The 115,343-nt window shown below is 70.9% G+C and carries 99 protein-coding genes, 9 tRNA genes, 1 other RNA gene, 3 pseudogenes, 2 CRISPR repeat arrays and 1 riboswitch (2 of these 115 cut by a window edge); of the genes and pseudogenes, 56 read left to right on the plus strand and 56 right to left on the minus strand.

What is annotated here, in order from left to right; translation table 11 throughout:
• Together B7C62_17975 and B7C62_17980 are read right to left on the minus strand one after the other, a co-directional pair.
• Positions 1-1,902 carry the 5' portion of a type I-E CRISPR-associated protein Cse1/CasA gene (locus tag B7C62_17975; protein ID ARF73938.1) on the minus strand. It extends 2,799 nt beyond the left edge of the window, so the window shows 1,902 of its 4,701 coding nt (coding positions 1-1,902); its start codon is at positions 1,900-1,902; its stop codon lies beyond the left edge, outside the window.
• Positions 1,903-2,000: 98 nt separating this feature from the next.
• Positions 2,001-3,006: a CRISPR direct-repeat array (repeat unit 28 nt; unit sequence GGAACACCCCCGCGTGCGCGGGGACGAC).
• Between the two features lie 331 nt (positions 3,007-3,337).
• Positions 3,338-4,357: a MarR family transcriptional regulator gene (locus B7C62_17980; protein ARF73939.1), complete on the minus strand. Its 1,020-nt coding sequence runs from the start codon at positions 4,355-4,357 to the stop codon at positions 3,338-3,340.
• Positions 4,358-4,966: 609 nt separating this feature from the next.
• On the opposite strand from B7C62_17980, the gene B7C62_17985 reads away from it, so the two are divergent.
• A complete protein-coding gene (locus B7C62_17985) occupies positions 4,967-5,710 on the plus strand; it encodes a hypothetical protein (GenBank protein ID ARF77231.1) in 744 nt (247 codons plus the stop codon).
• A gap of 10 nt (positions 5,711-5,720) precedes the next feature.
• A CRISPR array of direct repeats spans positions 5,721-6,295; the repeat unit is 25 nt; unit sequence CCACCCCCGCGTGCGCGGGGACCAC.
• A gap of 118 nt (positions 6,296-6,413) precedes the next feature.
• Here B7C62_17985 and B7C62_17990 read toward each other — a convergent pair.
• Positions 6,414-6,617, minus strand: a complete 204-nt coding sequence (locus tag B7C62_17990) for a DUF397 domain-containing protein (GenBank protein ID ARF77232.1) — start codon at positions 6,615-6,617, stop codon at positions 6,414-6,416.
• Positions 6,617-7,474: a transcriptional regulator gene (locus tag B7C62_17995; protein ID ARF77233.1), complete on the minus strand. Its 858-nt coding sequence runs from the start codon at positions 7,472-7,474 to the stop codon at positions 6,617-6,619. The genes B7C62_17990 and B7C62_17995 overlap by 1 nt, the downstream gene beginning before the upstream one ends.
• A gap of 229 nt (positions 7,475-7,703) precedes the next feature.
• Here B7C62_17995 and B7C62_18000 point away from each other — a divergent pair, with 229 nt between their 5' ends.
• A complete protein-coding gene (locus tag B7C62_18000; GenBank protein ARF73940.1) occupies positions 7,704-8,162 on the plus strand; it encodes an ATP-binding protein in 459 nt (152 codons plus the stop codon).
• Positions 8,163-8,270: 108 nt separating this feature from the next.
• On the opposite strand, the gene B7C62_18005 is transcribed toward B7C62_18000, so the two are convergent.
• From B7C62_18005 to B7C62_18020, 4 genes are all read right to left on the minus strand, one after another.
• Positions 8,271-8,358, minus strand: a tRNA-Ser gene (locus B7C62_18005).
• 67 nt (positions 8,359-8,425) lie between these two features.
• On the minus strand, positions 8,426-8,854 hold the full coding sequence (locus tag B7C62_18010) for a tRNA-specific adenosine deaminase (GenBank protein ID ARF77234.1): 429 nt from the start codon (positions 8,852-8,854) through the stop codon (positions 8,426-8,428).
• A 183-nt stretch (positions 8,855-9,037) separates the two neighbouring features.
• Entirely contained in the window at positions 9,038-9,637 is a 600-nt protein-coding gene (locus B7C62_18015) for a hypothetical protein (protein ID ARF73941.1), read from the minus strand.
• Between the two features lie 240 nt (positions 9,638-9,877).
• A complete protein-coding gene (locus B7C62_18020; protein ID ARF73942.1) occupies positions 9,878-10,165 on the minus strand; it encodes a hypothetical protein in 288 nt (95 codons plus the stop codon).
• Between the two features lie 96 nt (positions 10,166-10,261).
• Here B7C62_18020 and B7C62_18025 point away from each other — a divergent pair, with 96 nt between their 5' ends.
• Positions 10,262-10,897, plus strand: a complete 636-nt coding sequence (locus tag B7C62_18025; protein ID ARF73943.1) for a uracil phosphoribosyltransferase — start codon at positions 10,262-10,264, stop codon at positions 10,895-10,897.
• Between the two features lie 129 nt (positions 10,898-11,026).
• Here B7C62_18025 and B7C62_18030 read toward each other — a convergent pair whose 3' ends face one another.
• The 6 genes from B7C62_18030 to B7C62_18055 form a co-directional block, all read right to left on the minus strand.
• Positions 11,027-11,653, minus strand: a complete 627-nt coding sequence (locus B7C62_18030) for a hypothetical protein (protein ARF73944.1) — start codon at positions 11,651-11,653, stop codon at positions 11,027-11,029.
• 199 nt (positions 11,654-11,852) lie between these two features.
• Positions 11,853-12,149 (minus strand): antitoxin VapB, encoded by a 297-nt coding sequence (locus B7C62_18035; protein ID ARF73945.1) that lies wholly within the window; start codon positions 12,147-12,149, stop codon positions 11,853-11,855.
• Between the two features lie 331 nt (positions 12,150-12,480).
• The gene (locus B7C62_18040) at positions 12,481-14,031 is read right to left on the minus strand and encodes an amidohydrolase (GenBank protein ID ARF73946.1); all 1,551 of its coding nucleotides are present in this window, start codon (positions 14,029-14,031) and stop codon (positions 12,481-12,483) included.
• 165 nt (positions 14,032-14,196) lie between these two features.
• Positions 14,197-14,931, minus strand: coding sequence for a Fe-S cluster assembly protein HesB (locus B7C62_18045; protein ARF77235.1), 735 nt, complete (start codon positions 14,929-14,931; stop codon positions 14,197-14,199).
• 97 nt (positions 14,932-15,028) lie between these two features.
• The gene (locus tag B7C62_18050; protein ID ARF73947.1) at positions 15,029-15,589 is read right to left on the minus strand and encodes a hypothetical protein; all 561 of its coding nucleotides are present in this window, start codon (positions 15,587-15,589) and stop codon (positions 15,029-15,031) included.
• A gap of 29 nt (positions 15,590-15,618) precedes the next feature.
• A complete protein-coding gene (locus B7C62_18055) occupies positions 15,619-16,086 on the minus strand; it encodes a hypothetical protein (protein ID ARF73948.1) in 468 nt (155 codons plus the stop codon).
• Positions 16,087-16,706: 620 nt separating this feature from the next.
• Between B7C62_18055 and B7C62_18060 the strand changes: the two genes are divergently transcribed.
• Genes B7C62_18060 through B7C62_18070 form a run of 3 tightly spaced genes read left to right on the plus strand, consistent with a single transcriptional unit; the run spans position 16,707 to position 19,976 of the window.
• Positions 16,707-17,990, plus strand: a complete 1,284-nt coding sequence (locus B7C62_18060) for a cobalamin biosynthesis bifunctional protein CbiET (GenBank protein ARF73949.1) — start codon at positions 16,707-16,709, stop codon at positions 17,988-17,990.
• The gene (locus B7C62_18065; protein ID ARF73950.1) at positions 17,987-18,742 is read left to right on the plus strand and encodes a precorrin-4 C(11)-methyltransferase; all 756 of its coding nucleotides are present in this window, start codon (positions 17,987-17,989) and stop codon (positions 18,740-18,742) included. The genes B7C62_18060 and B7C62_18065 overlap by 4 nt, the downstream gene beginning before the upstream one ends.
• Positions 18,743-18,761: 19 nt before the next feature.
• Positions 18,762-19,976 carry a threonine synthase gene (locus B7C62_18070; protein ARF73951.1) on the plus strand — a complete coding sequence of 405 codons (1,215 nt, stop codon included), beginning with the start codon at positions 18,762-18,764 and terminating at the stop codon, positions 19,974-19,976.
• Positions 19,977-20,202: 226 nt separating this feature from the next.
• Here B7C62_18070 and B7C62_18075 read toward each other — a convergent pair whose 3' ends face one another.
• Positions 20,203-21,498 (minus strand): transcriptional regulator, encoded by a 1,296-nt coding sequence (locus B7C62_18075; GenBank protein ID ARF73952.1) that lies wholly within the window; start codon positions 21,496-21,498, stop codon positions 20,203-20,205.
• Positions 21,499-21,684: 186 nt separating this feature from the next.
• On the opposite strand from B7C62_18075, the gene B7C62_18080 reads away from it, so the two are divergent.
• Both B7C62_18080 and B7C62_18085 read left to right on the plus strand, forming a co-directional pair.
• Positions 21,685-22,155 carry a hypothetical protein gene (locus tag B7C62_18080; protein ID ARF73953.1) on the plus strand — a complete coding sequence of 157 codons (471 nt, stop codon included), beginning with the start codon at positions 21,685-21,687 and terminating at the stop codon, positions 22,153-22,155.
• 84 nt (positions 22,156-22,239) lie between these two features.
• Positions 22,240-23,007: a ubiquinone/menaquinone biosynthesis protein gene (locus tag B7C62_18085; GenBank protein ID ARF73954.1), complete on the plus strand. Its 768-nt coding sequence runs from the start codon at positions 22,240-22,242 to the stop codon at positions 23,005-23,007.
• A gap of 7 nt (positions 23,008-23,014) precedes the next feature.
• Here the strand turns inward: B7C62_18085 and B7C62_18090 are convergent.
• A pseudogene (locus B7C62_18090) lies at positions 23,015-23,530 on the minus strand (hypothetical protein).
• 312 nt (positions 23,531-23,842) lie between these two features.
• On the opposite strand from B7C62_18090, the gene B7C62_18095 reads away from it, so the two are divergent.
• Both B7C62_18095 and B7C62_18100 read left to right on the plus strand, forming a co-directional pair.
• A complete protein-coding gene (locus B7C62_18095; GenBank protein ARF73955.1) occupies positions 23,843-24,355 on the plus strand; it encodes a hypothetical protein in 513 nt (170 codons plus the stop codon).
• 379 nt (positions 24,356-24,734) lie between these two features.
• Positions 24,735-25,202: an NUDIX hydrolase gene (locus B7C62_18100; GenBank protein ARF77236.1), complete on the plus strand. Its 468-nt coding sequence runs from the start codon at positions 24,735-24,737 to the stop codon at positions 25,200-25,202.
• A gap of 75 nt (positions 25,203-25,277) precedes the next feature.
• On the opposite strand, the pseudogene B7C62_18105 reads toward B7C62_18100, so the two are convergent.
• The 5 genes and pseudogenes from B7C62_18105 to B7C62_18125 form a co-directional block, all read right to left on the minus strand.
• A pseudogene (locus tag B7C62_18105) lies at positions 25,278-25,480 on the minus strand (SAM-dependent methyltransferase).
• A 106-nt stretch (positions 25,481-25,586) separates the two neighbouring features.
• Positions 25,587-26,696, minus strand: a complete 1,110-nt coding sequence (locus B7C62_18110; protein ID ARF77237.1) for a methyltransferase — start codon at positions 26,694-26,696, stop codon at positions 25,587-25,589.
• A gap of 507 nt (positions 26,697-27,203) precedes the next feature.
• Complete coding sequence (locus B7C62_18115; GenBank protein ID ARF73956.1) at positions 27,204-28,052, minus strand: transcriptional regulator; 849 nt, start codon at positions 28,050-28,052, stop codon at positions 27,204-27,206.
• 10 nt (positions 28,053-28,062) lie between these two features.
• Positions 28,063-28,521, minus strand: a complete 459-nt coding sequence (locus B7C62_18120) for a hypothetical protein (protein ARF73957.1) — start codon at positions 28,519-28,521, stop codon at positions 28,063-28,065.
• A 40-nt stretch (positions 28,522-28,561) separates the two neighbouring features.
• Positions 28,562-28,828 carry a hypothetical protein gene (locus tag B7C62_18125; GenBank protein ARF73958.1) on the minus strand — a complete coding sequence of 89 codons (267 nt, stop codon included), beginning with the start codon at positions 28,826-28,828 and terminating at the stop codon, positions 28,562-28,564.
• 191 nt (positions 28,829-29,019) lie between these two features.
• Here B7C62_18125 and B7C62_18130 point away from each other — a divergent pair, with 191 nt between their 5' ends.
• The 3 genes from B7C62_18130 (at position 29,020) to B7C62_18140 (ending at position 31,688) form a co-directional block, all read left to right on the plus strand.
• On the plus strand, positions 29,020-29,235 hold the full coding sequence (locus B7C62_18130; GenBank protein ID ARF73959.1) for a hypothetical protein: 216 nt from the start codon (positions 29,020-29,022) through the stop codon (positions 29,233-29,235).
• A gap of 45 nt (positions 29,236-29,280) precedes the next feature.
• Complete coding sequence (locus tag B7C62_18135; protein ID ARF73960.1) at positions 29,281-30,786, plus strand: oxidoreductase; 1,506 nt, start codon at positions 29,281-29,283, stop codon at positions 30,784-30,786.
• 119 nt (positions 30,787-30,905) lie between these two features.
• Positions 30,906-31,688: a cobalt-precorrin-6A reductase gene (locus B7C62_18140; protein ARF73961.1), complete on the plus strand. Its 783-nt coding sequence runs from the start codon at positions 30,906-30,908 to the stop codon at positions 31,686-31,688.
• Here the strand turns inward: B7C62_18140 and B7C62_18145 are convergent.
• The 3 genes from B7C62_18145 to B7C62_18155 are packed head-to-tail and all read right to left on the minus strand — an operon-like array spanning position 31,658 to position 35,193.
• Positions 31,658-33,181: a precorrin-3B C(17)-methyltransferase gene (locus tag B7C62_18145; protein ID ARF73962.1), complete on the minus strand. Its 1,524-nt coding sequence runs from the start codon at positions 33,179-33,181 to the stop codon at positions 31,658-31,660. The genes B7C62_18140 and B7C62_18145 overlap by 31 nt on opposite strands.
• Before the next feature lie 23 nt (positions 33,182-33,204).
• Positions 33,205-33,831 (minus strand): precorrin-8X methylmutase, encoded by a 627-nt coding sequence (gene cobH / locus B7C62_18150; GenBank protein ARF73963.1) that lies wholly within the window; start codon positions 33,829-33,831, stop codon positions 33,205-33,207.
• Positions 33,832-33,879: 48 nt separating this feature from the next.
• On the minus strand, positions 33,880-35,193 hold the full coding sequence (locus tag B7C62_18155) for a cobalamin biosynthesis protein CobG (GenBank protein ARF73964.1): 1,314 nt from the start codon (positions 35,191-35,193) through the stop codon (positions 33,880-33,882).
• 258 nt (positions 35,194-35,451) lie between these two features.
• Positions 35,452-35,537: riboswitch (cobalamin riboswitch) on the plus strand.
• A 93-nt stretch (positions 35,538-35,630) separates the two neighbouring features.
• Between B7C62_18155 and B7C62_18160 the strand changes: the two genes are divergently transcribed.
• From B7C62_18160 to B7C62_18180, 5 genes are all read left to right on the plus strand, one after another.
• Positions 35,631-39,236, plus strand: coding sequence for a cobaltochelatase subunit CobN (locus B7C62_18160; GenBank protein ID ARF73965.1), 3,606 nt, complete (start codon positions 35,631-35,633; stop codon positions 39,234-39,236).
• Between the two features lie 375 nt (positions 39,237-39,611).
• Positions 39,612-40,676 (plus strand): hypothetical protein, encoded by a 1,065-nt coding sequence (locus B7C62_18165; GenBank protein ARF73966.1) that lies wholly within the window; start codon positions 39,612-39,614, stop codon positions 40,674-40,676.
• A gap of 100 nt (positions 40,677-40,776) precedes the next feature.
• Positions 40,777-41,280, plus strand: coding sequence for a hypothetical protein (locus tag B7C62_18170; protein ID ARF73967.1), 504 nt, complete (start codon positions 40,777-40,779; stop codon positions 41,278-41,280).
• 9 nt (positions 41,281-41,289) lie between these two features.
• Positions 41,290-43,113, plus strand: a complete 1,824-nt coding sequence (locus tag B7C62_18175) for a hypothetical protein (protein ID ARF73968.1) — start codon at positions 41,290-41,292, stop codon at positions 43,111-43,113.
• 207 nt (positions 43,114-43,320) lie between these two features.
• Complete coding sequence (locus B7C62_18180) at positions 43,321-43,839, plus strand: hypothetical protein (protein ID ARF73969.1); 519 nt, start codon at positions 43,321-43,323, stop codon at positions 43,837-43,839.
• Between the two features lie 76 nt (positions 43,840-43,915).
• Here B7C62_18180 and B7C62_18185 read toward each other — a convergent pair whose 3' ends face one another.
• Together B7C62_18185 and B7C62_18190 are read right to left on the minus strand one after the other, a co-directional pair.
• The gene (locus tag B7C62_18185) at positions 43,916-45,730 is read right to left on the minus strand and encodes a protein-lysine 6-oxidase (protein ARF77238.1); all 1,815 of its coding nucleotides are present in this window, start codon (positions 45,728-45,730) and stop codon (positions 43,916-43,918) included.
• 285 nt (positions 45,731-46,015) lie between these two features.
• Positions 46,016-46,933 carry an NAD-dependent epimerase gene (locus B7C62_18190; protein ARF73970.1) on the minus strand — a complete coding sequence of 306 codons (918 nt, stop codon included), beginning with the start codon at positions 46,931-46,933 and terminating at the stop codon, positions 46,016-46,018.
• 147 nt (positions 46,934-47,080) lie between these two features.
• Here B7C62_18190 and B7C62_18195 point away from each other — a divergent pair, with 147 nt between their 5' ends.
• Positions 47,081-48,049 carry an AraC family transcriptional regulator gene (locus B7C62_18195; GenBank protein ID ARF73971.1) on the plus strand — a complete coding sequence of 323 codons (969 nt, stop codon included), beginning with the start codon at positions 47,081-47,083 and terminating at the stop codon, positions 48,047-48,049.
• 77 nt (positions 48,050-48,126) lie between these two features.
• Here the strand turns inward: B7C62_18195 and B7C62_18200 are convergent, their stop codons facing one another.
• The 4 genes from B7C62_18200 to B7C62_18215 form a co-directional block, all read right to left on the minus strand.
• On the minus strand, positions 48,127-48,930 hold the full coding sequence (locus B7C62_18200; protein ID ARF77239.1) for a hypothetical protein: 804 nt from the start codon (positions 48,928-48,930) through the stop codon (positions 48,127-48,129).
• An 86-nt stretch (positions 48,931-49,016) separates the two neighbouring features.
• Positions 49,017-51,056, minus strand: coding sequence for a hypothetical protein (locus B7C62_18205; protein ARF73972.1), 2,040 nt, complete (start codon positions 51,054-51,056; stop codon positions 49,017-49,019).
• A complete protein-coding gene (locus tag B7C62_18210; GenBank protein ID ARF77240.1) occupies positions 51,053-51,976 on the minus strand; it encodes a hypothetical protein in 924 nt (307 codons plus the stop codon). The genes B7C62_18205 and B7C62_18210 overlap by 4 nt, the downstream gene beginning before the upstream one ends.
• A gap of 282 nt (positions 51,977-52,258) precedes the next feature.
• Entirely contained in the window at positions 52,259-52,903 is a 645-nt protein-coding gene (locus tag B7C62_18215) for a transcriptional regulator (GenBank protein ID ARF73973.1), read from the minus strand.
• A 326-nt stretch (positions 52,904-53,229) separates the two neighbouring features.
• Between B7C62_18215 and B7C62_18220 the strand changes: the two genes are divergently transcribed.
• The 4 genes from B7C62_18220 to B7C62_18235 all read left to right on the plus strand — a co-directional run bounded on the left by B7C62_18220 (position 53,230) and on the right by B7C62_18235 (position 56,464).
• Entirely contained in the window at positions 53,230-53,856 is a 627-nt protein-coding gene (locus B7C62_18220; GenBank protein ID ARF73974.1) for a hypothetical protein, read from the plus strand.
• A 411-nt stretch (positions 53,857-54,267) separates the two neighbouring features.
• Positions 54,268-55,029: a hypothetical protein gene (locus B7C62_18225; GenBank protein ID ARF73975.1), complete on the plus strand. Its 762-nt coding sequence runs from the start codon at positions 54,268-54,270 to the stop codon at positions 55,027-55,029.
• On the plus strand, positions 55,026-55,337 hold the full coding sequence (locus B7C62_18230; GenBank protein ARF73976.1) for a DNA-binding protein: 312 nt from the start codon (positions 55,026-55,028) through the stop codon (positions 55,335-55,337). Before B7C62_18225 ends, B7C62_18230 begins: the two co-directional genes overlap by 4 nt.
• Positions 55,334-56,464: a hypothetical protein gene (locus B7C62_18235; GenBank protein ARF73977.1), complete on the plus strand. Its 1,131-nt coding sequence runs from the start codon at positions 55,334-55,336 to the stop codon at positions 56,462-56,464. Before B7C62_18230 ends, B7C62_18235 begins: the two co-directional genes overlap by 4 nt.
• A 405-nt stretch (positions 56,465-56,869) precedes the next feature.
• Here B7C62_18235 and B7C62_18240 read toward each other — a convergent pair whose 3' ends face one another.
• The 5 genes from B7C62_18240 to B7C62_18260 form a co-directional block, all read right to left on the minus strand.
• Positions 56,870-57,577: a TetR family transcriptional regulator gene (locus B7C62_18240; GenBank protein ID ARF73978.1), complete on the minus strand. Its 708-nt coding sequence runs from the start codon at positions 57,575-57,577 to the stop codon at positions 56,870-56,872.
• Between the two features lie 128 nt (positions 57,578-57,705).
• Positions 57,706-58,923 carry a serine hydrolase gene (locus tag B7C62_18245; protein ARF73979.1) on the minus strand — a complete coding sequence of 406 codons (1,218 nt, stop codon included), beginning with the start codon at positions 58,921-58,923 and terminating at the stop codon, positions 57,706-57,708.
• Between the two features lie 458 nt (positions 58,924-59,381).
• Positions 59,382-60,515, minus strand: coding sequence for a TIGR02391 family protein (locus B7C62_18250; GenBank protein ID ARF73980.1), 1,134 nt, complete (start codon positions 60,513-60,515; stop codon positions 59,382-59,384).
• A gap of 20 nt (positions 60,516-60,535) precedes the next feature.
• Entirely contained in the window at positions 60,536-61,420 is an 885-nt protein-coding gene (locus tag B7C62_18255; protein ID ARF73981.1) for a DNA-binding protein, read from the minus strand.
• A gap of 125 nt (positions 61,421-61,545) precedes the next feature.
• Complete coding sequence (locus B7C62_18260) at positions 61,546-62,319, minus strand: aminotransferase (protein ID ARF73982.1); 774 nt, start codon at positions 62,317-62,319, stop codon at positions 61,546-61,548.
• Between the two features lie 355 nt (positions 62,320-62,674).
• Between B7C62_18260 and B7C62_18265 the strand changes: the two genes are divergently transcribed.
• The 3 genes from B7C62_18265 to B7C62_18275 are packed head-to-tail and all read left to right on the plus strand — an operon-like array spanning position 62,675 to position 65,793.
• Positions 62,675-64,111 (plus strand): hypothetical protein, encoded by a 1,437-nt coding sequence (locus B7C62_18265; GenBank protein ARF73983.1) that lies wholly within the window; start codon positions 62,675-62,677, stop codon positions 64,109-64,111.
• On the plus strand, positions 64,112-64,870 hold the full coding sequence (locus tag B7C62_18270; GenBank protein ID ARF73984.1) for a hypothetical protein: 759 nt from the start codon (positions 64,112-64,114) through the stop codon (positions 64,868-64,870).
• Entirely contained in the window at positions 64,867-65,793 is a 927-nt protein-coding gene (locus tag B7C62_18275) for a hypothetical protein (protein ID ARF73985.1), read from the plus strand. Before B7C62_18270 ends, B7C62_18275 begins: the two co-directional genes overlap by 4 nt.
• A gap of 79 nt (positions 65,794-65,872) precedes the next feature.
• Here the strand turns inward: B7C62_18275 and B7C62_18280 are convergent, their stop codons facing one another.
• The 3 genes from B7C62_18280 to B7C62_18290 all read right to left on the minus strand — a co-directional run bounded on the left by B7C62_18280 (position 65,873) and on the right by B7C62_18290 (position 69,713).
• Positions 65,873-68,494, minus strand: coding sequence for a valine--tRNA ligase (locus B7C62_18280; protein ARF77241.1), 2,622 nt, complete (start codon positions 68,492-68,494; stop codon positions 65,873-65,875).
• 88 nt (positions 68,495-68,582) lie between these two features.
• The gene (locus B7C62_18285) at positions 68,583-69,197 is read right to left on the minus strand and encodes a hypothetical protein (GenBank protein ID ARF73986.1); all 615 of its coding nucleotides are present in this window, start codon (positions 69,195-69,197) and stop codon (positions 68,583-68,585) included.
• Positions 69,198-69,625: 428 nt separating this feature from the next.
• Positions 69,626-69,713, minus strand: a tRNA-Ser gene (locus B7C62_18290).
• 134 nt (positions 69,714-69,847) lie between these two features.
• Between B7C62_18290 and ffs the strand changes: the two genes are divergently transcribed.
• Both ffs and B7C62_18300 read left to right on the plus strand, forming a co-directional pair.
• An RNA gene (gene ffs, locus B7C62_18295) (signal recognition particle sRNA small type) lies at positions 69,848-69,938 on the plus strand.
• A gap of 104 nt (positions 69,939-70,042) precedes the next feature.
• Positions 70,043-72,271, plus strand: a complete 2,229-nt coding sequence (locus B7C62_18300; GenBank protein ID ARF73987.1) for a hypothetical protein — start codon at positions 70,043-70,045, stop codon at positions 72,269-72,271.
• Between the two features lie 306 nt (positions 72,272-72,577).
• Here B7C62_18300 and B7C62_18305 read toward each other — a convergent pair.
• Positions 72,578-72,774: pseudogene (locus B7C62_18305) on the minus strand (hypothetical protein).
• 3 nt (positions 72,775-72,777) lie between these two features.
• On the opposite strand from B7C62_18305, the gene B7C62_18310 reads away from it, so the two are divergent.
• The 9 genes from B7C62_18310 (at position 72,778) to B7C62_18350 (ending at position 84,080) form a co-directional block, all read left to right on the plus strand.
• Positions 72,778-74,028 (plus strand): phosphoribosylamine--glycine ligase, encoded by a 1,251-nt coding sequence (locus B7C62_18310; GenBank protein ID ARF73988.1) that lies wholly within the window; start codon positions 72,778-72,780, stop codon positions 74,026-74,028.
• A 449-nt stretch (positions 74,029-74,477) separates the two neighbouring features.
• Complete coding sequence (locus B7C62_18315; GenBank protein ARF73989.1) at positions 74,478-76,175, plus strand: hypothetical protein; 1,698 nt, start codon at positions 74,478-74,480, stop codon at positions 76,173-76,175.
• Between the two features lie 304 nt (positions 76,176-76,479).
• The gene (locus B7C62_18320) at positions 76,480-77,940 is read left to right on the plus strand and encodes a phosphoribosylamine--glycine ligase (protein ID ARF73990.1); all 1,461 of its coding nucleotides are present in this window, start codon (positions 76,480-76,482) and stop codon (positions 77,938-77,940) included.
• A 280-nt stretch (positions 77,941-78,220) separates the two neighbouring features.
• Complete coding sequence (locus B7C62_18325; protein ID ARF73991.1) at positions 78,221-78,640, plus strand: hypothetical protein; 420 nt, start codon at positions 78,221-78,223, stop codon at positions 78,638-78,640.
• A complete protein-coding gene (locus B7C62_18330) occupies positions 78,634-79,611 on the plus strand; it encodes a hypothetical protein (GenBank protein ARF73992.1) in 978 nt (325 codons plus the stop codon). Before B7C62_18325 ends, B7C62_18330 begins: the two co-directional genes overlap by 7 nt.
• A 70-nt stretch (positions 79,612-79,681) precedes the next feature.
• On the plus strand, positions 79,682-81,013 hold the full coding sequence (locus B7C62_18335) for a hypothetical protein (protein ID ARF77242.1): 1,332 nt from the start codon (positions 79,682-79,684) through the stop codon (positions 81,011-81,013).
• Positions 81,010-81,750: a macrolide ABC transporter ATP-binding protein gene (locus tag B7C62_18340; protein ID ARF73993.1), complete on the plus strand. Its 741-nt coding sequence runs from the start codon at positions 81,010-81,012 to the stop codon at positions 81,748-81,750. Before B7C62_18335 ends, B7C62_18340 begins: the two co-directional genes overlap by 4 nt.
• Positions 81,747-83,030 (plus strand): ABC transporter, encoded by a 1,284-nt coding sequence (locus B7C62_18345; protein ID ARF73994.1) that lies wholly within the window; start codon positions 81,747-81,749, stop codon positions 83,028-83,030. Before B7C62_18340 ends, B7C62_18345 begins: the two co-directional genes overlap by 4 nt.
• Positions 83,031-83,165: 135 nt before the next feature.
• Complete coding sequence (locus B7C62_18350; protein ID ARF73995.1) at positions 83,166-84,080, plus strand: phosphoribosylaminoimidazolesuccinocarboxamide synthase; 915 nt, start codon at positions 83,166-83,168, stop codon at positions 84,078-84,080.
• A gap of 61 nt (positions 84,081-84,141) precedes the next feature.
• On the opposite strand, the gene B7C62_18355 is transcribed toward B7C62_18350, so the two are convergent.
• From B7C62_18355 to B7C62_18390, 8 genes are all read right to left on the minus strand, one after another.
• Positions 84,142-84,217, minus strand: a tRNA-Gly gene (locus B7C62_18355).
• Positions 84,218-84,239: 22 nt separating this feature from the next.
• Positions 84,240-84,869 (minus strand): DNA-binding response regulator, encoded by a 630-nt coding sequence (locus tag B7C62_18360; GenBank protein ID ARF77243.1) that lies wholly within the window; start codon positions 84,867-84,869, stop codon positions 84,240-84,242.
• A 223-nt stretch (positions 84,870-85,092) separates the two neighbouring features.
• Positions 85,093-86,388, minus strand: coding sequence for a sensor histidine kinase (locus B7C62_18365; GenBank protein ARF77244.1), 1,296 nt, complete (start codon positions 86,386-86,388; stop codon positions 85,093-85,095).
• 63 nt (positions 86,389-86,451) lie between these two features.
• Positions 86,452-87,276, minus strand: coding sequence for a hypothetical protein (locus B7C62_18370; GenBank protein ID ARF73996.1), 825 nt, complete (start codon positions 87,274-87,276; stop codon positions 86,452-86,454).
• Positions 87,273-88,283 carry a multidrug ABC transporter ATP-binding protein gene (locus B7C62_18375; GenBank protein ARF73997.1) on the minus strand — a complete coding sequence of 337 codons (1,011 nt, stop codon included), beginning with the start codon at positions 88,281-88,283 and terminating at the stop codon, positions 87,273-87,275. Before B7C62_18375 ends, B7C62_18370 begins: the two co-directional genes overlap by 4 nt.
• Before the next feature lie 130 nt (positions 88,284-88,413).
• Positions 88,414-88,489: transfer RNA gene (locus B7C62_18380), tRNA-Gly, on the minus strand.
• A gap of 76 nt (positions 88,490-88,565) precedes the next feature.
• Positions 88,566-88,640, minus strand: a tRNA-Gly gene (locus B7C62_18385).
• Positions 88,641-88,879: 239 nt separating this feature from the next.
• Positions 88,880-89,215 (minus strand): hypothetical protein, encoded by a 336-nt coding sequence (locus B7C62_18390; protein ARF73998.1) that lies wholly within the window; start codon positions 89,213-89,215, stop codon positions 88,880-88,882.
• A gap of 454 nt (positions 89,216-89,669) precedes the next feature.
• Here B7C62_18390 and B7C62_18395 point away from each other — a divergent pair, with 454 nt between their 5' ends.
• The 9 genes from B7C62_18395 to B7C62_18435 all read left to right on the plus strand — a co-directional run bounded on the left by B7C62_18395 (position 89,670) and on the right by B7C62_18435 (position 99,150).
• Positions 89,670-89,921 carry a phosphoribosylformylglycinamidine synthase subunit PurS gene (locus B7C62_18395; protein ID ARF73999.1) on the plus strand — a complete coding sequence of 84 codons (252 nt, stop codon included), beginning with the start codon at positions 89,670-89,672 and terminating at the stop codon, positions 89,919-89,921.
• Positions 89,918-90,598 carry a phosphoribosylformylglycinamidine synthase I gene (locus B7C62_18400; GenBank protein ID ARF74000.1) on the plus strand — a complete coding sequence of 227 codons (681 nt, stop codon included), beginning with the start codon at positions 89,918-89,920 and terminating at the stop codon, positions 90,596-90,598. The genes B7C62_18395 and B7C62_18400 overlap by 4 nt, the downstream gene beginning before the upstream one ends.
• Positions 90,595-92,844, plus strand: a complete 2,250-nt coding sequence (locus tag B7C62_18405) for a phosphoribosylformylglycinamidine synthase II (GenBank protein ARF74001.1) — start codon at positions 90,595-90,597, stop codon at positions 92,842-92,844. Before B7C62_18400 ends, B7C62_18405 begins: the two co-directional genes overlap by 4 nt.
• Before the next feature lie 112 nt (positions 92,845-92,956).
• A complete protein-coding gene (locus tag B7C62_18410) occupies positions 92,957-93,475 on the plus strand; it encodes an ArsR family transcriptional regulator (GenBank protein ARF74002.1) in 519 nt (172 codons plus the stop codon).
• Between the two features lie 29 nt (positions 93,476-93,504).
• Positions 93,505-94,386, plus strand: a complete 882-nt coding sequence (locus tag B7C62_18415; protein ARF74003.1) for a peptidase M23 — start codon at positions 93,505-93,507, stop codon at positions 94,384-94,386.
• A 10-nt stretch (positions 94,387-94,396) separates the two neighbouring features.
• Complete coding sequence (locus B7C62_18420) at positions 94,397-95,194, plus strand: hypothetical protein (GenBank protein ID ARF74004.1); 798 nt, start codon at positions 94,397-94,399, stop codon at positions 95,192-95,194.
• Positions 95,195-95,265: 71 nt separating this feature from the next.
• Positions 95,266-96,126, plus strand: coding sequence for an META domain-containing protein (locus tag B7C62_18425; GenBank protein ID ARF77245.1), 861 nt, complete (start codon positions 95,266-95,268; stop codon positions 96,124-96,126).
• 363 nt (positions 96,127-96,489) lie between these two features.
• Entirely contained in the window at positions 96,490-98,016 is a 1,527-nt protein-coding gene (locus B7C62_18430) for an amidophosphoribosyltransferase (GenBank protein ARF74005.1), read from the plus strand.
• A gap of 60 nt (positions 98,017-98,076) precedes the next feature.
• On the plus strand, positions 98,077-99,150 hold the full coding sequence (locus tag B7C62_18435; protein ID ARF74006.1) for a phosphoribosylformylglycinamidine cyclo-ligase: 1,074 nt from the start codon (positions 98,077-98,079) through the stop codon (positions 99,148-99,150).
• A gap of 152 nt (positions 99,151-99,302) precedes the next feature.
• Here B7C62_18435 and B7C62_18440 read toward each other — a convergent pair whose 3' ends face one another.
• Positions 99,303-99,560: a hypothetical protein gene (locus B7C62_18440; GenBank protein ID ARF74007.1), complete on the minus strand. Its 258-nt coding sequence runs from the start codon at positions 99,558-99,560 to the stop codon at positions 99,303-99,305.
• Positions 99,561-99,839: 279 nt separating this feature from the next.
• Complete coding sequence (locus B7C62_18445) at positions 99,840-100,931, minus strand: valine dehydrogenase (protein ARF74008.1); 1,092 nt, start codon at positions 100,929-100,931, stop codon at positions 99,840-99,842.
• Positions 100,932-101,106: 175 nt separating this feature from the next.
• Here B7C62_18445 and B7C62_18450 point away from each other — a divergent pair, with 175 nt between their 5' ends.
• Entirely contained in the window at positions 101,107-101,970 is an 864-nt protein-coding gene (locus tag B7C62_18450) for a hypothetical protein (protein ID ARF77246.1), read from the plus strand.
• Between the two features lie 735 nt (positions 101,971-102,705).
• Positions 102,706-102,912 carry a MerR family DNA-binding transcriptional regulator gene (locus B7C62_18455; GenBank protein ARF74009.1) on the plus strand — a complete coding sequence of 69 codons (207 nt, stop codon included), beginning with the start codon at positions 102,706-102,708 and terminating at the stop codon, positions 102,910-102,912.
• Positions 102,913-103,627: 715 nt separating this feature from the next.
• Here the strand turns inward: B7C62_18455 and B7C62_18460 are convergent.
• The 3 genes from B7C62_18460 to B7C62_18470 all read right to left on the minus strand — a co-directional run bounded on the left by B7C62_18460 (position 103,628) and on the right by B7C62_18470 (position 108,208).
• Complete coding sequence (locus tag B7C62_18460) at positions 103,628-103,912, minus strand: hypothetical protein (protein ARF74010.1); 285 nt, start codon at positions 103,910-103,912, stop codon at positions 103,628-103,630.
• Positions 103,913-104,084: 172 nt separating this feature from the next.
• A tRNA-Asp gene (locus B7C62_18465) sits at positions 104,085-104,159 on the minus strand.
• Between the two features lie 116 nt (positions 104,160-104,275).
• Positions 104,276-108,208 (minus strand): ATP-dependent RNA helicase HrpA, encoded by a 3,933-nt coding sequence (locus B7C62_18470; protein ARF74011.1) that lies wholly within the window; start codon positions 108,206-108,208, stop codon positions 104,276-104,278.
• Positions 108,209-108,342: 134 nt separating this feature from the next.
• Here B7C62_18470 and B7C62_18475 point away from each other — a divergent pair, with 134 nt between their 5' ends.
• From B7C62_18475 to B7C62_18485, 3 genes are all read left to right on the plus strand, one after another.
• On the plus strand, positions 108,343-108,828 hold the full coding sequence (locus B7C62_18475; GenBank protein ARF74012.1) for a hypothetical protein: 486 nt from the start codon (positions 108,343-108,345) through the stop codon (positions 108,826-108,828).
• 68 nt (positions 108,829-108,896) lie between these two features.
• A complete protein-coding gene (locus tag B7C62_18480) occupies positions 108,897-109,715 on the plus strand; it encodes a disulfide bond formation protein DsbA (GenBank protein ARF74013.1) in 819 nt (272 codons plus the stop codon).
• Positions 109,712-110,560, plus strand: a complete 849-nt coding sequence (locus B7C62_18485; GenBank protein ID ARF74014.1) for a cytochrome C biogenesis protein CcdA — start codon at positions 109,712-109,714, stop codon at positions 110,558-110,560. The genes B7C62_18480 and B7C62_18485 overlap by 4 nt, the downstream gene beginning before the upstream one ends.
• Before the next feature lie 42 nt (positions 110,561-110,602).
• Here the strand turns inward: B7C62_18485 and B7C62_18490 are convergent.
• The 4 genes from B7C62_18490 to B7C62_18505 form a co-directional block, all read right to left on the minus strand.
• Positions 110,603-110,676 (minus strand) — tRNA-Phe (locus B7C62_18490).
• Positions 110,677-110,698: 22 nt separating this feature from the next.
• Positions 110,699-110,773: transfer RNA gene (locus B7C62_18495), tRNA-Asp, on the minus strand.
• A gap of 38 nt (positions 110,774-110,811) precedes the next feature.
• Positions 110,812-110,884, minus strand: a tRNA-Glu gene (locus tag B7C62_18500).
• A gap of 80 nt (positions 110,885-110,964) precedes the next feature.
• A complete protein-coding gene (locus tag B7C62_18505) occupies positions 110,965-112,557 on the minus strand; it encodes a hypothetical protein (GenBank protein ARF74015.1) in 1,593 nt (530 codons plus the stop codon).
• Positions 112,558-112,703: 146 nt separating this feature from the next.
• Here B7C62_18505 and B7C62_18510 point away from each other — a divergent pair, with 146 nt between their 5' ends.
• From B7C62_18510 to B7C62_18530, 5 genes are all read left to right on the plus strand, one after another.
• The gene (locus tag B7C62_18510; protein ID ARF77247.1) at positions 112,704-113,045 is read left to right on the plus strand and encodes a hypothetical protein; all 342 of its coding nucleotides are present in this window, start codon (positions 112,704-112,706) and stop codon (positions 113,043-113,045) included.
• Complete coding sequence (locus B7C62_18515) at positions 113,042-113,509, plus strand: chromosome condensation protein CrcB (GenBank protein ARF74016.1); 468 nt, start codon at positions 113,042-113,044, stop codon at positions 113,507-113,509. Before B7C62_18510 ends, B7C62_18515 begins: the two co-directional genes overlap by 4 nt.
• Positions 113,506-113,886, plus strand: coding sequence for a CrcB protein (locus tag B7C62_18520; protein ID ARF74017.1), 381 nt, complete (start codon positions 113,506-113,508; stop codon positions 113,884-113,886). The genes B7C62_18515 and B7C62_18520 overlap by 4 nt, the downstream gene beginning before the upstream one ends.
• A gap of 322 nt (positions 113,887-114,208) precedes the next feature.
• Positions 114,209-114,799: a hypothetical protein gene (locus B7C62_18525; protein ARF74018.1), complete on the plus strand. Its 591-nt coding sequence runs from the start codon at positions 114,209-114,211 to the stop codon at positions 114,797-114,799.
• Between the two features lie 239 nt (positions 114,800-115,038).
• Positions 115,039-115,343, plus strand: the 5' portion of a protein-coding gene (locus tag B7C62_18530; protein ID ARF74019.1) for an RNA helicase. 2,050 nt of this gene lie beyond the right edge of the window; the window shows 305 of its 2,355 coding nt (coding positions 1-305); its start codon is at positions 115,039-115,041; its stop codon lies off the right edge, out of view.

A 115,343-nucleotide genomic window follows, 5' to 3' on the forward strand; every position in this document is an offset into this window, starting at 1 on the left:
GAACCGGGAGTGCGCCACGGTGACGGCGTCCGTCCCGAAGTGCGCACGGAGGTGTTCGGCGGCTTCCAGGACCCGGTCGACGGTGTTGCGTACGACGAGGGCGCAGCCGCCGTCCCGCAGCTCCTCCGCCAACCGGGCTACAAGCAGGGGAAGTTCATCATCGAGTCGCTCCAGCGTCACGTCCGTATGCCGCCCGGAAGCAGGCGCGGGCAGGGCCGTCAGAACGTCGTGGCCGGGGGCGACGGCGGTGATCAACGGATAGGCGTCGTCGGGCAGATGAAGGGCTTCGGCGAGCTCGGGGGTCTCCTCCCCCGCATACGCGGCGGCCAGCTCGCGCCTGCGTTGGGCGGGCAGGGTCGCGGAGAGCATCACCACGGGCACCCGGTAGGCGGCCAGCCATTCCAGTACGCGGTCGAGATAGGTGTTCATGTACGCGTCGTAGGCGTGCACTTCGTCGATGATGACGACCTTGCCCGCGACGGCGAGGTGGCGCAGCGCCAGGTGCCGGCTCTTGAGCCCGGCGAAGAGGACCTGGTCGATGGTGCCGACGGCGAACGAGGCGAGCAGCCCCTTCTTTCGGCCACGCAGCCACTGGTGGGCGTGGAGGGAGGCGGGGGCGGCCCGGGCAGCGGCCCCGGCCGGGGAGACGGTCTCGTCCGGCCCGTCGAGATCGACGGCGGCGATGGTCCGCCGGTCGGCCTTGGTCATCCCGGCCCACACCTCGTTGAGGGCGGCCTTGGCGTGGGCGAGGACCACGGACCGGGGCCCGTCCGCGGGCAGCCGCTGCAACCAGCCGATGAGCCGGGGGAACATGGCGTCCCCGGTCGCCCGGGTGGGCAGCGCCACGAGACACCCCCCGGCACCGGACCGGGCGGCCAGGACCTCGGCCGCCGCGAAGGCCGCCTCGGTCTTGCCCTCGCCCATGGGCGCCTCGATGATCAGAAGCCCGGGGGCGGCCGACTCCCGGGCCACCCGTACGGCTTCTTCCTGTACGGCCCTGATCCCGGCACCTTCAGGGAGGTCGAACCGCTCCCGGAACAACTCGGCCGCGCTGCAACCGGGTTGCTCGGCCCGCCAGGGCCCGGGCAGATCCAGCCCGCTCCAGGCAGCGGCAAGGCGACGCCGCTCCCCTTCTTCACCCCCCGGCGCCCAGGAGGCGGGATCGTACGGAAACAACTCGGACGAGCTGGCGATCCAGTCGGAGACGATGACGATCGCGGTGAGCACGACCTGCACGGGCTGCGGCAACCGGACGCCCTGCCACGCGGCGAGCCGCCCCTCCACACCGGCCCGCACGGCACAGGCGTCCATCAGCTCGAACTGGACGCTCTTCCAGACCTCTTCGCTCTCACCCCTGGTACGCAACAGCCGGGGCCGAAGCCCGAGATCGTGGATCTGCTGATGCCCCGGCGGCGTCCCGTGATGCCCACCCGCCACCACGGCGAACTGCCCCGAGGCCCGCTCACTCCACCCGAACCGCTCACCCAGCCACTCCTGGATGAGCAGCTGCCCGGCCAGCCCGTGCGGAGCCATCCTGCGGTCCAGCCCGAACTGCTTCTGATACGGCATGTCGAGCCCGACCGCCCGCATCCGGTCCGCGAGCCCGTCCACCTGACAGGCGAAGGCGGGGGTGGCCTTCCCGATGTCGTGCACGCAGGCGAGATAGACAGCCACCTGCCGCGCGTCGTCGACCCCTTCAGGGAAAGCATCCGCGACCAGCGCTTTGACGTTCCCGGGCACCCATTCATCCCAGAGCCTGCCCGCGACGGCAGCGCTGTCGGCCATGTGCCGCCAGAGGGGGAGCCACTGCTCGGTCGGCCGATCGTGCTTGCCCCAGGGGGTTCGGGCGGTGGGGGAGAGGTGGCGGAACGCGGTGAGGAGTTCCGTGTCGATCGCGGGCATGAGGGCATTTGACATGGGGAAATGCCCTAGAGGGGCCACTTGTTCAAAAGTGATTCGAACTCGACGGAAATTGATCGAGTTCCGGTTTCGGGCGGCCGGGGTTTATCCCCGCGTGCGCGGGGACGACGAACTCGGCGGGTGGCTCGCGCGGCCCTCGGAGGGAACACCCCCGCGTGCGCGGGGACGACCACAGTTCATCCGTGGCGCCGAACTCAAGGACGGGGAACACCCCCGCGTGCGCGGGGACGACCCGGCCTGGTGCATCAGGTCGTAGATGCGGTTGGGAACACCCCCGCGTGCGCGGGGACGACTCCCGGCGCCGGTCGCTCTCGTCGGCGGTCCAGGGAACACCCCCGCGTGCGCGGGGACGACACCCCCGGCGCGGTGCGCAACCGGCGCTACCGGGGAACACCCCCGCGTGCGCGGGGACGACACTTCCGCTCGGTCCTTCGGCGGGCGGCTGGCGGGAACACCCCCGCGTGCGCGGGGACGACCGACCGGAGAAGCCTGCCGACATGAACCAGGAGGGAACACCCCCGCGTGCGCGGGGACGACAGCGTGAGCTTGAGCGACGGATGACGACGATCGGGAACACCCCCGCGTGCGCGGGGACGACCTGATCGGGTACCGGGCCAGCGCTGCACAGGGGGGAACACCCCCGCGTGCGCGGGGACGACCCTCGTGCTGCGGGGCCGACTCGTCGGAGCAAGGGAACACCCCCGCGTGCGCGGGGACGACCGGCTGAGTAGCCCGAAGTACGGGCCCAGCGGGGGAACACCCCCGCGTGCGCGGGGACGACCTCGGGCAGCAAAATGCTGCTCGCGCTGGCGTCGGAACACCCCCGCGTGCGCGGGGACGACTCCGGAAGGTGGGGGGGTGATGCCGCATGGCTGGGAACACCCCCGCGTGCGCGGGGACGACGCCGCCCAGACCGCGTGCCACCGCGGCCACCCGGGAACACCCCCGCGTGCGCGGGGACGACAGCTCCAGGTGCAGCTTCCGGAGACGGGCCAGGGGAACACCCCCGCGTGCGCGGGGACGACCCGGGCGTCGGCCACGCTGGCGATGAGGGCGCGGGAACACCCCCGCGTGCGCGGGGACGACAGTTCGTGACCTGCGGTTTTATGCGGCCAGGGGCTCGTTTTTACTCACTTCTTGAGAAACGGACATATCTCCCCCATCGAACGGTCAGGCCGAGCCGGAAGCTGCATCTCCCCTCCGGCCTCTGCGGCGGGTGTGTCCCCCCTCGCGGGCCAGAGGCTCACTCTCTCCGCAGATTAGTCACTGCGCAGCAGAGACCGGGAGCGTTCGCGGGCTTTCCGTCGCTTCTCACGATCCCGGCACCCCGGGTCTCTGCCAGGGTTGCGCGAGAGGCGCCGTCAGGTCCCAGGGCAAAGCACTTGGGCGATCCCCTGCGATCCCATGCTGCTAGTCCTCAGACAGGTTTGAGGAGGTCGCGGAGGTTGGCCATGCGCGCCTTGATGTCGGCGACTTCGGGGACTTCGGCGGGTTGGGCCGGGGCTTCGGCGGTGTGGGTGGTGCGGCAGGGTCGGCAGAGACCGTCGGGGAGGTGTTCGGGGCGGCCGGGGCGGCCGCAGTCGGTGCATTCCATGAGGATGCGGCGGGCGGTCGGGGCCGGGGCGTCGGGTGAGGTGTTCTCGGCCGGCAGGCGGGGCGGCATTTTGTCGGTGAGGCGGCGGCGGATGAGGCCGACGGGGGAGTCGACCTTGGCGGGGAGTCCTGCCGTGAGGGCGCTGGTGAGGTAGTCAGCGCTCACGCCTCGGGCAAGCCATTCGGCGGCCTGGGCCTCCAGGGCGGCGCAGTCGTCGGCGGAGAGCGCGAGGCGGTGGTCGGCGCGGCCCAGGCGGGCCAGGGCGAGGTAGGCGGGAGAAGGACCCGCTTCGGGGGCCTGCGGTGCTGCCGGAGCCCAGTTCGGGGCGGGAGGTGCGGGTTCGGCGTCCGAGGGCTGAACCGGGGTGCGTTGCTGCGGTACGGCGGTGGCTTCGGGGCCCTGGACCAGCCCGGGGTCCTCCGGCGCGGGCGGGGGCTCCTCATCCGGGACCCAGGGCGGCGGAGTGGTCGCTTCCGGCGCGGGGGCCGCCGCCTTCGTGGCGGTCTCGGTGGCCAGGTAGGTGTTCCACCACTCGTTGTCGCGTGCGGTGCGGGACCAGAAGGTGCGGGAGACCCACCTCGTCTCGTCGCCCGCGCCGACCGGGCACCGTACGCGCCGCAGATGGCCCGCCACCGACAGGGCCGTCAGCGCCGTGGAGATGGCCTGCTGGCCGTAGAGCGGGAGTTGCTTGGCGAGCTGCTTCACGCTCATCGCCGCGCCGTCGGGGAGGTGGTCGACGAACCCGGCGACGTACCGCTCGCGCACCGGGAGGAGTGCGAAGTCCTGCGAGGTACGGGGGCGTTGGCCGGGCGCGGAGCGTTTTCCGTAGCCGGGGTTGGCCATCGGGTACGTCGGGGAAAGTGCGGGGGCGTGCAGGGCGGAGCTAGGCTGCTGTGTAGCCACGGGATCGGCTTTCTGGGTTGCGATCTTGCGGTCAGACCCCGGCTCGGTGTGCCAACACCTACCGGGGTCGCTTAGTTCTCGAACCGTAAGCACTCGTGACGCTCCGCCGCAAGCTGTCACGATTAGTCATACTTGCTCGCCGTGCCAGGTACGGGAGGGAGGGGAGGTTTTCCCAACCCCCTTCTTCTACCTGCCGGTTACAGAAGGCGCTCGGACCTCGAAGCTCGTGTCCCGAAGCTCGTATCCCGAGACCCGAGCTTCGGGCCGGGACCCCATCTCCGTACCCCTGCAAGAGTGAATCGACCGCCCCGAAACTCGGGGTTCGGAGCTTGAGCCCCGAGCCTCGGGCTGCCCCAGGGGTTGGTGCGTGCTGCGGGATCGGCGAGCTGTCCACCACCTCATGCTGGTTGCGGAGTCCACCACTTCCGCGCCCGTCGGTTGCGCACAATCGCCTGGTCCTGCCGATGATCTGCAATCTCCCGCAATTCGTCGGTGACGTCACGCCATCCGTCGCATCCTGGTCTTCACCGAGCGCATATGGAGGGGATCATGACGCTTCTCAGGTTCATCGGCACCACCAGCGACGAGGGCGACTGCCCAACGCTCTACGAAGTCGAGGGCACCACCGACATCCTGGTTCAGGGCGACCGAGTCGTTGACCCTGAGCAGCTTGCCCAGCTCCGTGACGTCAAGGACAGCGAGACGTTCGTGCTCGTCCCGCGTGAGCTCCTCATTCGCTTCAGCCCGCGTACCACTGTGCAGCCGATGGTTCCGTTCTCCGAAGTCGCCCCGCTGTTCCGCGACTTCGCGCACACTGCCTTCCGGTTGGAGACCCGGCGCGGATACGCCTCTGACCGTAACAGCCCGAAGTGGCGCCGGTGGAAGCAAGGCGCGGAGATCTCCACCGAGCCGGGCAACGCGTGGCGAGAGAACGTCCGGGTGCAGACCGCGCTGGGGAAACGGTTCGAACGAGTCCGGATCGTTGACCAGCCTCTCACCGAGGGGCAGCAGTTCCTCCTCGCCAGTGGGCACAGCAACGTGTCGGCGGGAGAGGACATCCGTAATCTGTACCGGGCCGAGGCCACCCGTATCGGCCTGCCGGATCACGACTTCTGGCTGTTCGACTCCCGGCTCGTCGTACGGTTCGTCTTCGACGAGGACGACACGACTCTCGGCGTCATCCTCAACGAGGACCCGTCGGAGGTCGCCGCTGCCTGCCAGGCACGGGACGCGGCCTGGCACTACGCCACCCGTACTGCGGAATTCGCCAGGACGGTACCTTCAGCGGGGTGACTGCCGGGGACCACCCCCGCGTGCGCGGGGACCACGACCGGGTGCTCTCCGTGGCAGAGACGCGGGAGGGACCACCCCCGCACGCGCGGGGACCACCTCCCGGCCGGTCATGCCCTCGGGCGCCCGGCCAGGACCACCCCCGCACGCGCGGGGACCACGTCGGAGACGGCTCCAACCAGAACGCCCAGGTGGGACCACCCCCGCGTGCGCGGGGACCACCATCGGTGATCGATGACGCATCCTGTCCGCAAGGGACCACCCCCGCGTGCGCGGGGACCACACGACGTGTACACCCGCGTCCACAATGCCTGGGGGGCCACCCCCGCGTGCGCGGGGACCACCGGCCAGCCCAAGAGGGCGCGCTTCAGGGAACGGGGCCACCCCCGCGTGCGCGGGGACCACACCGTGTCCCCGGCGTCCGCCTGGATCTGGGCGGGGCCACCCCCGCGTGCGCGGGGACCACGCCATCGCCGAACTGGAGGAGGAGTCGGCCCGGGGGCCACCCCCGCGTGCGCGGGGACCACACATCTTGAAGGGAGTCCCCGATGATGACCGTGGGGCCACCCCCGCGTGCGCGGGGACCACAGTTCGTGACCTGCGGGTTTATACGGCTGAGGGGCTGTTTTTACTGACTTCTTGAGAAACAGACATAAGTGCCCTTGCTTCGCAGGTCGTCTTCATCGCTCCGCACGTCAGCGCAGAGCTACAGAAGCCCAGCCGCGACCGCCCCGACCATGGCCGCGAGCGCACCCCGGCCGACGACCAGAGCCGGCCCGTTCGGCGCCTTGCTGTCCCGGACGGCGATGTGGTCGGAGTCGACGATGCCGCACTCCAGGCAGTCGGACTGGGCGTGGGAAGCGGAGGACTTCCACCAGGCGACGGGGAGGCTTGAAGAGTCGGGGATGATCATTTCTGGTCCCTTGCTTGTTGGATCAGGTCGAGTGACTTCTCAACGGAGAGCGCTGCGGCCGTAAGTGACTCGTGAGCGTCCGCATAGGTGCTGACCTGGTCGTGGTCCTCCACGTACAGGGCGCTGGTCAGCTGCTCCAGGTGTACGACGCTCAGTTCCGTGAGGTTGCCGAACCCGAGGATCGCGAAGCTGCCGGTCTGACCGACCGTAAGGGGAGCGCCGACGGGTAGCACCTGGATATTGATGTTGGGCAGCGTCGCGAGGTGCACCAGGCGGGAGAGCTGGTCGTGCATCACGGCCGGGTCCGGCAGTTGGGTGCGGAGTGCCGCCTCCCCGATGATCGCGCGCAGACGCAACGGCTCTGACCGGGACAGTACGGACTGCCGTGCCAGCCGCACATCGACCAGCGCTTGTACCCGGTCGCTTATGGCCTCGGACATGGCTGTCGACGTGATGGCCGCGTGCGCGTACTGCGGCGTCTGCAGCAGCCCGGGGATCGACGCGATCTGCCACGTCCGGATGGTGGTCGCCTCTGCCTCAAGGCTGATCAAGTCCTGGTAGACCGGGGAGAGAACGCTTCGGTAGGACTGCCACCACCCGCGCTGTCCGCCCTCCCGGGTGAGACGGATGATGTCGCGGCGCAGCTCGGCGTCGGTGACGCCGTAGAGATCCAGAAGGAGTTCGACGTCCGAAGCCGAGGCGGCGTTGCGGGCTGTCTCGATGCGCGACAGCTTCGCCGGGGAGATCTTTCCGCGTGTGCCGTCGGCAGCGTCTTCCTGGGTGAGGCTCAACCGCTCCCGCATGGCTCGCAGGGTGCGGCCGAGTTGCCGTCTCCGAACCGTGGGTGCCGACACGTACCCCTCCCGTTGCTGTTGGTGACGGTCAGTCTGCCGCCAGCGCCGCTTGGCTGTCACCTTTGGTCTCCCTAGTTGCAGCAGCTCCCGCGCAAGAGTGCAGATTTGCACATTACTTAGAATGGCTTGCACTTAAGTCTGGATGTCGGCACTCTGAAGTGACGATCTGCAGTCAGGTCGACACGGCTGTGATGGCGTGTGTCGGCCAGCCCTACCGTGAGGGGGCCGCATGACGACCATGCGTCCGAGCGCCTTACCGTCCACCTCGTCCACCCCATCCGTCCCGCCCCGCCGCACCTCCGCCGTGCCGCCGCAGGCGATCTACTCCGCCGAGCCCGAGTCGGTCCGGCCCGCCCGGCGCTACGTCAGGGAAGCGGCCGCGTACCAGGAGCCGTCGATCGGTGAGGACGCGCTCGACACCCTGGAGCTCCTCGCCAGCGAGCTGGTGACCAACGCCGTTCGGTACGGGTCCGAGCCCGGCGACTCCTTCAAGGTCACCGTTGCCGCCGAACCCGGTAAGTGCCGCCTTGAAGTGCACGACACCCGGCGGAGGGCGCCCCGCCTCCGGCCGCCCTCCGATCAGCGGACCCGTGGGCGCGGGCTGCATCTGGTCGAGGCGTTGGCCTCGCGGTGGGGGGTGGCCGAGCGGCCCCTCGGCAAGATCGTGTGGGTGGTCGTCACGTGGTGACCCGCCGCCGAGCGCCGCAGGCGCCGTACATCGGGGACCGTGGAAGGGAACCGTAGAAGCAGAACACCCCCTTGACCGCGTCTCCGCAGATCAAGGGGGTGTCAGAAGCGGTAGCGGTGGGATTTGAACCCACGGTGACGGGTTACGCCACACTCGCTTTCGAGGCGAGCTCCTTCGGCCGCTCGGACACGCTACCGAGAGAGAGCTTAGACCATCCCGGGGCGTGCGCAGAAATCGGTTCCCGGGGGCGGGGGCGTGGCCCGTCAGAGCGTGCGGAAGAACGCCGTCAGCTGCGTGGCGCAGGCGTCCTCCAGCACGCCCGCGATGACCTCCGGGCGGTGGTTCAGACGGCGGTCGCGGATGACGTCCCAGAGGGAGCCGGCCGCGCCCGCCTTCTCGTCGCGGGCGCCGTAGACCACTCGGGCCACCCGGGACTGCACCAGGGCGCCCGCGCACATCGTGCAGGGCTCCAGGGTGACCACCAGCGTGCAGTCGGTCAGGCGCCACTCGCCGACCGCCTCGGCCGCCCGGCGCAGGGCCAGGATCTCGGCGTGGGCCGTCGGGTCGCCGGTGGCCTCGCGCTCGTTGTGGGCGGCGGCCAGCTCGGTGCCGTCGGGGGTGAGGACGACGGCGCCGACCGGTACGTCACCGGCCGACGCCGCCCGCTCGGCCTCGGCCAGGGCGCGGCGCATCGGGGCCTGCCACGGATCGCGTACGGGGTCGGGGTCGTGCACAGGTACGCGTACGGGGTCCGGGGCGGGCCGGGAGGAAGGGGAAGAGGGGTTCGGCGGGCGTGCGGTCACCCGCGGACCCTAACGGACAGGGAAGGAGGGGAGGGAGGGGAAGCCCCCGGCGAACCACGCGCCGGACACCCCCTACCGCACCGCCTCCAGCACCTCCGCCGCTCCCAGCGCGTCGGCGATCTCCGTCAGCGCGTCGGTCCGCAGCGTCAGCAGGTCCTTCTCGGAGACCCCGAAGTCGGCGAGGATGCCCAGCTCGCCGATCGGGCCCGCCGGGACCGCGTCGGAATCGACATCGGAGTCGGGGTCGGGGGCCGGGCCGGAGCCGGAGGCCGTGTCGTCGGTCAGGGCGGAGGCGGGCCGGGACGACGGGGTCGGTTCGCCGTCCTCCTCCTCCGTGCCGTCGAGGTCGACGAGCTCCTCCAGCGCGGCGATCTCGTCCTCGGCCCCTGGTTCGCGGCCGAGCAGTTCGTCGGTGAGCAGGATCTCCCCGTACGAGGAGCGGGCGGCGGCGGACGCGTCCGAGATGTAGATACGGGGGTCCTCCTCACCGTCCACCCGGAGGATGCCGAACCAGGCGTCCTCCTGCTCGATGTAGACCAGGACCGTGTCCTCGTCCACCGAGGCCCCCTGGGCCAGATCCGTCAGGTCGGACAGGGTCTCCACATCGTCGAGCTCTGTATCGCTCGCTTCCCACCCGTCTTCGGTGCGCGCGAGCAGTGCGGCGAAGTACACCGTGACTCTCCCACTGGTCATAGGTGAATCGGTCCGACGGGAGGGCAGACGGGAAGTCCGTCTGCTCTGAGCCCCGCCCAATCGGCATCGTGGCAGAAACAAGCGCCGGGCGAGACCTCTTCGGCCGTTGCGTCGGCCATCAGTTCCAGGAGTGCCCGGTCGGCCGTCGCCCTGACGGAACGGCAGGAGGACCCGATCGGCGGGGGAGTGCGCCGGTGGTACGGGACGGCTTCAGGGGCCTCACCAGCGGAACGTACGCATCCGCATCTGTTGGCGCATACGGGCGGCACGGGCCCGGCGCGGCTGCACCCGGTCGCGCAGCTGCTTGGCCTCGTGGAGCTCGCGGAGGAACTGGGCGCGCCGTCGGCGCCGCGCCGCGTCACTCTCCTGCGCGTCCGTGACGTCACCCGCCGTGTCGCGTGTCGTTTCGCGTGTCGGGTCACCCGTCGTGTCGCGCGGCTCGCGCGCGTCGCTCACTCCGCGTGAGCCCGGGCTCCGCCGCTGTTCCCCGTCCGCCGCCATCGACACACCACCCCAACGCTGGGTCCGTATGCCCCCACCTTCCCCCCGAACAGGTGGTTGATGCCAGCGCAGAGTGCCGGAAGGCGCGGTTACTGTTGACGCATGCGGATCCACGTCGTCGACCACCCGCTGGTGGCGCACAAACTGACCACGCTGCGCGACAAGCGCACCGACTCCCCGACCTTCCGGCGCCTCGCCGACGAGCTGGTCACCCTTCTCGCCTACGAGGCCACCAGGGATGTGCGTACCGAGCAGGTCGACATCGAGACCCCGGTGACGCCCACGACGGGCGTCAAGCTCTCGCACCCCCGGCCCCTCGTCGTCCCGATCCTGCGCGCCGGTCTCGGCATGCTGGACGGCATGGTGCGGCTGCTCCCCACCGCCGAGGTGGGCTTCCTCGGCATGATCCGCAACGAGGAGACGCTCCAGGCGGAGACGTACGCGACCCGGATGCCCGAGGACCTCTCCGGCCGCCAGGTCTACGTCCTCGACCCGATGCTGGCCACCGGCGGCACCCTCGTCGCCGCCATCCAGGAGCTGATCAAGCGCGGCGCCGACGATGTCACCGCCGTCGTCCTCCTCGCGGCGCCCGAGGGCGTCGAGGTGATGGAGCGCGAGCTGGCGGGCACCCCCGTCACCGTGGTCACCGCCTCCGTCGACGAGCGGCTCAACGAGCACGGCTACATCGTTCCGGGCCTCGGCGACGCCGGAGACCGGATGTACGGCACGGCGGAGTAGCCGGAGCCCCACCCGTTCAGGCCCGTCAGGCCCAGCGCAGAGCGGTGCCCCTTGCTCCCGTACGGGACGTACGAGATGTACGTACGGGAGCAAGGGGCACCGGTGCGTTCAGGCGGCAGGCGCGGCCTCTCAGCCGCTCTTTGTCGTCGCCGTCGGCGCGCAGGAGGCGGACGGGGCCGGGGACGGCTTCGTGAGGGCCGCCATGGCCGCCGTGGCCTCCGCCGGGGTGCTGAACGCCTTGAACTTCGCGCCGAGGATCAGGTCGACCTCCGCCGTCTTGCGCTTGTCGGTCTTCTGCACCGCGCCCGGCAGCTGCGTGCCCAGTACGGCGAAGCTGCCGTTCGCCGCCGTCGGGGCGCCGAGCAGCACCGCGGTGCCGGGGACCTTCTTGTCGTACGCCTCCGGGGCATTGCCCACCTCGCCGATGGCGAACCCACGCTTCTTCAGCTCGTCCGCCGCCGCCTTGGCGAGCCCGGTGGTCGTCGTCGCGTTGTAGACGTTGACCTTGATGGCGGCCGGCTTCGGCAGCGCCTTGGCGGGGGCCACCGGCTTCGGGGTGGGGCAGTCCCGCGGGTGGCTCGCGGCGACGGCGCTCTTGTCGCCGCCTGTGAAGACGTCGATGAGCTGCAGCGTTCCCCAGCCGGCCAGGCCGAGGGCCACCACGGCCGAGACGCCCGCGAGGACGATCCGTCGGCGGTTCCGGGGGCGGCGCATGCGGGGGTAGGTGTCGCCCGTGATGCGGTACTTTCCGCCCATGCCGGGGGGAGTGAGCATGCTCATGGGGGCAGCGTAGTGCGACCCGGTGATGATGCGTACTAAATGATCAACGTATGGCACCCGGATGAGCTCGAAAGCACCCGAAAGGCCCGAATTCGCGTGCCATCGTTGGGGGAGTGCTAAGCGGTGCCGTCGCGAGGGTGCGCCGAGCGGTGGGGGGCTCGGAGGGGCGGCGGCGTCAGCCCAGGTCGAGGACGCGTGCGTGCAGCACCTGCCGCTGCTGGAGCGCGGCCCGGACCGCCCGGTGCAGCCCGTCCTCCAGATAGAGGTCGCCCTGCCACTTCACGACGTGGGCGAAGAGGTCGCCGTAGAACGTGGAGTCCTCGGCGAGGAGGGTCTCCAGGTCCAGCTGCCCCTTGGTGGTCACGAGCTGGTCCAGGCGAACCGGACGTGGCGCGACGTCCGCCCACTGCCGGGTGCTTTCCCGGCCGTGGTCGGGGTATGGCTTCCCATTTCCGATGCGCTTGAAGATCACACGGAAAGCCTACCGGTCAAGGGGTGCCGGGCGCAGCCAGGGAACCTTGCCGCGGCGCTCCGCCAAAGTGGGGTGGAGCGCCGCATAGCGCCGGATAGCGGGGCACGCCGCAGGCGGTGGGTGCCGGGGCCGGGGCCGGGTCCGGACCAGGGCCTGGGGCTGGACCAGGGCCTGGGGTCGAGCCCGAGCCCAGGCCCGAGGCCGGACCCGGAGCCGAGCCCGGGCCCGAGGCCGTGGCCCCGGAGCCGGGCCCTGTGGTTCGAGCCCGGCTCCGTCTGCGACGTGCCGCGTTCATGACGTGGTGCGTGGTGCGTGGTACGCGGACGGGGTGTTACTCCCTGACCTCGTGCCCGTGGCCGTCGTGCAGGCCGCCGCCGCTGCCCGGGGTGCCGGTGCTCGGGACCGGCTTGACCGGGCGGGTCAGCGAGCGCAGGTCGTGGGCGTACGTGCCGACGGCGTTGGCGATCACGTCGATGTTGACGTCGAAGTGCTTCATGCTGATGTTGCTCAGGTCGTCGCAGGCCGCGTGGTAGCACGGGTCGTAGGCGACGCCCGCCTGTCCGCCGTACGTCCGGGCCTGGGCCGCCGTCTTGATGCCCTCGGCGCCCGTGAACGTACCGCCGGAGGGGATGCCCACCTCGATGAACGGCCCGTAGTCCGAGCGGCCGGTGAAGTCCGTGCCCTCGTGCTTCTTGCCCTTGCTGTCGAGGAACTTGGTGATGTCCCGCTCCAGCTGGGCGGAGCCCTCCGGGCCGGGGCCCGCGCCGACGCCGTCGGAGTCGTCGCCGTCGTAGACGAACTGGACGCCGTTGGGCGAGGCGATCATGTCGAAGTTCAGGTAGAGCTTGATCTGCTTGATCTGCTTCTCGGAGAGCGCCGCGACGTACGCCTCCGAGCCGAGCAGGCCGTTCTCCTCGGCCGACCACCAGGCGAACCGGACCTTGTTGGCGGGCTTGCTCTTCGACTTGGCGAGTTCCAGGGCGACTTCGAGCAGACCGGCGGAGCCGGAGCCGTTGTCGTTGATGCCGGGGCCGTCGGTGACGGAGTCGAGGTGGGCGCCGAGCACGACGGTGTTCGCCGCCTTGCCGCCGCGCGTCTCCGCGATGACGTTGCGGGTGGTGCGCTGCTCCTGGAGCTGGCGGACCTCGAAGGAGACCGTGACCTCGCCCGCGGCCAGGTCGGCGGCGAGCTTCTCGCCCTCCTCCTGCGTGATGCCACCGGTCGGGATCTTGCCGGCCGCGGCGTCGCCGAGCGTGCCGGACAGGGCGCCTTCGGTGTTGTTGTAGATGACCGCTCCGGCCGCTCCGGCCTCCGCCGCCAGCGCCTGCTTGTCGGCGAAGGCGCAGCCGCCGCGCTTGATCAGCGCGATCTTGCCGGTGAAGTCGGCGGAGGCGTAGTCCGACGCCTCGCAGCCGGTGGTGTCGTCCACGGGGACGTTGACGAGCCCGGCCGTCAGACCGCCCACCGGGGTCGACCGGGTGTACGTCATCGCCTTGATCGTCACATCGCGCGGCGACGGCGACACCACGGCGAGCTTTTCGGCCAGCGTCTCCGTGTAGGGGAACTGGAAGGTCTGGTACGAGACCTGGTACCCGGCGCGCTGGAGCTCCCGGTAGACGTACGCCGCCGAGGCGTCGTAGCCGAGCGATCCCGCCGCGCGGTGACCGCCGGCCGAGTCGGCTATCGCCTGGAACTTCTGGAGGTGGCGGTAGGCGTCACGCGCGGACGAGTTCTTCACCAGCTCCCGGGAGAGCTTCACCGCCTCCTTGGAGGGGCCGTGGGACCCGTGGGAGTGCCCGGGGTGTCCATGGGAGGGCTTGTGGTGCGGGGCGGCGCCCAGGAGGAGCGGTGTGGCCAGAGCGGTGGCGGCCACAACAGCCATGGCTCTGCGACGTGTTGCGTGCACAGGAGTCCTTCCGTGGAGACGTTCTGGACGTGTGAACGAATGTGGAGCGAAAGCTAGCGAGTGGGGTGGCTCCTGGGAACCGCAGTGGCTGATTTTGATCGCTTCTTCCGGCCGTTCTGTCCGGCTGTCTCTTCTGGTCGCCTACGCACGCGGTGCTTTCGGGTCTTTCGGGGCTTTCGCTGTCTTCGCCTGAGCGTTCGTTTCCGTCTTCGCTGTTCTGGCCGCTGCGCCCGGTTTCGTCTTCGCCGCCTTGGCTGCCTTGGCCGCCGCTTTCGCCTCCTGCTTGTACGCGCGTACCTCCGCGAGCGACTCCGGCCCCGTGATGTCTGCGACCGACCGGCGCGACCCGTCCTCCCCGTACGCCCCCGCCGCCGCCCGCCACCCCGTCGGACGTACGCCGAACTGCTTGCCGAGCAGCGCCAGGAAGATCTGGGCCTTCTGGGTGCCGAACCCCGGCAGCGCGTTCAGCCGCCGCAGCAGCTCCTCCCCGGTCCCGGCGTCCCGCCACACCGCGCTCGCGTCCCCCTCGTACTCCGCCACCAGGTACTGGCACAGCTGCTGGACCCGCTGCGCCATGGAACCGGGGTAGCGGTGGAGGGCCGGTTTGGTGGTGAAGAGGGCGGTGAACGCCTCGGGGTCGTACGCGGCGATCTCCCCCGCGTCCAGGTCGTCCGAGCCCATCCGCTCCGCCAGCGTGTACGGGCCCGTGAACGCCCACTCCATCGGCACCTGTTGGTCCAGCAGCATGCCGACGAGGGCGGCGAGCGGGCTGCGGGCGAGGAGCTCGTCCGCCTCCGGCTGCTGGGCGATCCGCAGGGTGATGTCCTTGCCGCTGTCCGTCTTGCCGCTGCGGCTGCCTTTGTCGCTCTTGGTCATACTTTCGATGATCCCGAGGGCGGGCACCGACGGCGACTCCAGTGACGCCAAGTGACTCCGGTCGCGCCGATCGCTCCTGCCTGAGGGTGAGCGGGACTCACCTCTCGGCGACGGAGTCGCGCAGCCCCTCCCAGTCCTTCAGGTGAGCGGCTTGTCCGGTGGGTGCCGCGAGCGGGCGCACGGCAACGGGAGGGCCGGGAAGACCGATGTCCATGCCTTGTGAGTGGCGCCAGTGCACTGGCGGGGAGACTTTGCCGAAGTCTTCCTTGTAGGAAGCGACGATCCTCAGATCGCCGTCGACTTCAGTCGCGTAGAGCAGGCCGCCGTACGATTCGGCCGTTCTGGTCCTGTCCCCGCTCACGATTCCCGCGTAGACGCTGCCACCGTCGCGCCCCCGGTACTCGGCGACCAGGAACAGGGTGCGCCGTACCAGGCTGACGTTCCGCGCCAGTTGGGCCAGTTGATCGGAACCCATTCCCATGGGGCGCCCGAAACTCGGTGACAGGGGTGTCCCCGGCTCCGCGTGCCAGAACCGCATGCTGCCGGTGCGGTACTCGTTCACCACCTCGTCCGGCTCCGAATAAGTTGCTGTAATTCCCGCGTGCTCGATATCCGAATAGGCGTTGAAGAAATTCACGGCGTCGTCGATGCTGATCACGGATATGCTTCCCTCTTCCGGTGCCGGCCCTATGAGCCCGCACCTATGGTTTCTGTGCGGTCTTCCAGCCTGGCGTAGGGTTTCGACAGGTCGTCATCGGGAAATTCTCGTGCGAGGAAGTCGAGCCCGTCCCACAGGTAGGGAAGTGAAGCGCCCATGCCGTAGTTGCCGGGATACGGCGCCGCGTAGAGGTACTGCCAGTCGTGGAGCCCTTTGGCGAGCAGGGTGACGTCGAGATATTCGCGTAGCTGATGTGGAGCCGAGTAGGCCCCTGCCTGAGGTCGAAGTACCAGATCTCCGTCGAGTCCTCTGAAGTCTCCCGGGTGCTCCGGGTGCTCCGAGTCTTCGTTCGAGGTGAGCCTCAGTGCGGAGTAGGTTCCGGTTCCCCCTACCGGATGGGTGCCGAAGACGCGCAACTCGGCCATCAGCTTCTCGGCTTCGGCCCTGGGTTCGGAAGCAGGCTCGGCACTCTGCCTCTTCTGCGGGCCGTGGGCCACCGCTTCAGCTGTATGGGTCAGACAGAATTCCCCTGAGATTGACTCGGGACGTTCTCGTGCTCGCCAGGAGAAAATTACTCTGGAGTGGCGGTGAAAGTTTTTGGATAAATCTTTGGGCAGTGGTCTGCCTTCTGCGAGCTGTGCGATCTTCAACGCGTCTTCCGGGTGCTCCATGTATGTGACAAGTGGGCCCAGTTCGTGCCTTTCTACCCTTATTGACCCTCTTCCCTGGACCTGCTCCACTGTTTCGCGAACCCTCCGCGCGTATGCTGTTTCCATGTTCATTCCGGTATCGGTGCATGTGTGCGGGTTGTTTTGGGTGGATGCACTCTAACCTGAAACCCGAGACCTCTGCTTCCGGTGGTCGCTTCTGTGCTGAGGTGCGGAAGTCATGGCAGGGGTGAGGTCGATGAAGGGTTTCTCTTCGAGTTTTCCTTGAGGCATTTCTGTCTGCTGCGGAACATCTTCGCCTCGGCTGGGCTCTCGATGGCGCGTCGAACATCGGGTTGCTGATGAGAACCCCCGCTGGAGGGCCCGGAACGGCAGGTTCAGTAAAGTTCGGCACCGTTACGCCCGCCTGCCCCCCGGCCCCCTGCCTCCCTGAACGAGGTCCTCCGACTGTGTCTGCCGCCCCCTCCGTGATTCCGCCCCCGCACCCCGTCTCCGTCGTGGGGATCGGCGCGGACGGCTGGTCCGGCCTGTCCGGCGGGGCGCGGGAGGCGCTGCGGGGCGCGGAGGTGCTGATCGGCGGGGCGCGCCAGCTGGAGCTGCTTCCGCCGGAGTGCGCGGGCGTACGGGTGGCGTGGCCGTCGCCGTTGCGCCCCGCCGTGCCCCGGCTGCTCGCCGAGCACCGGGAGCGCCGGATCGCGGTGCTGGCCAGCGGGGACCCGATGTTCTACGGGATCGGGCGCGCGCTCGCGGAGGAGCTGGGGCCGGAGGGGCTGTACGTGCTGCCGCACCCGTCCTCCACCTCGTACGCCTGCGCGCGGCTGGGCTGGCCGCTGGAGGACACGGAGGTCGTGACGCTGGTGGGCCGTCCGGCGGCCCGCCTCGTCGCCTCCCTCCACGAGGGCCGGAGGCTGCTGGTCCTGAGCGCGGACGCGACGACACCCGCCACGGTGGCCGCCCTCCTCACGTCCCACGGCTTCGGCCCGAGCCGGATGCGGGTGCTGGAGCAGTTGGGCAGCGAGGCGGAGGCGTACGCGGACGGCATCGCGGAGAGCTGGGCGCACGCCCCCGGGGACCGGCTGAACGTCATCGCGGTCGAGTGCTGGGCGACGGCGGACGCGCTGCGGTTGGGCGCGGTCCCGGGCCTGCCGGACGAGGCGTACGAGCACGACGGCCAGCTCACCAAGCGTCACATCCGGGCGGCCACGCTCGGGGCCTTGGCGCCCGCGCCCGGCGAACTGCTCTGGGACGTGGGCGGCGGCTCGGGCTCGATCGCGATCGAGTGGATGCGGGCCCATGGATCGTGCCGGGCGGTGAGCGTGGAGCGGGACCCTGCGAGGGCGGAGCGGATCACCCGTAACGCGGAACGCCTGGGGGTGCCGGGGCTGCGCGTCGTGACCGGCCGGGCTCCCGCCGCCCTGACCGAACTGCCCACCCCCGACGCGGTGTTCATCGGCGGCGGCCTGACGGCGGCGGGTCTGCTCGACGCGTGCTGGGAGGCGCTGCGCCCCGGCGGCCGGCTGGTCGCGAACACGGTGACGCTGGAGTCGGAGGCGCTGCTGGGGGAGCGGTACCGGTTGTACGGCGGTGAGCTGACCCGGCTCGCGGTGGCGCACGCGGTCCCGGTGGGCGGGTTCACGGGCTGGCGCCAGGCGATGCCGGTGACGCAGTGGTCGGTACGCAAATCCTCAGCCCCCGTCTCAGCCTCAGTCCCAGTCCCAGGAGATCGAACATGACGGTGTACTTCATCGGCGCGGGCCCGGGTGCCGCCGACCTGATCACGGTGCGCGGCGCCCGCCTCCTCGCCGCCAGTCCGGTCTGCCTGTACGCGGGCAGCCTGGTCCCGGTCGAGCTGCTGGCCGAGTGCCCGGAGGGCGCCCGCCTGGTCGACACGGCGAACCTGGACATCGACCAGATCACCGAGGAGCTCGTACGGGCCCACGCGGACGGCCACGACGTGGCGCGGCTGCACTCGGGGGACCCGTCGGTGTTCAGCGCGGTGAACGAGCAGATGAAGCGGCTGGACGAGGCGGGCGTGCCGTACGAGGTGGTACCCGGCGTCCCCGCGTTCGCCGCGGCGGCCGCCTCCCTGAAGCGGGAGCTGACGGTCCCCACGGTCGGCCAGACGGTCATCCTGACCCGCATCGCCCAGCGCGCCACCGCCATGCCGCCCGGCGAGGACCTGGCCACCCTGGGCCGCAGCGGTGCCCTGATCGTCCTGCACCTGGCGGCCCGCTACGTGGACCGGGTGGTGGAGGAGCTGCTCCCGCACTACGGGGCGGACTGCCCGGCGGCGGTGGTCGCGATGGCGTCCCGCCCGGACGAGATCGTGCTGCGGGGGACGCTGGACTCGATCGCGGAGCAGGTGAAGGCGGCGGGGGTGATCAGGACGGCGGTCATCATGGTGGGGCGGACGCTGGGGGCGGAGCAGTTCCGGGACAGCCACCTCTACTCGCCGGGGCGGGACCGGGGAGCCTGCGGTTCCTGAGTTCCTAGACTTCGGAGCCATGACCACGATTTCCCTGGCCACCGGTCAACGTTCCCTCGCCGACCCGGACATCGGCTATCCGCTGTGGCCGCCGCTGACGCATGGCTGCCCCCGGACCAGCTCGGACACCATGTCGTACCCCCTGGAGATCGACTACGACTACACCCGTGTGACGTCCGACTTCATCACCGGGCAGGGGCGGCCGCGCTCCGGCCTGGACCGCTGGGCTCCCCTGCTGCCGCCGCTGGCCGCGCCCGGACTGGGGGAGGGCGGAACCCCGCTGATCGAGATCGGCGACGGGGTGTACGTGAAGGACGAGTCGCGCAACCCCACGTGGAGCCACAAGGACCGGCTCAACCGCTGCACGGTGAGCGCCGCCGTGGCCGTGGGCGCTCCGGGCGTGGTCGTGGCGTCCTCGGGCAACCACGGTGCCTCCGCGGCGGCCTACGCGGCACGGGCCGGGCTGCGCTGTGTGGTGCTCGGCTCGTCCGAAGTGCCGCCCGCCGTCGCGTCGTTCCTCAGCGCGTACGGGGCGGTGGTGCTGCCCGTCGAGACCGCCCACCGATGGCCGCTGACCGAGCGGATCGCCGAGGAGTTCGGCTTCCACCCCGTCAGCAACCTCACGCAGTTCCACACCGGGCACGCCTTCGGGCCCGAGGGGTACAAGACGGTCGCGTACGAGATCGCGGCCGACCTCGGGGAGCCGGGCGCGGTCTTCGTGCCCACCGGCTACGGCGAGCTGCTCTTCGGCATCTGGAAGGGGTTCGCGGAGCTTCACCGCCTCGGCCTCGTCTCCCGCGTCCCGCGCCTGTTCAGCTGCGAACCGGCCGCCGGGGGCCCGCTCGCGTCGGCCCTGCGCCAGGGCCTGCCCGCCACGAGGGTCGATATGGCGGACACGGAGGCGTACGGCATCGCCTGCCCGGTGAACAGCTACCGCGGCGTGCGCGCGATCACCGGCAGCGAAGGCCGCGCGCTGACGGTCGACGACGAGGCGATGCACCGCGCCCAGGCGGAACTCGCCGGGCAGGGCCTGTGGGTGGAGCTGTCCTCCGCGGCGGGTCTCGCGGGCCTGCGCACCCTGCCGGACGACGAGACCGTCGAGGGCCCGGTGGTGTGCGTCACCACATCCAGTGGCTTCAAGGACACCCACGTGGGCGACCATCACCTCACGCCGGTGGACCCGTCGTGGGACCAGGTGCGGGCGCGGCTGCGGGCAGCGGGCATCCGGGGCTGAGCGACCACCGTCACCGTACTGACTGATCGAGGGCGGTGGCCTACGGCCTCTCTGCGGGTGGAGACTCCAGCACGGTCCGCCCGGTCAATCGAGCCGTACGTGCTGGACGTCGGTGTCGATCATTCGGTGGGGCGGAAGCGGAACGGGTGCTGACACCCTCCCGGGGCCTGCTCCCGAACACTGGGGTACCGGACCTGCCCGAATGACGGTTCTCCCGCCAGGGCTGTCAGATGGAGCGCAGCCCTGCTGCCCTCGCCAGCTCCCGAATGCCTGTGGTCCGGGGGTGACGTGCATGAATCTCGGTGACCATCTGTCGGATGGCCGGACGATCCCGTACCTCGCCCGGTGAGACACGTACTGCGGACAGAAGCTCGGTGGTGGTCTGCTCCGGCTTGCCCCACTGCCACCAGGCTCGCGCGAGGTCCGTGTGCATGCGGCTGCGGCGCTCAGCCGTCGTGAACTGCGCGGCGCGCAGGCCCCGACCTGCTTCGAGTGCCGCACCGGCGTCACCGAGCGCCCAGTGGACGCTCACGGCATAGAGGTCGACAGAGGCAGGGGTGACGGAGAACAGACGCCCCGCAGGTGGGTCGGCCGGGAGGCCACGGGCAGCCCGTGATGCCTCCCGGATCAACGTGACGGCCTGATGCCGGTCACCTGCGACCGCAGCGGTGTACGAGGTGGTGCAGAGCATCTGCGCGTAGGCGGACGCCTGGGCACCCGTCGTGAGCCCCGTTGCCTCCACCTGCGCTACGGCGTCGAGAATGAGGCGCTGTGCGGCTACGGGCTGATTCTGGTGGCGGAGTACGATGCTCAGTTCGCGGGCGGCGGTTGCGATGGCGAGCGGGGAGCCGGACAGCTCGGCGTATACGGACGCGCGGTCGGCGGTCAGCCGGGACTGCTCGTAACGACCCACCTTCGTCAGGACCTGCGAGGCGAGGCTGTAGGCGGATGAGAGCCTGCGGTACGCCACGTCGGTGCGTGCCTGCCGTACGCCGTCATGCGCGTCGGCCAGAAGCCCTGGGAGCACCTTGAGCAGGTGGGTGTTGTGGGCGGCGTCGAAAGCGGAACGCGCCTCTGTGAGGCGGACATCCAGGGGGACAGAGGACCCTGTGGGATCCGGCATGGCGGCCAAGGCCGTGTCCATTCCCGCGAGCAGCTGGACCGGGGCGGCCAGGCCGGCTGCGGTGAGCAGGGTGCGGCGGCGCATCGGGTCCTCCTCCACTCGTGGACCTACCGGCGCAACCCTAGTGGCTGTGGGCCTCGCCAGCCCCAGACACTCCGCCAGAACATCTGTAGGCAAGCCGACTTCCGAGGCCGCCCTGCGGAGGAGCCGCAGATCGGCATGGTGCCCACGCTGCTCCAGACGGGACACGGTGGATGCCGAGCACCCGATCCGTAGGCCGAGGTCCGCCTGCCGCCACCCCCGTTCTTCGCGCCCTATGCGGATGAGCGCCCCCAGCTCGTGACGGGCGACGAGCGCCCTTGCCTTCGGCGAGTGCCACATCGGATCGATGGTGCGCATTGCACCTCCATGGCCGTGGTGGGACCGTCTTTCCACGTTAGGTGGTACGGCGACGGCCGTACACGGCGCGTGCAGGTCGTGCAAACGCGTTGCACAGTAAGGGAGTTGCCTGTCGTACGGTTCCGGTACGGGGTGTCCTTCTGTCATCGCCCCCGGTCGGGGGCCGACCCGGAAGAGGCTGCCCCCATGACCGTAGTCCTGGACACCCTTGCTCGTCGGCGCACCGGACCCGCCGGTTCCCCGCGGGACCCACACGCGTACGTGCCAGCCGAGCAGTGGGCCAAGCTGGTCGGTCTGCTGATGCGCGACTACCCGTTCGACTCCGTGATGGCCGAGCGGGTACTCGGTCAGGCCGTCGCCTACGTGATCACTGCCATGGAGAACAAGGGACGTCGACTCGGCATGGGGCCGGGCCGCATCGTCGACATCGGGGTTCACTCGATCATGCTGGACACGAAGGCGTTCTTCGCCCTGTGTGAGCAGTACAACGGCGGCGAGTACCTGCACCATGTGCCACTGGTCGAAATGAAGGGTGACGGGTCCGTGGCTCGGACCGCCGAACTGCTCGCCCGCGCGGGCTGGGACGTCGACAGCCCGCTGTGGGCCGCTGATTCCTCCCGGTGCACGCCGTGCCGCCCTGGTGAGGACGGGCACTGAAGGAACCGCCTGTACCCGCCGCCCTTCCTCCGGCAAGGGCGGCGGGCTGCGCACTGCCGAGCGAGGCGGAGCACGTACGGGTGAATGCTGCGAGGCCGCTGCGGTGGTTGCGGCGGGCAGGCCAGGATATGGGCCGTGACGTCGACCTCATCCTCTCCGGCAGACGCCCTTGACCGCTGGTACCACTACGGGACCTCCTCAGCCGGGCGACGCGCTGTTGGCCGTCTGTACTGGGACTGGTACCAGCGCAGGGGCCCGGGGGACGACCTGCTGGGTGACCTCACCGGTCGTACGGTCGCGGAACTGGGTGCAGGGGCCGGTCACCAGGCTGCCTATGTCGCCGCCGAGTTGAGAGCTCGGCGCGTCATCGCGATCGACAGCTCCGCCGCTCAGCACAGTCGCGGCCGTGGCCTCTACGAGGACGTGCCCGGGCTGGACTTCGTGCACGGCGACGCTGCCGCGTACCTCCAGGACCACCCGTCCAGCCTCGACACCGCCTACAGCGTCTTCGGCGCGCTCGACTTCAGCGACCCCCGGACCGTGCTCCCGGCCGCCGCGGTGGCGCTCCGGCCCGGCGGCACCCTGGTGTTCTCCACGCTCGCCCACTACCGAACGGGCGCGCCGCCCGAGACCGACTGTCGGCCCGCCGACATTCCGACCCGTCTGCCCGACGGCAGTCCGGGCACCATGCGGCGGTGGGTCCTGGAACCGGCGGTATGGACGAAGCTGCTGGACGAGCACGGGTTCGACCTCGTGGATTCCGACGCCGTCCACGATCCGGGGGCTGATGGCGAGTCACCGGTGGCGACTGGTCTCTTCCGTGCGAGGAGGCGTGGGCGGCGGGCCTGCTGATCGGCGGTCAGCCTCGGCGGAGCTCCCACCCCGGTCCGCCCGGAGCATCGAGCCACACGCGTTGTACGTCGTTGTCGATGGTGAGGCCGTATCGCTCGGGGCCCGGCTCCTCGTGCTCGGTGAAGGTGCGGTAGGCGTCTTCGAGGCGGGACCAGAGGGAGTGGGGGCCTGTCTCGGTCACGGTGCCGTCGGGGTGGAGGGCGGCGATCGCGCCGTCGGGGGACCAGGCGCGGGCAGCGGTCGGCTTTCCGTCGTCGTTCAGGTCGTACTGCCAGTCGAGGTGGGGTTCGAGGAGGCTGAGCAGGAAGCGGTATGCGTTGTCGGCCAGTGCGGGTGCGGGGATGTCGGTGTGGCGGGCCTTGCCGGTGGGGAGGGCGGGGCGCCGGGTCGGGACTCCGGCGGTGGTGCTGTGTCGCAGGGGCATGAAGTACGCCCCGCCGGGGAGGAAGCGGCCTTCGGCCTGGTGGGGGCCGGTTCGGTGGATGCGGATCAGGGCGTTGCCCAGCGGGGCGAGGACCTGGCCACCCTGGGCCGCAGCCACGCCTTTGTGTGAAACGCCTTCCGCGCAGGCCAAGATGGTCCCCGGCAGCGTAAGGCCCACGCCTGCGGCGTGAACGGCGCCGCCCTACCTCTCGAGTGCGGCCCGCTCTTCATCCGGCAGGATCAATGAGATCTTAGGCCGCCCAGTACGTGCCGCAGACAAGAGCAGACATCTGAAAGAATTACTGGCTCGGACACCGTCTTCGGGTGGGGCCACTAAAGGAACTTTGCGAGAAAGGCGGAAGATTACGTGAATATAGACGAGGCTGTAACATTTTTCCGAAATTTTCTCACTGTGGTATACGAACAGGACATTGCCAACATCACGGAGCCGGACGAACAGCTTGAGCAGCGGGTCGCACGTACGGAGAGCTTCATGCACTCCTTCCCCGGAGCCAGCATGACGTCACCGTTCATGCGTCCTCGGCGTCTCTCGGCCGAGAGATTGGCCAAAATCTCAGAGCAATCATCGACGCCGGTGTGTCGCCCGTTGTACATGGTCGTGGGGTATGACGTGCCCGGGTGGGGTGTTTGCTTTGCCGCCGACGTTGGCGGTGGTGAGGAAACCAACTACATCGCATATGAGCGCCAGTACTGGGCGACGGAGGTCGACGGGGAGCTGAAGGTTATTGCGCTGTACGGGATTGACTTCTACTCCGAAGCGCTAGCTTGGGAGAACGTCTCGGGAGCCGTTGTCGGGCGCACCGGGCCTCCGATCGCAGTCCGAGCTTTGGAGGAACCTCGTGTCCCGCGCGACCGGGACGGTTACCAGAAAATCGTCGCGTCGGCCCCGCCGGAATCTATCTAGGAAGTAATCTCGAATGTCGAGCGGATGTCGCCACCTGTCGACTCGGGCGGACGGCCAGATGATCCCTTGATCGGGAGTCGCCCAACAGTCGGTCGGGCATTGCGGTGGGACATGAAGACCTCTGTGCGGTGAGGGCTCGACACCTTCATCGCGAAGGGGGAACTCTTCATGGTCGAGATCGATCTGTGTCGGCAATTTTCGTGATCGATGCCAATGGTGCGTACGGGTTTTGCCTATGTGTGGGCGAATTCTCCGCGCTCCACTTCCTGGCTGGTGACAGGTCCAGCGAGGTTGTCCAGCCAGATCTGCGTCTGTGCTGCGTCGTCTATTGCTGCTTGAAGAGGTCGCATCGATTCCCGCCCCAGTCCTTTGTTTCTCTATTCTCCTGTGTATGAGTGATAACCGTCAGGAGAACCCGTCGGCGCCGCTCCACTCCGTGTCCGTGGCCGGAGTGGTCGTCCGGGAGGACGGACGGGTGCTCGCGATCAAGCGGGCCGACAACGGGACCTGGGAACCGCCCGGGGGCGTGCTCGAACTGGCCGAGGCGCCCGAGGACGGTGTACGGCGCGAGGTCTATGAGGAGACCGGCATCAAGGTCCAGGTGGACCGGCTCACCGGGGTCTACAAGAACACCTCCCGAGGCATCGTCGCCCTGGTCTTCCGCTGCCGTGCCGAAGGCGGTCACGAGCAACTGTCCGACGAGGCCATGGCAGTTGAGTGGCTTACTCCGGGCGAGGCGACCAGCCGGATGGCTGAGGTCTACGCGGTCCGGGTCACCGATGCCCTGCTGGACGGTGCGCCCCGCGTGCGTGCGCATGATGGCCGGAGGCTTGCTCGGGGCGCTTGAGGTCCAGGTCAACTACCTGGTGCGGTCAGCGGGTTGCCTCGTCCATGAGTACGTAGAGGAGTCCGACGAGGGCGCGTCCAGGGCTCCGGCGGCCTTGGCGCGGTCCATGGCCGCGTGCCGGTGGGTGCGTTCGGCGGCGTTGAGCCGGGGGTGGCCGGGTCGATGGTGCGGTCGGCGTTCATGAAGACCCCGCCGTCCCGGACGAGCTTGCCGAGCTGCCCGTACGGGGCGGCCAGCGGTTCTCTGTGCAGCCTGTGCAGGGCGGTGGCGGTCAGGAGAACGCCCTCTGAACACACACCCCAGCCAGAGGGCTCGTCCGGGCACAGGGAAGTCCCGCCCATGCGCCACGAGGTACAGCGCACAGGCGGGGCAGTTCTGCGGGGGTCAGCCGGTGGCCGGAATGGGCTGATCGGGATGGTCCAGCCATGCGGACTCTCCCGTGACGCTCACGGTCAGGCCGAACCGCTGGGGCCCGGGACGGTCGTGCAGCAGCCACCAGGCGTGTGCGGCTTCCACTTCGCTCCAGAGCGGGCGTGGTCCGTGCTGCCATACCGTGAACCGGTCGTCCGACTTCCCGTCCCAGTCCACGGCAGCCCACGACGTGGCGTCGGTCGTCGCGACCCACAGCCGGGACGCCACCCCTTCCACGTCCGGGTTGTCGTGCCACGCCCACCACACGTCACGGAGCTGTAGCCCCATGGCGAACTGCGCGGCGAGATCGTCTCCGGCCACCCGCCACGGCGGGAGGGTGGTGGTCGACTCGTCGGGCCGGTGGTCGTCGAGTACCACGTCGCGGAAGATCCGCAGGTTGCTGCGCTGGTTCCTCATGAGCATGAACGCGGAGTGCGGCGAGAACGGACCCGACGCGCTTCCGCTGTCGTTCACCGTCATGCGGAGCAGCCCGTAGCAGACCCACGGACTTTCCCACGGGGTGAGGATGACGCCCCCGGGCTTCACCTGGTCGACCCACGGACGGGGGACCGACCGCACGGAGCACGTCGCCACGAGCCGGTCGTACGGCGCGTTGTCCGCGTACCCCTCGGCCCCGTCCCCGGTCACCACGGCAGCGGTGACGCCTTCTTTTCGCAGACGTTGCCCGGCTTTCCTCGCCAACGCGGGGTCGACTTCCACGGTCGTCACGTTCCCCGGGCCGGCGACATGGGCCAGGAGACCCGCGTTCCACCCGGTTCCGGTGCCGATCTCCAGGACCCTGTGTCCCTCGTGCACGTCGAGCATGTGCAGCATCCGGAACACGATGCTCGGGGCGCTCGCGGACGATGACGCCCACCGCTCGCCGTCGTCGGGGTCCTCGCCGTCGTTGATCTGCGTCACGACGGAATCGTTGGCGTAGACGGCGCGGAGCCACGTTTCCGGGGCGTCCGCCCGGTTGCACGGCTCCAGGTTCTCACCCAGAAAGACGCGCTCGGGGACGAACGCGGACCGGGGAACATTCCATGCCGCACGCTCCCATTCGGGAGCCACCGGCGCGTCCATGTCGTTGTTCACCGCACCGAGCAGACCGCGCAGGGCGATTCGCTCGGACGCGGCGAATTCGGGTGTCGTCACCTGCGTCAGTCTTCCTTCTTGTGCTTCGGCGGGTCCTTCGGCTTGGCGGTGTCGGACGACGGCTTGGACGTGCCCGGGTCCTTCCCCCCGGAATGCTGCCCGTTGCCTCCGCTGCCGCCCTTACCCGTTCCCCATCCCATGGTGTTTCCTCTCGTGGTTACGTACGGATCTTGGAAGCCCGCCCGGTGGGAATCACGTCCCCACAGGAGCCCTACCGGGCGGACGTGGTGCACCCGAGCGCACCGGTCTGGATCACGCGGTGTGCTCGGGAGTCTTCGGGGCTACTCGTCCCCACTGGAGAACTTCGGTGGCGTGCCGCCCCGCGCCTCTGGTCGTACTCACCATCGCTGGTGTCCCCTCACGTGGTCCGACGACGACCAAGCTAGAGAGAGTGAGGCCCCAACTCCCATGCGATTGCATGAGGTTGCACGCGAGTTATCCGAGAGCATCCAGCGCCGAAGTGATCAGCGCGCGAGCGGCGGCCCCATAGACAGCCAGTGCCGCCAGTTCGGCGAACGCCTCGGCGTACATGGCCACCTCGCTGGGCTGCGTGATCGTGAGGTATCCAGAGATCAATTCGACGTTGACCTGGTTCGTGTCGTAGATCCAGAACCCCTCAGCCGGCCAGCGCTCCCGATCGGGTCGCATGGGCACAACTCCCAAGCTGACATGGGGAAGCGAGGCCGCCGAGATCAGGTGACCAAGCTGCCCGGACATGACCTCGGCGCCGCCGATTCCGGCCCGCAACACGGACTCTTCAACCAGGAACGCGAACCGCCGATCGCCTTCGTACAGCACCCGCTGACGTTCCATGCGGGCGGCTACGGCGTCGGCCACATCGTCCACCAGGCCGCGCCGCCGCTGGATCGCTTGGAGTGCTGCCATGGTGTACGGCTGCGTCTGGATCATGCCGGGCACGAGCCACGACGAGTAGGACCGGAAACGGCGGGTCCGCTGATACAGCGGCAAGCGCGCTTCCTGCGCCTGCTTGAGCCCGGCCCGTTCCATGCGGCGCCAGTTGACCCACATGCCCTCAGCGGTCCGCAGCGAGGCGATCAAGTCCTCGGTCTGGTCCTCGGCACCGCACGCCTGACACCAGGCCCGAATGTCGTCAGCGGACGGGGGTGTCCTGGCGTTCATGATTCGGGACGACTTGGACCGGCTCCACCCGCAGCGCTCTGCCAGGTCGAGACCGGTCAGCCCGGCATCCCGGCAGAGATCCGCGAGACGTTTCGCGAGGGCCTGCCGGGCCTGCTGGGCACTGGAAGATGCGGAGACAGCCATGGGTGCGCGATCAGACGGGCTGGTACTCCGCGTGCGGAATCGCGCGCTCCCATGCTGCCTCGTACGCGCTGACGTACTGTGCGGCCAACATCGGATCGTGCACGACTTCCATGCGCGCACCCGTCCACTGACCCTCGCCGCTGAAGTGGTGCAGGATCACGGTTTCCTCATCCATGACCCACCCGTCCAGCGCGGGGAGCAGCAGATCACGAGCCTGCGAGCGGGGCAGCCAACGGACGTCCTCGCCGGCTGCGACGTTCGTGAAGGTGCCGTCGTACTCGTACCGGATGTAGTCGCTCAGCGGCTCCGAGACCACACGCAGACGACGCATGACGACACCACGCCCGGTCGTCTCGGCCACCACGTCCAGCCACGACCGCCACCACGACTCGCGGTCTGCCGGGTCGTACCGGTGCCCTTCCTGCCAACGGATGAATTCCGGGTCATCCCGCATGTAGCTGTCCCGCATCTCAAGGTGCTGCGCCGAGCGCTGCGCCTTGGCGAGGCATTCACGTACCGCTGTTGCCACCGTTGTCCTCACTGTCCGGACGGGGAATGAACTGGAGCATGTTCGCAGGGAGCCGGATCACGGTCTCGTGGTCCGGAACGTCCGTCGAGTGCCCCGGCACCGAGCCGACTTCCCGCGCCTGCCGGATCGTCTCCTCGTCAGCCTTCCACGACTGGATGATGAGGTCACCGGTGGTGTCGTCCAGCCAGATCGTGGGCGAGCCGTCATCGGGGGTGTTGGGCCAAATCCCCAGGAAATTTAGGGCCATTGGGCACTCTCCTAGCGAGTCGGTTGCACAGACGTGCACGAGCTTCTTCCTGACGCGTGATCAGCGTCAAGGGCACGTCGAGACAAGTACGGGAGCGGAGTTCAGAACGCAGCCCGGCCCCCCGAACGCACGAAAGCCCCGCACCTGCTACCACGAGGTATCAGGCGCCCGCCGCCGATCCGTCCGGGTGCTTGAACGAGACCGCGCGCATCCATATCGCCGACCGGGTGCGGGAGAAGGCCGCCGCCTGGGCGCGGTGGGCCGAGCGGCGGGCCGCCGATCTGGGCGTCGATCTCGCGGAGGAGGCCGCCGCTGCCGTGGAGGCCGGGCGCGATCCGAACGGGTGGCGGGCTCGGCTCGCCGCTGCCGTCGCCCCCGGGGCGGGCGAAGCCGTCGGTGGTGAGTAGCGCACTGTGCGGCCGCCAGGCCGGGCGAGTTACTACCCTGCGTGGGTGCTGTCATATGAGGAGTTGACCCCGCCGGAGCGCGAGCTGTGGGACGCCTTCCCCGAAGGGCGTCGCGTCGATCTGCGTACGGGCACAGCCGAGTCGGACGATCCCGTCGCAGGGGCCGGGTGGGGGGCCGAACGTACCGTCCGTGCCGCCGTCGTGGCGATGCTGCTGCTCGGTGCGCACGACGGTGACCGGGGCTCCGGCACCGTGGCCTCCCTGCGGCTCGCGGGGGCCCGTGTCACCGGGCGTCTCGATCTGTCCGGGGCGGAGGTCTCGCACCTGTTCTCCCTGGTGGGCTGTCGGCTGGAGGAACCGGTGCGGCTGTACGGTGCCACCACCCGGACGGTCGTGATCACGGACAGCTGGGTTCCGGGGGTCGACTGCGAACTCGCCCGTATCGGGGGCGACCTGGATCTGCGGCGGTCCGTTGTCGAAGGCGGCTCCCTCAACCTCATCAACGCCCGCATGGCCGGGAACCTGCTGGTCTCGGACGCCGAGATCGCGGGCACGGACGAGTGGGCGGTGCTCGGCGGCGGCCTGATCCTGGAGGGCAGCGTCTTCGGGCAGCGGCTCATCACCCGGGGCGGACTGAGGCTGCCGGGCGCCCAGTTGCTCAGCGGGCTGTTCCTGCAAGGCGCACGGCTGGGGGACACCGAAGGCGTCGCGCTGGCCGCAGAGGTCATGGCCGCTTCGTCCGTGGACTGCTCCCAGGGGTTCACCGCCCAGGGGCAGGTGGTGCTGCGGAGCGCCCGCATAGCAGGTCTGCTGAGCTTCGAAGACGCTCATCTGAACGGGGACGGCATCGCCCTGGACTGTGTGTCGATGGTGGTGGGGGAGCTCGATCACCGGCCCGCCGCGCCGCCCTCGGGGGTGGTGGATCTCCGGTCCGCCCAGGCCACCTGGTTCCGGGACAGCGAGCGGTCCCGGCCAGGGAAGGTGCTCCTGGACGGGTTCACCTACGGGGGCATCCGGTCGGCCGGGGGTGGCTCGTCCGTGGTGCGTGGGGGCGACGAGGTGAGCCGTCGGCTGGACTGGGTGCGGCGGAATCCCGGCTACGCGCCACAGCCGTACGAGCAACTCGCCGCCTGGTACCGGAAGATCGGCCATGACGACGACGCCCGCCGCGTGCTGCTGGCCAAGCAGCGTCATCGGCGCCTGGGCCTCTCCCTGCCGGCGCGCCTGTGGGGGCACCTGCTCGACGTGACCGTGGGCTACGGCTACCGGCCCTGGATGGCCGGTGTCTGGCTCCTCGCGCTGACCCTGCTGGGCACGCTGGCCTTCAGTACGCACGAGCCCCGCCCGGTCAAGGAGGGCGAAGGCAGTCCGTTCCAGCCCTTCGTCTACACCCTCGACCTCCTGATCCCCATCGGTGACCTGGGGCAGCGCTCCGGGTGGTACTGGTCGGAGGGCGGTCTCCAGTGGCTGGCCTACCTGCTGATCGCCTTCGGCTGGGTGCTGACGACCGCCCTCGTCGCCGGGGTCACCCGCGCTCTCCAGAAGAGCTGAGCCGTCGCGCAGGCACCGGTCGTCCGGCCGGGGCGGAGGCCGGTGTGTTTGAGTTGGGCGTCGCGGCCGCCCCGCGCCTCAGTGGTCATGAGAAGCGTTCATGAGAAGAGTCCGTCCCGATGATGCACGTGAAGCATGTTCTTGTTCTGGGAGGGACCACCGAGGGGCGGCTGCTGGCCGAGCGCCTCGCCGGTGACCCGCGCGTCCGCGTCACCACCTCGCTCGCCGGGCGCGTGGCCGCTCCCCGGCTGCCGCCCGGTGATGTGCGCGTCGGTGGGTTCGGCGGGAGCGACGGGCTTGCCTCGTGGGTACGGGAGCACCGCGTCGATCTCCTCGTCGATGCCACCCACCCCTTCGCCGCCACCATGAGCCGGAACGCCGCCGAGGCCGCCGCCCGGGCCCGCGTTCCCCTCCTCGCCCTCCGTCGGCCCGGCTGGGTGGCCCAGGACGGCGACCGCTGGCACTCCGTCGCCTCCCTTGCCGAGGCCGCCGAGCTGCTGCCCGCACTCGGTGAGCGGGTCTTCCTCACCACCGGGCGGATGGGGCTCGCCGCCTTCGCGGGAGCGGGACTCGACGCGTTGTGGTTTCTCGTACGGTCCGTCGACGCGCCGGAGCCGCCCTGCCCTCGGAGGATGGACATGCTGCTCGACCGGGGGCCGTTCGAGCTGGAGGGGGAGCGGGAGATTCTGCGTCGCCACCGCATCGACGTTCTCGTCACCAAGGACAGCGGCGGCGACGCCACCGCGCCCAAGCTCACCGCCGCCCGTGAGGCCGGGATTCCCGTCGTGGTCGTGCGGCGGCCACCCGTACCGGAAGGGGTGCCGGTGGCCGCCACACCCGACGAGGCCGTGGAGTGGGTCGTGCGGAGGCTTTACGCGGAGGGCTCCGCGGGCTCCGGGTAGCGGCGCGGGGTCCACACGATGGAGCTGCCCGACTCACCCCGCCGCACCCACCGCGTCTGCGACGAGCCCACGATCAGCAGCGTCCGCATGTCCACCTCCGCCGGGTCGACATCGGCCAGCCGCACCGTACGGACGCTCTCCGTCGGGCCGCCCACGTCCCGTGCCAGCACGACCGGGGTGTCCGGAGAGCGGTGCTCCAGGAGAAGGTCGCGGGCCTTGGCCACCTGCCACGTACGGGACTTGGAGCCCGGGTTGTAGAGCGCCAGCACCAGGTCCGCCGAGGCCGCCGCGCGGAGGCGTTCCGCGATGACCTCCCACGGTTTGAGGCGGTCCGAGAGGGAGATCGTGGCGTAGTCGTGGCCCAGCGGTGCGCCGGCGCGCGCCGCCGCCGCGTTGGCCGCGGTGACCCCCGGCAGGACCCGTACGGGAATCTCCGCGTACTCCTCCTGCGAGGCCACCTCCAGCACCGCCGTCGCCATCGCGAAGACCCCCGGGTCGCCGCCCGAGACCACCGCGACCCGGTGGCCCCGGCGGGCCAGGTCCAGCGCGAACTCCGCCCGCTCCGACTCCACCTTGTTGTCCGAGCCGTGCCGCGCCTGGCCGGGGCGGACCGGGACCCGGTCCAGGTAGGTCGTGTACCCGACCAGGGCGTCGGCCGCCGCCAGAGCGCCCCGCGTCTCCGGGGTCAGCCACAGCGGGCCCGCCGGGCCGGTGCCCACGACGGCCACCTCACCGGAGCCCGGCCGCCCGGAGGGGCGCGGCGCGTCGATACGGCTCGGCAGCACCGCCACCGAGAAGTACGGGACGGATGCGGGGTCGATGTCCGCGAGGTCGCCCGTGCGCTCCCCGGCCATGGTCGCCCGCTCCACGTACCGCGCCTCCGCCAGCCGCCCCGACGCCTCGAACGCCCCGCGCACCGCCGGGAACGTACGCCCCAGCTTCATCACCACCGCCGTGTCCGTCGCCGCGAGACGGGCCGTCAGCTCCTCCTCCGGGAGCGTGCCGGGGAGGATCGTGAGGATCTCCTCGCCCTCCACCAGCGGGGTGCCGAGGCGGGCCGCCGCCGCGCTCACCGACGTGACGCCGGGGATGACGTCGGTGGCGTACCGGTCGGCCAGCCGCTTGTGCATGTGCATGTACGAGCCGTAGAACATCGGGTCGCCCTCGGCGAGGACCGCCACCGTCCGGCCCGCGTCCAGGTGCGCCGCGAGCCGGGCCGCGGCCTTCTCGTAGAACTCCTCCAGCGCGCCCCGGTAGCCGCCGGGATGGTCCGTGGTCTCCGTCGTGACCGGGTAGACCAGGGGCTCCTCGATGTGGTCGGGCCGCAGGTGCGCGGCGGCGATGGAGCGGGCGATCGAACGGCCGTGGCGGGCGCTGTGGTACGCGATCACGTCCGCCTCGCCGATCGCCCGGACCGCCCGGAGCGTCATCAGGTCCGGGTCGCCGGGGCCGAGGCCGACGCCGTAGAGGCGGCCCGTGCTGGTGTCTTTCACCGGGGAAGTCACTGGGGAGTTCACTACTCTTCCTCGCTCGCGATGGCGTTGAGCGCCGCCGCCGCTATCGCGCTGCCGCCGCGCCTGCCCCGGATGATCAGGTGCTCCAGGCCCGACGGGTGTTCGGCCAGGGCCTCCTTCGACTCCATCGCGCCGACGAAGCCGACCGGGACGCCGATGACGGCGGCCGGGCGCGGGGCGCCCTCCTCGATCATCTCCAGCAGCCGGAACAGGGCCGTCGGCGCGTTGCCGACCGCGACCACCGCCCCCTCCAGCCGGTCCCGCCACAGCTCCAGGGCCGCCGCACTCCGCGTGGTTCCCATCTTCGCGGCCAGCTCCGGCACGGACGGGTCGGAGAGCGTGCACACCACGTCGTTGTCCGCGGGCAGCCGCTTGCGGGTGACCCCGCTGGCCACCATCGCCACATCGCAGAGGATCGGTGCGCCGGAGCGCAGGGCGGCGCGGGCGTCGGCCACGACGTCCGGCGAGAAGACGAGATCGCGTACGAGGTCGACCATCCCGCAGGCGTGGATCATCCGGACGGCGACCTGGCTCACGTCGGCGGGCAGCCCGGCGAGATCCGCCTCCGCGCGGATGGTGGCGAAGGACTGGCGGTAGATCGCCGGTCCGTCCTTCTCGTACTGGTGCACAGTGCTGTCGCTTTCTTCTGCCGTGAGCTCATCAAGGAAGGTGGTGCGTCAGAGAGCGCGGGCCTCGGCCACCGCCGCCGCCAGCCGCGCCGGATCGTTCCGTACGGTCGTCGGGGCGTCCCGGCGCTCTCCCCGTACGTGCGAGATCCGGTGCCCGTCCGGCGTGGCGACCACGTCGATCCACTCCCCGTGGGGGTGGCCGCAGCGGCGTTCGCACCCGGACCAGTACACAGGTAGCCGCCCCGGCGGTCCCACAGCGGCCCCCGCTTCGGCCCGTACGTCGGACAGCGACTTCGCGCAGCCGGGGTGGCCGATGCAGGCGCCCACGCCGGTCCAGGGGGAGTCGGGGGCGGTGATCAGCCCGGCCGCGGACAGCGCGCGGAGTGCGTCCGCCGCCTCCTGCCGGGGGAAGGGGCCGGGGACGATGATCCCGCGCCAGGGGGTGAGCCGCAGCTCGCCCCCGTACCGCTTCGCCGTCTCCGTGAGCAGCCGCCACTGGGCCGGAGCGAGCCGCCCCAGGGGTACGTCGACGCTGAGCGCGGCCGTCGTGCCGACCGGTGCGGGGATGGCCTTCGTGCCGACCGGTCCGGGGGCCGGGGCGGGCGCTTTACGGGGCCGGGGGCGGGGGCGGTGGACGGCCGGGCCCGTCGCCGGGCCGATGGTGCGGACCAGTTCGGTGCGTACGTCGTCGGGCAGGTCCTTCACGCGCCACGCGCCGGAGTCGTGGGCGGCGCGGAGGAACGCCTCGGCGGCCAGGAGCGCGGCGCGCGGGGCCTCGTCTGAGGACGGCAGCCGGAACACCTCGTCCTCCGCCCCGATCCGCAGCAGGGCGTCCGGCCCCCCGGCGATGACCGTCACGTCCGCGCCCAGCGCGTCCACGTCACCGCCGCCCGCGTCCAGGGCGAAGAGGAAGCGGCCGGAGAGCGCCGCGGCGGCGGGCGACGCGCACACCAGCCGGTCCAGCTCCCCCAGCCAGGCCCCCAGCGACGGCGAACCGTCCAGCCCGGCCAGCGGTGACGCCACGATGTTGCGGGCCCGCTCGTGCGCGGCGGACGGCAGGAGGCCCGCGTCCGTGAGCAGCGCCGCCAGCTCGCCGCCGCACCCCGTACCGAGGCCGCGCAGCTGTACGTTGCCCCGCGAGGTGAGATGCAGCTCACCGTCCCCGAACCGCTCGGCCGCCGCCAGCAGCGCGTCCGCCCGGCCGGGGTCCAGCACCCCGCCGGGTATCCGTACGCGGGCCAGCGCCCCGTCGTCCGCCGGGTGCAGGCGCAGCGTTCCGGGGCAGGCGTCGCCCCCGGCGCGGGCGGAGGCGCCGCCCGCGGAAACGGGCGAGGGGGCGGAATCGGGCATGGCGGCGAGCATACCGACCGGGCCGCTCCCGGCGGCGGGCCCGTGGCTGTGACCTGCGGGACAGGGGTGGCTGCTGGTGTGGGACAGGGGGTGCGGGGCGACTGCGGCGACCGCGGCGACCGGTGGCCACGCGCTGGGCCTCCGCCCCCCCGCCCCCACCCCCAAACAGTGATCACCACCGCACCCACGCCCCCTGCCCCGCCCCCACCCCCGCCGCTTAGGATGCAGGCGGCGGTCCGTTCAGGCCGCCATCGCCAGACGGCGACAGGGGAGGAAGCCCGGTGTGAATCCGGCGCGGTCCCGCCACTGTGAGCCCGGCCGCCGCCACCACCGGCTGCCGGACGAGTCAGGAACTCCCTTCTCCGAGTGCCCGGCAGCCGCCGGACCGCCCGGAGAGACCCTCCGACACCGCCCGGGGCGTGGACACCCCGAGGAAGGCCCGACGCCGCATGATCCTGCTCCTGTCGACGTCCGACACCGACCTCCTGAGCGCCCGGGCCTCCGAGGGGCCGGTCAGCTACCGGTACGCCAACCCTTCCCGCGTCGACCTCGACGGACTGCCCGAGCTGCTGGAGGGCGCCGAGCTCGTCGTCGTACGGCTCCTCGGCGGCGTACGGGCGTGGCAGGAGGGGCTCGACGTGGTGCTGGCCACCGGGCGGCCGGTCGTCGTGCTGACCGGTGAGCAGGCTCCGGACGCGCAGCTGATGGCCGCCTCCACCGTGCCGATCGGGATCGCGGCCGAGGCGCACGCCTACCTCGCGCACGGCGGGCCCGCCAACCTGGAGCAGCTGGCCCGGTTCCTCTCGGACACCGTGCTGCTGACCGGCCACGGCTTCGAGCCGCCCGCCCCGGCCCCGGCGTGGGGCCCGCTGGAGCGGGACGCCCGGGAGCTGCCCGAGGGCGCGCCGACGGTCGCCGTCCTCTACTACCGCGCCCACCACATGAGCGGGAACACGGCGTTCGTGGAGGCGCTCTGCACGGCGGTCGAGGACGCGGGGGGCCGGCCGCTCCCGCTGTACGTCGCGTCCCTCCGTACCCCGGAGGCCGACCTCGTCGACCAACTCCGCGCCGCCGACGCCATCGTGACCACCGTCCTCGCGGCGGGCGGCACCAAGCCCGCCGAGGCGTCCGCCGGGGGCGACGACGAGTCGTGGGACGCGGGCGCGCTGACCCAGCTCGACGTGCCGATCCTCCAGGCGCTCTGCCTCACCAGCCCGCGCGCCGCGTGGGAGGAGAACGACGAGGGCGTCTCCCCGCTGGACGCGGCCACGCAGATCGCGGTGCCGGAGTTCGACGGCCGCCTGATCACGGTCCCCTTCTCCTTCAAGGAGATCGATGAGGACGGGCTCCCGGCGTACGTCCCCGACGCCGAGCGCGCGGCCCGGGTCGCCGGGATCGCCGTACGCCACGCGAAGCTCCGCTCGATCCCCAACGCGGAGAAGAAGATCGCGCTGGTCCTCTCCGCCTACCCGACCAAGCACTCGCGGATCGGGAACGCGGTCGGTCTCGACACCCCCGCCAGCGCCGTGGCCCTGCTGCGCCGACTGCGGTCCGAGGGCTACGACTTCGGGCCCGAGGCCGACATCCCGGGGCTGGTCTCCGGCGACGGCGACGAGCTGATCTACGCGCTGATCGAGGCGGGCGGCCATGACCAGGAGTGGCTGACCGAGGAGCAGCTGGCGAAGAACCCGGTCCGTATCCCGGCCGCCGACTACCGCCGCTGGTTCGCCGAACTCCCGCAGGAGCTAAGGGAGTCGGTTGAGCAGCACTGGGGCCCGGCGCCCGGCGAGATGTTCGTCGACCGGTCCGCCAACCCGGAGGGTGACATCGTCCTCGCGGCCCTGCGGCGCGGGAACCTGCTCATCCTCATCCAGCCGCCGCGCGGCTTCGGCGAGAACCCGATCGCGATCTACCACGACCCCGATCTCCCGCCGTCCCACCACTACTTGGCCGCCTACCGCTGGATCGCGGCCTCAGCCGAGGACAACGGCTTCGGCGCGGACGCGATGATCCACCTGGGCAAGCACGGCAACCTGGAGTGGCTGCCCGGCAAGAACGCGGGCCTCTCCGCCGCCTGCGGCCCCGACGCCGCCCTCGGCGATCTGCCCCTGGTCTACCCGTTCCTGGTGAACGACCCGGGCGAGGGTACGCAGGCGAAGCGCCGCGTCCACGCCACGCTGATCGACCATCTCGTCCCGCCGATGGCCCGCGCCGACAGCTACGGCGACATCGCGCGTCTGGAGCAACTCCTGGACGAGCACGCCCAGATCGCCGCGATGGACCCGTCGAAGCTCCCGGCCATCCGCGCCCAGATCTGGACGCTGATCCAGGCGGCGAAGCTCGACCACGACCTCGGGGTGGAGGACCGCCCGGAGGACGAGGGCTTCGACGACTTCATCATGCATCTGGACGGCTGGCTCTGCGAGATCAAGGACGTCCAGATCCGCGACGGCCTGCACATCCTGGGCAACCCGCCCGCCGGGAACGACCGGGTCAACCTGGTCCTCGCCGTCCTCCGCGCCCGCCAGATCTGGGGCGGTACGGCATCCCTCCCCGGTCTCCGCGAGGCGCTCGGCCTGGACGAGTCGGCCGCCACCCGCACGGACGCCGACGCCATCGAGGAGCAGGCCCGCGCGCTGGTCCAGGCGATGGACGACGCGGACTGGGCCCCGGAAGCAGTGGCCGGGGTCGCCGCGGGCCTCCCGGACGCCGTGGCCGACATCCTGACCTTCGCGGCCACCGAGGTGGTCCCGCGCATGGCGGCCACGACCGACGAACTCGCCCACGCGGTCCACGCGTTGAACGGCGGCTTCGTCCCGGCGGGCCCCTCCGGCTCCCCGCTGCGCGGCCTGGTCAACGTGCTCCCGACGGGCCGCAACTTCTACTCGGTGGACCCCAAGGCGGTTCCCTCCAAGCTCGCTTGGGAGACGGGCCAGGCCCTCGCCGACTCCCTCCTCACCCGCTACCGCACCGACAACGGCGACTGGCCCACCTCGGTCGGCCTCTCCCTCTGGGGTACGAGCGCGATGCGCACGGCGGGCGACGACATCGCGGAAGCGTTCGCGCTGCTCGGCATCCGCCCCGTCTGGGACGACGCCTCGCGCCGTGTGACGGGCCTGGAGCCCATCCCGTACGCCGAGTTGGGCCGTCCGCGTATCGACGTCACGCTCCGCATCTCGGGCTTCTTCCGGGACGCGTTCCCGCACACGATCGGGCTGCTGGACGACGCCGTACGCCTCGCCGCCTCGCTCGACGAACCGGCCGAGCAGAACTACGTACGGGCCCACGCCCAGGCCGACCTGGCCGAGCACGGTGACGAACGCCGGGCCACGACCCGTATCTTCGGCTCGCGCCCCGGCACGTACGGCGCCGGGCTCCTCCAGCTCATCGACTCCCGCGACTGGCGCACCGACGCCGACCTCGCGGAGGTCTACACGGTCTGGGGCGGTTACGCCTACGGCCGCGAGCTCGACGGCCGCCCGGCCCGCGAGGAGATGGAGACCGCGTACAAGCGCATCGAGGTCGCCGCGAAGAACACCGACACCCGCGAGCACGACATCGCGGACTCGGACGACTACTTCCAGTACCACGGCGGCATGGTGGCCACCGTCCGCGCGCTCAAGGGCAAGGCCCCGGAGGCGTACATCGGGGACTCCACCCGCCCCGAGACCGTCCGCACCCGCACGCTCGTCGAGGAGACCTCCCGCGTCTTCCGCGCCCGGGTCGTCAACCCGAAGTGGATCGAGGCGATGCGCCGCCACGGCTACAAGGGCGCGTTCGAGCTGGCCGCCACGGTCGACTACCTCTTCGGCTACGACGCCACGACCGGCGTCGTCGCCGACTGGATGTACGACAAGCTCACCGAGACGTACGTGCTCGACCCGGAGAACAAGCAGTTCCTCCAGGAGGCCAACCCCTGGGCCCTGCACGGCATCGCGGAACGCCTGCTGGAGGCCGAGTCGCGCGGCATGTGGGCCAAGCCGGACCCGGCGGTCCTCGAAGCGCTGCGCCAGGTCTACCTGGAGACGGAAGGCAACCTGGAGGGCGAGGACTGACACCCTCTCCCCCCGCTTTTCTTACGTTCCCGCCCCTGCCCCGATCTGCCCCCGACCGGCACAATCACGAATATGGGGACAACGGGGCAGGGGCAGGAACGAGAGCGGGACCGGCCGGATGACGACGATCCCAACAAGGCACTGAGCAAAGGCCATTCGCCTAGGCATGGGTCCGACCATTCGCCCGGACCTGCGGGCGGTCCTTCGCCCGGGCACGCGCCCGGTCCTTCGCCTGGACGCACGGCCGAACGCCCGGCCGTGGACCCGCCCGGGTCCCCGGCCGGGCACGCGACGGCCCGCCCACCTGCCCGCTCACCTGTCCGTCCACCTGCCCGCCGACGCCTGGCTGTTCTCCGCCTGACCGCCACCTCGGCCATGGCCGGTGCGGCGCTGGCCACCGTCACCGTCGGCGTCATCCTGGAGGACATACCGGTCTCCGCCGTCGGGGGCGGGGCCCTGGCCCTCCTGATCCTGCTCGCCGTCCTCGGCGGGAAGCGACGCCCGGCGGGCGAGGGGCCACCGGCCGGCCGGCTCGCCCTGGCCCGGATCGAGGACCTGCGGGCGACGGGCGGCGAATCGGCCGACGTACCGGTCAGGTTCAGGCTCACCGTGGCACCGGAACCGGGGGACGCCCGACCGGCCTACCGCGTGAAGATCACCCAGCACATCAACCTGGCCGACCTCCCCGCCTACCGGCCGCGCGGCATCGCGGTCGTCGAGTACCGCCCGGACAAGCCCTGGGACGTGCGGATCGTCACCCGCCCCACCCCGGAGTGGGCCCGCCGGGCCGAGGAGGCGGAGATCGACTCCGCGCCCGACTCCACCCTGGTGAGCAACCCGGACGTGGACGAGGGATCGTGGTGCCTGCTGGTCCTGCTCGCGTTCCTGGCGGGCGCGGTGCTGGTGGTGCTCCTCTTCCGGGGCCCGCTGTTCACGGCGGAACCCGATGAGGACACCCCGGCAAAGCCCCCGTCCTCGTCCTCCTCTTCCTCCTCCTCGTCCTCGCGCACCTTCTCCACCTCCACCACGGTCTCCGGCCCCGGCACCTCCCTGCTCGCCTTCGGGCGGATGCGGGCGACGGCGACGGATCTGGAGACCAGGGTGGAGACCGCGTACGTCACCGAGGTCACCATCGAGGAGCACCGCATGGCGGTACGCGGCGACTCCACCCGCCCGCCCACCGGGACATTCCACCTCCAGTCGCTCCCGTACGAACTCCTCCCCGGCCTGGTCCGCGAGGCCCGCACCACCCTGGGCGTACGCGACCCCGAGAGCTGGCGCATCGACATCACCCCCGGCACCGGGGCGGGCGAGGGGCCACGGGTCCGGGTCACGGTCTCCGGCGAGGAGGGCACGGCCCACCTGGACGCGGACGCCACGGCCCGGATCACCGACCGGCGGGCGGTGGACGGCAAGGGGGCGGTGGACGGCAAGGGGTGAGAGCGGGCAGGGGTGAGCTCTCCTTCCGGAAACCGGGGCTTGGTACGTTGCCGGGGCGACGCCCGACGAGGGAACGACCGACGAGGGGGAGTACAGGCACATGCCGTGGGAAGAGTGGGAGCAGCTGAAGCAGGACGCCTCCCAGCGCCAGGAGGGCGGGACGGAGCCCGGGGAGCAGACCGGGATGCGCCTCAACCAGCTCCCGCCGGAGGACCGCCCCGGGACCGGCCCCGCAACCGGAGCCGGTACGAGCAGCGTCACCGGTGGAGTGAAGTCCACGAAGAAGGCATGGAACGACGCGGGCGCGGGCGTCGGCGCGCTGCGGGAGCCCCTCGACAAGGCGGTGGGCAAGCTGCGGGACGGACAGCAGGGGCTCGGCGCGGACGACGGCTGTCTGACGGCCGGGGCGCAGAAGACCGTGCACACGTCGTGGGACCGGTACGTCAAGGATCTCGGCAAGCGGTGCGGCAGCGTGAAGGGAATCCTGGAGAAGACCGGGCACGACCTGCTGCTGACCGACCAGGCCGTGGTCGGCGAGTTCGGGAAGATCAAGACCGAGTACGCGGATACCCCGGGCCTCGGCGGCAAGAGCGCGGGGCGGTGACGGCGGCCGGTGGACCTCACGACGCTCAAGCAGCTCAAGCCCGCCGAGTGGGAGCAGGCCGCCGACGGCTACCGCGCCACCGGTGACATGGCCGCCGAGGCCAAGGACCAGGTGGAGAACGTCGTCGCCGCCGGGATACGGAAGTCGCTGCGGGGCGAGGCGGCCGACGCGGCGCTCGCGGAACTGAAGCTGCTCGCGGCCAACTTCCACTACACCCAGGTGCAGTGCGGCCTGGTGAGCGCCGCGCTGAACGGGTTCGCCCACGACATGGACGCGGCCCGCAAGAAGCTGCTGTCGGCGCTCGACGACGCCGAGTCCCGTAAGTTCACGGTCGGCCCGGACGGCAGCGTCACCTACCCGGCGGCGGCGCCCAGGAACGGGGTCGAGCTTCCCCCCGAGGGCGGCTCCACCAACGGGCTCACCGACCCCACCGCGCAGGCGGTCGGCCGCCAGGCCGCGGGTTTCCAGCCCAACCCGCACGCGGCGGTGGCCCAGGAGATTGCCGACCGGATCGCGGAAGCGCTGAAGGCGGCGAGCGACGCGGACGCGAAGTGGGCGCCGAAGGTGCGGGCGCTGGAGGCGGACGACGACCTCACCGTCTCCGACGCCGACTGGAAGGACGCGCGGTCGGACATGGAAGGGGTACGGGAGGCGGGCAAGGCGTACCTCGACGCGATCGGCGCCCCGCCGAAGGACGGCACCCCGAAGGAGAACGCCGCCTGGTGGGCGGGGCTCAGCCCCGAGGACCGCGAGGCGTACCTCTCCCTGGACCCGGCGCTGGTGGGCAGGCTGGACGGGCTCCCCTCCGACATCCGGGACGAGGCGAACCGGGTCGTCCTCGACGAGACGCAGGCCGCCCACCGCCTCCAGCTGAACGGCATCCCCGCCCCGCCCGCCAACGAGTGGACCTGGATCACCGCGGGCCGTTACCCGGTCAAGGTCCACACCGACGAGTGGATGGCCTGGGACAAGAAGTACGGGGACGACTACCGTCGGCTGAACGCCTCGCTCAAGGGCATGGACGCGATCCGGAACCGGTTCGACCAGACCGGCGAACGCGGCCTCCCCGAGGCGTACTTGCTCGGTTTCAGCGCCGAGGGCAACGGCCGGGCCATCATCGCCACGGGCAACCCGGACACCTCCGAGCACCAGGCGGTGTACGTGCCCGGCACCACGTCGAACCTCAGCAAGGTCGAGGGCGACATCAACCGGATGACCCAGCTCTGGCGCCAGACCCAGGAGGCGACGCCCGGCGCGTCCGTCTCGGCGATCACCTGGCTCGGCTACGACGCCCCGCAGGACATCGTCAAGGACGCGCCCTTCGAGCACTACGCGTACGACGGCGCCCCCGCCTACCGGCAGTTCCTGGACGGCCTGGAGACCTCCCACAGCGGTCCGGGCGACCCGCACCGCACGGCCATCGGCCACTCGTACGGCACCACGCTCATCGGGGCCGCCGCGCAGAAGGGCGAACTCAACGCGGACGACGTGATCTTCGCGGGGAGCCCGGGTGTCAAGGTCGGATCGGCCGAGGAGATGGACGTACCGAAGGGGCACGTGTGGAACGCGGAGGCCGACGGCGACCCGGTCCCCGACATCGGCCGCTGGGGTCACGGCGGCAGCCAGTGGAGACTGGGCGGCGGGGTGTTCCTCATCCCGAGCGACGAGGTCTTCGGCGCCAACCAGATGAACACCGCCCCGGAGGGCGCCGGATCGACGGCGACCAAGGGGGTCGAGGGGCACAGCGGCTACTGGGACGAGTCCTCGACGGCGCTGAAGAACCAGGCGCTGGTGGTGGTGGGTGAGTACGGTGACGTCACCAAGCCGGAGTGAGGCGCTCCTCCTTTCCTCCCTCTTTCCTCCCCTTTCAGCTCCTGCTTCCGCTCCCGCTCCCGACCGAGGTTCTCCGTGCTCCGACCTGGACTCCGCCCCCGACTCCGATCCGCGACCGGTCCCCCCGCGCGCCGTGCCCCCCGGGGCGCCGCCGCGCTCCCTCTCGCCCTGACCGGCCTTCTCCTCCTCAGTCTCAGTGGATGTGGCATGACCGACTCCGACAGCAGCAGCAACACCAGCAGCAACACCGGCAACACCGCCCCGAGCAGCGGTGAACCGTCCGGGGGCCTCCCGTACGCGGGTGTCGCCACCACCGACGAGGCGGCGGACGCGCTCCAGGCCGTATCCAGCCGGATCTACACGTACCTCGGCGTGCCCGGGAAGGCGTCCGAGCCGGGTCCCGGGGTCAAGGAGTGCGAGGGGAAGGACCCCGAGCGCTTCTTCAGCGTGTACCACCCGTGGAACTTCCTGCCCGCGTCCGCCGAGGACACGGACGTGGCGATGGAGAACCTCAAGAAGAAGCTCAGCACGGGCGGTTGGGTGCTGAAGAGGGAGTACCGGGACAACAGCGCGAACAAGAACCTGAACCTTGTCGCCGACAACGACAAGAAGAAGGTGAGCGCCTGGATCGTCCAGTACCGGGAGCGGGCGAAGCCGAGCCTGGGGATCACGCTCACGTCGGGCTGCTACGAGGTCCCCGAGGGCGCGACGGTGGACAAGTTCTGAGAGGGGCCGGGGGGCAGCTCCGGCCCGGAGCTGCCCCCCCGGCTTCTGTACGTACGGCTGGGTCAGTACGGCTGGGTCAGTTGGCGTCCACCAGGTGGTGGGCGGGGACCTTCACCGTACGGGCGCCCTTCTTGCCGCCGAGGACGACCTTGCGGAGCGCGCTGTTGTTGCCGTAATCGGTCTCCTTGAGCTGGTTCTCCGGGTTGGCGAGGACCTGGATGTAGTACGTGCCGTTCGGCAGGTCCGTGATGTCGAAGGACTGGCCGGGCAGGTCCTGGGTGTAGGTGTCGCCGGAGCCGACGTCGAGCACCTCCCGTACGGAGATCGAGTTCTCCTGGCCGCACGCGGTGGCCAGATCGGTGCTGCCCGGGTGCCAGTTGGCGTTCTTGACGGTGTAGTCGACGGCGTCGGTGTTGGCGAGGCAGAACGCCTCCTTGCCGCTGCGCACGGACTCCTTCCTGTCGGCCTTCAGCAGCCGGTAGCTGGCGAAGTCCGTGAAGTGCCAGTGCTCATGGCCGGGGCGCGGGTCCCACTCCATGGTGCCGGTCGGGGTGTAGCCGACCTGCTTGCCCTTGGCGTCGTAGAAGTACTGGTAGGCGTCCATCAGCTCCTTGCCCGGCGAACGGAACCCGTCCACGACGAGCTTGGCCGGCCCCGCGTTCCACACGTTGGCGCTGAAGGCGAGGTAGTCCTTGCCGGGCACGTCCTCGTACCCGTCGCTGACGGTGATGCCGTACGCGGGCAGCGAGCGCAGGTCGGGCTTGGGAACATCGGGCACACTCGCCTTCCCGGTGGGCCGATCGGAGTTGGGCCGCGCCCCGGGAGCCTGCCGCGACCCGTCGGTCTGCCCGGTACGGTCACCGACCCGCGCGGCGGAGAACCCGTGCCGCGCGGGTCCGCCCTCCCCGGCGGCCTGCTTCTTGAGCGCCCAGGGGAGGGCGGGCGGCGCCGGGGGGTAGGGCCCATGACCGACGTTGTACGTGGGCCCGGCGCCGCTCGTCGCGGGGGCGGGGGCGTCGGTGCGGGCGGGGGCGCCGTGGGCGCCGTGTCCGGCTGAGTCGTGCTGGGGGCCGTGTCCGGAGTGAGCGGCGGGGGCGTGCTGGGCGCCGTGCCCCGCGTGGGCGGACTTGGCGGCAGCACCCACGTCGCTGCCCCCTTCCTCCTCCCCCTCCTCCCCGTCCCAACTACGCTCGACGACGTTCACCTTGACGCTCTGCGGCTTGTTCTCGATGCCGAAGAGATCGCGGTACTTCTTGGCCACGGAGACCTTGGCGGTGTACGTCCCGGCGGCCAGCTGGACCGGCTCGGAGTAGTACCCGGCATAGGTGTTGGCGGCCCACCCGTTCTCCACACCCCACACGGAGCCGAGGGTGAAGGGGTTGACGGGGCAGCTCTGCGGATACTTCGAGGTGGCGGGGGCGTCGGGCCGTACGCGCCCGGAGGCGTTGTTGGGGCAGAAGGGCTCGGCCTTCCTGAGCACCACCCTGCCCGCCGCGTCGGTGACGCTGATCTGCACGAAGTCCGGCAGCCCGGTGAAGTCCTTCACCAGCCCGGCGGGAAGCGCCTTGGTCCGCGTCTTCTTCCCGTCCCGGACGACCTGCGCGATGACGACCGGGTCCTTGTAGGACTTACGGGTCACCTTGAGCTCGAAGGCCCCGTTCTCGGAGGTGAGATAGGTCCCGAGGTCGAGATGGACACCGGGATCGTCCTTCCACGATTCGAGCGTCACCGAGGCGGAGGCGGCGATCAGGCCGAGCTTCGGCCCCGGCGCCGCCGTCCTCGCGTCGGGCGCGGCGGCGACGACCCCCGCCGTGACGGCGAGAGCGGCGGCGACGGCGATGGAGGGGCGGGTGAGGCGGTGGGTGCGGCGGTCCTGCTGGGATCTGGTCATCATTCCTCGTACTTCCGCTTTTTCCGAGTGCGCGATGGAACGTGGACGAGCCAGCACGGCCCCAACTCATCTGTGGCTACGCTGTGTCCGGCCTGTGAGAGGCGGCCGGGGGCGGGGCGGGTTGTCTCATGTCACCCGAGTGGCCCAGGCTTGTCCGAAAAGTGCTGTGCTCGCCCGGCGTACGTTGCGAACCACCGCGCCCCCGCCTCCCGAAGGCCCTCCTCCCCCTCCCCTCCCCCTCCCCTCCCCCTCCCCCTCCCCCTCCCCCTTTCTCCCGCCCGCTTCCTACCCGTCCAGGCCGTGTGCCGTGTCGAGGAGTGCCGTGTCCAGGTCCGTCGGGGTGAGGCCGAGCGTGCGCCGGGTATCGGTGGAGTCGAGGAGGTGCGGGTGCTCGGTGGCGTACAGCATCTCGATCAACTCGCCCAGCACCGGGGTGGACACCGCCAGGGAGGCGAGAGCGCTCCGGTCCAGGCGCTCCAGCCGGGGCGCCGGTGCATCGGTCAGCTTCGCGAACCGCTCGGCCAGCTCACCGGCGGTGGCGGTGGCGGCGGGCGCGTGCCAGGCGCGGCCCCAGGAGCGGTCGTCGTGCGCGGCCGCCACCAGCGTCGCCGCGACGTCACCGACGTACGACCAGCTGTGGGGCACGTCGAGCCGGCCGGGATAGGTCGCCACCCGGCCCGCGAGCACCTGCGGGGCGATGCCCAGGGTGAACGTGCTCAGGGCGCCCGCGCCGAGGAACGCGGCGGCGCGGACCTCGGTGACGCGGGCCCGTCCGGCGCGGTGGGAGTCCAGGGCGTCGAGCCACATCCGGGCCCGTACCCGGCCCTTGGCCGAGACCGGTGCCATCGGCAGGTCCTCGGTCATCGGCCGGTGCACCTCGCCGTACCCGTACAGGTTGCCGAGCATGACGTAACGCGCGCCCGTGCGTTCCGCGGCAGTGAGCAGAGCGGCGGCGAGAGGCGGCGCGTCGGTGATCCACCGGTCGTACGGGGGCATGGCGCAGTTGATCAACACCTCGGCGCCCACGACGAGTTCGGTCAGGCGGCCGACGTCGCTCGCGTCGGCGGCGACCCGTTCGACCGAGGGGTGGTCGACGCCTCCGCCGCCGCGGGTGATCTGGCGTACCGGCACGTTCTGGCGGGCGAGCAGTGTGGCGACGGCGCGGCCGGTCGGTCCGGCGCCCAGGACGACATGACGGGACACGGGAATCCTCCAGAGGACGGGGTGGCAGTGGAATAGGGCGGCAACGGGGGTGAGTTGGTCCTCACGACGGCCGCGTGGGACAAGGCTCCGCCACCGGGGCGGGGCGCGGCCACCCGTGAAAGTGCCGACGAACCGGAGGATTCGGCCATGCACCGTGTCGCCGTCCTGGCCGTCCCCCCGGTCACCGCCTTCGACCTCACGATCCCCGAACTGGTCTTCGGAGCAGCCCTGGTGGGGGGTTCTCCCGGGTACGAGGTACGGGTCGGCACCCCCGAGCCGGGCCTGGTGGCGGCGACGGGGAGCCTCAAGGTCTCCGTACCGCACGGGCTCGACGTGGTGGACGGCGCGCACACGGTGATCGTCACCGGTACGGGGGCGCGCGGCGACGCCGACCCGCGAGTGCTGGCGGCACTGCGCGGGGCCGCGGCCGCAGGCAGCCGCATCGCCTCCATCTGCACCGGCGCGTTCGTCCTGGCCCAGGCGGGCCTCCTGGACGGCCGGAAGGCCACCACGTACTGGCCGTTCTCCGCGGAGCTGGCCGAGCGCTTCCCCCGGGTGGAGGTCGTGGGTGATGTTCTCTTCGTCGATGACGGCGATGTGCTCAGCTCGGCCGGGCTCATGGCGGGGATGGACCTCTGCCTGCATCTGGTGCGGTCCGATCACGGCGCGGCGGTGGCGAACGCCGTCGCCCGGCTGGCGCTGGCCGTCCCGGTCCGGTTCGGCGGACAGGCCCAGGCGGCTGCGGGCCCGCCACCGGAATCCCGGGCGTTCTCGCTCGCCGAGACACGGGCGTGGGCCCTGGGGCGGCTCGACGAGCCGCTCCCGCTGGGCGAACTGGCCGCGCACGCGCACACCAGCGTACGGACGCTGACCCGCCGGTTCCGTGCGGAGACCGGGCTCACACCGCTGCGGTGGCTGCTCGAACAACGGGTGGACCGCGCCCGCGAGCTCCTCGAAGCCACGGACCTCCCGGTCGAGCGCGTGGCCGAACGCAGCGGCCTGGGCAGCGCGGACTCCCTGCGCCACCACCTGCTGCGCCGTGTCGGCCTCACCCCTCGCGCGTACCGGGACGCGTACCGGAAACAGAGGGCGGCGGGGCGGGGGCGCGAGGGGTGAGGCCGACAGGTGTTAGGTGTATTGCCCTGTGAGGTTGGGGATGGCCGGCCGCCCCGTCGGCTGCGGCGAGGGCTCAACTACCCCCCGTTGCGCCCTCCCAGGCCGTCGGCGCCGCTGATCCGGCGCAGAACCTCGTCGCCCTGAGGCACTCCCACCTCACTGAGCACCCGCGCCAGATTCACACCGACGAACCCCCGATCCTCTGGTGTCAGTGACCGAAGGGTCGCGGCGAGGGTGTGCTCCCAGCTGTTCTTGTCGGTGAGGAGATCGCGGTGGGCAACGGTCCAGTCGAGCACCTCCCGCGCCTGTTCCGGCTGCATCAGCAGCCAGAGGGCCGCCAAGTCCACAGGGCCGCCCGTGACCACCTCCCGGTAGAAGCGGTACGCCTCGCGATGGGCCTCACCGAAGCCTTCGGGAAGGGCCGGTTCCGTACCGGGACCGGCCGTGGGGAGGAAGGCGGCAGGCGGGTCCAGGAACCAGTACACGAGGCCGAAGTCCTCGAGTACCTGGGGTTGTCCGGGCGGTGCGACCTCGGCCGTGCCGAAGTACGGCGGCGGCCGACGCAGCGGATCGGCGGTGCCGGGCAGGGTGGCGGGCCCCTTGATGTGATCGATCACCAGGTGCCGGGCCCGTTCCTCGGTGATCCGTTCTCTCGCCGCGACGACCGGGTTGCCGACCCTCCAGGCAACTCCGTAGCGGGCAGGGGGTTTCGGTGGTCGGCGCGGGATGTCGACCGAGATCCGCCGCTCCGCGAGTGAGACCCACACGATGTCGTGGAAACCTCCCGCGCGTGCGGCGCGCACCGTCGGGCGCGGATATCCCCAGTGGTCGCCGCCCCGGGGCGGCACCATCTCGTCGGCCCCGTCGTTCGCGAGGAACACCAGGGCCCGGTCGGCCGGGGCGCCGAGACGGTGACGTAACAGCTGCCAGGCGGGTGAGGAACGCAGCGGCGTGATGAGCGGACCGGTCACGAGGCGAGCCCTTCTGCTGAGGGAGAGGTACGGGCGCGGTGGTGGCGCAGGACGAACCGCAGGACGCCCCGGTGGCCGCGGGCCACGCCGGAGAGCGCGCCGAGCAGGTGGGGGAAGAAAGTCAGCTGCCGCAGCGCGGGGTCGTTCTCGATCAGGGACAGGCCCATGGCCGTCGCCTCGTGGGTGGCCGGGTCGTTCAGAGCCGCGACCACGAGACCGAACGCCTGCTCGGGGTGGTTCACGAGCAGGTCGGCGAGCCGGATGCGCTTCTCGGCCGGTGCGCCGGGCAGGGGGAAGGCCGTCAGGCTCATCGAGGTGACGGCGTGCACCGCCATGTGGTGACGCGGGGTGCCCGGCTCGGCTCCCTGCCACTCCCGTAGGAGTTCGAGGACGGGGAGGTGGTTGGTGTCCTCGGAGAGGAGGGTGCTGAGAGCGAAGGAGACGGCGGTACGCAACCTGCCCTCCAGCTCCTTGCCCGGCCTGTCGAGCACGGCATCCAGGAGCGCCAGCGCGGTGGCGGGGCGGGCCAGGCCGTAGGCGCCCGCACAGGTCTCGGCCACCGTGCAGTGGAGGGGGACGAGGTCGCTCCGGCTCCACTGCCGCAGCTGTCTTCGTACGGCTGAGGTGAGGGCGGGGCGCTCGACCAGCTCTCCGAGCGCGTAGGCGACCAGTCGGCGGCGCCAGCGCCTGTCCGATGCGGCGAAGGGAGCCAGCTGGCGCAGTGTGTTCGGCCCGGTCGCGTGCGCCAGGACCTTTCCGATGGCCCGGCCCGCCGCCAGTTCGATGCCGGAGCGGTGAGGCGTCTCGTACAGGGCCTCCCACAGCAGCCCGGCCATGCCCTCGTACTCGAGCCACAGGCACCGGAGCAGGGCCTCCGACCGGTGGCGGCCGGAGAAGACGACGGGCTGGACCGGGTAGGGCTGTGCCGCGCCGAAGCGGGGAGGCAGGAGGCGTGCGCCCACGGCCTCCAGCCGGTCCTCGAAGGAGAGCCCGAGGACGTTGCGGGGTGGCCCGGCCCCTTCCCCGGCCGGTGCCGGGCCGTCGCGTTCGTCGATGCGGGGGCGCAGGATCGCGCTGAATTCCTGGATGACCGTGCGGTCCTGGTCGGCCAGCAGGGAGATCGCCGCCATCAGCGAGAGGCTGTCGGCCCGGTGGGACGATTCCGCCAGTGCTCTGCGGGCCGATTCCGGGCTGCCGGTCTGCAACTCGTCGAGTGCGGTTGCGGCGGGTCGGCCCGACACGACGAGCTCGCCCAGCTTCTCCGCCGCGGCGACGGCGTCCCGTGGCAGCGGGTGGGCGTGCAGGTAGCCGGTGAAGTCCGCCGAGGCGAGGTGTCCCAGCGCTTCGGCTTCCTGCCTGATGGTGAGTTCCCCCGCCTCGGCCATGGAGAGCAGCCGCTTGGCGGCCACCTCGGCCGGTGGTGGCGGGCGGTGCACGACCTGCCAGGGCTCCGTGTCGGCGGGAAGCGGGATGTCCACCCGTACCGTGATGACCAGATGGGCACGGAGCCGTTCCAGCAGGTCGGCCAGGCCGTTGAGCACGACCTCACCGAGCGCGGCGGCGGCCACGGGGGAGAGCCCCTGGAGCAGATAGCCGCGCCGCTCCCTGGGCCGCCAGCGCGCGAGGTCCTCCATGGAGTCCAGACCGGTGATGCCACCGGCCCCGTGGCGCTCTTCCAGCAGGGCGAACGCGGCGGTGCCCGCTCCCGCGCCGCTGCCTGCCCTCAGCACGAGGACCCTGCTGTCCAGCACCTTCCGACCCTGTACGGAGGAGTGGGGTTCGACGAACCAGCGCAGTCGGGACCGGACTTCTCCCTCGGGATACGGGCCCTCCCGCAGCCGGGGTCTGATGATCCGGTCCGTGACGTCCTCATCGAGCGGGGCGTTGATCACGGTCACGTCCCCCGCGATGCCGCCCATCACCGCCATGCCCTGGTCCAGCCGCTGCTGGTTGTCGCGGTAGGAATTCTCCGGTTCCGGCCGTAGGCCGTCGTCCGGGCCGCCGGAGCCGGGGGCGGCGTCCGCGCCGGTGCTCACCGGTGGTCTCCCGACTCGCCGACCCGCTTGTCCCCGGCCACGTTGTCGCCGCCGCCCCAGTGCTGATTGGTCCCGCGGTACGAGGTCGAGCCGCTGGTGTAGTTGATGTCCCGCCCGACGTTCCCCATCACGGCGGCGCCTTCGCCCACCCGCTGGGTGTTGCCGCTGTAGTGCGTGGTGGGCGGCGTCGCGGCGCCCTGGTCCTGCCCTTCGCGGCCTTCCTGGCCCTCTTCGCCGACAGGTGCGTCGGTCTGCCGCGCGGCGTCCTCGCGCGGCCGCACACCGGCCTGGAGGAGGTTCCCGGACGGCGACGGAACGTACAGCCATGCCCGCTGCGAGAAGGTCCTCCCTTCCAGGGTGGCCGGTACCTCCACACAGCGATCGGGGTGCAGCCCGGCGTACCCGCCGAGCACCGCGTCCTCGTAGACCCGCTGGGAGAGGATCGCCACGAGGTGGGTGACCTCTTCGCTCGCCGCGGCCAGGATGGCCTTGACCGGACGGGAGTCCAGGAGCCGGTGCGTGTCGTTGCGGGCCGTCCCGTTGCCGTCGCCGGGGCTGTCGGTGTCCGGCAGAGGCCCGACGTGGACGCTGGCCCGGAGCCGGATGCGCGGCCCCACACTCTGCCGGTTGTACGCGCCGAGGATGTCGTCCAGCACCCCCAGGAACGGCCAGAGGACGAAGGGCAGCGACGCCGGGTCGAAGCCGAACACCACTCCGTCCCCGGTGCTGGCCGGAAAACGCTTGGAGTCGCGGAGTTCGTGCAGCCCGGCTCGTTCCAGCGCCTGATCGACGAGCTGGGGGATCAGCAGGCTGACCGGACCGTGCTGAAGGGCGGGAAGACCGGTGAAGTCCTTCGCATCGACGGCGAAAAGGGCCCGGTAGGGAGGAAGGGGCCGACTCTCGGCATACGGGGTGGGCAGGGGAGTGGACATGTGTGAGCTCCTCGTGGGGCGGGACGGTGGTGAAGCCGGTACCGGCTGATTCGAGGTTCTGCTGTTCCGGACCGGCCGACTGCACAGCGCAGGGCACTTGGCGGGTGTCCCAGGTCACAGGCCGGAGCGCCGGGTGGGTGTCCGTGTCCCAGGGCAGAAGGAAGCGCACCGAGGTCTCCGCTCACGACGCGTGCAGGGACCACACCCGGGGGCAGGGCTCGTATGGCGGGCAGAGCCCACATCGTGCCGAGGCTCATACCGCGCCGAGGTTCATACCGCGGTGGCCGCCCAGTCCCGCAGCGCCTGCATGTCCCTGATGACGATCACCCTGCGAGCCGTCTCCACCGCACCGGCCTCCCGCAGCCGTTGCAGTCCGGTGATGACCGCGTTACGGGTCACCCCCGTGGCCTGTGCGATCTCCTCCTGGCTCAGGCCGGTCAGCCGTACGCCGTCCGATCCGGCCCCGGGGCAGGTCAGTTCGGCCAGCCGCAGGATGACACGTGCCAGCCGGACGACCAGCGGAAGCGTCAGCAGCTCGGTCCGGTGGGCGTCGGACTCCCGTAGCCGGTGGAGGGCCTCCCGCATCAGATCCATGACGAGTCCCCGCTCCTCGACGAACCGCCGGAACCGCTGGGCTTCCAGGACGACCGCGGTGCAGGGCGTGAGCGCGACCACTTCCGCCGTGCGTGGCGTGCCGTGAAAGACGGAGACCTCACCGAGCAGGTCCCCCGGCCCGCGGAAGGCCAGCCAGGTCATGACTCCGTCCGGGGCCCGGTACACGACCTTGGCGAGGCCATCGGTGAGCGCGAGCAGATGCGTCCCCTCGGAACCCTGCCTGAGCATCACGCTGCGCTCGCGGAACGTACGGGACGCGCCCTGATCCCGTAACTCACGCCAAACCTCGTCCGACAGCATCCGCCCCCCTCCCTCGACCGCGAAGACCGCTTTGCCCCACGAGTTCTACGTGGGTCCGGCAGCCTCCGTGGCGGGTCGGCCGACCTTGTCCGAATAACGAGTGCTCGACGGACCGTGTTGCCTGAGAGCGGTACTGGTCGACCTGCAGGACCGTACGGCGGAGGGCGCCCGGCCTGTGCCGGTGCCCCCTTATGCTTTTCCGCGCCCCTTCTCACTCTGCTACGACTGCCGGAATTGCTCAACATCTGGAATTTCTCTGGGCAGTATCAGAAAGTCGGTGTGGAGGACATCCGGCGCCGTGTTTCCGAAGGGAAAGATGTTGACCGATGTTGGGAGAAGCGTGGTCCGAACTGTTTGCCCAGGGCCGGGTGCTCAGGTACCCGAAAGGGAAAGTACTGATGCGCCAGGGAGAGGAGTGCGACCGGCTGCTGTCGATCACCAGCGGCGTGGTGAGCATCGTTCACCGGAATGCGGACGGGTCGGAGATGTGGCTCGGGCACCGCGGCCCCGGGGAGTTGCTCGGAGACATGTCGGCCATCAGCGGGAACGTGCGCAATGCCGATGTGATCGCCGTGAGCCCATGCACCGTCGTCTCCATCGAGTTGTCTCGCTTCCTCGCGTTCGTGCAACCTCACGGACCGCTTGTCGATCTGCTCCGACGCGAGCAGGCGAAACGGCACGAGTCGGATGTACGGCTCGGTGGTGGGCGGATGCTCTCGCTGACCAGCCGCGTCGCCCGCTATGTGCTTTCACTGGCGCAGAATTCGCCGAACTCACAGGTCACCGGCTGGACGCAGCAAGACTTGGCCCAGTCTCTGGGGGCTTCGCGCGGGAAGCTGAACCAGGTACTGAGCGTACTTCGTGAGGACGGCGTACTGGAGGTCCGGCGCCGGACGATCACGGTCAAGGACATGGACGCGCTGAGACGTCTGGCAGGGAACACCTCCCTCTGATTCCGCACATCGCGTGTGGCGCCCATCACCTTCTGGGTGTCACCCGGGGTGACACAAAGCCTCCTGACGGACGCGCATGCTCGGAACCGGTCGGACTCGGCCTTCCGAGCATCGGTCTTTCGTCAGGAGGTACGCAATGAGCGGAGCCGAAGGAAGGAATCCACCACCGCTTGAATCCCGTGGTGATCGACAACAGGTCGGACGGGGAATCGCGTTGCGTGATGTCGGCCGCGACCTCCACTACTACGCGGCTCCCCCCATTTCGTATAGCGCCCCGGATAGCCGGCCGCCGGACCCGGTGGCTCGTGCGCCGTACAGGAAATGGCGCGAAAGTATTTCCGGTCTTGTGTGGGCCGGCGAACGTCTGGCCAGGGCTCTGCAGCATTTCGGTTGTGGCGAAGGAGGGAACACATGACATTGCTTCTGTTCAACGGGGTGTTCGATGTCATCGAGTTGCAGATGGCCGAGTCCGACGCAGGTGAGGTCGAGAACTTCGAGGTTCCCGGCTCCCGAGCTGGCGTGCCGCTGTCCTGGCAGGAGGCCCGGAAAGCGCTGTACGGGACTCAGCGGGACGAGGTGCTCAGCGAGGCGATCTGGCGCCGGGCCGTGTACCGCGCCCGACGGGATGGAACACCAGAGGGTCTGGAACGGCTCCGGGTGCTCTGGCTGGCCCTGCCTGGCCTCCGCCGCACCGTCCGCCGAGCGTCCTTCCGGCTGTACGCCGATCGCAGGGAGCTCGAGGCGGAGGCGATGCTCTCGCTGGTCGAAGTGCTGGACGCTGTCGAACCGCAGGCGTCCCACCTCGGCCGGTCCCTTGTCGGGACCGCCTGCAACCGAGTCTGGGCCGCGGCCGGCCGGATGGCGAAGGAGACCCCGATGGCCGATGTGCCCCTGAGTCCCGGGGCGCTCGATGCCGTTTCGCCGTATGGGGGCGAGCCCGCTCTTGTCCCTCCTGGGGGCGGCTGGGAGCTCCTCATCGACCCTCCCGCCCGTGCGGACGGACTTGCCGCCTCCATCCGGTTCACGGCGCCGTCGGCCCAGCTCCAGAACGAGTGGCTCAGCGACCTGGCCGGGAGCATTGGACTGGGGGACATCGTCCACCGAGCCCGGCGTCCCGGAGAAGGCACGCGAGTTGGAACGCTGTCCTTGAGGCCGGCAGGTGACGGGCGATGACCAGGCGTACCAGGGACCTGATGACCTTCTCGGAGGCGTTCGACCTTCCGCTGGCCATGGACCTCCGCACCGCTGCCCGCGCGTTCGGTGTCTGCCCCGCGACCGCGTACAAGCTCATCCGGCTCGGCCGCTTCCCCTGCCCGGTTCTGCGGCTGGGGCATCAGTACCGGATTCCGACCTCCCATGTCCTGCGCGCCCTCGGCATCGACGAGCGCCCCGTCTACAGCGTCCCGCTGGAGGAGCCGGGCGCCGATGACGACCACGGGTCACTTGACGTACCTCGTACCGGAACGGAGCACCGCACATGAGCGTCACTACGTCGATCGCCTCAGCCAGCCCTTTGGACGACCCTGCGCGTTCCTGGACCTGCTTCGTCATCGGCCCCATCGGGGACCGGCTCGCGGAGGCAGGCAGTAAGGAGAGGAAGGCGTACGAGAACGCCGTCCGCATCTTCGAGAAGGTCATTCTTCCCGCATGTACGCGATCGGGCATCGTTCCGGTCAGGGCGGACCGCATCGCCCACGCGGGAGAACTCACCGAGCAGATCTGCCGACACGTCCTGGAGTCGGACTTCGTCATTGCGGACGTGAGCGGTGGCAACGCCAACGTCATGTACGAACTCGGTCTTCGTCATGTGACGGGCAAGCCGACGATCCACATCGGCGAGCACGGCCAACTCCCCTTCGACATCTCGCTCATCAGGATGATCCGTTTCGACCGTTCGAGCAGCGGGCTGATCGACGCCCGGGAGGAGCTGGAGAACGCTCTGGAGAGCGGAATCCGTGACGGCTTCGATCTGCTCACACCCGCCCGGATTCTGCGTGGGCTCCGGACACCCTGGCCGACGGCGGACACCACGGACGACGAAGCGACGGCGGGTGACCCGGACTCACCTGGACTGTTCGAGCGGTTCGCGGCGCTGGAGGACCAGATGGGCGCGATGAACGAGACGATGGAGGCGATCACAGCCACGCTGGAGGCCGTCGCCTCGGCAGTCGAGGCCGCAGGCGCCGACATGGAGCATGCATCTCGCCCCGGCACACCGTTCAGTGCCCGACTGCCTGTCATGGCGAAGCTCGCTGCCTCGATCACCGAACCGGCATCCGACCTCAAGGAGCACACGACGAGATTCGCCGGGCAGATGGCGGAGATGGACGCCACTGTGCACGCAGCTTTCGACTTCTACGCATCGGTTCCTGAGAAGGACCGGGGCACCGAGGAGAAGGCGTTTCTCACCCAGATGATCAGCACTTCCCAGGACACCCAGGAGCTGGCCGAAGCCATCGAAAGCTTCAAGGCGCCACTGAAGCTGATGACCGGTGCGAGCCGCCACTTCCGGGGCCCGGGCAGGGACATCTCCGCAGCCCTCAAGCAGTTTTCCGGGGCGATGGCCCGGATCGAGCAGTGGGAGAGCAGGGCCCGATCCATAGCCTGAGCACCTCCCGAGGACGCCCCACCGCGCCACTTCCGGAGCGCGTCGAAGGCCCCCGCGGCAAGCTGCGGGGGCCTTCGACGTATTGCCGGTGAGGGCAAGGGCGGAGAGTACGAGCGGGCGCTGGTGATCGCGTAACTGCGCTCGCGCATCGCCGTCGCCGGTGACCTGTGCTCCGCACGCTTCCAGCGGGTCATGGCGACCATGGACTTCGGTAGCGATGCGGCCCTGTGCGCCTACTACGCGGCACACGGAGTACCCCCTCGAGGTCTGAAACCCCGGGGCGCGGCCGACGCCTCCCTCCGGGCCCGACCCTGTTCCGGCTCCTGCCCCCTGTGATGCTCGGCAGGGCGCGGAAGGCCGGGCGAGAGGTACGGCGGGTGGCTTCACGGCCCCGGGTAGGCCGCGTCACACGGGACGGCCCGAGCGCGCCTCCACCGCGTCCAGCAGCAGCCCCATCACGAACTCGAACTGATCGTCCTCGTCGGCCTGTGCCAAGTGCGGTGCTACGGAGGCGAGTTGCGGGAATCGCTGGGGCGAGGCCATCAGGTACTCGCGCTGCCAGGCCATCCGGTCGCCCTCCCGCTCGGGCCCGTCCAGCATGGCCGACGCGGCTTCGAAGGAGCTCATCGCCAGCGTGACGTCGACCAGCGAACGGTAGTAGCGGGCGGACTCCCGCGCACCGAAACCCGCCTCCAGCAGCGCGCCGATGACCAGGTCCGCACCCCGGAACTCCGCGTCGCGCCGGGACACCCGGGAGGCGACCAGCACGGCCAGCGCCGGGTGCGCCAGGCAGGCCCGGCGTACCCGGCGGGCCAGCCCGGTCAGCGTCGCCCGCCAGGTCGGGCCGGGCTCGAAGCCGTCGACGGCCTCGGCGATCAGCCGCTCGGCGAGGCCGAGCAGGATATCGTCCTTGCCGGAGAAGTAGCGGAGCACCGCCGTGTGGTTGGACCCCAGGTCCGCGCCGAGCCTGCGCAGCGTCAGCGCATCCGGACCTTCCCGCTCCAGCACCGCCAGCGCCGCGTCCAGGATGCGTTCCCGGCTGAGCGCGTTCGACGGCGGCCGCCCTCGCCTGGCGCCGGCGGATCTGGGGGCCGGGCTGTCGGGATCGGTCATGTCTCCATCCTAGGGGCGGGGACGGTCGCGCCCCCGGGGCGAGCCATGCGCCCTCGGAGGGCGTACGAGCAGGCCCGCCCGGGGCTCCCACCTGCCCGTACGCGGCCCTCCGCATGCTCTGCCGCCGGTTATGCGTCCGCCGACAGGTGGGTCACCAGAGCGGTGAGTGCCGTCGCGGTCTCGCCGTCCAGCGCGGGGTCGTCGGCCACCGGCCACGCGCTGGTCTTCACCACCACCACGTCGGCCTCCGGGTCGACCCGGAGGAACTGCCCGTATATCCCGAGACCGGTGAAGGCCCGGCCCGCCCCGCCGAGGGTCCACCACTGGTTGGCGTACCCGTAATGGGCCGGGTACCGCTCGCCGAGCGCACCGACCTCCAGGTGCGGCAGACCGGCCCCGCGGCTCCGCTCGACCCACCGCTGCGGTACGACCTGCTCCCCGCCCCACCGGCCGCCGCGGGCCATCAGCAGGCCGAACCGGGCCATGTCCCGCACCGTGGCGTTGAACGAACCGCCGCCGACGGCCGTACGCGGCAGACCGCGCGACAGCGCGTAGTACGCGTCGGACTCCGCCCCGATCGGCCCCCACAGCCGCTCGGCGGCGTACTGCGCCAGCGTCCGGCCGGTCGCCGCCTCCAGGACCCAGCCCAGCACCTGGGTGTCGAGCGTCGAGTAGTTGAACCGGGTGCCCGGCGTGCTGTGCGGCCGCACCGACCGTACGGCTTCCAGTACGGTGCCGCCCTGCCCGGCCACCGCGCGCATCAGCCGGTTGACGGGGGCGTCCGGGTCCTCGTAGTCCTCCTCCCCGCCCGCGCCGCTGCTCATGTGCAGCAGGTCTTCGACCGTCGGCCCGTCGAACGCCGAACCGGCCAGCTCCGGGCAGTACGTGACGGCCTTGTCGTCCGTCGACCCGATCGCGCCCTCCTCCAGCGCGATCCCCACCAGCACCGACGTCACCGACTTCGTCAGCGAGAACAGCTGGAACCGGCGGTCCGGCCCCGCGAACCGCCCCGGGTACGCCTCGTGCACCAGCCGCCCCCGGTGCACGACCGCGAACCCGGTCGTACGCGTCCGGGTGTGCAGGTCGGACAGCGTCCTGGCCGCCCCGTCCCACTCGTACGTGAACTCCAGCGGCCGGGGAGCCCGCGGCAGGACGCTCGGGCGCCCGGCGCGCGGCACGGTCTCCGTCGGCAGCAGCAGCGACATGTGCGTGAACGTCCACTCGCTGAGCGGCGGACGCATGACCAGCTCGTCCTGGTGCCGCCACACCCACCGCGCCCCCGCGGCCGCCGCACCGACCGCCGCGACCACCCCGGCCCCGGTCGCCCACTTCCTGTCGCCCGCCATGTCGCCGCACCTCACAGAAGCTCGCACGTTTATTTTGAACCAATGGTGACACCGTTGGTTCGGCGAGGCAAGGCAGGGTGCGGGAGAGGTGAGAACGCATGATCTCTTGTTGCCGCAGGCCGAAGGCCGGAACGGCGAGGGTGAGGGCCGACAATCGCGAAGGGCCCCACCGCGAACGGTGGGGCCCTTCGACGTATTGCCCGGTGAGAGCAATGGCGGAGGATACGAGATTCGAACTCGTGAGGGGCCCCCAACACGCTTTCCAAATGTTCGTATGGGGGTCCGGTGGGGGTCGTGCCTGTCCTGACCTGCGGGGGAGCGTTCGGAGTGGACCCGTCCGGACGGGGCTGGACGGGGCTGGACGGGGGTGAATGAGACCAGAACTGAGACCACGCAGGCCCGCAGCCGATCAGCTGAATGGGGCAGCCGCACCGGCGGATGGTCCACGGCGGGCGGGTCTACCTTGTCCCGTCCGTAGCCCTGCCCGCGGTCGCGGCCTCGTTGGTGGATTCGGCGCGAAGATCGACAGCGCGATCGATCCGCCGCATAAGGAGGCTGGCGAAGGCGATGGCGTCGCGGGCTTCGTCCACGTTGTCCGGCGGGTGGTCGCCATGTGCTCGGACATTCCGCAGGCCAGTCATGGCACCGATGAAGAGCATCTTGTACCCGTCGCGCTCTCCAGGCGTTGACGGCCCTGCTGTGCGCGCAACGTCCAGCTGTGGGTTCGTGCCTCCAAAGGTGCTGTTCATCAGCCGTTGGCCGATCTCATTGCTGCCAGTGACCTGCTGTACGCGGTGTTCGACGGCTTTGAATGCCCTGAGAACTGCATCGGTGTAGTGGCCGTCGGCGAAGAGCTCGGCGGATACCTGGGCGATGCTCGGGTGCACTCGACCGAGTGGGCTGCTGCCTGGGCTGCCCTGCTTGGCCTGGCTGATGGCGTCAGCGATCAGGCGCTGTCGGCGACGCCAGTAGTCGTTGATGTCCTTGCAGCCCACGAACAGGTGTACGCGGTGATCGACGATGATCGTCGATGCGGTCCCGGCCCACCCGTTGCCGATGCTGCCCCCGATGCACCATGGCTCGTCGTAGATGAACTCATCGACGGATAGCCAACGATCCGGTGTCTTCGGAAACCTTTGGCGACGCAGGTCGTGCAGATCGGACTCGTGCACCGTGGCCGGTTGACCGTTCAGGGAGACCTGGCGCTCCTGGATCTCTGCGAGGAGATCGATCAGGACAAAGAGGCTCCGTAGGAATGCGGCTCCGTCGGGCAGGTGTGCAAGGGCTGCCAGACTCAGCTTGACTGATCCTGACGGCCACCCGTCACGCCAGGTTCTGGCCCGTGCGGTCGTGATCAAGAGTTGCTCGCTGAGTTGGTCCAGCGCCACCTTGGGGTCCACCTGGGCGCGCTTCAGCGGGCGCCTCAGCTCATGCCAGCTCGGCCAGCTTTCCCGCTTCCGAAATTGAGCCCAGACCTCTTCGAGTAGCGCGATACCGTGAGGACCAGCGGGAACATCGATGCCATCGGATGCGGCGTGACTAGCTGCCAAGAGGCTTGCCTCCACTTCGACGTGCTCGGCTCTTCGACACAGGGCCTGCTACCGGCTGGGACTCACACGTTGCCGACCATGGCGTCGATCGTGGTCGCAAGTGCCGCGCAGCGGAACCCCGTGTCGTCGTCGAGCATCTCCGTGGAGGCGTCGTTGAAGACGGCGGGGGTGGCGCGTGCGAAGGGGCTGGTCCAGGCGCCGGCCTTGAGCTCGTAGCGGCCAGGCTCGGAGCGGGTCGAGCACCACTCCCAGGTGTTGCCGCAGAGGTCGTAGACGCCGTACGGGGAGACTCCGCTGTGGTAGCGGCTCACCGGGGTCGTGGAGCCGATTCCGCTCTCGCGGGAGTTGCACTTGGCCGGGGTGGCGTTGTTGCCCCATGGGTATGCATCGCCGCGCGTGCCACGGGCCGCCTTCTCCCACTGCTGGGCGGTCGGCAGTTCCTTCCCCGCCCACGCCGCGTACGCCGAGGCGTCGTGCCAGGTCACGAAAACCACCGGGTGATCGAGGATGGCCTCGGGGCACTTGCCGCGGTGCCAGTGCTGGGGCGGCTCGTGGCCGGTGGCGGCCACGAAGCGCGCGTAGTCGTTGTTGGTGACCGGGAAGACGTCGATGTAGAAGGACGGGAGCCAGACAGGCTCGTTCTTCTCGCCGCACAGGAACGTGCCGGCCTCGACCAAGGCCATCTTCTTGCCGTCGCGAGGATGGCGGACCTGGTGCTGCTGAGGCTGGGGCCCTGGGCTCGGGGTTTCCTGTGTGGGAAGCACCGTGCCCAGCGAGCGGGCGAGGCTCGCGAACCGCTCGTGGACGTCGGGGGCGGAGCCGGCGAGAAGTGTGTCCAGAGCCGCTTGGTTCACCTGCCTGAGCCGGATCGTGTCCTTGCGTGATTCCCACTTGGACACCATGCGGTCGCTGACACCGAGGCGTGCCGCGAACTCCTCCGTACTCATCCGCGATGCCTCGCGTAAGGCCCGGACCTCCAGCCCGGACTATCGCTCAACTGTCGCCACCCCAGGACTCCTTGTTGCTGGACGGTCCTGTCCAGCCTAGCCAGTGGGAGCCCGGCTTCGGAGCGTTACAACAAGTCGCCCTCGATCTCCGTGTACTCCTTGCGGAGCGTGTCGATGATCGCGTGGGATTCGGGCAGCTTGATCCCATCGATCGCGCTGACGGCGCGGACGCCGATCGCCGCGTTGGTCGCGAATGCGGCCCGCATGTTCGTCAGGTCGTCCAGGCGGACCGAGCGGGTTTCGTGGCCGTGGGCGCCCTTCAGGAGCTCCATGGTCACGCCGACCAGGCAGTCGGCGTTCGGCCAGATCACCTGGCTGCCGTCGAAGAAGCCGACGTTCCACGTACCTCCCTCCGAGATCACGTGCTCCTCGTCGACGAAAAGGGCGTCGTCGAATCCGTTCAGCTGGGCCTGACGGCGGTGGTGCAGGGTCGCGAAGAGGCCGACGCTCTTGACGCTCGGTACGTCGCGTACGTAGGTCGTGGACTGCACCTTGAGCGGCGGCAGCGGGAGGGCCCCCGCCGGCCGGGAGGTCACCAGGATGTGTGGGTCGTCGGCCTTGTCCGGGTGGCCGAGGTCGAGGCTGGGGTCGAAGACGGTGACGCGGACCGTGGTGGATCCGGTGGAGGGAGCGGCACGCCTGGCCAGCTCGCGTACGCGCTGCGGGTCGATGTGGGTGCCGAAGAGCGTTCGGCAGTCGCGCTGAAGTCGCTCCATGTGCAGGGACAGACCACGTACGCGCCCGTCGTCCACTCGCATGGAGGTGAAGTGGCCGTAGTTGGTCAGGGACAGGTTCTGAAGCTGGGCCGGCTCGACCGGTTCTCCGTTGAGTTCTGCCATGCGGCCAGCGTGCCACCTGGTTCACGCCTCTCAGCTATGAACGGCCTGGTAGGGCGCCTAAGTTCGGTGAAAGTTCGGTCCTGGGGCGGTGGGAGGACGTTCCGACGGGGCGGCCCTGACAGCAGCCTTGTGGTGTGAACACGAGCCCCCGCCGCCTCCTCGCTGGCGCCGGGGAGGACAGCTCCGTCTCCGGCTAGTACGCCACCTTCGCGATCTTCAGAAGAAGGCGATCACAGCCGGGGCCACCAACGTCCGATCTGCTTCGGAACAGCTTCGAACAGTCACAGCACGAGTGGGAGCAATGCGGATGAGAACCGACTCTCGAACGTCTCCGGCGACATCGACGCCGATCCTCATGCAGCCGACCCTCCGCTGCTTCGAAGAGCCCGGAGGACGTGACGCCGCTCCCGGTCCCCGCCCCGGCACGCGTCGCCACAACCTCGTCGTGGTCGGCTTCGACGAGATCGTCGCCAACAAGTACCTGCCCAGCATCAAGGACGCCATCGAGGCCGGCCACGTCGACTCGTACTCCGTCATCGACCTGGAATCGGAGCGGCCGACGATCGAGGAGCGCATCCAGGGCGTCGACTTGAAGCCCCGAGAGGTCGTCTACCTCCCGGACTCGGGCCGTGGCGTGACCGCGCAGCAGAGGCAGCCCGAGCTGATCGGAGCCGCATTACGGCGCCTCCGCCTGCCCGAGCTGCCGACGAAGGTGTACATCGCGACCGAGGCGCAGGCGCACGAGGCGTACCTGCACTACTGCGTCGAGAACGGGATCGACTCCCTGGTGGAGAAGCCGGTCCTGGCGCCCATGGCAGATGGCCGGTTCGCGCCGTCCCGGATCACCGAGGTCATGCGGGAGCTGATCGCTCAGGCCGGTCGTACGGGTGCCAAGCACTCCGTGATGACGCTGAGCCGGTATCACCGCATCTACAACGGGGAGGTGCTGCGCTCGCTCGAAGAGCGGGTGCGGGACTGGCAGGCCCCCGTCACCTCGTTCCACCTGCGCGCCGCCGGCGGTGTGTGGAACCTCCAGCACGAGTACGAGACGCGGGACGATCACCCCTACAGGTACGGCTACGGGATGATGATGCACGGCGCCTACCACTACGTGGACCTCGCCGTGCAGTGCCTGTCCCTCAACAAGCTCGTGTTCCCCGACCGCCGCTTCCGGATCGAAGTCAGCTCCTTCGGAGCCTTCCCCGCCGATCAGCATCTCCGGATCCCGAAGCCGGCCGCCAGCCGGTTCGAGGATGGACACCCCCGCTGGCCGCACTCCGCGATCCTGGAGAACGCCTTCGGGGAGACGGACATCACCGCAACGTTCCGCCTGGTCGACGTCGAGTCGGAGCGGACCCTGACCATCGGGACGCTGTCTTTCGAGCAGACGACGCCGTCCGTCCGCAGCTGGCGTGACCTCCCGGACGACGTCTACAACAAGAACGGTCGCACCTCCAGCGTCGACCTCGAAGCGCAGCTGTCGACCCTCTACTCCGCGCACGTCCACTGCTACGACGTGCCCCGCGGGCAGAACGCGGACCGGATCGACGCCTTCGCCCGGCTGACCACGAGGGCGAACGCCTCCCTGCTGCCGGACGAGCAGTACACGTCGGTCAGGACGTTCGACGGGCTGTTCCACAGCGACAGCAACCGGCAGCTCATGGAGAACTGGCTTCGGGGGACCGAGAACCGGAGCTCGCTCGCCGCGCACCTGCTGCCGATGCGGGTCACCGAAGCCCTGGCGACCTCTCTGCTCACGCCCGGTCGGCCCGTCGAGATCGCCGACTTCTAGATGCCTCCCCTCGCTCATCCCTCCAGCCCCAGGTGGTGCCCCTTGCCTGTACAGCACTCGAAGGCATCCCTCCACGCCTTCTACGCGGACGCGTTACGGAACGGTCGAAGCACCGGAGAGCAGCTGCATGCGCCCGTCTCGGCGCGGTTCCGCGCCCTGCTGACGTCCCTCCCCGCCGACATCCCGCGTCGCGCTCTCGACCTCGGATACGGCGCCGGGGCCTACACCATCGCGCTGGCGAAGGCCGGCTTCACCGTCGTCGCGGTGGACCAGGCCCCGGCCGAACCGCTGCTCCGGCGACTCTCGCTGCACGAGAACCTGGCGGAGCGCGTCACGGTGGTGGAGTCCCTCATCGAGCAGTACGTGGTCGAGGAGGACTTCGGCCTGCTCGTCGCCAAGGACGTGCTCCACTACCTGTCCCAGCGCGACGTCGAAGCCGTGCTCACCCAGGCCGTACAGAGCTCCCGATCGGTCAACGTGCACTACTTGGAGGTCTTCACCGGGATCTCCCGTACGGACGCCCAGGGCGGTCAGATCCACATCGAGGGCGAGGCCCGCTACACGCCGGAGACCCTCAGCCGCGCGGTGGAGCGGATCTACGAGGGCTGGGACGTGACCGTGAGCTGGGACGACCACGCCGAGCAGGACACGCGCTCGCGGCGCACCTATTTCGAAGCGGCTCGTGCGACCGTCACCGCGGTGCGGAGGTGCCGCGTTTCGGCCGGCACCGCGACCATGAAGGGACGGGAAGCCTCGTGACGACCATGGGCCATGGAGGCATCAGCTTCGTCATCCCTTGCCACAACGCCGGCGACTACCTCGTCGAGGCGGTGGAGTCGGTCGTCGAGCAGCCGCTTCGGCGTCCGTACGAGGTGGTTATCGTGGACGACGGGTCGGACGACGACACGACCCGGAAGGCCATCGACACCTGCGCCGAGCTGCCCGGCGTACGCGTCGTCCGCCTCGAGCAGCGCCAAGGGCACCACGCGGCCAGGAACGCCGGCCTGGCGGCCGCGCGGTTGGAGTACGTGATGCAGGTGGATGCCGACGACCGGCTGGCCACCGAGCCGTTCCTCCTGGCGGCCGGGTCCTACCCGGACAGGGCGGTGGAGATCCTCGAATCTGACCCCGACACCGCGTTCGTGCACACGATGTCGTGGATGTTCGGTGCCTTCGAGGGCTTCACCATCTCCTCGTACCCGTGTCGCGAGGACCTCGTGGTGCGCAAGCATCACGTCCCGACGTCGATCGTCTGCCACAGGGCTGACGCCCTGGAGTGCGGTCTGTACGACCCGAGGGTGCTCAAGTGGGGAGACTGGGCCTTCGCCGTCAATCTGCTGGCCAGTCGGTTCAGGCGAGGGGCGGCCAACAGCATCCGCTGCGTCGCCGGCCCCTTCTACGAGTACCGGGTGCACTCGCGAGTCGACCGAGTGTCCGATGCGGAGGTCTCGGAGCTCGACATGACTCGCCTCGTCGTGGAGGGGAACCTGGACTTCTTCCGGGACCGGCTGGAGCGAAACGACAGCGCTGCCGAGATCGCCCTCGACGTGCTGGAGCAGAAGCCGTCACGCCTCGACGATCTCCTGTACATGGCGCAGTTCGATCTCCACCAGGCCCAGATCGTCGCGCAGCAGCGTGAGTTCTCTCTGTCGAGCCCGTACGAGGCACTGGGGATTCCGTAGGGCCAGCGCCGAAGGCCGAAGAGCCCGAAGGGGGCCCAGACCGTCTGGTCTGGGCCCCCTTCGGCCATGCTCCGGGCGCCTACTGCTGCGGCAGCTTGTCCAGCTGGGCCTGGATGCGGACGATGTCCTCGTCCGCCTTGGCGAGTCGGCCCTTGATCTTGTCCACGACGTTGTCGGGGGCCTTGGCGAGGAACGCCTCGTTGCCGAGCTTGCCCTCGGCCTGGGCCTTCTCCTTCTCGGCGGCGGCCAGGTCCTTGGCGAGGCGCTTGCGCTCGGCGGCGACATCGATCGTGCCCGACAGGTCGAGCGAGACAGTGGCGCCGACGACCGGCAGGGAGGCGGTGGCGGCGAAGCCCTCACCCTCCGGCTGGAGACGCAGCACCTGACGGATGGCCGCCTCGTGCGGCGCGAGGGCGGTGCCGGCCAGCTCCAGGCGGGCCGGGACCTTCTGGCCGGGCTGGAGGCCCTGGTCGGAGCGGAAGCGGCGGACCTCGGTGACGACCCGCTGGACCAGCTCGATCTCCTTCTCCGCAGCCTCGTCGCGGAAGCCGGAGTCGGTCGGCCACTCGGCGATGACGACCGACTCACGGCCCGTCAGCGTGGTCCACAGGGTATCCGTGACGAACGGAACGATCGGGTGCAGCAGCCGCAGGGTGACGTCGAGGACCTCGCCCAGAACCCGGGCCGAGACCTTGGCCTGCTCGCCGCCCGCGAAGAACGTCGTCTTCGACAGCTCGACGTACCAGTCGAAGACCTCGTCCCACGCGAAGTGGTAGAGCGCGTCGGCGAGTTTGGCGAACTGGTAGTCGTCGTAGTAGGCGTCCGCTTCGGCGACGATCTTGTTCAGTCGGGACAGAATCCAGCGGTCCGTCGCCGACATCGCGGAGGCGTCCGGGAGCGGGCCCTCGACCGTCGCGCCGTTCATCATCGCGAAGCGGGTGGCGTTCCAGATCTTGTTGGCGAAGTTACGGGACGCCTGGACCCAGTCCTCACCGATCGGGACGTCGACACCGGGGTTCGCGCCCTTGGCCAGGGTGAAGCGCAGGGCGTCGGAGCCGTACTTGTCCATCCAGTCCAGCGGGTTGACCGTGTTCCCGAACGACTTCGACATCTTCTTGCCGAACTCGTCGCGGACCATGCCGTGGAACGCGATCGTGCGGAACGGCGGCTGGCCGTCCATCGCGTACAGGCCGAACATCATCATCCGCGCGACCCAGAAGAACATCAGGTCGTAGCCGGTGACCAGGACGGAGTTCGGGTAGAACTTCTCCAGGTCAGGCGTCTGCTCCGGCCAGCCCATCGTGGAGAACGGCCACAGGCCGGACGAGAACCACGTGTCGAGGACGTCGGTGTCCTGCGTCCAGCCCTCGCCCGTGGGCGCCTCGTCGTCGGGGCCGACGCAGACCAGCTCACCGTTCGGACCGTGCCAGACCGGGATGCGGTGACCCCACCACAGCTGACGCGAGATGCACCAGTCGTTGAGGTTGTCGACCCAGTCGAAGTAGCGCTGCGACATGTCGGCCGGGTGGATGGCGACACGACCGTCGCGGACCGCGTCACCGGCGGCCTTGGCGAGCGTCTCGACCTTGACCCACCACTGCAGGGACAGGCGCGGCTCCAGCGTCGTCTTGCAGCGCGAGCAGTGCCCCACGGAGTGGGTGTACGGGCGCTTCTCGGCGACGATCCTGCCCTCGGCGCGCAGAGCGGCGACGATGGCGGAGCGGGCCTCGAAGCGGTCCAGGCCCTGGAAGGGGCCATGGGTGGTGATCACACCGCGCTCGTCGAGAACCTCGATCGATTCGAGGTTGTGGCGCTGGCCGATGGCGAAGTCGTTCGGGTCGTGCGCCGGGGTCACCTTGACGGCGCCCGTGCCGAACTCCGGGTCGACGTGCGTGTCGGCGACGACCGGGATCGTACGGTCGGTCAGCGGCAGCGTGATCCGCTTGCCGATCAGGTGGGCGTAGCGCTCGTCGTCCGGGTGGACGGCGACGGCCGTGTCACCGAGCATCGTCTCGGCGCGGGTCGTCGCGACGACGATGGTGTCGTCACCCTCGCCGTACTTCATGGAGACGAGCTCGCCGTCGTCGTCCTGGTAGTCCACCTCGATGTCGGAGATGGCGGTCAGACAGCGCGGGCACCAGTTGATGATCCGCTCGGCGCGGTAGATCAGGCCGTCGTCGAACATCTTCTTGAAGACGGTCTGGACGGCCCGGGACAGGCCCTCGTCCATGGTGAAGCGGTCCCGGCTCCAGGCCAGGCCCTCTCCGAGGCGCCGCATCTGGCCGGCGATCTGGCCGCCGGACTCGGCCTTCCACTCCCAGACCCGCTCGACGAAGGCTTCGCGGCCCAGGTCGTGACGGGACTTGCCCTCCTTGGCGAGTTCCCGCTCGACGACGTTCTGGGTCGCGATACCGGCGTGGTCCATGCCCGGCTGCCACAGCGTCTCGAAGCCCTGCATGCGCTTGCGGCGGGTGAGTGCGTCGATCAGCGTGTGCTCGAAGGCATGGCCCAGGTGGAGCGAGCCGGTGACGTTGGGCGGCGGGATGACGATGGTGTACGCGGGCTTCTCGCTCTTCGCGTCCACCTCGAAGTACCCGCGCTCTACCCAGCGCTCGTACAGCGGCCCTTCTACCTCGGCCGGCGCGTACTGGGTCGGCAGTTCGGTGGTGGGCGCTGTCTGCTGCTGAGCGTTGTCGGTCACGACGGCCATTCTAGGGGCGCGCCCCGGCTGCTCTCCCCTGGCATTCCGTGGTGGCAGCGGGGCCCGGTCACCGCCTTCGGCCGGGCACTCACTGCCGAACGGGGAATGCTTTGTCGAGCGGCTGCACCAGGAGCTTGCCGGAAACCATGGCTTGCTGGACATCGCCGGTGGTCACATAGCGCCCTTGCTGGATGACAGGGGTGATCACCTCGATGGCGCCCGCCTCGGAGAGGAAGAAGACCGTCCACGACGGGTACGTGCGCCGATCCTCGGATTCCCTCGTGCGCGTGATCTCCACGGTCCCGGGAGTCGTGGCCCGGGTTCCGGGCAGGCCCTGTCCGACGGTCTCGACCTCGGTGACCTCGAATACGCGACCGCCACCGCCAGGGGTGTACATGACCAAGAGCCGCGGCCGGGCCAGGCTCAGGTGGTTGCTCGTCGCCGGGCACATGTAGATGCCGTGCTCCCGCAGCTCGGCGAAGGCCGGCTCGTTGCCCGGAACGACGACGGCGTGATCGTGCAGTGAACGGAACCAGTCCAGCGCCGCCGACCGCTCCCAGATGGGCTTGCCCTGGTGCTGGTGGGTCGGCTCGGCCAGAAGACCCCGGTCGGCCATCTTCGCGACGCTCTTCGGCTCCCGTCCGGCGAGCCCGCCGAAATCGGCACGGTTCAAGATCTCTGGCAGCTCGGGGCGTACTGGCATATGGCTGTTCCTGTTCAGGCGTGATGTCGTGCGAGCTCTGTGGGAGCGATCCGGCCCGTACGTTAGTCGGTTGCCGTGTGAGTGTGCTCGGTTCCCGGAACCGTGCTACCCGCATGTTCGATCGCGCTGGACGAGGTGCTCGGGGGCGCTGAAGGCGACGCCGGAGAGCTGGCCGCGCAGCGGCAGTGGCCGGACCCCTTCAACTTGTCCCGGACGAGCACGAGCGGGCCGCCGGGCCGCCTGGCTGCCGATGGGCTGTGGTCAGCGGATGGCGGCAGCCATGCGAGGAGAAGCTCTTGCGTCCGTGGAAGTCCGCAGCTGTCCGTCCCGTGCACGTGGCTGTCCGTCCTGTGCAACTGAGGCCACACACGCCGAAGGGCCCCACCGCGAACGGTGGGGCCCTTCAACGTATTGCCCGGTGAGAGCAATGGCGGAGGATACGAGATTCGAACTCGTGAGGGGTTGCCCCCAACACGCTTTCCAAGCGTGCGCCCTAGGCCACTAGGCGAATCCTCCGCCGCAAACAATACAAGACGTTTGAGGGTGCTCGCGAACACGTTCCCCGAAGATCGTCCGGAGCGGCCGTGCAGGTCGTCCGGCGGGGCGGGCGGGTGGACCTGAGGGGGTGGGCATCCGCTAAGGTGGGCGTCAGCCCCTCACGTGGCGCTATCTGACTGAACTCCCCCAGGGCCGGAAGGCAGCAAGGGTAGGTCGGCTCTGGCGGGTGCGTGGGGGGTCCTTGCGTTTCCGGTCCCTGACTGTCGGGCGCTGTTCCCCGGCTGCCGGGCGTTGCTGTACGGGCCGTGTGGGGCTGGTTGTCAGTCGGCCCCGATAACCTCGTAGATGTGTCGTCCCTTGCGCTGTACCGCCGCTACCGCCCCGAGTCGTTCGCCGAGGTCATCGGTCAGGAGCATGTCACTGACCCGCTCCAGCAGGCCCTGCGGAACAACCGGGTCAATCACGCGTACCTGTTCAGCGGGCCGCGCGGCTGTGGAAAGACGACCAGCGCGCGCATCCTCGCCCGCTGCCTGAACTGCGAGCAGGGGCCCACGCCGACCCCGTGCGGGGAGTGCCAGTCCTGCCGGGATCTCGCGCGCAACGGGCCGGGGTCCATCGATGTCATCGAGATCGACGCCGCCTCGCACGGTGGTGTGGACGACGCCCGTGATCTGCGCGAGAAGGCGTTCTTCGGGCCCGCCTCCAGCCGGTACAAGATCTACATCATCGACGAGGCCCACATGGTCACCCCGGCGGGGTTCAACGCCCTGCTGAAGGTGGTCGAGGAGCCGCCGGAGCATCTGAAGTTCATCTTCGCCACGACCGAGCCCGAGAAGGTCATCGGGACGATCCGGTCGCGTACGCACCACTATCCGTTCCGGCTCGTTCCTCCCGGGACCCTGCGCAGTTATCTCGCCGATGTGTGCGGGCGGGAGAACAGCCCGGTCGAGGACGGCGTCCTGCCGCTCGTCGTGCGGGCCGGGGCCGGGTCCGTGCGTGACTCGATGTCCGTCATGGACCAGCTGCTGGCCGGTGCGGGCGACGACGGTGTGACCTACGCCATGGCGACCGCACTCCTCGGATACACCGACGGCTCGCTCCTCGACTCGATCATCGATGCCTTCGCCGCCGGTGACGGGGCCGCCGCCTTCGAGGTGGTGGACCGGGTGATCGAGGGCGGCAACGACCCCCGGAGGTTCGTGGCCGATCTGCTGGAGCGGCTGCGCGATCTGGTGATCCTCGCCGCCGTGCCCGACGCGGGGGAGAAGGGGCTCATCGACGCCCCCGCCGATGTCGTCCAGCGCATGCAGGACCAGGCATCCGTCTTCGGCGCCGCCGAGCTCAGCCGCGCCGCCGACCTGGTCAACGAGGGGCTCACCGAGATGCGCGGTGCCACCTCGCCGCGCCTCCAGGTGGAGCTGATCTGCGCCCGGGTCCTGCTCCCGGCCGCCTTCGACGACGAGCGGTCGATGCAGGCCCGGCTCGACCGGCTGGAGCGGGGCGCCTCCGCCGCTGCCGCCTCGTTCGCCGCGCCGCCCGTGGGGGCCGCTCCGATGGGGTACGTCCCCGGGCCCGAGGCCCACGCCCCGCAGGCCGCACCCGTGGCCCCCGCAGCGCCCGCGGGTCCCGATGCCGCCTGTGCTGCCGTACGGGGTGAGGCCCCGGCCCCCGCGCCTGCCGCCTACGCACCGCAGCCCCAAGCCGCCCCGCAGCCTCCGGCCGACGCCCCCGTGCAGCGGCCCGGGTCCTGGCCCACCGCCGGTGGTGGCGGGGGCGAGCAGGGGCGCCGCCCCGGTGGCTGGCCCACCGCGTCCGCCCCCGGCAGCGGCCCCGCCGCCCCGGCCCCCGCCACACCCGCCCCCGCCGCCCCCGCCCCGGCGGCCCCCTCCGCGCCCGCCGCCCCGGGCGCGGGCCCGGGCATGGCCCAGGGTGCCGGACAGGTACGGAGCATGTGGCCCGACATCCTGGAGGCGGTGAAGAACCGGCGCCGCTTCACCTGGATTCTGCTCAGCCAGAACGCGCAGGTCACCGGGTTCGACGGGACCACCCTCCAGATCGGCTTCATCAACGCGGGCGCCCGCGACAACTTCACGAGCAGCGGCAGCGAGGACGTCCTCAAGCAGGCGCTCGCCGAGCGGTTCAACGCCCAGTGGCGGGTCGAAGCGGTCGTCGACGCCTCCGGCGGTGGCGCGGCGCCCCCGCCCCCCGGCGGCGGACGCCCCCCGGCCCCGCAGTACACGCCCGCCCCGACGCCCTCACCCGCCACCTCGGCCCCGATGGCGTACGAAGGACGGCCCGCGCACGCCCCCCAGCAGCCCCAGCAGCAGCCGTCGTCGTCCCCCTCCGCGTCGCAGCGGCCCCAGCACCAGGGCCAGGGCCGGGACACCGCTCCACCGCCTGCCCCCGAGCCCTCCCACGGGTCGTACGGGGCGGAGCCGCCGCGCTCCGTCGCCCCCGAGGATGACATCCCGGAGGCCGACGACCCGGATCTCGTCGACTCCGCCCTCTCCGGCCACGAGCTGATCGTCCGCGAGCTGGGCGCCACCGTGGTGGAGGAGTTCCCCAACGAGCAGTGAGCCGGAGCAGGCGGTGAGCTGGAGCGGGCGGTGAGCTGGAGTGTGGGGTGAGCCGGAGTGTGCGGTGAGCCGGAGCGGTGGCGTCGGGGCAGGGAGTCGGCTCCGGCAGCAGTTCCCGGCCGGGCGAAGCGGTTGCCCCCGGCCGGGTGGGCGAAGCAGCAGCCCCGACCGAGCGCAGCAGTAGCGCCCGCCCGAGCGAAGCAGTATCCCTCGGCCCGCCGGGCGAAGCAGCAGCCCCAGCCCGGCGTACGAGCCGTGAGCCCGGACCCATCCGCCCCTGGACGGCTATCTGCCCCGGACAGCGACCCCACCCCCCGGACGGCCATCCGCCCTGGACAGCCATCCAGCCCCGGACAGCCTCCCCGGGACGCCCCCGCGCCCGGGACGCCCTCCCGCCCCCCCCCGGGACAGCCACCCCCCCCGGGACAGCCACCCCGCCCCCCGACTGCCGTCCAAGGACCGGCGGCCGTCCGGGGGCCGCCCGTCCGGCGGTTAGGCTGCACCCCGTGAAGGTCCTCGTCATCGGCGGCGGCGCCCGCGAACACGCCCTGTGCCGCTCTCTGTCCCTCGACCCCGATGTCACCGCTCTGTACTGCGCCCCCGGCAACGCCGGCATCGCAGAGGTGGCCGAACTGCACCCGGTCGACGCGCTCGACGGTGACGCCGTCGCGCGCCTCGCGGCCGAGCTGGGCGCCGAGCTGGTGGTCGTCGGCCCGGAGGCGCCGCTCGTCGCCGGGGTCGCCGACGCCGTGCGCGCGGCCGGCATCCCGTGCTTCGGCCCCTCCGGCGAAGCCGCCCGGCTCGAAGGCTCCAAGGCGTTCGCCAAGGACGTCATGGCCGGGGCCGGGGTCCCCACCGCCCGCAGCTACGTCTGCACCACCCCCGCCGAGATCGACGAGGCCCTCGACGCCTTCGGAGCCCCGTACGTCGTCAAGGACGACGGCCTCGCGGCGGGCAAGGGCGTCGTCGTCACCGAGGACGTCGAGGCGGCCCGCGCCCACGCCCTCTCCTGCGACCGCGTGGTCATCGAGGAGTTCCTCGACGGCCCCGAGGTCAGCCTCTTCGCCATCACCGACGGCACCACCGTGCTGCCGCTCCAGCCCGCCCAGGACTTCAAGCGCGCCCTGGACGGCGACGCGGGTCCGAACACCGGGGGCATGGGCGCCTACTCCCCGCTCCCGTGGGCCGACCCCAAGCTGGTCGACGAGGTTCTCGAAACCGTCCTCCAGCCGACCGTCGACGAGCTCCGCCGCCGGGGCACGCCCTTCTCCGGGCTGCTCTACGCGGGCCTCGCGATCACCTCGCGCGGGGTGCGGGTCATCGAGTTCAACGCCCGCTTCGGCGACCCGGAGACCCAGGTCGTGCTGGCCCGGCTGAAGACCCCGCTGGCCGGGGTCCTCCTCGCCTCCGCCAACGGCACCCTGGACGTCCTCCCGCCGCTCACGTGGCGCGACGACGCGGCGGTCACCGTCGTGATCGCCTCCCACAACTACCCGGGCACCCCCCGCACCGGCGACCCGATCGACGGGCTCGCGGAGGTCGCGGCGCAGGATGCCCCGGACGCGTACGTCCTGCACGCCGGGACCCGCGCCGAGGGCGGCACCGTCGTCAGCGCGGGCGGCCGGGTCCTCTCGGTGACCGCGACCGGCAAGGACCTCGCAGCGGCCCGTGAGCGCGCCTACACCGCCCTCGGCCGCATCCGCCTCGACGGCTCCCAGCACCGGACGGACATCGCCCTGAAGGCCGCCGGAGGCTGAGCCCTTTCCCGGTGCCCCGCTAGCTCCGCAGCCCCTCGCGCCGTCCCGCACGCCACCGGCGTACGCGGGCGGCGCGGGGGGCTGTCCGCGTACGCACCACAAGTCACGCACCAGGCCCCCGCCCCGGGTTACGCACGCGTCCCCACTCCGGGTTACGCACACCAACGCGCGACGGGTTACGCACACCTGCGCGCCACGGGGTACGGCCCCGACCTCGCCCCGCACCCGCCCTGCCCTACGGACGCGAGCACGTCAGCAGCTTTGCCCAAAGCCATTCCATCGGGTGACGACTGGGCCAGACGGATGACGCCCGCCGGGGCCCCAACTAGGGTGCGGCGCAAGCGTTCCGGCACTTGGCCCACCGGCATTGCGATGTCAGTGACGGGTGCCACAGTGGGGGAGTGAGCAACACCGTCGCGGAGCAGAGGCAGAGGGGGTGACATCCGGCCGTGTCCGGTATCGACGTGGGTGAGGAGCTGGGTGCGCGGGCCGCGCAGGCCCGGGCGCTCGCCCTGCTGCGCATCCGCAGCAGGGCGGTGGCCGCGGTGATCACGCCCGCGGCCGTGGCCGTCGTGCTGTTCGCGGCGGGTGCCCAGGGGCATCTCGGCGGGCCCGTCTGGGACGGTGTGCGCTGGGCGGTGCTCGGGGTCGCCGTCGTGGTGCTGCTGACCGCCGCCGCTGTCGCGGTGGCGATCGCGCGGGCCCGGCCCGCCGTGAGCCCGACCGTCCCCGTGGCGGAGGAGGGCGCCCCCGACCTCTACCGCCTGGTCCGGGACCTGGCCGACCGGCTCGGCGTCCCCGCGCCCTCGGCCATGGCGCTGACCCCGGACTGCGACAGCTGGCTGGAGGACCGTACGCACCGGGGCGGCGACCGTGGCCGCCGGGGCGGCGACCGTACGCACCGGGGCGGCGGAAAAGCCGCCCTGGTGGCCAAGGACACCGCCCCCGTCCTGGTGATCGGTTCGCCGTTCCTGTGGTGGATGCGGGTCGCCGAGCTCCGTGCCGTCCTCGCCCCCGTCGTGGCGGGCACCGGCTCCGCCGCGCACCCCGACATAGCCGCCGCCCGGCGCTTCGTCCGGGGCCTGGACGCCGCGGTGGCCGACGCCGCCGCCCCCGGCCGGGGCGTGTTGCGCGGGGCGCCCGTCACCTTCACCGGCTGGGTCGCCCGGCTGCTGCTGCGCGCCTGCCGGGAGCACGCCGCCGAGATGGAGCGGTGCGTGGCGGCCACGGCCTCGATGCGCGCCCAGGGCGTCGACTACGCGCTCCGTATCGCCGCCCAGGAGCAGGTCGGCCTCGCCTACGCGGGCTGGGACCGGCTGCTGACCCGGGTCGCGCTGCCCGCCTGGCGGATGGGGCGCTGGCCCTCCCGGCTGGACGCCGGGGTGGTCTCCGCCCTCACCGAGCTCTCCCGCCGGGACCGGCTGGCCGACGGCTTCGCCTCGCGCCTCGGCGAGCGCCCCGCGTGCGACCTCCTCGAAGAGCCCGGCGCCGCCGACGAGGCCACCTCCCTGCTCGCCGCCCGGCTCTTCCACGGCGGCCCGGCCGAGAGCGGTCCGGACTGGGCGCCGGTGGACTGGCAGCAGTATCCGGAAGAGGTCGTCGACCGGAAGTGGCGTACGGAGGCGGCCCGGCTGCACCGGGTGCTCGACGCCATGGGCGTACCCCCGGCCTCCGCCGCCGATCCGGCGGTGCCCACCCTGGCCCGGGTCATGGAGCACCTGTCCGGCCCCGGCACCCCCGGCGAGGAGCTCGCGGCCGGGATCGGGGCGGCGGTCGCCCGCGACGACGCCCGGGCCCCGGCACCCGGCCCGGCGCAGCAGACGGCGGCGGCCGGTGCGGGCTCCGACCCCCTCGACGTCTGGGGCCCCGACCCGCTTCCCCTCTTTCCGCTCCAGCCGCCGCGTACGGGCACGGAGCTGCTCGCCGACCACGTCGCGGCCATGGTCTGCTGCGCGGCCGTGGACACGGCGGGCGCGGCCCCCGGCCTGGACTGGCTGGACGGCCCCGCGCTGCTCGTCGACGGCGAGCGCCGGGCGGACCTCGCGACGCCGGTCCTCAGCCTGGTCGAGGACGGCGACCCGGACCCGCTGCGGTCCTGGCTGGCCGAGGTGGGCGTCCGCTGCGACAAGCCGGTGCGGCTGGTATGAGCTGCCGTACGGGCCCGGACGCGGCCCTCGACCGGTATGGACGCCGTCGTACGGGCCCGGACACGGCGTTCAACCGGTATGGACGCCGTCGTACGGGCCCGGACGCGGCGTTCACACCCGGACACGGCCCTCGGCATCGGGTAGCAGCACGACCGGTCGTGCGTAACGACCGGAAGAAAGGGTTCCGTTCACGTCAATTAACGACGAAGGGTGACGGAGTGCGTGCGTTATGTGATGTGCTGGGGATCGGCGCTGACACGGAGCGCGCCGGAGTTGTCCGGGGGACCTGAGGGAGGGGCGCGGCATGGGGGCGGAGCAGATTCGCCGATGGGAGTCGGGCGCCCTCGCGCACGCGGTGAGCGACCCCTTCGGACAGGGCCCGCTGCCCTGGCTGCGCGGCAGTGAGAACTACTTCGACGACACCGGCCAGGTCGTCCCCTGGTACGCGGACCCCGAGCTCGGCCGCTCCACCGGCGGCGGCACCCGCACCGCCGACGACGTGCACCGCCAGATCAAGGGCTTCGCCTCGCCCGGAGCGGCGGCCCCCGGCGAGGCCATCGACTTCCACATCACCGTGGACCCGCCCCAGCAGTTCTCCGTCGACATCTACCGGATCGGTCATTACGGCGGTGACGGCGCCGCCAAGATCACCACGAGCCCGCGCCTCTCCGGCATCGTCCAGCCCGCCCCCCTCGCCGCCGACCGGACCGTCTCCTGCCACCACTGGTGGATGTCCTGGCGGCTCCAGATCCCCAGCTACTGGTCGGTCGGCGCGCATGTGGCCGTCCTGACGACCGCCGACGGGTACCGCTCGCACATCCCGTTCACCGTCCGCCACGACCACCCCGCCGACCTGCTGCTCCTGCTCCCGGACATCACCTGGCAGGCGTACAACCTCTACCCGGAGGACGGCCGGACCGGCGCCAGCCTCTACCACGCGTGGGACGAGCGGGGGCGGCTGCTCGGCGAGGAGGACGCCGCCGTCACGATCTCCTTCGACCGCCCGTACGCGGGGGCCGGCCTGCCCCTGCACGTGGGGCACGCGTACGACTTCATCCGCTGGGCCGAGCGGTACGGCTACGACCTCGCCTACGCCGACGCCCGCGACCTGCACGCGGGCCGCATCGACCCCAGCCGCTACCGGGGCCTGGTCTTCCCCGGCCACGACGAGTACTGGTCGCTCCCGATGCGCCGGGCCGCCGAGCGCGCCCGCGACTCCGGCACCTCGCTCGTCTTCCTCTCCGCCAACACCATGTACTGGCAGGTGGGCCTCGCCCCCTCCGCCTCAGGCATCCCCGACCGGCTGCTGACCTGCCGCAAACGCCGGGGGCCCGGCAAGTCCGCCCTCTGGCGCGAGGTGGACCGGCCCGAGCAGCAGCTGCTGGGCATCCAGTACGCGGGGCGGGTGCCCGAGCCCAGCCCGATGGTCGTCCGCAACGCCGAGCACTGGCTCTGGGACGCCACGGGCGCGGCCGACGGCGACGAGATCCCGGGCCTGGTCGCCGGGGAGGCCGACCGCTACTTCCCCCGGACGAGCCTGCCCGAGCACGACAACCGCATCCTGCTCGCCCACTCCCCGTACCAGGACTCCGAAGGCGCCACCCGCCACCAGGAGACCTCCCTCTACCAGGCCCCCTCCGGCGCGCTCGTCTTCGCCTCCGGCACCTTCGCCTGGTCCCCGGCCCTGGACCGCCCCGGCCACGTCGACGCCCGTATCCAGCAGGCCACGGCCAACCTCCTCGACCGGATCTGCAAGCGCGACTGAATCCGGGCCCGTACGACGCGGCTGGCCGGATTTATCGGCGCGGTCGGCCGGATTTGCCGACGCGGCCAACGGCCCGGAATCGCCCGGGCGTTCACGCGGCTCTGATCGCCAGCCCCTATTCAGAAGATCTTGTTCCGTGTGTAGCTTACGTGTAAGTTGACTTATTCTGCGGCGAGTTGGCCAACATCGGCAGCTGCGCTGCCCAGGGGGGGAATCCCTGGTGTTCTTCCATCCGAAGCCAAGGCCCTCGAACGGCCTTGCACCATGGGGAGATGACGAAATGGGTGCCAAGAGACCCGTGCTGACGCGCGCCGCCACGGTGGCCGCCGTGTCGGTCGCCCTGCTTGCCTCCGCCACCTCGACGGCTACGGCCGACGGCGACGGCGATTGCACGAACACCGGCAACATCTGCGTGTTCAATTACCAGCAGCCCACCAGCTACACCGAGGGCTACTACGACTTGAACGACCCGCACCCGAACTTCCACGGCAAGTACTACTTGATCAAGCGCGCGTATCTCGGTGACTCGATCGGTGCCGCGTCGAATGACGCCAAGGCGCCCACCTCGTGTGCCGGATTCACCTTCTACTGGCACACGGGCTATGGCGGTACGAGTTACTTCGCCAGCCGGAACTTCCGCTACCTGACCTTCTATGACAACAACAACGAGTTCTCCTCGTTCCGGAAGACCGGGTGCTGACGAAGGTGACCGGACTTCCGCGCGCCGTCGGGGCGACCGCCCTGCTCGCTCTCGCGATGTGCGCCTGCTCATCCCCGGGCGCAGGGGGCGGAGAGCCCGAGATCGGCTCCGTCCCCACCCCGGGGCATCTCGACGCAGCGCAGATCACCACGCCGCTCGACGCCTACCTCCCCACACCGGAGGAGAACTACACGCTCAAGAAGGCGCGTGTGCTGCTGGTCAACGCCTGTATGAGGGGCCTGGGTTACGCGCAGAACCCGCAGCCGCTGGCGCGGTTCAGCGGAAAGCCGTATCTGGAGCACTCCGAGTTCCTGGTGGTGCCGATCGCCCAGGCGGAGAAGTACGGCTACAAGCCGCCGCCCGCCCCCGACCGGGAGAAAGGGTCAGGGGCCGAGTCGCTGTACGCCAAGAACGTGACGGACGTACAGGGCGACCTGTTGAGCGGCAGGGTCTCCACGTTCAACGGCAAGAAGGTTCCCGCGGGGGGCTGCGAGGGCGAAGCCCTGCGGACCATCACGGCGGGAGCGGCGACCTCGGAGGAGGTCACCTTGCCGGACGGCTCGGCTGCCGGTGCCGGCAAGGGAGGTTTCGGCGAGGGTTTCGCCGAGATGGTGGTCGCATCCGCGCGGGGAAAGGCCATGGCCGAGGTCCGCGAGGACAGCCGCTTTCTCGACGCTTCCGAGCGCTGGTCGGACTGCATGAAGAAGCAGGGTTACGACTACGACTCCCCGAGCAGCGCCTGGAACGAGAAGAAGTGGTCCGACGCCACCCGGGCCGGGAAGCGGGAGATCGCCGTCGCGGTCGCCGACATGGGTTGCAAGAAGAAGGTCAACTACCTGGGCGTGGGCATTGCCCTGGAGACGGCCTACGAGAAACAGGTGATCGAAGAGAGCGCCGAAGTTCTCGAGGACGCCAAGGACAAGACCGCCAGGTGGATCGAGAATGCGAACCAAGCGATCGAAGCACGCTGACCGTGGTATGTCCGCCGGCGGGCCTGCGCACGATGCGCCGCCACCGGCCCTGGCCCGTCGCAGGCGCGTACTGATCGCGGTCGTCGTGGGGGCGCTGGTGGCAGGAGGCATCGGCTTCGGGGCCTCCACGATGATCAAGTCACCCGCTCAGGCCGCTGCGGAGGCGGGAGCCCCGGAGCGGGACGTACTCACGGCCGACGTCGAGCTCCGCGTGCTGCGCGCCTCGCTGGTGGTACGCGGGCAGGTCGCGGCCGAGCGGACCCTCACCGTCTCCGCGGCGGTGAGCGCCGCGGAGGGGGCCGAACCTCTGGTCACCAAGGCGCCGCTGCGGGCCGGTGACCGGGTGAAGGCGGCGAGCGTGCTCGTGGAGATCTCGGGGCGGCCGGTCTTCGCGCTGCCCGGCTCTCTTCCCGCCTACCGCGACCTCAAGCCAGGGGCCCGCGGGCCGGACGTGACCCAGCTGCGCGAAGCGCTTGCCGGGCGTGGCTTTCCCTCGACCGCCGATCCCGCGGGTGAGTTCGGCGCCGGAACCCAGGCCGCCCTGGACGCCTTCTACCGGTCCCTCGGATACGACCCACGCCCGGTTGTCGAGGACGGCGCCGCCCAGGTCGAGGCGGCCATGACGTCCGTCACCGACGCCGAGAGGGCGTTGCAGGACGTCCGGGCCGCGGACCGGCAGGAGGAGAAGACCGTGGTCCGGGCCCAGGAGGACCTGGGCCGGGCCGAGAAGGCGTTGGCCGCGGCGCGTCTTCAGGCCGGTGCCATGCTCCCCGCCTCGGAAGTCGTCTTCCTGGACCGCTTTCCGGCCCGGGTCGAGTCGGTCACCGTCGGAGTGGGTGACCGGGCTCCGGGCAGCGTCATGACGATCTCCTCCGGTTCGCTCGGCGTAAGGGGAGTGCTCACGCCTAGTCAGCGCGGCGTGGTGCGGTCCGGGCAGAAGGTGCGCATCCTCGCCGAGGCCACGGGCGACGAGTTCGACGGCACGGCCACCTCGGTCACCGAACCGGGCGGCTCGGTGCGGCGGGAAGGGGGCGACGGCGAGTCGGAAGGCGGCGGGGAGGGGGAAGCCGATGGCGCGGGCGCCCTGGCCACCCTGAACGTCACCCCGGACAAGAAGATCGACGCGGCGCTCGTCGGCCAGGAGGTGCGGCTCACCATCGAGATCAAGGCTTCCCGGGGCAAGGTCCTGGTCGTCCCCTTCTCCGCCGTATCGTCCGCCGCGGACGGCAGCACCGTCGTCACGGTCCTCGCCCGGAACGGGGAACGCCGTCAGATACGGGTACGCCCCGGTCTGGAGGGCGACGGCAGTGTCCAGGTGACCCCGGTGCCGCAGGACGCCCTCGCGCCCGGTGACCGTGTCATCGTCGGCAAGGCGCCGGGTGGCGAGGGCGGAGCCCGTTGACTCCCGCGCCGGTCATCGAGTTCCGCGGCGTCGGGCTCACCTATCCCGGCCCGCCGCCCGTCCCCGCGTTCCTTCCCGTCGACCTCGTCATCACAGGCGGTGAGTACGTCACCATCACCGGGCCCTCCGGGTCGGGCAAGTCGACGTTCCTCAATATCGCGGGCCTCATCGACGCGCCCACCGAGGGGCGTTGTCTGCTCGACGGCATGGACACCACCGGCCTTCCGGACTCCGATCGGGCCGGACTGCGCGGGCGGCGCATCGGATTCGTCTTCCAGTCGTTCCACCTGCTGCCGCACCGCAGTGCCCTGGACAACGTGGCGCTCGCCATGGTCTACAGCGGGGTTCCCCGCCGGGAACGGGCCGCCCGCGCCCGGGACGCACTGGTCAGGGTGGGGCTGGGCCACCGCGTCGACGCCATGCCGACGAGGCTCTCCGGTGGGGAGCGGCAGCGCGTGGCCATCGCGCGCGCCTTGGTGGGACGCCCCTCCCTTCTGCTGTGCGACGAGCCGACAGGCAACCTCGACACGGCGACCGCCGACTCGGTCCTCGCCCTTCTCGATGATCTGCACAAGGACGGAATGACTCTCGTCGTCATCACCCACGACGCCGCGGTCGCGGCCCGCGGCAGCCGCGCCCTGGCCATCCGGGACGGCAGGCTCACCGAGCCGCGCCCGGCCCGTGACGCGAGGCCCGCCCCGCTCCACACCTCGGCCGACCACCGGTCCGGCGCGTGAGGCCCCCGGGTCGAGGAGCCCGGCGGGCCGGACGCCGCAGGGGCGGACACCGCCGGACCGACCGGGCCGACGTCTCCCGCTTCGCGCTGCGCGACCTCCTGTCGGAGGCCGTCGCGGGCGTGCTCCAGCGGCCGGCGCGCTCGGTGCTCACCGCACTGGGCACGGTGCTGGGCATCGGGTCGTTCGTGGCCGTCCTCGGTCTGACGGCGACGACCTCATCCCAGATCGACGGCCGCTTCAACGCGCTGACCGCCACCGAGGTCACGGTCGAGGACATCGGTGCGGCCGACGGATCGGCCATCGGCGTCTCCTTCCCCGATGACGCGGCCGACCGGATCGAACGTCTCAACGGCGTCTCGGACGCCGGCGTCTACTGGCCGGTGAGCCTCCCGGACGGCGCCGGCGTCCGGGCCTCCCCCGTCGGTGCCACCGTCGGTGAGGAGGAGACCCAGGTCGCGGCCGCGGGCCCGGGTGTCCTGCGCGCGGCGCAGCCCACGCTGGAGGCGGGGCGGCTCTTCGACGAATACCACGAGAAGGAAGCCGTCCCGGTGGCCGTCGTCGGCTCCGGGATGGCCGCCAGGCTCGGCATCACCACACTGGAGAGCCGTCCGGTCGTGTTCATCGGGGACCGGCCCTTCACGGTCATCGGCATCATCGGCGACGTGCGGCGCAAGACCGATCTGCTGCTCTCCGTCGTCGTACCGGGCAGTGTCGCCGCCCGCGAGTGGGGCGAGCCCGGCGCGGAGTCCCCCGCCAGGATGCTGATATCCACGGAGCTGGGCGCAGCCACCCAGATCGCCGACCAGGCGCCCCTGGCCCTCGACCCGGCCCACCCGGAGCGGTTCAAGGCGGTTCCGCCACCGGACCCCAAGGCGCTGCGTGACACCGTCGGCTCGGACCTGAACCAGCTCTTCCTGCTGCTGGCCGTCGTGTGCCTGGTCATCGGGGCGGTCGGCATCGCCAACACGACCTTGGTGGCCGTGCTTGAGCGGACGGGAGAGATCGGTCTGCGTCGCACTCTGGGAGCGCGGGCCGGACACATCACCAGCCAGTTCCTGGCCGAGTCCGCGGCCCTGGGAACGGTGGGCGGGCTGGTGGGGACCGCGTTGGGCGCACTGACGGTGGTGGCCGTCGCGGTGGCGCGGGAGTGGACACCGGTCGTGCACCCCACCACGCTGCTCGCAGCGCCCCTGATCGGCCTGGTGACGGGGCTGCTCGCGGGGGCGTACCCGGCATGGCGGGCCAGCCGGATCGAGCCCGCCGAGGCGCTGCGTCGCTGAGTACGGGCGTGCGACGGCGGCCGGGAGGGCCGGTGGCGGGCCGGGTCCGCACGCCCCGCCGGGCCCCGCGCGCGCTCCGCCCCCTCCGTACGGGACAATCGGAACCGCTCCTGGATCAATCTACGCGGAGGCACCGTGTCCGGTTTTGTAGAAAAGCCCGAGCCCGTGCAGGTTCCGGGCCTCACCCACCTGCACACCGGCAAGGTGCGTGACCTGTACCGGAACGAGGCGGGCGACCTCGTCATGGTCGCCAGCGACCGTATCTCCGCCTACGACTGGGTCCTGCCGACCGAGATCCCCGACAAGGGCCGCGTCCTCACCAAGCTCTCGCTCTGGTGGTTCGACCAGCTCGCCGACCTCGTCCCCAACCACGTCATCTCCACCGAGCTGCCGCCCGGCGCCCCGGCGGAGTGGGCGGGCCGCACCCTCGTCTGCAAGAACCTGCGCATGGTCCCGGTCGAGTGCGTGGCGCGCGGCTATCTCACCGGCTCCGGGCTGGTCGAGTACAACGCCTCCCGTACGGTCTGCGGCATCGGCCTCCCCGAGGGACTGGTCGACGGCTCCGAGCTGCCCGGCCCGGTCTTCACCCCCGCCACCAAGGCGGCCGTCGGCGACCACGACGAGAACGTGACGTACGAGGAGGTCGCCCACCAGGTCGGTGTGGAGACCGCCGCCGAGCTGCGCCGGACCACGCTCGACGTCTACCGCCGCGCGCGGGACATCGCCCACCACCGCGGGATCATCCTGGCCGACACCAAGTTCGAGTTCGGCCACGAGAGCACCGAGGACGGCGGCGAGCGGCTGATCATCGCGGACGAGGTGCTGACCCCGGACTCCTCGCGCTTCTGGCCCGCCGCCACCTGGCAGCCCGGCCGCGCGCAGCCCTCGTACGACAAGCAGTTCGTCCGCGACTGGCTGACCTCCCCGGCCTCCGGCTGGGACCGCGCGAGCGAGACGCCGCCGCCCGCGCTCCCGCAGGAGATCGTGGACGCGACCCGCGCCAAGTACATCGAGGCGTACGAAGTCCTGACCGGCGCCACCTGGGCGTGACGGGCGGCGGATGAAAACGGAGAAGGCCCCGGTCCTCAAGGACCGGGGCCTTCTCCGTAACTGGAGCGGACGACCAGGTTCGAACTGGCGACCTCAACCTTGGCAAGGTTGCGCTCTACCAACTGAGCTACGTCCGCGTGCGCCGAAGTGCGGTGCCCACTATACCCAACCCCGCTCGCGGGCGAGACGCACCGCCGTATGCCGGTTCTCCGCACCGATCTTGGAGACGGCCGAGGAGAGGTAGTTGCGGACCGTCCCCTGCGAGAGCGAGGCCCGCTCCGCGATCTCCGCGACGGGCGCCCCGTCCGCCGCCAGTTCGAGCACCTCGGCCTCCCGGGCGGTCAGCGGGGAGTCCCCGGCGGAGATGGCGTCGGCCGCCAACTCCGGGTCGACGTAACGGTTTCCGGCGTGGACGGTACGAATGATCTCGGCGAGCCGACGGGCGCTGACGGTCTTGGGCACGAACCCGCGCACCCCGGCGGCCAGCGCCCGCTTGAGGTGCCCGGGGCGGCCGTGGCTGGTCACGATCATGGTGCGGCAGCCGGGGAGTTCGGCGCGCAGCGATGTGGCGACCTTCACACCGTCCGCGCCCGGCATCTGGAGATCGAGGACGGCGACATCGGGCCGGTGCGCGAGGGCCATCGCGAGCGCCTCGGGGCCGCTCGCCGCCTCCGCGACCACCACGAGGTCGTCCTCCAGCGCGAGCAGCGCGGCCAGCGCGCCCCGGATCAGGTGCTCGTCGTCGGCGAGCAGCACCCGCAGGGGCCGGCCGGAGCCCTCGGTGGTCATGTCCCCTTCGGCGGTCATCCTCTTCCCTCCGGGCGGGCGGTACGGGTGGTGTGGGCGGTACGGGTGTGGGTCACCGGTGCTCCGGCGGGGCGGGGCGGGCCGGAGAGGCGGTACGGGCGGTGGTCATCGGCCTGTCCGGGGAGGAGGCGGTACGGGGGGTGTCATCGGCCTGTCCGGGAAGAGGAAGAGGCGGTACGGGCCGGGGCCGGGGTCGTCCCGGTGGTCATCGGTCCTCCGGGGAGAGCGTCCGGGGTGTGGGGGACGGGCGGACCGCCGGGGCCGTGAGCGGGACCGTCGCCGTGACGCGGAACAGGCCCTCCCCGGCCGCCCCGGCCGCCAGCGAACCGCCCAGGGCCGCGAGCCGCTCCCGCAGCCCGGCCAGCCCGGAGCCGCCGTCGGCCGGGTCCGTCCCCGTGGTGACGGCCCCGTCGTTCTCGACCTCCAGCACCACCGCGCCCGAAGCCGTCGTCAGCCGGATCACACAGTTCCGGGGGTCGCCGTGGCGCAGGACGTTGGTCGCCGCCTCGCGGACCACCCAGCCCAGGGCCGCCTGGACCGCCGGGGGCGCCCCGATCCCCGCCGGGCCGTCGGCGCCCTCCACGGTGCAGCTGATCCCGGCGGCCTCCAGCACGCCCTTGGCGCCCAGGAGTTCGGTGGGCAGGTCGGCCTCGCGGTAGCCCCGTACGACATCGCGTACCTCCTGCTGCGAGGCGCGGGCGATCCGCTGGACCTCGACCATCTGGTCCACGGCCGCCGCGTTCCCGCGCTGGGCCAGCTCCACGGCCAGCTCGCTCTTCAGCGCGATCACCGCCAGGTTCCGGCCCAGCACGTCGTGCATGTCCCGGCCGAACCGCAGCCGCTCCTCCGCCACCGCGAGCCGGGCCTGCATGTCCCGCGCGTCCTCCGCCTGCCACATCACCATCAGGGTCCAGGCGCTCGGCCGGGCCGAGCTGAGCACCAGCAGGATGACGACGGCCAGCGAGAGGGACGCCCCGAACAGCAGGCCGCCGGGCACTCCGACGGCCGCCAGGAGCGCCACCACGGCCGCCGCGAAGGCCGCGGAGCGGAGCAGGTACGTCCGGACGGGGACGAGGAGCACGTACGGGGTGGCGAACGCCAGGGGGAGGTCCAGCACCAGCAGGGCCAGCCCCGCCTCGCCGACGGCGTCCACCGCCGCCAGGGCCACCAGCAGCCCGGTGGCCGCCGCCAGCAGCACCGCCGGGAGCCGCAGCCGACGGGGCGGGAAGGGCTCCGCGCCCCGGTAGTGGGCGAAGGCGGGCCCCACATTGCGGTTGCTCAGCACGCACTGCATGACGTTCAGGGCGAAGAACGCCGCGCCGAGGGCCACCGCCCCCGGCCCCCGGTCCAGGATCGCGCCGAGCGGCATCAGGCCCCAGGACAGCAGGAAGACCCAGGGGAGCAGACAGAGCGTGACCCGGGTGTAGAGGTCGATGCGCTGGAGCTTGGTCCGCTCCTGCCAGTCGCGCCGCCAGCCCCGTACCCGCTCGGGTCCGATCACCTCGTCCAGCCCCTTCGTCCGGCCCCCGCGGGGAGTCCCGTCCCCGTGGGAATTCTTGTGCACTCAGCCGCGCGGGTCCCAGCGGAACCACCGCTGCACAGCAAACACCGCGAACGCGGTCCAGGCCAGCGCCGTCACCCCGGCCGTGACCAGGTCGCCGGTCTCCGCGTGGCCGAGCCAGCCGTGCCGTACGAGGGTCATCACCCCGGTCAGCGGCAGCAGTTCGAACACCGAGGCCAGCCGGTCCGGGAAGACGTCCAGCGGGACGAAGATCCCCGAGCCGAAGAGCGAGACGAAGAACAGCGGCAACGTGGTGAGCTGCGAGGTCTGGACCGTACGGGTCATCGCGGAGGTCGCGGCGGCCAGCGCGGACATCATCACGAGGCCCACGACCAGACCCAGCAGGAACAGCTCGGGCCGCTTCGGGGCGGTCAGGTCGAAGGCGATCGCCCCGGCCACGACCAGCAGCACGCACTGGAGGAGCGCGAGGGCGACGGAGGGCAGGGCGGTGGCGGTGAGGATCTCGCGGTCGGTGATCTCGCCGGTGCGCAGCCGCTTGAGGACGAGTTCCTCGCGCCGGGTGACGTACCCGGTGACGAGGTTCATGTAGACCACCTGGACCAGCACGATGCCGATCCCGCCGGTGAGGGCGGCGCCCGCGATAGAGAGCCCGGTGCCCGCGAGGTCGATCTGCTGGAGCGAGGCCCGGATCGAGAAGATCATCACGACCGGCAGCACCAGGGCCAGGAAGATCGCGGACCGGTTGCGGACCAGCAGGATCAGCTCGGCGCGGGCGAGGGCGGCCAGCCGCCGCCCGGAGGCGGAAGCCTTCGAGGGGGAGCGGCCGGGGGCCGTGCGGTCGTCCGCGAGGACGGTGGGCGTCGTCATGCCGTCACCTTCTTCTTGCTGTCCATGGCCCCGGCCCCGCGCGGGTCCTCGGAACGGGAGCGGAGCTGGGTGTTCGCGATCTGGAGGAACGCCTCCTCCAGGGAGGCGGAGCGCGCGTCGAGCCCGAGCAGCGCCACGCCCGACTCCTGTGCCCACCCGAGGAGTTCGTGCAGCGACTCCTGGAGCGTGGCGGTACGGATCTCGATCCGCTGCCCCTCGCCGCCCGCGCGCAGGGAGAGCGGAAGGTGCCCCGCCGGTACGCCGTCGGGCAGCGTGAACCGGATTCTGGCGGGCTGCGACGCGGTGACCTCGGCGGTCGTCCCGGCCGTCACGATCTGCCCCTGGTGCATGATCGCCAGCCGGTCCGCGAGCGCCTCGGCCTCCTCCAGGTAGTGCGTGGTCAGGAGTACGGTCGTGCCGCCGTCCCGGAGCGCCCGGATCAGCTCCCAGGTGTCGCGCCGCCCCTCCGCGTCCAGCCCCGTGGTCGGCTCGTCCAGGAAGAGCACCTCGGGCCGCGAGGTCAGGGCCAGCGCCAGGTCCAGGCGCCGCTTCTCCCCGCCGGACAGCTGCTTGACCCGCACCTTCGTACGGCTCGTGAGCCCGACCATCTCCAGGGCCTCGGCGGCGGGGCGGGCCCCGGTGGTGCACGCCGACCACATCCGCGCGGTCTCCAGGACGGTGAGGTCGGAGGGGAAGCCGCCCTCCTGGAGCATCACCCCGGTCCGGGGCCGGACGGCGGCGCGCTCGCGGTACGGGTCGTGGCCGAGGACCCTGATGGTCCCGGAGGTCGGGAGCGCCAGCCCCTCCAGGAGCTCCACGGTGGAGGTCTTGCCCGCGCCGTTCGTCCCGAGCAGGGCGAACAGCTCGCCGCGGGCCACGGAGAAGGAGACACCCGACACGGCCTCGAAGCCGTCCTGGTAGCTGCGGCGGACCCCGTCCGCCACGATCACCGGCCCGTCCACCACGGGACGGGCCGCCCGGTCGCTGAGAAAGTCGTCGCTGGTCATGCTTCGAGCTTTCCGCCGGAGCGGGCCCGCGAGCAGTGCGCGCTGTCACCAGTGCCCATGACAAACGTCATGGCGGGGGAAGGCGAACACGACAGAGGCCCTGACTGATTCGGTCAGGGCCTCTGTTCTGTGGAGCGGACGACCAGGTTCGAACTGGCGACCTCAACCTTGGCAAGGTTGCGCTCTACCAACTGAGCTACGTCCGCAGTGCAACCACTCGGCTTTCACCGGTGGAGCGAGCACCACTCTACCTGATCCACCGGAGTGGTCCGAAGAGTCGTGCGGAGCGGGTGACAGGAATTGCACACTGCGCCTTCCCCCTGGAAGGGGGATGTTCTACTACTGAACTACACCCGCACGCTGCTGGGGGTTTCGGCTTTTCGGCCTCGCCCCTCGGCGTGCTCCAGACTCTAGCCGACCTGCGGGGGTGTCGCGCAAGTCGGCTCCCGGCGGGCCCCGTGAGGCGGGTCGGCGGGCGGTCCCGGAGCGTGCCGCGGAGCCGTGCGACGAGCCTCCCGGTCCGCCCGGTCGCGGCCCCGCGCACCCCTCCTGACGGAGCGTCCGCCGCCGGAGGGCGGACGCTCGCGCCCGGTTCCTCAGTCGGCCGCCTTGAACGCCTCGTAGACCTTCTTCGGGATGCGGCCCCGGGCCGGCACCTCCATCCGGTGCGAGCGGGCCCAGGCGCGGACGGCCGCGGGGTCCGGGGCGAGGGAGGTGTGGTGGTAGGCCGCGGGGGTCCTGCCGTGCTTGCTGGCATTTGTCTGCTTTCGACCGGCCGCCATGTAAGGCGCCAGGGTCTTCCGCAGTTTCTTCGCGTTGGCGGGATTGAGGTCGATCTCGTACGTCTTCCCGTCCAGGGCGAAGGTGACCGTTTCCGCCGCTGTTCCCCCGTCGATGTCGTCGGAGAGCGTAACCACTACGCGCTGGGCCACGGATATCGGTCCTTTCCTACGGCGTCGGCGCGTCGGGCGTGCGCCGGTGGGCCGGCCTTCCGGCTGTTAGGCGGATACGGGTCGACTGCTGTCGACTGTTCCGGTGTTCCCGGGGCAATGCTGCTTTCCCCGGTAATCATTTGTACAGCGGTGGGTACCGCATTGTGAAGCCCAGCCAATTACATCCGCGTGTCCGGGCGCAATCCCGGGCGTGATTCTTTCCCAGGACTTTTCCCACCGGTTGTCGTGGCCGATATCCCGATGTGATCCGCGCCGGACCCGATGTGATCTGTGCCGGACCTGTGGGGGTCCGGCCGCCGTATCCGTTCTGTATCCGTTCCGTCTCATATCTACCCGCGTAGAAATTTCGGGCAGGTACGCTGAGTGGACCCGCGGGGGTCTGGGGAACCCCCCGGAGAGACAGCCGCACCACACCACCACACCGGGAGTGCCAGTGGCACGCGTCGTAGTCGACGTCATGCTCAAGCCGGAGATCCTCGACCCGCAGGGACAGGCGGTGCAGCGTGCGCTGCCCCGTCTTGGCTTCGAGGGAATCGCGGACGTTCGTCAGGGAAAGCGTTTCGAGCTGGAGGTCGAGGGGCCGGTCGACGACGCCGCCCTCGCCCGTATTAACGAGATGGCCGAGACCTTCCTCGCCAACACCGTCATCGAGGACTTCGTCGTGAAGGTGGAGGAGGAGAAGTGACCACCCGTATCGGCGTCGTCACTTTTCCCGGCACCCTGGACGATCAGGACGCCCTGCGCGCGGTCCGGATCGCGGGCGCGGAGCCCGTATCGCTCTGGCACCGCGACAAGGATCTGCACCAGGTCGACGCGGTCGTCCTGGCCGGCGGCTTCTCCTACGGGGACTACCTCCGGGCCGGAGCCATCTCGCGCTTCTCGCCGGTGATGGAGACGCTCATCGAGCAGGCGAAGGCCGGTCTGCCGGTCCTCGGCATCTGCAACGGCTTCCAGATCCTGACCGAGGCGCACCTGCTGCCCGGCGCGATGCTGCGCAACAACCACCTCCACTTCATCTGCCGCGACCAGAAGCTGCGGGTGGAGAACGCGGAGACCGCCTGGACCGCCGACTACAGCGCGGGCCAGGAGATCAGCGTCCCGCTCAAGAACATGGACGGCCGGTACACCGCCGACGAGCGCACGCTCGACGAGCTGGAGGCCGAGGGCCGGGTCGCCTTCCGCTACCTGGACGGCAACCCCAACGGCTCGCTCCGTGACATCGCGGGCATCACCAACGCGGCGGGCAACATCGTCGGTCTGATGCCGCACCCGGAGCACGCCGTCGAGCCGCTCATCGGCACCGGCCGCACCGACGGCCTCGGTTTCTTCACCTCGATCATCAAGAAGCTGGTCAACGCATGAGCCTGGATACGGTCAAGCACGCGGCCGAGACCCCGGACGCCGAGCAGCCCTGGAAGGAGCTCGGCCTCAAGGAGGACGAGTACGCCCGGATTCGCGAGATCCTGGGCCGCCGCCCCACCGGAGCCGAGCTCGCCATGTACTCGGTGATGTGGTCGGAGCACTGCTCGTACAAGAGCAGCAAGGTCCACCTCAAGCAGTTCGGCGAGAAGGTCCCCGTCAACGACGCGATGCTCGTCGGCATCGGGGAGAACGCGGGCGTCGTGGACGTCGGCCAGGGGTACGCGGTCACCTTCAAGGTCGAGTCGCACAACCACCCCTCGTACATCGAGCCCTACCAGGGCGCGGCCACCGGTATCGGCGGCATTGTCCGTGACATCCTCGCGATGGGCGCCCGCCCGGTCGCCGTCGTCGACCCGCTGCGCTTCGGCGCCGCCGACCACCCCGACACCAAGCGCGTCCTGCCGGGCGTCGTCGCGGGCATCGGCGGCTACGGCAACTGCCTGGGCCTGCCCAACATCGGCGGCGAGGTCGTCTTCGACGCCTGCTACCAGGGCAACCCGCTGGTCAACGCCGGGTGCATCGGCGTCATGAAGCACGAGGACATCCACCTCGCGAAGGCGTCCGGCGCGGGCAACAAGGTCATCCTGTACGGCGCCCGCACCGGCGGCGACGGCATCGGCGGTGTCTCGGTGCTGGCCTCGGAGACCTTCGAGTCGACCGGCCCCGCCAAGCGCCCGGCCGTCCAGGTCGGTGACCCCTTCCAGGAGAAGCTCCTCATCGAGTGCACCCTGGAGATCTTCCGGGAGAAGCTGGTCGACGGCATCCAGGACCTCGGCGGCGCCGGGCTCTCCTGCGCCACCTCCGAGCTGGCCTCGGCCGGTTCCGGCGGGATGCGCGTCGAGCTGGACACCGTGCCGCTGCGCGACTCCTCGCTCTCGCCCGAGGAGATCCTCATGAGCGAGTCGCAGGAGCGCATGTGCGCGATCGTCGAGCCGCAGCACGTGGACCGCTTCCTGGAGATCTGCGAGAAGTGGGACGTCATCGCCACCGTCATCGGTGAGGTGACCGAGGGCTCCCAGCTGGAGATCTTCTGGCACGGCGAGCAGATCGTGGACGTGCCGCCGCGCACGGTCGCCCACGAAGGCCCGGTCTACCAGCGCCCGTTCGCCCGCCCGTCCTGGCAGGACGCGCTCCAGGCGGACGACGCGGGGAACCTCGCCCGCCCGGCGAACGCCGTCGAGCTGCGCGAGCAGGTCCTCAAGCTGGTCGCCTCCCCGAACCAGGCGTCCAAGGCGTGGATCACCGACCAGTACGACCGTTTCGTGCAGGGCAACACCGTGCTGGCGATGCCCGAGGACGCTGGCATGGTCCGGATCGACGCCGACTCCAACCTGGGTGTGGCGATGGCGACGGACGGCAACGGCCGGTACGCCAAGCTCGACCCGTACGCGGGCGCGCAGCTCGCGCTGGCGGAGTCGTACCGCAACGTCGCCGCCTCCGGCGCCAAGCCGCTCGCCATCTCCAACTGCCTGAACTTCGGCTCCCCCGAGGACCCGGACGTCATGTGGCAGTTCGCCGAGGCCACGCGCGGTCTCGCGGACGGCTGCCTGGAGCTGGGCACCCCGGTCACCGGCGGCAATGTCTCGCTCTACAACCAGACCGGTGAGACGGCGATCCACCCGACGCCGGTCGTGGCCGTGCTCGGTGTGATCGACGACGTCACCCGGCGTACGCCGGTCGCCTTCGCGGAAGAGGGCCAGCTCCTCTACCTGCTCGGTGACACGGCGGAGGAGTTCGGCGGCTCGGCCTGGTCCGAGGTCGTCCACCAGCACCTCGGCGGTCTGCCGCCGAAGGTGGACCTGGGCCGCGAGAAGCTGCTCGCCGAGATCCTCATCTCCGCCTCGCGCGACGGCATGATCGACGCGGCGCACGACCTGTCCGACGGCGGCCTGATCCAGGCGGTCACCGAGTCCTGCCTGCGCGGCGGGAAGGGCGCCCGGCTGGTCGTGCCGGACGGCCTGGACGCGTTCACGTTCCTCTTCTCCGAGTCGGCGGGGCGCGCGGTCGTCGCGGTCCCGCGCAGCGAGGAGCTCCGCTTCACCGACATGTGCGGCGCGCGCGGTCTGCCCGTCGCCCGCATCGGTGTCGTGGACGGCGAAGAGATCGAGCTCCAGGGCGAGTTCAGCATCCCGCTGAGCGAGATCCGTACGGCGCACGAGGCGACGATCCCCGCGCTGTTCGCCTGAGCCGCGCGCCGACCGGCGTTCTCGAAGCCCCCGCCCGGGCCCTCCGGGTGGGGGCTTCGGCCTTCCTCGGGCCCTCTTGATGGCGATTACGTCATTACGTAAGTTCGCTGTCATGGAGCTGGAACAGCGGGTCGCCGAGCTGGAGAGGCGGCTCACGGCGCTGGAGCGGCGGGACCGCGAGGCCCCCCGCCTGGGCGACGGCGACTTCTGGGCGCTGAACGGGCTGAAACAGCAGCTCGCCGACGTCGGAGAGGCCGCCGCCGACGGGGGCGTGCTCTTCACGGGCGCGGTCCGGCTGCCCACCGGCGAGCAGTACGAGTGGCAGTACGGCGCCCTCACCGGCGCCCTCCTCGATGGGGAGGGCGTGGACGACGCGTCGGCGTCGGCGGATTCGCTCGCCGCGCTGGGCCACCCGGTACGGCTGCGCCTGCTCCGCGAGATCCTCGGCGGCCGTCGTACCGCCGCCGAGCTGGCCGCACTCGACGCGGTCGGCACCACCGGCCAGATCTACCACCACCTGCGCCAGCTGACCGGCGCGGGCTGGCTGCACACCACCGGCCGCGGCCGGTACGAGGTGCCGGCCGCCCGGGTGGTGCCGCTGCTGGTGGTGCTGGCGGCGGCGACACCGTAGAAGCAACGGAGCATCAGGGGAGAGCGAGCATGTCCGTCCGCACAGCAGTGGAGAGGGCCCACCGGATCTCCTGGGTGGTGCTGCTCGCGCTGGTCGCCGCCGCGTTCTTCGTCGACCTGCCCGGACCGGGGTGGGCGACCACGCTGCTGCCCGCGGGGGTCGTCTCGGCCCTCCTGCTGGCGGTGTTCGTCCTCCAGGGCAGGGCCGCCGCGCCGCGGGGCGAGCCGAGGGACCCGGTGGCGGTCGAGCCGCCGGTGACCGGCCGCTGGACCGCGCTGAACAGCCCGGCGGAGAAGACGCCGAGCCATGGGACGCACGTCCACGGGCAGACGTACGCGATCGACATCCTGGCCGAACCGGAGGGCGAGGACGGCGGGCCATCCGCCCGCCCCCCGTTCCGCTGGGTCTGGCCGGTCGTCCGCCGCAACGACCGCTTCCCGGCCTTCGGCGCCCCGCTGCTCGCGGTGGCGGACGCCACGGTCGTCCGGGTGAGCGACGGACAGCGTGACCACCTGAGCCGCAACTCGCTGCCCGCCCTCGCCTACCTGATGCTCATCGAGGGCAACGTCCGCATGACCCTCGGCGCGCACCGCATCTTCGGCAACCACGTGATCCTCGACCTCGGCGGCGGTACATACGCGGCCTACGCCCACGTTCGGCGCGGCTCCCTGAAGGTGAGGGCCGGGGACAGGGTCCGGGCCGGGCAGGAGATCGGGCAGGTGGGCAACTCCGGCAACACCACCGAACCGCACCTCCACTTCCAGCTGATGGACCACCCGGACCTCCACACCGCCCGGGGCATCCCGTTCACCTGGCGGGGCGTCGGAGTCCCCGGAGGCGGCGAGACGTTCACCGTCGGGGAGCGGGCCGCATCGGCTCGACCGGGCACCGATGTCAGTGGGGCGGGCTAACCTCGGCCCCATGCCCCCGGCCAAGAAGCGCCCGCGCGCCTACGACCACCTCAGGACCCGGACGGCGGTCCTCGCCCAGTTCGCCCATGTCCGCGACGCCGTCGCCGGGTTGACGCCCGAGCAGCTCGCCCGGCCGACCCGGCTCGGTGACTGGACGGTCCGCGAGCTGGTCGCGCACATCGCGCTGGGGCTCGGCGCGGTCAGCCGGGACCTTGCCCTGCCGGAGCCGCCCGGACCCAAGCCCGCGACCACCCTCCTGGAGTGGGCACCGGCCGTCGCCGCGGCCGTCAGGGACACCACGGCCCCGCCCCCGTCCGCCGGGCGCCCCGACCTCCCCGCGCTGTACGGGGAGGTGGAGGCGGCCTTCCTCGCGGACGTGCCGGCCTCCGGCACGGGGGACCGGCTGCTGACCACCCGGGTCGGCTCCATGCGGCTGGCCGACTACCTGGTCACCCGGACCGTCGAACTCGTCGCCCACACGGACGACCTGAACGCGGCGCTCGGCCTGGAGATCCCGTACGACCGCCAGGCGCTGGCCGCCTGCACCCGGCTGCTGGCGGACACCCTCGCCGACCGGGCGCCCGGCGGTTCGGTCGAGGTGCGCGTCCCGCCGTTCGCGGTGGTCCAGTGCATCGGCGGCCCCAAGCACACCCGGGGCACCCCGCCCAACGTCGTGGAGACCGGCGCGCTGACCTGGGTCCGGCTCGCCACCGGGCGTACGGAGTGGGCGCGGGCCCTGGCGGACGCCGAGGTCAGCGCGAGCGGCGAGCGCGCCGACCTGGCGGAGCTGCTGCCGCTGATGGGGTGAGCCGCCCCCGTACGGAGCAGGCGCGGCGGAACGTACGGAACCGGATCGGGGCCCCGTTCCGTCAGATCGCCATGCGCACACAACGTATGGCTACCGGCGTCAGCGTCCTGGCCCTCCTCACCCTCGCCGCCTGCGGTACGGACGCGGGTTCCGGCCCGGGTTCCGGTTCCGGGGGCGGTGGTGGCGGCGACACCGCGCGGAGCGATGTGCCCGTCACGGGGGTGGCGTGGAGCGTCGACTCCCTGACCGTCGACGGGAAGAGGACCGCGGCCCCCGAGGGCTCCCGGCTGGAGATCGACCGCAAGGGCCGGGCCACGGCCTACTTCGGCTGCAACCACATCGGCGCCAAGGCCGAGGTGGACGGCGACCGGATCACCCTGAGCGAGCAGGCGCACACGGAGATGGCGTGCGGGGAGAGCGTCGACGCGTTCGAGAAGGCCGCCGTCGCCGCGCTCGGCTCCGAGCTCACCGCGAAGCTCTCCGGCGAGAAGCTCACCCTCACCACCGAGGGCGACGACACCCTCGCGCTCAGCGAGGAGAAGGCCGCCGACCTGGTCGGCACCCGGTGGGCGGTGGACACCCTGCTCGACGGCGAGAGCGCGACCTCCGTCCCCGCCGATCTGCCGGAGGACCGGGCGCCCCACCTGACCTTCGGCGAGGACGGCACGGTCCAGGGCAACTACGGCTGCAACTCCTACCGGGGCACCGCCGAGGTCAAGGGCTCCGCGATCACCTTCGGCCCGCCGGCCGGTACCAAGAAGCTGTGCCCGGACGCGGAGATGGAGACGGAGCGCGCGGTCCTCGCGGTCCTGGACGGCCCGGCGACGTACACGGTCAAGGGCCGTACGCTCACCATCACCGCGGACGACGGCAGGGGCATCGCCGCCACCGTCGCACCGGAGGAGGGCGAGGGCACCCGGGAACAGGGGTGAACCCCCTTCCCGGCGTGGACACCGGTGTGAGGCTCACCACGAAACGAGCGTTCGGCCGACGGCCGCGGCGGGTTCGGGGCGGGTTCACCGAGCGCCACGGCCGTCGGCCGCCGCCCGGCCGGAGACCCTCGGCCCTACTGGCTGGTAACCGGCCTCCCGGCCCGGCAGTGAGCCCCGCGTCCGTCCCCCGGGCCCCGTACCGCCTGCCTCGCGGTCACCCACCGTGACCGGCCGAAGTCCCGCGAATCACCCGCCCGGCGCCTGCCCGGCGCGGCGGGCGGAGCCGTTCCCCGTGTTCCGTACCGGCTTCGCCGACCGGTCCCCAATTCGGACCAGTGGTCGATCTCGCCTACACTCGGTGCCGTGCCCCGTGGTGATGGACGACTCAACCACGACCTGCTCCCCGGAGAGAAAGGCCCCCAGGACGCTTGTGGCGTCTTCGGTGTCTGGGCTCCGGGTGAAGAGGTCGCCAAGCTCACCTATTTCGGACTGTATGCCCTGCAGCACCGCGGACAGGAATCCGCGGGCATCGCAGTGAGCAACGGGTCCCAGATCCTGGTCTTCAAGGACATGGGACTGGTCTCGCAGGTCTTCGACGAAACGTCTCTGGGTTCCCTCCAGGGCCATATCGCGGTCGGTCATGCCCGCTACTCCACCACCGGTGCCTCGGTGTGGGAGAACGCGCAGCCGACGTTCCGTGCCACCGCGCACGGCTCGATCGCCCTCGGCCACAACGGGAACCTGGTCAACACGGCCCAGCTCGCGGAGATGGTCGCCGACCTCCCCCGCAAGGACGGCCGGGCGACCCAGGTCGCCGCGACCAACGACACCGACCTGGTGACCGCGCTGCTCGCCGGACAGCGCGACGAGAACGACAAGCCGCTGACCATCGAGGAAGCCGCCGCCAAGGTGCTCCCCGACGTCAAGGGCGCGTTCTCGCTCGTCTTCATGGACGAGCACACCCTCTACGCCGCCCGTGACCCGCAGGGCATCCGCCCGCTGGTCCTCGGCCGCCTGGAGCGCGGCTGGGTGGTCGCGTCGGAGTCCGCCGCACTCGACATCTGCGGCGCCAGCTATGTACGCGAGATCGAGCCGGGCGAGCTCATCGCCATCGACGAGAACGGTCTGCGCACCTCTCGATTCGCAGAAGCGAAGCCCAAGGGCTGTGTCTTCGAGTACGTCTACCTGGCCCGTCCGGACACCGACATCGCCGGCCGGAACGTGTACCTCTCCCGGGTGGAGATGGGCCGCAAGCTGGCCGAAGAGGCGCCCGTCGAGGCGGATCTGGTCATAGCGACCCCGGAATCCGGCACCCCCGCCGCGATCGGGTACGCGGAGGCCAGCGGCATCCCGTTCGGCGCCGGACTGGTGAAGAACGCCTATGTCGGCCGGACCTTCATCCAGCCCTCGCAGACCATCCGCCAGCTCGGTATCCGGCTCAAGCTGAACCCGCTGAAGGAAGTCATCAAGGGCAAGCGCCTGGTGGTCGTGGACGACTCGATCGTCCGCGGCAACACCCAGCGCGCGCTGGTCCGGATGCTCCGCGAGGCCGGGGCCGCCGAGATCCACATCCGGATCTCCTCGCCGCCGGTGAAGTGGCCCTGCTTCTTCGGGATCGACTTCGCCACCCGCGCCGAGCTGATCGCCAACGGCATGACCGTGGACGAGATCCGCACCTCGATGGGGGCGGACTCCCTCGCGTACATCTCGATCGACTCCATGATCGAGGCGACCACGATCGACAAGCCCAACCTGTGCCGCGCCTGCTTCGACGGTGAGTACCCGATGGAGCTCCCGGACCCGGAGCTGCTCGGGAAGCAGCTGCTGGAGACCGAGCTGGCGGCAGGGCCCGCGGCCACCGCTGCGGCCGACGCGCTGCGCCGTCCGTGACCCGGACGGGCCGCCGCCCCTCCCACCAGCCCCGTATCTCCACACGAAAGATCCCAGGCCATGTCTGAGACAACAGGTGCTTCCTACGCGGCCGCCGGCGTCGACATCGAAGCCGGTGACCGCGCCGTCGAGCTGATGAAGGAGTGGGTGAAGAAGACCCAGCGCCCCGAGGTCGCGGGCCTCGGCGGGCTCGGCGGCTTCGCCGGCCTCTTCGACGCCTCGGCGCTCAAGCGGTACGAGCGTCCGCTCCTCGCCTCGGCCACCGACGGTGTCGGGACCAAGGTGGACCTGGCGCGTCAGATGGGCGTGTACGACACCATCGGCCACGACCTCGTCGGCATGGTCGTGGACGACCTCGTCGTCTGCGGGGCCGAGCCGCTCTTCATGACCGACTACATCTGCGTCGGCAAGGTGCACCCCGAGCGTGTCGCGGCGATCGTGAAGGGCATCGCCGAGGGCTGCGTCCTCGCGGGCTGCGCCCTGGTCGGCGGCGAGACGGCCGAGCACCCCGGTCTGCTGGGCCCGGACGACTTCGACGTCGCCGGAGCCGGTACGGGCGTGGTCGAGGCCGACCGGCTGCTGGGCCCGGACCGTATCCGCACAGGTGACGCGGTCATCGCGATGGCGTCCTCCGGTCTTCACTCGAACGGGTACTCACTGGTCCGCCACGTGGTCTTCGACCGGGCCGGCTGGACGCTGGACCGCGAGATCGAGGAGTTCGGCCGGACGCTCGGCGAGGAGCTCCTGGAGCCGACCCGGATCTACTCGCTGGACTGCCTGGCGCTCACCCGGACGACCGAGGTGCACGGCTTCAGCCACGTCACCGGCGGCGGTCTGGCCAACAACCTGGCCCGGGTCATCCCGGACGGGCTGCACGCCACCGTGGACCGCTCCACCTGGACGCCGGGCGCGGTCTTCGACCTGGTCGGCAAGGCCGGGAACGTGGAGCAGCTGGAGCTGGAGAAGACGCTGAACATGGGCGTCGGCATGATCGCGATCGTCCCGGCCGACTCGGTGGACGCCGCGCTGACGACGCTGGCCGACCGCGGGGTCGACTCCTGGGTCGCCGGGGAGATCACCGAGCGCGGTGACCACGCCACGGGCGCCGAGCTGACCGGCAGCTACGCACGCTGAACCGTACGACGTACGCCGTGGTGCGCGGGGCTCCCCGCCCGGCGCACCACGGAGGCACCGGCACCGGCCGGGACATGGGCCGGGATACGGGTCGGGACACACAGAACCCGGCCCGGGGCAGGCCCGGACCGGGTTGATGTGTCAGCGCGAGGTCAAGCGCCGCGGCGCTGTGACGACGGACCGGACTGATCGTCCTGATCCTCGTCATCGTCCTTGTTGTAGCGATCCGCGTACTGTGCGTACGGGTCATCTTCCTCGTCGTCGTCCTCGAACGGCTCGGCGTTCGGTGGCTGACTCGAAGGCGATGCGCCCAGCTCATTGGCCAGACGCGACAGGTCCGTCCCGCCGCTGCTGTACTTCAGCTGGCGGGCGACCTTGGTCTGCTTGGCCTTTGCCCGGCCGCGCCCCATGGCTCGACCCCCTCGGTGACGGGGCTCGACGGCCCCAGAGTCTTGACACGCGTTCATGTTTCAGGACGGGCTCTCGACAGAGAGACCGTGCCCGTAGGGCTTTAACGGTACCTGCTTCCGTGGCCATACGGTACGCCGCCCGTGTCCTGCGCCCGGTGCAGGACCAGTGAGGAGCCCCGTCCCCGCTGGTCAACTGCGATTTTAACCTCTTCTGGGCGCACGACCCGCCGACCGGCGTGAGTCTTGTCTCCCGCCGGTCGGCGCGCCGCCCCTTCCGCGTCAGCGGCTGCGTGCCTCCGCCATCCGCTGCTCGGCGATCCGGTCGGCCGCCGCGGCGGGCGGAATCCCATCCGTCTTCGCACGTGCGAATATTTCCAGCGTGGTGTCGAAGATCTTCGCCGCCTTGGCCTTGCACCGCTCGAAGTCGAAGCCGTGCAGCTCGTCGGCGACCTGGATCACCCCGCCCGCGTTGACCACGTAGTCGGGGGCGTAGAGAACCGACCGGTCGGCCAGGTCCTTCTCGACGCCCGGGTGGGCCAGCTGGTTGTTGGCCGCGCCGCACACCACCTTCGCCGTGAGCACCGGGACGGTCTCGTCGTTCAGGGCGCCGCCGAGCGCGCAGGGCGCGTAGATGTCGAGGCCCTCGGTGCGGATGAGCGCCTCGGTGTCCGCGACCACGGTGACCTCGGGGTGCAGATCGGTGATGCGGCGCACCGACTCCTCGCGGACGTCGGTGATCACGACCTCGGCCCCGTCGGAGAGCAGGTGCTCGACCAGGTGGTGGCCCACCTTGCCGACCCCGGCGACGCCGACCTTGCGGCCGCGCAGCGTCGGGTCGCCCCACAGGTGCTGGGCCGAGGCCCGCATGCCCTGGAAGACACCGAAGGCGGTGAGCACGGAGGAGTCGCCCGCGCCGCCGTTCTCGGGGGAGCGGCCGGTGGTCCAGCGGCACTCCCGGGCCACGACGTCCATGTCGGCGACGTAGGTGCCGACATCGCAGGCCGTGACGTACCGGCCGCCGAGCGAGGCGACGAACCGGCCGTAGGCCAGGAGGAGTTCCTCGGTCTTGATCTTCTCGGGGTCGCCGATGATGACGGCCTTGCCGCCGCCGTGGTCGAGCCCGGCGAGGGCGTTCTTGTACGACATCCCGCGGGACAGGTTCAGCGCGTCGGCGACGGCCTCGGCCTCGGTGGCGTACGGGTAGAAGCGGGTGCCGCCGAGGCCGGGGCCGAGGGCGGTGGAGTGGAGGGCGATGACGGCCTTGAGGCCGGTGGCACGGTCCTGGCAGATGACGACTTGCTCGTGGCCACCCTGGTCCGAGTGGAACAGGGTGTGCAGTACATCAACGTGCGCGCTGGTCACATCGGTCACTGTGGTGACTCCCAAGTACGAAGCGGCGGAAGACCCTCCTAAGGGTGGGGAGGGCCACGGACCAGCCGGCACGACGGGTCCGATGGGCAAGAGCGTAAGTCCTCGGGCGGCGCGTATCTGCCCCCCTGCGGAGGATCACCCCCTGGGGGTGTACGGGCGTGGCACGATGCGCTGCATGTCGGTGGTGTCTTCAGTGCTCGTCCCTTACACGTCCTACCTCCGGGTGTACGAGCCGCTCGCCGCCTTCGCGGAGCCCGAGCGCAGTCACTGGGCCCGGTACGCCGAGCGCCCGGAGCTGCCCACGGCCCAGGACGAACTGCGCCGCTCGCTGGCCGACCTGCTGCCGACGCCGCCGGTCGGGGTGCCCGTGCACGAGAGCGGTGACGCGTTCGTGGCGGAGCTGTACGGGGTGGTGTGCGTCTGTCCGTGGCGGACCCGGCTGCGGGGGTGGCTCGCGCTGGAGGAGCTGGAGGGGTCCGGGGCGCAGGGGGGAATGTTTCCGGCCAACGTGCTGGACGCCCTGCTGCCCGAGGTGGTGCGGGGCCAGGCGCGGGCCGACCACGAGCGCTGGCGGCGCCGGAACCCGGACGCGCGGCCGTGGATCCGTACGACGGTGTGGCAGGTCCCGGTGCGCTGGTTCGTCCTCTTCCGCGACGAGGAGCGGGAGTACGTGGCGGCCGACGGCGAGGGGCGGTGTGCGGTGCTGCGCTACCGGACGCCGATGGTGGAGGCCCGGCGTCGGCTGGCCCGGGCGCTGCGGACGCTGCGCGAGAACGTCGCCGACGGCCCGCTGACCGAGGGCCTGGTCGATGTGGGGCGCTGGCTGGAGGAGTTCCATCCGCACTCGCTCGTGGAGCTGGACTACGGGGGCCTGGTGCACGCGCTCCCCGCCGAGCAGCTCGCCGGGGACCGGTCGGCGGCGGATGTGGCGGAGGGGCTCGCCGCGCTGGGGAACGGTGACGGCGAGGGAGCCGGTGAGGCGTACGCGCGGCTCGCGGAGCGCTGGCGGGCGGTCCGCGACCGCCGGTTCACCAACTGACCGGCCCCGTCGCGCGCCCTGTTCACCGCCCGTCCGGCCCACCCCGCCCGCCCTGCTCACCAATTGACGTGAAAAGACCCACAGCGGCATCAACGTGACGGAACCGGGGCATCCTTCATCCAGGACGGACCGGAAGGCCGATCGGGCGGGAAGGAGGAGGAGCGCGAGCCCGGCGAGGGAGTCGGCCGGATCGCCTGGGCGGAGACCGTGAAGGGAACTGACGGGCCGTGAACCCGTGTCCCGTGTGACGCGTGTGGTGGGTGGGGCGGAAGAGTACGCCGCCCGACCCAGGACCTACGTCCCGAACCGGGCCTTTGCCTCAAGCGTGATGGATAGCACTAACGGGTCCCTTGCGCCCATCCCTACTCCTCGTGCCAAAATAGGACAAGGAGTCCGGGGAGGGCTCCTTCCGTCCGAGTAAGGGCGGATTAGCTCAGCATTGCACTCTATGGGGGGTCTGACGACTCCTGATCGCTCTGTGACTGATCGTCACGGTGGTGTGACTGTCCGCTATGGCATGGTCCATCGGCTTTCCGTCGCTGATGAACACCTGGGAGGGCAATTCCATCGGTTTGGCCGACGCGGCTGGACGGATGGTGTAGTTGTAGTGCCGAGGACAAGCCGTTCGTCCTATAACCGACTCGGCCCGCGTCCGCCATTTCGGGCAACGCGGGTCAAGGTGCAGAATTTAGAGGAAAGAACCGAGAAGGTTCGGTTCTCCCGAGGAGGCCGCTCATGACCGCTCGCACCCCTGATGCCGAGCCGCTGCTGACCCCGGCTGAGGTTGCCACGATGTTCCGCGTGGACCCGAAGACGGTCACCCGTTGGGCCAAGGCTGGCAAGCTCACGTCCATCCGCACGCTCGGTGGACACCGCCGGTACCGCGAGGCAGAGGTCCGCGCACTGCTTGCGGGTATTCCGCAGCAGCGCAGCGAGGCCTGACACACCCCTGCCCCGCAGCGCAACAGCAGCACAGCATCACAACCGGGCAGCCGCCGGGTCCCCCAACCCCAGGCCGCCCACCCATAGCTCCACTTCGACGGACGCCTGCCCCAACGGGCGTCATACCTGTGTATCGGGTGCGTCGTCTTTGATCGCGCTGGACTCCGCCGGGTCCAGCGCGATCTTTTTGTGCCCGGGGCCGGGCGGGGCCGGTACGGCCTCCCCTCGGTCGGCACCGCCTCTCCGGCCGGGATCGCCCCTCCGGGCCCGGATCGCCCCTCCGGGGGCTTCGCGTGCCCCGTAAGCCCGTTCGTACACCCTCCGGGCCCCCTGGGCGCCCCTGGGCCCTCCGGGGGCGTGCTTCCCGCTTCCCTCCGGCCGGGTCGGTAAGGGGCGCCCCGTAACCGGGTGGTCGGTCGGCTTCCGTATCTCTTCCCCGAAGCGCCCGCAGTCCGTCCCGGCGCCGTTCGTGGGTCCTTGAGCGGGTCTGTGCGGGAGTGTGGGTGACCGTCCCGGACTCGGTGGGACAGCCCCGGACGGAACGGTCCGGGAGAGCGTTCACCCGAGTGCAATTGCACATATTAAATTCGCCAGTTGTAGGCGAGGCGTAAAGTACCCCGGTCTGAAAACTCTTTCGGTGACACCCGTCACACCGCCTGATGCTTGCCAACTACGAGCCTGCCACTGCGTGGACGCGGAGTCATCCGGCCGATGGTCATGTCGCGGCGGGTCTTTCGTCCTCGCCCCCGTCCGGCGGAGCGGCGGCGGAGGGGGGCCCGGCCGGGCTTCCGGCGCGACGAGAGGGGGCTGCCGGGCTTCCGGCGTCCCTGTCGCTCTCCCCGGACTCCCTGGACTCCCCGGATTCCCCGGGCTCCATGGCGAGGCGCAGCAGCCGGTGGCAGATCGGGCAGTGACGGGTGAGGTGCCCGAAGCCGGAAGCGGCCGCCAGATGGGCACGGAGCAGTGCGCGGGTCTCGTGTCGTGCTGTGGACGCGGACATACGAGCCACCTCCCGGTGAGCCCGGCCGTCCCCCGCCGTAGGAAGCGCCGAGGGAAACAGGGACAGCCTCTGCTCTACGGGGTACCGGCGGCGCGAGGAGCCGTCAAGGGTGCGAGGAGCTGTCAGGACGCGAGAAAGCCCGGATCGAAATGATCCGGGCTTTCTTCCACTGCGGTCCTGACGGGATTTGAACCCGCGGCCTCCACCTTGACAGGGTGGCGAGCACTCCAAACTGCTCCACAGGACCAGGTTTTCGCCGCTTGCCTTGCGGCTTGCTGCGAAACCAGACTGTACAGGAGGTGGGAGGTCCAGGTCGACTTCACTCCTGGTGGTGACACCGTCACCGCCTCACCGCGCCTGCCCTCAGGGTGCGAGGGCGTCGATCGCCTTCACGATCCGCTTGTCCGAGACGGGGAACGCGGTGCCCAGGGCGTGCGCGAAGTAGCTGACCCGCAGCTCCTCGATCATCCAGCGGACGTCCAGCACCTCCTGCGGCACCGGCCGCCCCTGCGGGAGCTGTTCGAGCAGCCACGCGTACTCGTCCTGCATCTCGTGGACCTTCGCCATCCGCGTGGTGTCCCGCTGCACGGCCGTCGGCATCTGCTGGAGCCGCCGGTCGGCCGCGACCAGGTAGCGCATCAGGTCGGGCAGCCGGCGCAGCCCCGTCGCCGTAACAAAACCGGGCGGTACGAGACGGGCCAGCTGCTCCCGTACGTCGGTGACGTTGGCGAGCAGCGTCGGGCTGGTGGTCGCCTTCAGCCGCCGCTCGCACGCCTGCCAGGCGGCCAGCACCTGCTGCACCTGGTCGATCGTGCGGACGGTCAGATCCACCAGATCGGCGCGGACCTTGTCGTACAGCGTCCGGAACGCCTTCTCGTCCCACGCCGGGCCCCCGTGCGCGGCGATCAGCCGGTCGGCGGCGGCGGTGGCGCAGTCCTCGAAGAGGGCCTGCACCGAGCCGTGCGGATTGCGGGACAGGGCCAGCTTCTGCTGGTTGGTGAGCCGGTCGGAGGCGAACTTCGCCGGGTTCACCGGGATGTTCAGCAGGATCAGCCGCCGCGTGCCGCGCCACATGGCCTGCTGCTGCTCGGCCGCGGTGTCGAAGAGGCGTACGGCGACGGTGTCGCCCTGGTCGACGAGGGCCGGGTACGCCTTCACCGGCTGCCCGGCCCGACGCGTCTCGAAGACCTGGTTCAGCGTGCCGATCGTCCAGTCCGTGAGGCCCGAACGCTCGATGGACTCGCCGGAGGGCCCCGCGGTCGCCGCGGCGGCCTTGGAGAGCGCCTGGCGGGCCTTCGGGCGCAGCCGGAGCTTCAGCGCCTCCAGGTCCTTGTCCTCGGCGACCTTGCGGCGCCGCTCGTCGACGATCCGGAACGTGATCTTCAGGTGGTCCGGGACCCGGGAGAGGTCGAAGTCGTCGGCGGTGACCGGCACCCCGACCATCCGCTGGAGCTCCCGGGCCAGGGTGACCGGCAGCGGCTCCTGGAGCGGGACCGCCCGGTCGAGGAACTTGTCCGCGTAGTTCGGTGCGGGGACGTAGTGCCGGCGGACCGGCTTCGGCAGCGAGCGGATCAGCTCGGTGACGACCTCCTCGCGCAGCCCCGGGATCTGCCAGTCGAAGCCCTCGGAGGTGACCTGGTTCAGCACCTGGAGCGGGATGTGGACGGTCACGCCGTCCGCGTCCGCGCCGGGCTCGAACTGGTACGTCACCTTGAACTTGAGCTTCCCCTGCCGCCAGGAGTCCGGATAGTCGTCCTTGGTGACGGCCCCGGCCTTCTCGTTGATCAGCATGGAGCGCTCGAAGTCGAGCGCGTCCGGCTCCTCGCGCTTCTTGTGCTTCCACCACGAGTCGAAGTGCGCCCCGGAGACGATGTGCTCGGGAATCCGCTGATCGTAGAAGTCGAAGAGCGTCTCGTCGTCCACGAGGATGTCGCGGCGCCGGGCGCGGTGCTCCAACTCCTCGACCTCGCCCAGGAGTTTGCGGTTGTCGTGGAAGAACTGGTGGTGGGTGCGCCAGTCGCCCTCGACCAGGGCGTTGCGGATGAACAGGTCCCGCGAGGCTTCCTGGTCGATACGGCCGAAATTGATCTTGCGCTGGGCGATGATCGGCACCCCGTAGAGCGTGACCCGTTCGTACGCCATCACCGCGGCCTGGTCCTTCTCCCAGTGCGGCTCGCTGTACGTGCGCTTCAGCAGGTGCTGGGCCAGCGGCTCGATCCACTCGGGCTCGACCCTGGCGTTGACCCGCGCCCAGAGCCGGGAGGTCTCCACCAGCTCCGCCGACATCACGAACCGGGGCTGCTTCTTGAAGAGCGCCGACCCGGGGAAGATCGCGAACTTGGCGCTGCGCGCGCCCAGGTACTCGTTCTTCTCGGTGTCCTTCAGCCCGATGTGCGACAGCAGCCCGGAGAGCAGCGAGACGTGCACCGCCTGCTCGGGGATCGACGCGTCGCCCTTGGGCTCTTCGACGGTGATGCCCATCTGCTTGGCGACCGTCCGCAGCTGCGCGTAGATGTCCTGCCATTCGCGGATGCGCAGGAAGTTCAGATACTCCTGCTTGCACATCCGGCGGAACGAGGACGAGCCACGCTCCTTCTGCTGCTCGCGGACGTAACGCCACAGGTTCAGGTACGCCAGGAAGTCGGACGTCTCGTCCTTGAACCGGGCGTGCTGCTGGTCGGCCTGCGTCTGCTTCTCCGAGGGCCGCTCGCGCGGGTCCTGGATGGAGAGGGCGGCGGCGATGACCATGACCTCGCGGGCGCAGCCGTTCTTGTCGGCCTCGATGACCATCCGGGCCAGGCGCGGGTCGACGGGCAGCTGGGAGAGCTTGCGGCCGAGGGGCGTGAGCCTCTTTTTCGGGTCCTTCTCGCCCGGGTCGAGCGCCCCCAGTTCCTGGAGCAGCTGCACACCGTCGCGGATGTTGCGGTGGTCCGGCGGATCGATGAACGGGAACTTCTCGATGTCGCCGAGCCCGGCGGCGGTCATCTGGAGGATGACGGAGGCCAGGTTGGTCCGCAGGATCTCCGGGTCGGTGAACTCCGGCCGGGTGACGAAGTCGTCCTCCGAGTAGAGCCGGATGCAGATGCCGTCCGACGTACGGCCGCAGCGGCCCTTGCGCTGGTTGGCGCTGGCCTGGGAGATCCGCTCGATCGGCAGCCGCTGGACCTTGGTGCGGTGGCTGTAGCGGGAGATCCGGGCGTTGCCCGGGTCGATCACGTACTTGATGCCGGGGACGGTCAGCGAGGTCTCGGCCACGTTCGTCGCGAGGACGATGCGGCGTCCCGTGTGGCGCTGGAACACGCGGTGCTGCTCGGCGTGCGAGAGGCGCGCGTAGAGGGGGAGCACCTCGGTGTGTCTGAGGTTCCGCTTGTTCAGCGCGTCCGCCGTGTCCCGGATCTCGCGCTCACCGGAGAGGAAGACGAGGACGTCACCGGGGGCCTCGTGGCTCAGCTCGTCGACGGCGTCGCAGATCGCGGTGATCTGGTCGCGGTCGGAGTCCTCGCTGTCCTCTTCGAGGAGAGGCCGGTAGCGGACCTCCACCGGGTACGTCCGCCCGCTGACCTCCACGATCGGCGCGTCCCCGAAGTGGCGGGCGAACCGCTCCGGATCGATCGTCGCGGAGGTGATGACGACCTTCAGATCGGGGCGGCGCGGCAGCAGCCGGGCCAGATAGCCGAGCAGGAAGTCGATGTTCAGCGACCGCTCGTGGGCCTCGTCGATGATGATCGTGTCGTACGCCAGCAACTCGCGGTCCGTCTGGATCTCGGCGAGCAGGATGCCGTCCGTCATCAGCTTCAGATACGTCGACTCCGGGTTCACCTGGTCGGTGAAGCGGACCTTCCAGCCGACGGTCTCGCCGAGCGGAGTCTTCAGCTCGTCCGCGACCCGCTCCGCGACCGTACGCGCCGCGATCCGGCGGGGCTGGGTGTGCCCGATCATGCCCCGGACCCCGCGCCCCAGCTCCATACAGATCTTGGGGATCTGCGTGGTCTTCCCGGACCCGGTCTCCCCGGCGACGATCACGACCTGGTGGTCGCGTATCGCCTCCAGGATCTCGTCCTTCTTCTGGCTGACCGGCAGCTCTTCCGGATACGACAGGGCGGGCAGCCGGGCCGCGCGCGACGCGAGCCGGTCGGCCGCCTTGCCCGCCTCGGCCGCGATCTCGTCCAGCACGGACTGGCGGGCCTCGGGCTTGCGGATGCGGCGCGCGCCTTCGAGGCGCCGGCCGAGCCGGTTCGCGTCACGGAGCGAGAGCTGTCCGAGCTGGGACTGGAGATCGGCAAAGGAAGTAGACATACGGCTCCCAGGATCTCACCCGGGCGTGAGGAGTGGCGACCCCATTTCGGGCGGACCGCGTCACGTGCCACGTACCATTTCGGGCAGTCGAACGCTCGGCCCCGTGCGAGCGCAGGTGAGAAAGGCCCGGTCCCGTGTCCCGTACGCAGTGGTGCTGTCTGACGGCGCTGCTCGCGATCGTCATGGGGCTGCTGGGCGGACCGGTGGGCGCGGCTTCTTCTTATGCGGCTCTTTCTCATCCGGTTCCTTCTTATGCTGACGCGTCAGCCTCCGAGGGCGTCGCGTTCGCGGTGGGGGAAGCCGTGACGGCGACGGTCACGGAGGTCGCTCCGGCCCCTGTCGCGGAGTCCGCCGTGGGAGCAGCCGCTCCGGCCCCCGTCGTGGAGGCCCTCGACGCGGACGCCCCGGTCCCCGGCTGCGGGCGGCCCGGCGACCATGACAGCGAGCCCGCCGTCCCGACCCGGGCCCGTACCGCGTACGACCAGGCCCCCGGCCTCGCGCCATGGGGGCTGCCCGCCGCGACGGGCGCCCTTCAGGCCGAGCCGCCGCCGGGGATACGGGTCCGGGCCCCGGTCCCCGCCACCCCTACCCCTGTCGAGCTCTCCGTGCTGAGGGTGTAGGCCGGCACCCGCCTGACCCGCACCTTTCTCTCCCGCTCACGTTCCGCACCACCAGCACGGAGTTCCGCATGCCCACGCCCAAGAAGTCCACGTCCGGTTCGAAGAAGCCCCTCGTCTACGGCGCCGTGATCGTCACCGCCGCAGCCCTCCTCGGCTTCGCCTCCTACAAGGCCACCGCCCCCGGCAACTCCGCCACCGACACCTCCACCACCAGCCCCGCCGCCGAGGTCTCCGCCGATCCGCAGGCGGGCGTCTACCCGGAGCTGGCGAAGCTGGCCCGCCGCGACGCGGGCGACAAGCTGGCCGTCGGCCGCACGGACGCCCCGGTCGTGCTGATCGAGTACGCCGACTTCAAGTGCGGTTACTGCGGCAAGTTCGCCCGCGACACCGAGCCCGAACTGATCGAGGAGTACGTCGAGGACGGCACTCTGCGCATCGAGTGGCGGAACTTCCCGATCTTCGGCGAGGAGTCCGAGAACGCGGCGCGCGGGTCCTGGGCGGCCGGGCAGCAGGGCCGCTTCTGGGAGTTCCACGCGGCGGCCTACGCCGAGGGAGCGAAGGAGAAGGGGTTCTCCAAGGACCGGGTCAAGGCGCTCGCGCAGGAGTCCGGGGTCAAGGACCTGGCCCGCTTCATGAAGGACCTGGACGGCGAGGCCGCCCGCGCGGCCGTCGCGAAGGACCAGGAGCAGGCGTACGGGATCGGCGCCACGTCCACCCCGTCGTTCCTGATCAACGGCCGCCCGATCGCGGGAGCGCAGCCGAAGGAGACGTTCACGCGGGCCATCGAGGCGGCGGCGGAGCAGGCGAGGACCGCGGCTGGGCCGGAAACCACCGAGGGCTCCGAGGACGCCGCCAACTCCACGGGCTCCCAGGACGCCGCCAAGTGACGGCGGACATCGGCTACTTCGCGGCCTTCCTGGGCGGACTGCTGGCCCTGGTCAGCCCGTGCAGCGCGCTGCTGCTCCCGGCCTTCTTCGCGTACTCCATCGACTCCACCTCCCGCCTGCTCGCCCGTACCGGCATCTTCTACGCCGGGCTCGCCACCACCCTCGTACCGCTCGGGGCGGCGGGCTCGTACGCGGGGAGGTTCTTCTACGGCCACCGGGACGCCCTGGTCACGGGTGCGGGCTGGCTGATCATCGGGCTCGGGGCCGCGCAGATCGTCGGCCTCGGCTTCGCGTCGAAGCGGCTCGCGGAGATCAGCGGCCGCATCCGCCCCACCACCGCCTTCTCCGTCTACGCCCTGGGCGCGGTCTACGGCCTCGCGGGCTTCTGCGCGGGCCCGATCCTCGGCAGCGTCCTGACCGTGGCGGCGGTCAGCGGCAGCCCGGTCTACGGGGGCCTGCTGCTGGCGGTCTACGCGCTGGGCATGGCCGTCCCCCTCTTCGTCCTCGCCCTGCTCTGGGAACGCTTCGACCTGGGCCGCCGCACCTGGCTGCGCGGCCGGACCGTCGAGCTCGGCCGGTTCCGGCTGCACACCACCTCGCTGCTGTCGGGCCTGTTCTTCATCGGCCTGGGCGCGCTGTTCCTCGTGTACGACGGAACGACCGCGCTCCCCGGCCTCCTCGGGGTCGACGCCTCGTTCGCGGTGGAGCAGTGGGCGCAGGGCCTGGGCGAGCGGGTGTCGGACGCGGTGCTGCTGGGAGCCGTGGTGCTGGTGGTGCTGCTGGTTCTCGGCGTACGGGCCTGGCGGCGGCGCGAGCCGGCGGTCGAGGAGGCCGGGAAGGGGTGAGAACGGCGAAGGCCCCGTCCACCGGACGGGGCCTTCGAGAAGTGGCTGGGGCCGGGATCGAACCGGCGACCTATCGCTTTTCAGGCGATCGCTCGTACCAACTGAGCTACCCAGCCACGCAGCCGCTGGGGCTGCAAGCGGTCCTGACGGGATTTGAACCCGCGGCCTCCACCTTGACAGGGTGGCGAGCACTCCAAACTGCTCCACAGGACCAAGCAATGTGCGAAACAAGTCTCGCACACGGTGAAACGTGCCCCCAACGGGATTCGAACCCGTGCTACCGCCTTGAAAGGGCGGCGTCCTGGGCCACTAGACGATGAGGGCTATTGGCCCGCCGGTTCGCTTTGCAGCGCGTCGGGGACGTGAGAAGCATATGGGATGGGTGGAGCTATCGCCAAAACGGTTTACGGCGAGGGGGCGGGCCGCACCGGAGAGCCGGTCGGAGACGGCGTGGGGGAGGGGGAGGCGGGGGCGTCCTTCTCCAGGTTCTCCTCCGGAAGATGGCGGCTGACCTCGGCCGTCGTCAGTCCGAGACCGCCGAGCGTGATCTCGTCCCACGCCTGGAGACGGCGGGTCGAGCGGTCCAGGTAGAGCACCGAGGCGCGCACCTTCTCCGGCTTCTCGTTCTGCACCGCGCGCAGCCCGCCGCCGCCCGTGGAGCCCTCCACCTTCAGCCGCGTACCGCCCTTCAGCTGTTCGTTGACCCGGTTGTGGAGGTGGCCCGCGAGGACCAGCGGGACCGTGCCGTCGGTCTGGCGGGCGGTGGCCGGGTCGTGGGCGACGGCGATGTCGACCGGGGTGCCCGCCTGCTCCTGGTCGCGCAGGGCGGAGGCCAGCCGCATCCCCTCCAGCTCGGCGGCCGCCTTCCCGCCGACCGGCCGGGTGCGGTCCGGGGTGAACGAGGCGTCCCCGGTCCCGGCGATCCGGAGCCCGGCCACGTTCACGGCCCGGCCGTTGTCGAGGACGCGTACGTTGCCGAACTTCTCCAGGTACGCCTGCGTGACCTTTGAGTCGTGGTTCCCGCGCACCCAGACGTACGGGGCGCCGAGGTCGCGGATCGGGTCGAGGAAGCCGTTCTCGGCGGCGGAGCCATGGTCCATCGTGTCGCCGGAGTCGATGATCACGTCGATCTCGTACTGCTCGACGAGCGAGGCGATGATGTGCCAGGCCGCCGGGTTCAGATGGATGTCGGAGACGTGCAGGGCGCGGATGGTGCCGGGGTCCGGCTGGTAGACGGGGAGCGTGGAGGTGGCGTCGTACAGCCGGGTGACGTTGGTGACCAGGCGGGCCAGCTCCTGCTGGTAGATGTCGAACTCGGTGACGATCGAGCGCGCGTCGCCGACCAGGGACGGGGCGCTGGAGAGCAGCCCGGAGAACTTGGGCTCCAGCACGGACTTCGGGTTCCAGGTGGCGTACGCGCTGACGCCCGACGCGGCCAGCAGGGTGAGCGCGAGCCCGCCTGCGGCCAGGGCGCGGCGCGGGCGGCGGTAGACGACGAGGCCGAGCGCGGTCGCCCCGGAGATCACGGCGACACAGGAACGTACGGCCAGCTCCCGGGTACCGGCGGCGACATCCCGGGTGACCTCGTCCTGGAGCCCGGAGAACCGTTCCGGCTGGTCCACCAGGGCCTGGGAGCGTGCGGGGTCGAGGCGGTCCACGTCCACGTCGAGGCGGAGCGGGGCGATGTGCGAGTCGAGTTCCAGGGCGCCGAGCGGGGACACGTTGATCTTGCTGCCGCCGGTGAGGGAGGGGCGCAGGGTCATGTTGGTGTCCATGGGGCCGACCGGCGTACGGATGGACCCCACGGCGAGCAGCCCGAGCCAGGCCCCGACCACGACGACGCCGAGCATGGAGAGGGCGCGGACGAACGGCCGGGGACGGCCGGATTCCGCCAGGTCGCCGGGGACGGGCTTGCGCGACGGGGACTTCGGGCGGGCGGACGGGCTGAGAAGGTGCCGGACGCGGTCGGCTGCGGCACGGAACGGGGCGCGGACCATTGGGCGCGTATGCCCCGGTACGGCCCCGCCCATGCGGGGAGGCGGGCGGGAAGTGGATCAGGCGGTGGTGGGCGCGCGGTGGAGGAGGACCGGCCGCCACCTGCCCGTACCGGGCCCCGGTACGTGACAATGGCGGGGTGCTGGAGATGACGCGGGAGCAGTTCGAAGAGCTGGTGAGCGAGGCACTCGACCGGATTCCGCCGGAGCTGATGCGGCTGATGGACAACGTGGCGGTCTTCGTCGAGGACGAACCGGAGCCCGGCGACCCCGACCTGCTCGGGCTCTACGAGGGCACCCCGCTGACCGACCGGGGCGAGTGGTACGCCGGGGTGCTGCCGGACCGGATCACCATCTACCGGGGCCCGACGCTGCGGATGTGCGAGACCCACGAGGACGTCGTGGCCGAGACCGAGATCACCGTCGTGCACGAGATCGCCCACCACTTCGGCATCGACGACGAGCGGCTGCACGCCCTGGGCTACGGGTGAGCGAGCAGGCACCGGACGAGCTCCCGGAACCGGGACCGCCCACCGCCCCGCAGGCCCGGGTGCTGGGCGCGGTCGCGGCGGGCGGGGCGCTGGGCGCCGTCGCCCGGTACGGGGCCCTGGTGCTCTGGCCGACGCCCGGGGGCGGCTTCCCGTGGACGGTGTTCGTCGTCAACGTGAGCGGCTGCGCCCTCATCGGCGTCCTGATGGTGCTGACCGTGGAGCGCGGCCGGGTGACCCACCCGCTGGTGCGCCCGTTCCTCGGGGTCGGCGTGCTCGGCGGGTTCACGACCTTCTCGACGTACGCGGCCGATGTCTCGGGCCTGCTGGTGCGTCAGGAACTGGTGGCGGCGGTGGCGTACATGGTGGCCACGGTCGTGGCGGCGCTGGCCGCGGTGTGGGCGGGCGCGGTGGTGACGCGGCGGCTGCTGGACGGTCCCGTACGGGACGAGGGGCGGGCCGCGTGAACGGGCACTGGCTGCTGGTGGTGATCGGCGGGGCGGTCGGCGCGCCGCTGCGCTATCTGACGGACCGGGCGGTGCAGGCGCACCAGGGCCCCGGGGTGGCGTACGTCTTCCCCTGGGGCACCTTCACGGCCAACGCGGCGGGCAGTCTGCTGCTCGGGGTGCTGACGGGGGCGGCGGTCTCCGCCCCGGCGCACGCCCTGCTGGCCACGGGGCTGTGCGGGGCGCTGACGACGTACTCGACGTTCTCGTACGAGACCCTGCGCCTGGCCGAGACTGGCCGCGCCTTCCTGGCCACCGCCAACGTCCTGGCGTCCCTGCTGGTGGGGCTGGGGGCGGTGTTCCTGGGGGCGGAGCTGGCGGGCGGGTTCGGGGGGTAGGCGGGGCCGGGGGCGGGGCGACGGGGGTGTGGGGCGTTCCGGGGGTGTTGGGGCCTGGGTCCGAGGCGGGCCGCGGGCGGTTGCGGGGGGCGTTGTGCCCCGGGGCCGAGGCGGGCCGCGGGAAGGGCTGGCCGGGCCGGCGGCGCTTCGGGCGTGTCTCCGGCGGGGTCCGGGGAGTTGGGCACGGCACCGCACCATTCGCGTACGGCGCGCTCGTGCCCGTACGGCAAGCTCCGCCGCTCCTCTCACCTCTCCGCTCCCGCTCCCTTTCCGTCCCCGCCCCCTCCCCATCCTCGCTCTCCTCGCCCCGGAGGTGCCGCCCGTGCGCCACTTGTCCGCCCCTGCCCGTTGGGCAGCCGTCACCGCGCTGACGATCGCCGCGTCCACCGGCTGTATGAGCGTCGGCGAAGACGCCGCCAGGCCGGGGCCCTCCGCCTCCTCCGACCCGAAGGGCCGGGCCGTCCAGCCGAACGGTGAGACGGCGCCCGCGTCCGGCGGGGCCGCGCACCGGGGCGGCGGCGACGCCCACACCCACTCCGACGGGGACTCCGACCGGAAGAAGAAGCCCAAGGACGGCAAGCCGAGCCCCGAGGCGTCCGGAGCCACGCCGTCGGACGCGCCGAAGGGCGCGCGCCCCGAACCCGGCGCCCCGCAGCCCTCGGCCCCCGGCCGTCCCCCGGCCCCGACGCCCTCCGCGCCGGGCCCGGGGGAGCCGCCGCCGGTCGCCCCGGAGCCGCCCGCTCCGCCCGCCCCCGACCCGGACCCGGAACCCGAGCCGGAGCCCACCGAGCCTCCCGAACCGCCTCCCTCCGCGTCGCCCGCCGCGCAGCTGCGGACGCAGGCGATGAGCGGTGCGGAGGAGGGCCGACCGTTGCGGACGCCGGAGGCATCACCGCAGGTGGGGCCGGTGTAGCGGGCGGCCCGAGGCGTGCGGGTTGCGCAATGTGGGTGAGAGTGCGTATGGTGGTAGATCGTTTGATCCCATTGCCCGGCGCCGACACAGAAGAGCGCCGTGTGGCGCGTACTCTCCCTTGCCGTGGCTGGACCGCATTGAGGCGGTCGAAATTGCGAATCACGGAGTTATGGGCGCGTGCCGAGACTCCGGAAGGTTTCGCATTTCGCATGTCAATTTCCAGTTCTGACCGCACCGTCATGCCCGAGAACATCGACACCGACGCGCTCACCGAGCTCGTCGAGTCCGCTGTGACCGAGGCCCCCGCCGGTGCCGCCGCCGCGGCCGAAGCCGAGAACACCCCGGCCGCTCCGGCCGCCGAGAAGTCGGTCGCCGACTTCCTCGAGGACACCAAGGCCGAGGACACCGAGACCGCCGCCTCCACCACGGAGGACAAGCAGGCCGAGGCGTCCGCCGAGACCGACACGGCCCCCGAGGCCGACGCCGAGTCCGACGCCGACGCCGAGCCGACCATCACCTTCGGCGACCTGGGTCTGCCCGAGGG

The organism is Kitasatospora albolonga (assembly GCA_002082585.1).
In the GTDB taxonomy this organism is placed as follows: Bacteria; Actinomycetota; Actinomycetes; order Streptomycetales; family Streptomycetaceae; genus Streptomyces; species Streptomyces stephensoniae.

Excerpts from the sequence above, each read along its gene's own strand:
- B7C62_18075 (ARF73952.1), bottom strand. The coding sequence starts at position 21,498 with ATGCGCACCATCGATCCGATGTGGCACTCGCCGAAGGCAAGGGCGCTC.
- B7C62_18235 (ARF73977.1), top strand. The coding sequence starts at position 55,334 with ATGAGCGTCACTACGTCGATCGCCTCAGCCAGCCCTTTGGACGACCCT.
- B7C62_18260 (ARF73982.1), bottom strand. The coding sequence starts at position 62,319 with ATGGCAGAACTCAACGGAGAACCGGTCGAGCCGGCCCAGCTTCAGAAC.
- B7C62_18505 (ARF74015.1), bottom strand. The coding sequence starts at position 112,557 with ATGGTCCGCGCCCCGTTCCGTGCCGCAGCCGACCGCGTCCGGCACCTT.
- B7C62_17985 (ARF77231.1), top strand. The coding sequence starts at position 4,967 with ATGACGCTTCTCAGGTTCATCGGCACCACCAGCGACGAGGGCGACTGC.
- B7C62_17980 (ARF73939.1), bottom strand. The coding sequence starts at position 4,357 with ATGGCCAACCCCGGCTACGGAAAACGCTCCGCGCCCGGCCAACGCCCC.
- B7C62_18125 (ARF73958.1), bottom strand. The coding sequence starts at position 28,828 with ATGGCCCTAAATTTCCTGGGGATTTGGCCCAACACCCCCGATGACGGC.
- B7C62_18080 (ARF73953.1), top strand. The coding sequence starts at position 21,685 with ATGACCGTAGTCCTGGACACCCTTGCTCGTCGGCGCACCGGACCCGCC.
- B7C62_18160 (ARF73965.1), top strand. The coding sequence starts at position 35,631 with ATGATCCTGCTCCTGTCGACGTCCGACACCGACCTCCTGAGCGCCCGG.
- B7C62_18370 (ARF73996.1), bottom strand. The coding sequence starts at position 87,276 with ATGACGACGCCCACCGTCCTCGCGGACGACCGCACGGCCCCCGGCCGC.
- B7C62_18170 (ARF73967.1), top strand. The coding sequence starts at position 40,777 with ATGCCGTGGGAAGAGTGGGAGCAGCTGAAGCAGGACGCCTCCCAGCGC.
- B7C62_18320 (ARF73990.1), top strand. The coding sequence starts at position 76,480 with ATGGGGGCGGAGCAGATTCGCCGATGGGAGTCGGGCGCCCTCGCGCAC.
- B7C62_18435 (ARF74006.1), top strand. The coding sequence starts at position 98,077 with ATGTCTGAGACAACAGGTGCTTCCTACGCGGCCGCCGGCGTCGACATC.
- B7C62_18415 (ARF74003.1), top strand. The coding sequence starts at position 93,505 with ATGTCCGTCCGCACAGCAGTGGAGAGGGCCCACCGGATCTCCTGGGTG.
- B7C62_18255 (ARF73981.1), bottom strand. The coding sequence starts at position 61,420 with ATGAGTACGGAGGAGTTCGCGGCACGCCTCGGTGTCAGCGACCGCATG.
- B7C62_18155 (ARF73964.1), bottom strand. The coding sequence starts at position 35,193 with ATGCTCGCCGCCATGCCCGATTCCGCCCCCTCGCCCGTTTCCGCGGGC.
- B7C62_18185 (ARF77238.1), bottom strand. The coding sequence starts at position 45,730 with ATGACCAGATCCCAGCAGGACCGCCGCACCCACCGCCTCACCCGCCCC.
- B7C62_18325 (ARF73991.1), top strand. The coding sequence starts at position 78,221 with ATGGGTGCCAAGAGACCCGTGCTGACGCGCGCCGCCACGGTGGCCGCC.
- B7C62_18265 (ARF73983.1), top strand. The coding sequence starts at position 62,675 with ATGCAGCCGACCCTCCGCTGCTTCGAAGAGCCCGGAGGACGTGACGCC.
- B7C62_18285 (ARF73986.1), bottom strand. The coding sequence starts at position 69,197 with ATGCCAGTACGCCCCGAGCTGCCAGAGATCTTGAACCGTGCCGATTTC.
- B7C62_18360 (ARF77243.1), bottom strand. The coding sequence starts at position 84,869 with ATGACCACCGAGGGCTCCGGCCGGCCCCTGCGGGTGCTGCTCGCCGAC.
- B7C62_18030 (ARF73944.1), bottom strand. The coding sequence starts at position 11,653 with ATGGGCGGAAAGTACCGCATCACGGGCGACACCTACCCCCGCATGCGC.
- B7C62_18140 (ARF73961.1), top strand. The coding sequence starts at position 30,906 with ATGATGCACGTGAAGCATGTTCTTGTTCTGGGAGGGACCACCGAGGGG.
- B7C62_18410 (ARF74002.1), top strand. The coding sequence starts at position 92,957 with ATGGAGCTGGAACAGCGGGTCGCCGAGCTGGAGAGGCGGCTCACGGCG.
- B7C62_18070 (ARF73951.1), top strand. The coding sequence starts at position 18,762 with ATGACCACGATTTCCCTGGCCACCGGTCAACGTTCCCTCGCCGACCCG.
- B7C62_18110 (ARF77237.1), bottom strand. The coding sequence starts at position 26,696 with ATGGACGCGCCGGTGGCTCCCGAATGGGAGCGTGCGGCATGGAATGTT.
- B7C62_18440 (ARF74007.1), bottom strand. The coding sequence starts at position 99,560 with ATGGGGCGCGGCCGGGCAAAGGCCAAGCAGACCAAGGTCGCCCGCCAG.
- B7C62_18245 (ARF73979.1), bottom strand. The coding sequence starts at position 58,923 with ATGGCGGGCGACAGGAAGTGGGCGACCGGGGCCGGGGTGGTCGCGGCG.
- B7C62_18065 (ARF73950.1), top strand. The coding sequence starts at position 17,987 with ATGACGGTGTACTTCATCGGCGCGGGCCCGGGTGCCGCCGACCTGATC.
- B7C62_18215 (ARF73973.1), bottom strand. The coding sequence starts at position 52,903 with ATGCTGTCGGACGAGGTTTGGCGTGAGTTACGGGATCAGGGCGCGTCC.
- B7C62_18115 (ARF73956.1), bottom strand. The coding sequence starts at position 28,052 with ATGGCTGTCTCCGCATCTTCCAGTGCCCAGCAGGCCCGGCAGGCCCTC.
- B7C62_18195 (ARF73971.1), top strand. The coding sequence starts at position 47,081 with ATGCACCGTGTCGCCGTCCTGGCCGTCCCCCCGGTCACCGCCTTCGAC.
- B7C62_18450 (ARF77246.1), top strand. The coding sequence starts at position 101,107 with ATGTCGGTGGTGTCTTCAGTGCTCGTCCCTTACACGTCCTACCTCCGG.
- B7C62_18405 (ARF74001.1), top strand. The coding sequence starts at position 90,595 with ATGAGCCTGGATACGGTCAAGCACGCGGCCGAGACCCCGGACGCCGAG.
- B7C62_18165 (ARF73966.1), top strand. The coding sequence starts at position 39,612 with ATGGCCGGTGCGGCGCTGGCCACCGTCACCGTCGGCGTCATCCTGGAG.
- B7C62_18270 (ARF73984.1), top strand. The coding sequence starts at position 64,112 with ATGCCTCCCCTCGCTCATCCCTCCAGCCCCAGGTGGTGCCCCTTGCCT.
- B7C62_18000 (ARF73940.1), top strand. The coding sequence starts at position 7,704 with ATGACGACCATGCGTCCGAGCGCCTTACCGTCCACCTCGTCCACCCCA.
- B7C62_18375 (ARF73997.1), bottom strand. The coding sequence starts at position 88,283 with ATGACCAGCGACGACTTTCTCAGCGACCGGGCGGCCCGTCCCGTGGTG.
- B7C62_18460 (ARF74010.1), bottom strand. The coding sequence starts at position 103,912 with ATGTCCGCGTCCACAGCACGACACGAGACCCGCGCACTGCTCCGTGCC.
- B7C62_18420 (ARF74004.1), top strand. The coding sequence starts at position 94,397 with ATGCCCCCGGCCAAGAAGCGCCCGCGCGCCTACGACCACCTCAGGACC.
- B7C62_18120 (ARF73957.1), bottom strand. The coding sequence starts at position 28,521 with ATGCGGGACAGCTACATGCGGGATGACCCGGAATTCATCCGTTGGCAG.
- B7C62_18240 (ARF73978.1), bottom strand. The coding sequence starts at position 57,577 with ATGACCGATCCCGACAGCCCGGCCCCCAGATCCGCCGGCGCCAGGCGA.
- B7C62_18470 (ARF74011.1), bottom strand. The coding sequence starts at position 108,208 with ATGTCTACTTCCTTTGCCGATCTCCAGTCCCAGCTCGGACAGCTCTCG.
- B7C62_18510 (ARF77247.1), top strand. The coding sequence starts at position 112,704 with ATGACGCGGGAGCAGTTCGAAGAGCTGGTGAGCGAGGCACTCGACCGG.
- B7C62_18480 (ARF74013.1), top strand. The coding sequence starts at position 108,897 with ATGCCCACGCCCAAGAAGTCCACGTCCGGTTCGAAGAAGCCCCTCGTC.
- B7C62_18010 (ARF77234.1), bottom strand. The coding sequence starts at position 8,854 with ATGCGCCGCGCCCTGGCCGAGGCCGAGCGGGCGGCGTCGGCCGGTGAC.
- B7C62_18025 (ARF73943.1), top strand. The coding sequence starts at position 10,262 with ATGCGGATCCACGTCGTCGACCACCCGCTGGTGGCGCACAAACTGACC.
- B7C62_18455 (ARF74009.1), top strand. The coding sequence starts at position 102,706 with ATGACCGCTCGCACCCCTGATGCCGAGCCGCTGCTGACCCCGGCTGAG.
- B7C62_18425 (ARF77245.1), top strand. The coding sequence starts at position 95,266 with ATGCGCACACAACGTATGGCTACCGGCGTCAGCGTCCTGGCCCTCCTC.
- B7C62_18220 (ARF73974.1), top strand. The coding sequence starts at position 53,230 with ATGTTGGGAGAAGCGTGGTCCGAACTGTTTGCCCAGGGCCGGGTGCTC.
- B7C62_18040 (ARF73946.1), bottom strand. The coding sequence starts at position 14,031 with ATGGCTGTTGTGGCCGCCACCGCTCTGGCCACACCGCTCCTCCTGGGC.
- B7C62_18085 (ARF73954.1), top strand. The coding sequence starts at position 22,240 with ATGCTGCGAGGCCGCTGCGGTGGTTGCGGCGGGCAGGCCAGGATATGG.
- B7C62_18180 (ARF73969.1), top strand. The coding sequence starts at position 43,321 with ATGACCGACTCCGACAGCAGCAGCAACACCAGCAGCAACACCGGCAAC.
- B7C62_18045 (ARF77235.1), bottom strand. The coding sequence starts at position 14,931 with ATGACCAAGAGCGACAAAGGCAGCCGCAGCGGCAAGACGGACAGCGGC.
- B7C62_18230 (ARF73976.1), top strand. The coding sequence starts at position 55,026 with ATGACCAGGCGTACCAGGGACCTGATGACCTTCTCGGAGGCGTTCGAC.
- B7C62_18225 (ARF73975.1), top strand. The coding sequence starts at position 54,268 with ATGACATTGCTTCTGTTCAACGGGGTGTTCGATGTCATCGAGTTGCAG.